We start from the raw sequence: 115,343 nt of genomic DNA, 5'->3' as shown, positions 1-115,343 counted from the left end.
GCCGGATCGTTCCCCACTCCCCTGGGGTCCATGCCCCGGCACCCCGTACCCTTGGGTTTTGTGTTCCGTAGCCGATCCAAGGACGAGAAGGCCCCGGCAGCCCAGGCCCCGGTGACCGACTCCAAGCAGCCCCGTGACCCGCAGGCCCCCAAGGGCCGCCCCACCCCCAAGCGCGCCATGGCCCAGTCGCAGCGCCGCAGCGTGACGAACACGCCGACGACGCGCAAGGAGGCCGCCAAGCGGCAGCGCGACGAGCGCCGTACCCAGATGGCCAAGCAGCGCGAGGCGCTGGCCAGCGGCGACGAGCGGTACCTGCCCGCCCGCGACAAGGGTCCCGTGCGCAAGTTCGCGCGTGACTTCGTGGACTCGCGCTTCTGCATCGCCGAGTTCTTCCTGCCGCTCGCGGTGATCATCCTCGTCCTGAGCATGGTCCGCGTGCCCCAGCTCCAGAACATCGCGCTGCTGCTCTGGCTCTTCGTGATCGTCGCGATCATCGTCGACTCGATCGCCACGGCGTTCCGCCTGAAGAAGCGCCTGAACGAGCGCTTCCCGGGCGACAGCAAGAAGGGTGCCGTCGCGTACGCCCTGATGCGCACGCTCCAGATGCGTCGACTGCGCCTCCCGAAGCCGCAGGTCAAGCGCGGAGAGCGGCCCTGAGCGGATTCTCCGGCGGGGCCGGCGCCTGGCTGGCGAAGCTGGGCGGCCTGCGTAACGCCGTACGCCAGGAGCTGGTGGCCCGCCAGCTCGACGAACAGATAGCGGCGCGCTTCCCCGTGGGACAGCGGCTGCGCGTGCTCGACGTCGGCATGGGGCAGGGCACGCAGGCCCTGCGGCTCGCCCGTGCCGGACACAAGGTGACGGGCGTCGAGCAGGACGCCGAGATGATCGCCGCCGCCCGTGCGGCGCTCGCCGACGAGCCCGAGGGCATCCAGGGGCGGGTGCGCATCGTCGAGGGCGACGGACACCAGACCGGGGTGCACTTCCTGCCCGGCAGCTTCGACGTGGTGCTCTGTCACGGCGTCCTCATGTACGTCGAGGAGCCCGACGCGCTCCTCGCGGGGCTGGCGCGGATGCTGGCGCCCGGGGGGCTGCTCTCGCTCCTCGTGCGCAACGCCGACGCGCTCGCCATGCGGCCCGGTCTCGCCGGGGACTGGCCGGGGGCGCTCGCCGCCTTCGACTCCGTCGCGTACCGCAACCGGCTCGGGATCGACGCCCGCGCGGACCGGCTCGACGCGCTGACCGCCACGCTCGCGGGGATCGCGGCCCCGCTGCAGGCCTGGTACGGGGTGCGGGTCTTCACGGACACCGTGGGCGACGACCCGGCCATACCGCCGGAGTGGGAGCTGGAGTCCCTGCTGTCCGCGGAGGAGCGGGCGGGGCGGACCGATCCCTATCGGCAGGTCGCCGCTCTGCTGCATCTGTGCGGGGTGCGGGCCTAGGCACCGCTGCCATCCGTGCGAGGTGCGGGCCCAGGCGCTGCTGCCATCCGTGCGGGATGCGGGCCCAGGCGCTGCTGCCATCCGTGCGGGATGCGGGCCCAGGCGCCGCCGCCATCCGTGCGAGGTGCAGGCCCGGGCGCCGCAGGAGGCAGGGAGCGGGGCCGGACGCCGCCGCGCGGTGGTCTCCCCGCTCGCGCACCCGTTCTCCCCGCTCGCCCACCCGTTTGCCCTGCGGCGCGAGCAGTCCGTAGGGGCAAAACAGACACTCGGGGCATGCATCCCTCCCGTACCCGTGCCGTCTCCGTCCCCCTCGCCGCCGCGCTCGCCGCCGTCGCCCTCGTCGGCGGGTGCTCCTCCTCCGGGTCCGGTGACTCCGCCGGATCCACCACGCAGGCCGCCCCCGCCGCCGCGAACGACCTCCAGGACGACTACCAGAAGGTGATCAAGGACGTCCTGCCGTCCGTCGTCCAGATCAACGCCGCCGACAGCCTCGGCTCCGGCGTCGTCTACGACGACAAGGGGCACATCGTCACCAACGCCCACGTCGTGGGCGACGAGAAGCGCTTCAAGGTCACCACCGCCACCGGCGAGCAGGCCCTGACCGCCGAGCTGGTCTCCGCCTACCCCGAGCAGGACCTCGCGGTCATCAAACTGAGCGAGGTGCCCAGCGGGCTGAAGGCCGCCACGTTCGGCGACTCCGGCAAGGCCGAGGTCGGGCAGATCGTGCTGGCCATGGGCTCCCCGCTCGGCCTGTCGTCCAGCGTCACCCAGGGCATCGTCTCGGCCACCGGGCGCACCGTCAGCGAGGGCCGCTCCGGCGGCGGCACCGGGGCCACCATCGGCAACATGCTCCAGACCTCGGCCGCGATCAACCCGGGCAACAGCGGCGGCGCGCTCGTCGACCTCGACGGGAAGGTCATCGGCATCCCCACGCTCGCCGCGACCGACCCCGACATGGGCGACAGCGCCGCGCCCGGCATCGGCTTCGCCATCCCGTCCTCGATGGTGAAGACGGTCGCCGACCAGATCGTCAAGGACGGCAAGGTCACGGACTCGGGCCGGGCGGCGCTCGGCATCACCGGCCGCACCGTCCTCGGCGACGACTACCGGCCCGCGGGCGTGGCCGTCGTCGAGACGCAGAAGGACGGTGCCGCGGCCGAGGCGGGGCTCAGGGCCGGCGACATCATCACCCGGGTCGGTGACGACGAGATCACCACCATCGATTCGCTCTCCGAGGTGCTCGCGTCCGCCGAGCCGGGTCAGAAGACGCAGGTCACGTACGTGCGCGACGGGTCGGAGAAGTCCGCTGAGGTCACGCTGGGCGAGATGTAGCCGGACTGCCCCGCCCCGGACGCGCGGGAGGCGGTGGCCCTTCGGCCACCGCCTCCCTCTGGGCAGACGCCCGGGCGCGCGCTACGCCGACGCCTCCTCCGCGTCCGCGTGCAGGCTCATCGGGCCGTAGATCTCGTTCGCGTCCTCGAAGAGCGTCACCTGGTCGGCGCCGCCCTCGGCGAGCGCCTTCCAGTACTCACCGATCCAGGACTCCGCGTCGCCCTGTGTGGTGAACTCCTCGGGCTGCACCGCGGGCTGGACCTCCGTCCCGTCCGCCTTCTCGAACCGCCACGTCCATGCCGCCATGTCAGCCTCCCGAAGGTCCCGTGGCGGTGTGGGAACCGCCTGAATCCGCTTGAAGCCTAGCCGGGCGCGCGGCGCTGGACCCGACGCGGGAGGATCTTCGTGTGGAACTGACTCTGCTCGGCACCGGCGCCCCCGACGGGCTGCCCGTCCCCGACTGCCCCTGCGCGGCCTGTGCGACCGCGCTCGGCGACGCGGCGCGGGCCGCCACCGCGCTGCTCGTGGACGGCGTCCTGCTGCTCGACCTCACCCCCGGCGCCGCCTTCGCGGCCGCCCGCGCCGGGCACTCGCTCGGCGGCGTGCGCCAGGTCCTGCTCTCCCATCCGCACGACGGGCCCGCCGTCGAGGTCCCCGCGGGGCTTCCGCAGCCCGGACGGGTCGCCGACGGGCGGGAGTTGGCGCTGCTCACCGGGCACCGGGTGCGCGCGGTGCCGCTGGACGCGCCCGGCTCCGGCTACGAGGTGACGGGGCCCGACGGCGAGCGGCTGCTGTACCTGCCGCCCGGTGGCGCGCCCGCGGGGATCGCCGAGGGCAACGGCGACGCCCGGCAGATTCCGTACGAGATGGTCGTCGCCGACGTCGTCGGGCGCCCCGACGGGCTCGCCCGGCTGCGGGCCACGGGCGCGGTCGGGCCGACCACCGACGTGCTCGCGGTCCACATCGGCCACGAGGTGCCGCCGGGCCGGGAGCTGACGCGCCGTCTCGCGGCGGCGGGGGCGCGGGCCGTGCCGGACGGGACGACGCTCACGGTCGGCGCCTACGAGGACGTACCGGACGTGCCGCGCCGCACTCTCGTCCTCGGCGGCGCCCGCTCGGGCAAGTCGGTGGAGGCGGAGCGGCGCCTGGAGGCCTTCCCCGACGTGCTGTACGTGGCGACGGGCGGGACCAGGAGCGGCGACACCGAGTGGGCGCAGCGGGTGAGCCTGCACCGCGAGCGGCGGCCCGGCTCCTGGCGGACCGCGGAGACCTGCGACCTGGTGCCGCTGCTCGCGCAGGACGGGCCGCCGCTGCTCATCGACTGCCTGTCGCTGTGGCTGACCCACGTCATGGACGAGGTGAAGGCCTGGGACGACGCCGAGTGGGCGGGCGGCGGCGAGCGCGAGCTGCGCGGGCGGGTCGCCGGGCTGGCGGCCGCGGTGCGCGGCACGCGGCGCACGGTCGTCGCCGTCTCGAACGAGGTCGGCTCCGGCATCGTCCCCGCGACGGCGTCGGGCCGCCGCTACCGCGACGAACTGGGCCGTCTGAACGCGTCGTTCGCCTCGGAGTGCGAGCACGTCCTGCTCGTCGTCGCGGGCCAGGCCCTGCCGCTGCGCACCTGACGGGAGCCCGGCCGCGCGTCAGCTGTCGTCGCCCCTGCGCGCGACGACCCGGTAGGCGTTGGAGAAGCCGGTGCGGGTGAGCAGCGGCGCCAGCGCCCGGTCGAGGCCGTACGCCGTCGCGAGCAGCGGCGCCGACGCCCACCAGGCCGCCCGGCGCAGCCTGAGCCGCAGCGGGGTCGCGGGCTTGGCGCGCCAGGGCACGTCGGCCTCGGGGAGGCGGCTGTTGAGGAAGAGCGCCACCGCGGGGGCCAGGTCGAACGGGACGTGCGGCGCGCGGCGCTCGACCCCGACGACCGTGAAGCCGAGCTCGGCCAGCTCCGCCCGGAGGTTGGCGAGCGGCACGAGGTGCAGGTGCCGCGGCTGGACGTACGAGGCCCACCATCTGCCGAGCATGCCGGCGTAGCGGCACTCGGGGTCGGGGGCCTCGATCATCAGGTGCCCGCCGGGGCGCAGCACGGTCCGCGCGGCCCTGAGCTCCTCGCGCGGGTCGAGGCAGCGCTCCAGGTAGCGGAACATGCTCATCGCGTCGTAGCGGCCCGCCAGGGACTCCGCGAGGTCGGTGAGGCGGCCGCGGTGGCCCTCCTCGACGCGGCCCTCGCGTACGGCCTTCTCGACGCCCTCGCCCGCGTCGAGGCCGTCGAAGGACGTGTACGGCAGGACCTGCTTGGCCAGGGCCGGGAAGCGTGCGTCGCCGGTGCCGACGTCCAGCCAGCACTCCGGCTCGTCGAACACGCGCAGCGCGCGGGCCCTCGCGAGGTGGCGCCGGGTGCCGGGCTCGGCTCCCAGGATCCGCCCGGTCTCCTTGTCGCCGGGCCCTTCGTGGAGGTCACGGCGGTAGAAGTCCAGGCCCTCGGGGGTGAGGCGGGGGTTCTGGAAGGAGTGGGCGCAGTCGCCGCACTGGTCGAGCGTGAAGCTGCCGGGCTTGTGCTGGACGAGGTCGGTGGTGCGCAGCCGGACCCGCAGCCGCTCGGAGCCGCACCAGGGGCAGTCGGTGCGGCGGGGTTCGTGGAACCGCTCGGTGCCCTGGGCGAGTTCGGCGAGGTAGGCGGGGCGCCGTTCGGCGACCTGCTGGGCGGCGTCCGTGGCCATGGTCGTGCTCCTGGGGTGTGGCGGCGCGGCGGTACGACATTCAGCTGCACAACGGAAAGCAAGGGATCATCCACGCATACACGATCACACTGCGGTTCCCTCGCATCACACGACGTATCCGGGCGACGGGTCGGCCTGACGGGCCGTCATGCGGGCGGGTGCGCGGTCCGCAGGGCCGTTCGAGCGACGGCCCCGCACCTGCCGGTACTGTTCGGCGAATGAGCTCGCTGAATCTCGACGACTTCACCGACCTGATCGAGCGGCCCGACGGCGGGGTGCGCCGGGACGCCGAGGAGCGCAGGGCGCGGCAGGCCCTGCCGCCCGGATCCCTGGGGCGCCTCGACGAACTGGGCGAGTGGCTGTCCGCGGCCCAGTCGTCGGTGCCCGTCAAGCCGGTCGAGCGGCCCCGCGTGGTGCTGTTCGCGGGCGACCACGGCGTCGCCGGACTCGGGGTCTCGGCGCGGCCCGCGGGGAGCGCCGCCGCCCTCGTCCGCGCGGTGGTCGCCGGCGAGAGCCCGGTGGCCGTGCTCGCGCGCCGCCTCGACGTGCCCGTCCGGGTCGTCGACATGGCCCTCGACTGCGATCCGGCCGACCTGCCCGCCGAGGTCGCGGGACACCGCGTGCGGCGCGGCTCCGGACGCATCGACATCGAGGACGCGCTGACCACCGAGGAGGCGGAGCAGGCGGTGCGGGCCGGCATGGCCGTCGCCGACGAGGAGGCGGACTCCGGCACCGATCTGGCCGTGCTCGGCGACGTCAGCGTGGGCGGCACGACGCCCGCCGCGACGCTGATCGCCGCGCTGTGCGGGACCGACGCGTCCGTGGTGACCGGCCGGGGCGGCGAGGCGATCGACGACCTGGCGTGGATGCGCAAGTGCGCGGCGGTGCGGGACGCGCTGCGGCGGGCCCGGCCCGTGCTCGGCGACCAGCTGGAGCTGCTCGCGACGGTGGGCGGCGCGGATCTCGCCGCGATGACGGGCTTCCTGTTGCAGTGCGCGGTGCGGCGCACGCCGGTGATCCTCGACGGGGTCGTGGCGTCGGCGGCGGCGCTGGTGGCCCAGCGGGTCGCCTTCCGGTCGCCGGACTGGTGGCTCGCGGGGCACGACAGCGGGGAGCCGGCGCAGGCGAAGGCGCTGGACCGGATGGCGTTGGAGCCGCTGCTCAGCCATGGGCTCAAGGTCGGCGAGGGTGCGGGGGCGCTGCTCGCGCTGCCGCTGGTGCGGGCCGCGGGGGCGCTGTCGGCGGAGTTGCCGGAGCGGAAGCCTGCGGAGTCTCCCGCCGAGTAGGCACCCGGCGCCGGGGCGACCGCCGGCGCCTCACCGACCGCACCCGGAACCGGGGTTGCGCCCACCTGTTCCGCCCTGCGGAACACCTGCCCACAACGGCGCCCCGCACTTGCCCATATGATCCCTTTTCATGGGAGATGAGCAGGTCGTCGCCGGGCGACAGAAAACACGGACCGCCATACAGCGTCGTGCCGCGGGGTTCGCCGTCTGGTATCTGCGCGCGGTCACCTTCATCAACTTTCTCAGCGCGGTCTGGGTCTCCCTCGGACAGGACCTGCGGCAGCACAACACGGAGAACTTCTTCACGCCGTACCTGCTGACCGCCGGTTTCGCCTCCGGCCTGTTCACGCTGTTCCTGGCGATCACCATGCGGCGCCGCAAGCGCGCCGCGTGGATCCTCAACCTCGTGCTCAGCGGGCTCTTCCTGCTGCTCTTCGCCTTCGCGATGGTCTTCCCCGAGATCCGCCAGTACGCGCAGAACTGGATCTCGCTCGTCCTCACCGCCGCGTTCGTCGCGTCGCTCGTCCTCGGGCGCAAGGAGTTCTACGCCAAGGGCGACCGCTCCAACCCCAAGCTGGCGTCGGTCGTCGCGGTCGGCGGGCTCCTGGTGACCTCGCTGATCGCCACGCTGCTCGTCACCGTCACCAACACCGCGCACGACGACTACCGCTCGACCTTCCTGGACCGCTGGCGCTACGGCGTCATGCGCCTGGTCTCGCTGGCCGCCGACGACAAGCGCTTCGAGGGCATCACCACGCCCGGCTGGGTCAACGTCGCCATCAACATCCTGAGCGCGCTGCTGCTCTGCGCGGTGCTGTACGCCGCCTTCCGCTCGCGCCGGGCCGTCGACCCGCTCACCGAGGAGGACGAGGAGAAGCTGCGCGCGCTGCTCGCCCAGCACGGCGAGCGCGACTCGCTCGGCTACTTCTCGCTGCGCCGCGAGAAGAGCGTCGTGTGGTCCCCCACCGGCAAGGCGGCCGTCGCGTACCGCGTCGTGGGCGGGGTCTCGCTGGCCTCCGGCGACCCCATCGGCGACCCGGAGGCCTGGCCCGGCGCCATCGACCCCTGGCTCGCCGAGGCCCGCGAGCACGGCTGGATCCCCGCCGTGATGGGCGCGAGCGAGGAGGCGGGCACGATCTACGCCCGGCACGGCCTGGACGCCCTGGAGCTGGGCGACGAAGCCATCGTGGAGATCGCCGCCCGAGGCGAAGCCTCCAAGGAACACTTCACGCTGGAGGGGCGGGCCATGCGCACCGTCCGCCAGGCGTACAACCGCGTGAAGCGCGCCGGGTACACGGTCCGCATCCGCCGCCACGAGGACATCCCGCACGAGGAGATGGCCGAGCTCCTGCGGCGCGCCGACGACTGGCGCGACGGGGCGACCGAGCGCGGCTTCTCGATGGCGCTGGGGCGGCTCGGCGACCCGGCGGACGGGCAGTGCGTGATGCTCGAATGCACGGACGGCGACGGCGAGTTGCGGGCGCTGCTCTCCTTCGTCCCCTGGGGCCCGCGCGGGCTCTCCCTCGACCTGATGCGCCGTGACCGGGACTCCGAGAACGGCCTGATGGAGTTCATGGTGATCGAACTCCTCCAGCACGCCCCGGAGATCAGGATCACGCAGGTCTCGCTCAACTTCGCGATGTTCCGGTCGGTCTTCGAACGTGGGTCGCGGCTCGGCGCGGGACCGGTCCTGCGCCTGTGGCGTTCGCTGCTCAGTTTCTTCTCGCGGTGGTGGCAGATCGAGTCCCTCTACCGGGCCAACGCCAAGTACCGCCCGATCTGGGAGCCTCGCTTCCTCCTCTTCGAGAAGAGCGTCGACCTGCCGCGCATCGGCATCTCCTCCGCTCGCGCGGAGGGCTTCCTTGAGGCGCCGGGTCTGCCGAAGTGGATGCACCGCAAACATCTGGAGTCGAGACGATGAGCACCCTGGCCCGCTACGCCCGCGCCGAGTGGGGACCGCTGTTCTCCACCGTGCGCGACGCGCTCGTCGCCCGGCGGCTGCGGGCCGTGCCCATGACGCTGACGGCGGTCTGTCTGACCGCGCTGTTCCAGTACGTCCAGAACCAGCCCTGGGGCTATCAGTTCATCCAGAACATCGGCTCCGTGCGCGCCGAGGAACCGCTCTGGCTGGCGCTGGTCCGCACCCCGCTCTCCCTCTTCGTGCCCGCGCTCGACCTGCCGGTGTGGGGCGCGCTCGCGCAGATCCTGCTCGTCTTCGGGATCGCGGAGATCTGCCTGGGCCGGTGGCGCACGCTCGCCATCGGGTACGCGGCCACGCTCGCCGGCACGCTCTACGCGCGCGTGGGCATCGAGCTGGGCCCCCAGAACCCCATCGGGCTGCCCGCCTCGGACGCGCAGGTCGTCGACACGGGCCCCTCGGCCGCCGTCGTCGGCCTCGCCGTCTTCGTGTGCTGGCGCTACCGGGCGTACGTCACGGCCGCCCTGGTGGTCGCCGTGATGGTCCTCGAAGTGCTGGTCAAGAACAACCTCGCGGGCCGGGAGCATCTGGCGGCGATCGCCGCGATCCTCGTGCTGTGCGCGGTCTCGGCCGTACGTCACCGGGGCGGCGGTGGCGGCACGCGGTCGGGCTCGGGGGCCGACTCGGGCTCGGGGTTCGGCTCCGGACCCGGGGCCGGTCCCGGGTCGGGGGCCGGCTCCTTGAAGCCGCCCACCCAGTCCTGAAATCTGCGGCGCTTGCCCGACCAGCGGCGGTCGTGCCGGTAGGCGCGCAGTCCGGCACGCGCGCGTGCGCGGTGCCGGTTGCGGTAGAAGCGCCGCGCCCACGCCGAGCCGGGCCGGGCGAGCCGGATCGCCCCGACCAGCGCGACGAACGGGATCACCATGCCGATCAGGGCGGTCCGCAGCTTGCCCTTGAGCAGCGCGATCAGGGCGAACCCGCAGTTGATGCCGATGTTCAGCGCGAACAGGGCGCGGTTGTGCCGCTCGGTGACCGTCAGGTCGTTGACCCCGAACGGCGTGAAGCCGGTGAGCACCAGCACCACCAGGGCGGCCGTGAGCATGACGACCTCGACGCTCTTACGGCCCTGCTCGCTCCAGTAGACGTCGTCGAGGTGGAGGATCAGCGCGAACTCGTCGAGCACGAGGCCCGCGCCGATGCCGAAGATGACGGCGGCGTACAGCGGCCCGGCGCCGTGCCGCCCCGCGGCCACCGCCCAGAACCCGCCGACCAGCATGAGGAAGATGCCGGGCACGACGTGGTGGATGTGCACGTCGCCCGAGCTGATGTTCCGGAAGGGCCCCTTGCCCGCCCGGATCAGGCGCGTGATGGTCCGGGTGACCAGGAACGACCCCACGAAGGACAGCAGCGCGAGCAGCAGCGGCAGCTTCCCCGGCTCGACGATGTTCCGGTACCACCAGTCGTTCATGCGGCCATCCTCCGTCCCTGAAGAGCGATCCGCAGGGCGGGGCGTTCCCCCGGGGTAGCCTTCCGCGGTGTCCAGAACCTCCCCCGCCGACGGCATACGCTTCGCCTTCGGCACCCTCACCGCGCTCCCCGTCCGCGTCACGAAGTGGGACCGCGACGCCGCGCGGGGCGGCATGCAGTGGGCGCCCCTGGCCGGTCTCACCATCGGCCTGTTCGCCGCCGCGGTCGGCGGCGCCCTGACGCTCCTCGGCGCGGGCCCGCTCCTGGCCGCCGTGGCGACCGCCGCGACCCCCGCGGCCCTCACCCGCGGCCTGCACCTCGACGGCCTCGCGGACACCGCCGACGGGCTCGGCAGCGCCAAGCCCGCCGACGACGCGCTGCGCATCATGAAGCAGTCCGACATCGGTCCCTTCGGCGTCATCACCCTGCTCTTCGTGCTGCTCGCCCAGGTGGCGGTCCTCTGCCAGCTGTACGAGCGGTCCTGGGCCCAGGGCGCGCTCGCCGCCGTCGTCTCGGCGACCGCGGCGCGCCTCGCGCTGACGCTGGCCGCCCGCACCGGAGTGCCGCCGGCCCGCCCCGAGGGGCTCGGCGCCGCCGTCGCCGGGGTCGTCCCGCGCACTCGTGCCCTGCTGGTCACCGCGGTCGTGACCGGCGGCGCGGCGGCCTGCGGCGCGCTCCTCGGCCCGGCCGGCGCCGTGCGGGGCGCGGCGGCCGTCGTCCTCGCGCTCGGCGCCGCGGAGTTGCTGCTGCGGCACTGCGTACGGCGGTTCGGCGGGGTCACCGGAGATGTGTTCGGTGGCCTCGCGGAGACGGCCGCGACGGCGGCCCTGGTGGTGCTCGCGCTCGGCTGACGAGGGGTTCGGCCGAGGCCCGGGCGTGCCCGACACCCCGTCGAACACGCACAGTGAGGCGCACCGCAGCGCTCACGGGCGTAGGCTCGCGACGGGCTCACCACCCCACAGCCCGTCGAAACTCACTGAAAGAGGACCTCACCACCGTGACTGCTCTGACTCTCAGCACCGCCGCCGCGTCGGGTCTGCGTGCCGACGCGATCGTCGTCGGTGTCGCCAAGGGCGCCAAAGGCGCGGTCGTCGCGTTCGGCGCCGAGGCCGTGGACAAGGCGTACGACGGCAAGCTCGCCTCCGTCCTGGAGACCCTCGGCGCCAGCGGTGCCGCGGGCGAGGTGACGAAGCTGCCCGCGCCGTCCGGTTTCAAGGCCCCGGTCGTCGTCGCGGTCGGCCTCGGCGAGGTCCCGGAGAAGGACGAGACGTACGGCACGGACGCGCTGCGCAGCGCCGCCGGTTCAGCCGCCCGCGCCCTGACCGGCGCCAAGAAGGCCGCGTTCGCGCTGCCCGTCGAGGACGCCGAGGACATCGGTGCCATCGCGGAGGGCGCGCTGCTCGGCGCGTACTCCTTCGACGCCTACAAGGACCAGGGCGACGCCAAGTCCGCGAAGAAGAACGGCAAGGGTGCCAAGGCGCCGCTCGCCGAGGTCGCCCTGCTCGGCGGCAAGCCCCGCGACAAGGCGTACAAGGCCGCCGTCGAGCGCGCCGTCGCCGTGTCCGAGGAGCTGAACCGCGCCCGCGACCTGGTGAACACCCCGCCGAACGACCTCAACCCCGAGGCCTTCGCGGCGGTCGCCACCGCGGCCGCCAAGGAGCACGGCGTCAAGATCCAGGTGCTCGACGAGAAGGCGCTCGCCAAGGGCGGCTACGGCGGCATCCTCGGCGTCGGCGCGGGCTCCGAGGCCCCGCCGCGCCTGGTGAAGCTCTCCTACACGAGCTCCAAGGCGAAGAAGCACCTCGCCTTCATCGGCAAGGGCATCACGTACGACTCGGGCGGCATCTCGCTCAAGCCCGCCGGTCACAACGAGACGATGAAGTGCGACATGGCCGGTGCCGCGGCCGTCTTCGCCGCCGTCATCGCCGCGGCGCGCCTGGGCCTGGAGGTGAACGTGACCGGCTGGCTGGCGCTCGCCGAGAACATGCCGTCCGGCTCCGCGACCCGCCCCGGCGACGTCCTGCGCATGTACAGCGGCAAGACCGTCGAGGTCCTCAACACCGACGCCGAGGGCCGCCTGGTCCTGGCCGACGCGATCGCCAAGGCCTCCGAGGACAAGCCCGACGCGATCGTCGACGTGGCGACGCTGACCGGCGCCATGATGGTGGCGCTCGGCAACCGCACCTTCGGCATCATGTCGAACGACGACGCCTTCCGTACGTCGATCCACGAGATCGGCGAGGAGGTCGGCGAGCCGACCTGGCCGATGCCGCTCCCGGCCGACCTGCGCAAGGGCATGGACTCCCCCACCGCCGACATCGCCAACATCGGCGAGCGCATGGGCGGCGGCCTGGTGGCCGGTCTCTTCCTCCAGGAGTTCGTGGGCGAGGGCATCACCTGGGCCCACCTGGACATCGCGGGCCCGGCCTTCCACGAGGGCGCCCCGTACGGCTACACCCCCAAGGGCGGCACCGGCTCCGCGGTCCGCACCCTGGTGCGTCTCGCCGAGCACACCGCCGCGGGCGACCTGGGCTGATCCACGCGAGCCCGCCCCGGGGCCCCGGACGTCCACACGTCCGGGGCCCCGGGCGATTTCGCCCTCGACGAAATCCGTACGTTCATACGCAGTGGTAACCCCCACAGACGGTGGATCAGACGTCTCACAGCCTGGCCCGGCGTCCCGTCTCCGGCCGACAAGTGCGAAGATGGGTTCTCGGCAGGACAGGGCCCCCACCAAAGGGCCGAAACAAGAGCGGCCGAATACCAGCCGACCGACCGGTCGTCCCCCGCGAAAACAGGGGTCCGGCGTACGGCGCACATGCATGGAGGACGTGACGTGGCGAACGACGCCAGCACCGTTTTCGACCTAGTGATCCTCGGCGGCGGTAGCGGCGGTTACGCCGCGGCGCTGCGCGGAGCTCAGCTGGGCCTGGACGTCGCCCTGATCGAGAAGAACAAGCTCGGCGGCACCTGCCTGCACAACGGCTGCATCCCCACGAAGGCGCTGCTGCACGCCGGCGAGGTCGCCGACCAGGCGCGCGAGGCCGACCAGTTCGGCGTGAAGGCCACCTTCGAGGGCATCGACATCGCGGCCGTCCACAAGTACAAGGACGACGTCATCTCCGGCCTGTACAAGGGCCTGCAGGGCCTGGTGGCCTCCCGCAAGGTGACGTACATCGAGGGCGAGGGCAAGCTCTCGTCGCCGACCTCCGTGGACGTCAACGGCCAGCGCATCCAGGGCCGCCACGTCCTCCTCGCGACCGGCTCCGTGCCGAAGTCGCTGCCGGGCCTGGAGATCGACGGCAACCGCATCATCTCCTCGGACCACGCGCTGACCCTGGACCGCGTGCCGGAGTCCGCGATCATCCTGGGCGGCGGCGTCATCGGCGTCGAGTTCGCCTCGGCGTGGAAGTCCTTCGGGACCGACGTCACGGTCATCGAGGGCCTCAAGCACCTCGTGCCCGTCGAGGACGAGAACAGCTCCAAGCTTCTTGAGCGCGCCTTCCGCAAGCGCGGCATCAAGTTCAACCTCGGCACGTTCTTCGAGAAGGCCGAGTACACCGAGAACGGCGTGCGCGTCACCCTCGCCGACGGCAAGACCTTCGAGGCCGAGGTCCTCCTGGTCGCCATCGGCCGCGGCCCCGTCTCGCAGGGCCTCGGCTACGAGGAGCAGGGCGTCGCCATGGACCGCGGCTACGTCCTGGTCGACGAGTACATGCAGACCAACGTCCCGACGATCTCGGCGGTGGGCGACCTGGTGCCGACCCTCCAGCTCGCGCACGTCGGCTTCGCCGAGGGCATGCTGGTGGCGGAGCGCCTGGCCGGTCTGAAGACCGTCCCTGTCGACTACGACGGCGTGCCCCGGGTGACGTACTGCCACCCCGAGGTCGCCTCCGTGGGCATCACCGAGGCCAAGGCCAAGGAGATCTACGGCGCGGACAAGGTCGTCGCCCTCAAGTACAACCTCGCGGGCAACGGCAAGAGCAAGATCCTCAAGACCGCGGGCGAGATCAAGCTCGTCCAGGTCAAGGACGGTGCCGTCGTCGGCGTCCACATGGTCGGCGACCGCATGGGCGAGCAGGTCGGCGAGGCCCAGCTGATCTACAACTGGGAAGCGCTGCCGGCCGAGGTCGCCCAGCTCATCCACGCCCACCCGACGCAGAACGAGGCGCTGGGCGAGGCCCACCTCGCCCTGGCGGGCAAGCCGCTGCACTCCCACGACTGATCTCAGTCATCGGGCGCGACGACCAGACTTCCGCAATTTCGTAAGGAGCAACTGAAACCATGGCGGTTTCCGTATCCCTTCCGGCGCTCGGCGAGAGCGTCACCGAGGGCACTGTCACCCGTTGGCTGAAGGCCGAAGGCGAGCGCGTCGAGGCCGACGAGCCGCTGCTCGAGGTGTCGACCGACAAGGTCGACACCGAGATCCCCTCGCCGGCCTCCGGCATCCTGGCCTCCATCAAGGTCGCCGAGGACGAGACCGTCGAGGTCGGCGCCGAGCTCGCCGTCATCGATGACGGCTCCGGCGCCCCGGCCGAGGCTCCGGCCCCGGCCGCCGCCGAGGCCCCCGCGCCGGCCGCCGAGGCCCCCGCCGCCCCGGCTCCCGCCGCCGAGGAGCCCGCCGCCCCGGCCGCCCCCGCCGGCGGTTCCGCCGAGGGCACCGACATCACGCTGCCCGCGCTCGGTGAGTCCGTCACCGAGGGCACCGTCACCCGCTGGCTGAAGGAGGTCGGCGAGGAGGTCGCGGCCGACGAGCCCCTCCTTGAGGTCTCGACGGACAAGGTCGACACCGAGATCCCCTCGCCGGTCGCGGGCGTGCTGCTCGAGATCGTCGTCGGTGAGGACGAGACCGCCGAGGTCGGCGCCAAGCTCGCCGTCATCGGTGCGCCGGGTGCCGCCCCGGCCGCCGCCGCTCCGGCTGCTCCGGCCGCGCCCGCCGAGGCTCCGGCTCCGGCCGCTCCGGCCGCCCCGGCTCCGGCTCCCGCCGCCCCGGCCGCGCCCGCCGCCGCCGCTCCGGCCCCGGCCCAGCCCGCGGCTCCGGCTCCGGCTCCCGCCGCGCCTGCCGCTCCGGCCGCCGCTCCCGCCGCCCCGGCCCCGGTCACCCCGGCCGACGACGGTGCCTACGTGACCCCGCTGGTCCGTAAGCTCGCGTCCGAGAACGGCGTGAACCTCTCCGAGGTCAAGGGCACCGGCGTCGGTGGCCGCATCCGCAAGCAGGACGTGCTCGCCGCCGCCGAGGCCAAGAAGTCGGCCCCGGCTCCGGCCGCCGCCGCTGCTCCGGCCGCCTCGAAGGCCCCGGCCCTGGAGGTCTCCCCCCTCCGCGGCCAGACGGTCAAGATGACCCGCATGCGCAAGGTCATCGGCGACAACATGATGAAGGCCCTGCACTCGCAGGCCCAGCTGACCTCGGTCGTCGAGGTCGACATCACCAAGCTGATGAAGCTGCGCGCCAAGGCGAAGGACTCGTTCGCGGCCCGCGAGGGCGTCAAGCTCTCCCCGATGCCGTTCTTCGTCAAGGCCGCCGCCCAAGCGCTGAAGGCCCACCCGGTCATCAACGCCCGGATCAACGACGACGAAGGCACCATCACGTACTTCGACTCGGAGAACATCGGCATCGCCGTGGACGCCGAGAAGGGTCTGATGACGCCGGTCATCAAGGGTGCGGGCGACCTGAACATCGCCGGTATCTCGAAGAAGACCGCCGAGCTGGCCGGCAAGGCCCGTGGCGGTGGCCTCACCCCGGACGACATGTCCGGCGCCACCTTCACGATCTCCAACACCGGTTCGCGCGGCGCCCTGTTCGACACGGTCATCGTGCCGCCGAACCAGGCCGCGATCCTCGGCATCGGTGCCACGGTCAAGCGTCCGGTCGTCATCAACCACCCGGACCTCGGCGAGACCATCGCGGTCCGTGACATGACGTACCTGTCGCTCTCCTACGACCACCGTCTGGTGGACGGCGCGGACGCCGCCCGCTACCTGACCGCGGTCAAGGCGATCCTGGAGGCCGGCGAGTTCGAGGTCGAGCTCGGCCTGTAGGTCACCCGTGAGGCGCTGTAACACTCGTCTCATCAGCGCGTACGCCCCCGTCCGGAGGTTTCCGGACGGGGGCGTCGCCGTATTGTCTAGGGGTCACAAACGCCCTGGGGCGCCTGCCTGCCCCTGCCTGAGGAGCCCACATGACCGCGCCCGTCGTTCACTCGCTGCGCGAACAGATCCGCGAGCACATCGTGGAGGGGATCGTCAGCGGGCGCTGGAAGCCGGGCGAGCGCATCGTGGAGCGCCGGATCGCGGTGGAGCTCGAGGTGTCCCAGACACCGGTCCGCGAGGCGCTGCGCGAGCTGGAGACGCTGCGGCTCATCGAATCGGCCCCCAACAAGGGCGTCCGCGTACGGAACCTGACCGCGGCGGACCTGGAGGAGAGCTACCCGGTCCGGGCGGGCCTGGAGGCGATCGCCGCGGAGCTGGCGGCCGAGAAGCTCGCCGAGGACTGCTCGGCCCTCGAACCCCACGTCGCGGCCCTCTACGAGGCGGACCGCGCCGCGGACGGCACCGGGCAGGTGCGGCACACGGTCGCCTTCCACCGCGAGCTGGTGCGCGCCGCGGACAACTCCGTCCTCCTCCACACCTGGGAGGGCCTCGGCATCGAGGTCTTCACGGCCCTGTCGATCCGCTGGCTCGGCACGGTCCAGCAGTCGTACGCGGAGGAGCACGAGGCCCTCGTCTCCGCCTTCCGCCGCCGCGACCCCGCGATCGCGGACCTGGTCAAGTCCCACGTCCTCGGCTGCGCGCCGCGGGCCTGAGGCCCCTCGGCCGCGGAATGCGCTCATCCGTGGCGCCGCCGTCGCGGATGTGCCCTCCGGATGTGGCGCCAGACACCCTCTCACCTGCGTAAACCCTGGGAATCGAAGGCACCCCGTGCCCAGTTTCATGGCACCCGATGCCGACTTTGTCGATGTCGAGGAGTTTTCGCCTTCAACCCTTTGATCGATCATCGATCACGGAGTTACAGTCTCCGACGGGCTCCCACCAGAGCCTCACGCCCTGTCCTGCCAAGACAACGGGCACCCCCACCCCTTACCGAACAGGGGACCCCCTCCGACTCAGGAAGGCGGCGCAATGACCGACCCCTCCGCAATCCAGCCGAGCGAGCTCGACCAGCTCCCGGACCGCGACCCCGAGGAGACCGCCGAATGGCAGGCCTCCCTGGATGCCGTCACCGAGGCGGCCGGGCCGCACCGTGCCGCGTACCTGATGCGCCGCACGCTGGAGCGCGCCGAGGGCGCGGGCCTGGCGCTGCCCAAGCTGCTCGAGACCGACTACGTCAACACCATCCCCACCTCCGCCGAGCCGTCCATCGACGGTGACGAGGAGATGGAGCGGAAGATCACCGCGTGGAACCGCTGGAACGCCGCCGCCATGGTGACGCGCGGCTCCAAGCACGGCGTCGGCGGCCACATCGCCACCTTCGCCTCCGCCGCGTGGCTCTACGAGACCGGCTTCAACCACTTCTTCAAGGGCAAGGAGGGGGACGGGTCGGGTGACCAGCTGTACATCCAGGGCCACGCCTCCCCCGGCATCTACGCCCGCGCCTTCCTCGACGGCCGCCTCGACGAGGCGCAGCTCGACAACTTCCGCCAGGAGGCGGGCGGCAACGGCCTCCCGTCGTACCCGCACCCGCGCCGCCTGCCCTGGCTGTGGGAGTTCCCGACCGTCTCCATGGGTCTGGGCCCGCTCTCCGCCATCTACCAGGCGCGCTTCAACCGGTACCTCACCAACCGCGGCATCAAGGACGTCTCCGCCTCGCACGTGTGGGCGTTCCTCGGTGACGGCGAGATGGACGAGCCCGAGTCGACGGCGGCCCTCGCGCTGGCGAGCCGCGAGGGTCTGGACAACCTGACCTTCGTCATCAACTGCAACCTGCAGCGCCTCGACGGCCCGGTCCGCGCCAACTTCAAGATCGTGCAGGAGCTGGAGGCCCAGTTCCGCGGCGCCGGCTGGAACGTCGTGAAGTCGCTGTGGGGCAACGCCTGGGACGAGCTGTTCCAGCTCGACACCACGGGCGCCCTGATCCGCCGCATCCGCGAGGTGCCGGACGCGCAGGTGCAGACGTACCAGACGCGCGACGCCGCGTACATCCGCGAGGACTTCTTCGGCAAGGACCCGGCGCTCGTCGAGATGGCGAAGCTGCTGTCCGACGACAAGATCCTGGAGTGCTTCCACCTCTCGCGCGGTGGCCACGAGCCGCGCAAGGTCTACGCCGCGTACAAGGCCGCCCTGGAGCACAAGGGCGCCCCGACCGTGATCCTGGCGCAGACCGTCAAGGGCTTCACCCTGGGTGAGGGCTTCGCGTCGAAGAACGCGAACCACCAGATGAAGAAGCTCACGACGGACGAGTTCAAGAACATGCGTGACCTTCTTGAGCTGCCGATCTCGGACTCCCAGTTCGTCGACGGCGTGGTCCCCTACGGCCACCCCGGCGCCGACGCCCCCGAGGTCCGCTACCTCCAGGAGCGCCGCGCGGCCCTGGGCGGTCCCGCCCCGGCCCGCCGCACGCAGCCGCTGCCCGCGCTGCCGCAGGCCGCCGACAAGACGTTCGCCTCCTTCGACAAGGGCTCCGGATCGCAGTCGGTGGCGACGACCATGGCCTTCGTACGCCTGGTCAAGGACCTCGTACGCGACAAGGAGACCGGCAAGCGCTGGGTCCCGATCGTCCCGGACGAGGCCCGCACCTTCGGCATGGAGTCGCTCTTCCCGTCGCTCGGCATCTACTCCCCCAAGGGGCAGACGTACGAGCCGGTCGACCGCGACCAGCTGATGTACTACAAGGAAGCCAAGAACGGCCAGATCCTCAACGAGGGCATCACCGAGGCCGGTTCGATGGCGGACTTCATCGCCGCCTCGTCGTCGTACGCGACGCACGGCGAAGCGATGATCCCGTTCTACATCTTCTACTCGATGTTCGGCTGGCAGCGCACGGCCGACCAGATGTGGCAGCTCGGCGACCAGCTGGGCCGCGGCTTCCTGGTGGGCGCCACCGCCGGTCGCACCACGCTGACCGGTGAGGGTCTGCAGCACGCCGACGGCCACTCGCCGGTGATCGCCGCGACCAACCCGGCCGCCCTGTCGTACGACCCGGCGTTCGCCTACGAGATCGCCGCGATCGTCAAGGAGGGTCTGCGCCGCATGTACGGCGAGGCCCACGAGGGCGAAGACCAGGACGTCTTCTACTACCTCACGGTCTACAACGAGCCGATGCCGCAGCCCGCGAAGCCCGCGGGCGTCGACGAGGGCATCGTCAAGGGCCTGTACCGCTTCAACACCGTCGAGTCGGCCGGTCTGGACGTGGCCGCCGCCAACGCGCCGCGCATCCAGCTCATCGGCTCCGGCACGGCGATCCACTGGACCCTTCAGGCCCAGAAGCTGCTCGCCGAGGAGTGGGGCGTGGCCGCCGACGTGTGGTCCGCGACGTCCTGGACCGAGCTGCGGCGCGACGCCCTGGAGGCGGACGAGGCGCTGCTGCGCGGCGAGGAGCAGGTGCCGTACGTGCGCCAGGCGCTGCAGGGTGCCGAGGGCCCGGTCCTCGCCGTCTCCGACTACATGCGCCAGGTCCCCGACCAGATCGCGCAGTGGGTCGAGCAGGACTACTCCTCGCTCGGCGCGGACGGCTTCGGCCTCTCCGACACGCGTGAGGCGGCGCGCCGTCACTTCGGCGTCGACGCGCAGTCGATCGTCGTGGCCGCGCTGGCGCAGCTCGCCCGCCGCGGCGAGGTGCCGGCGTCCGCGGTGAAGGAAGCCCGCGCGAAGTACGGGCTGTAGAAGTACGGGCTGTAAGAGCCCACCGCATACGGGTGCGGGCCCCTGCCGTCGGCGGGGGCCCGCATCCGTATGCGCGTCACGGCATCATGGGACCCATGCGCGCTGCCCGCCTCATCAAGATGGTGCTCCTGCTCCAGGCACGGCCCTCCATGACCGCCGCCGAGCTGGCCGCCGAGCTGGAGGTGTCCGAGCGGACCATCACGCGCGACGCGCAGGCGCTGTCGGAGGCGGGCGTTCCCGTCTACGCCGACCGGGGCCGCACCGGCGGCTACCGGCTGATCGGCGGCTACCGCACCCGCCTGACGGGGCTCGGGCGCAGCGAGGCCGAGGCGCTGTTCCTGTCCGGCGTGCCGGGCGCGCTGCGGGAGATGGGCCTGGAGGACGCCGCGTCGGCGGCCCGGCTGAAGGTGTCGGCGGCGCTGATGCCCTCGCTGCGGGACGCCTCGCAGAACGCGGCGCAGCGGTTCCATCTGGACGCGCCGGGCTGGTTCAAGGAGACGCACGCGCCCGAGCTGCTGCCCGCGGTCGCGGACGCGGTGTGGGACGACCGCCGGATCACGGCCCGCTACCGGCGCCAGGAGTCCGAGGTGGAGCGGGAGTTGGAGCCGTACGGGCTCGTCCTCAAGGCGGGTGTCTGGTACCTGTGCGCGCGGGTGCCGGAGTCCGGGTCGTTCCGCGTGTACCGCATCGACCGCTTCACGGCGGTCGCCTCGGGCGAGGAACGCTTCGTGCGCGACGAGGAGTTCGACCTGCCTGCTTTCTGGGACGAGCGCGCCGAGCAGTTCGCGCGGGCGATCCTGCGGGCCGAGGTCGTGCTGCGGCTCTCCGAGGCGGGGGTGCGCAGGCTGCCGTACGCCACCGGTGCCGCGTCCGTGCACGAGGCGCTGGCGGCGGCGGGTGAGCCCGACGCGACGGGCCGGGTGACGGTCACCCTGCCCGTCGAGAACGAGGACGTGGCCTATACGCAGCTCATGGGGCTCGGCCCGGAGGTGGAGGTCCTGGCGCCCCCGAGTCTGCGCACACGCTTCGCGGACGCCACGGCGCGGACGGCGGAGCTCTACCGGTAGCCGGTGACGTCCGCCTCCTTGCCCGCCTGTTCGACCTCCGCGATGTAGCGCCAGGCGTCGGGCCGCGAGCCGTCCACGTCGGTGAAGCCGTACTCCTTGGCGAGTCCGCCGCTGGAGAGGGACGCGCCGTTCCAGCGCCGCACGTCGGGGTCGGCGGCGAGCGCGACCAGGGCCCGGCCCACGAACGTCGGCGTCTCGGAGATCGCGAAGTGCGGGTTCTGCTCGGTGCCGTCGAGCCAGTTCTCCTCGGTCACCTTGAAGGCCGTGTCGAGCATGAACTCCGAGCGCAGCCAGCCGGGGGTGAGGCAGAGCGCCGTACAGCCGTACTCCTTGACCTCCTCGGCGAGGCCGGTCGTCATCCGCAGCGGGGCGGCCTTGGCGAGGTCGTAGTAGAAGGGCTTGCGGTAGTTGGCGCCGTTGTACTCCGCGGTGCCGTCGGTGACCTCGACGACCAGGCCGCCGGGGTTCCTGATCAGCAGCGGCAGCGCGTACCGGCTGGTGACGATGTGGGTCTCCATGCCGAGGCGCAGGATGCGCAGCCCCTTGTCGAGGTCGTGCTCCCACATCTTCTTGTCCCACTCGACGTGGATGTCGCCGCCCCAGATGTCGTTGACCAGGATGTCCAGGCGGCCCTGCTCGCGGTCGACGCGTTCGACGAGGGCCGCGACCTGCTCGGGCTCCAGGTGGTCGGTGGGCACGGCGACGCCCTTGCCGCCGGCGGCGTCCACCAGCTCGGCGGTCTCCTCGATGGTCTCGGTGGTCCGGCCGATCTCGCTGGTGTGCTCGCGGGTGGTGCGGCCCGTGACGTAGACGGTGGCTCCGGCGCGGCCCAGCTCCACGGCCATCGCGCGGCCCGCGCCGCGGGTGGCGCCGGCGACGAGGGCGATCTTTCCGGTGAGGGGCTGCGCGGAGTCCTGCCGCGGGGTGTCCGACTGTGCCGTCTTCGCGGCGTTCGTGGTCGTCATGTGGTCAAAGCTGCCACCAAAACCCGACACCTGCTGTCGGTCTTTCCATCGGCATGTGCACGCATAACGAGACAGCCGCATTCCGGCGCACTCCGCGTGCGCCCCCACTCCCCAGGGCCGATGCTGGATCCGTGATGGACGAGACGGAGTTCTGGGAGATCGTGGACCGCACCCGCGAGGCCGCCGGCGGCGACCCCGAGGACCACGCCGAGCTGCTCGTCGAGAGACTGCTGCGGTCCGACCCGGACTCCGTCCTCGACTTCGCCCGTCACTTCGAGTCCCGCTACAACCGCGCCTACCGCTGGGACCTGTGGGGCGCCGCCTGGGTGCTGCTCGGCGGCGCGAGCGACGACGCCTTCGACTACTTCCGGTGCTGGCTGATCGGCCAGGGCCGGGAGGTCTTCGAGGGCGCGGTGCACGACCCGGACGCCCTCGCCGACCTCCTGGACGACTTCGACGAGGAGCTGGACGGCGACGGCGAGGAGCTCGGCTACGCCGCGGACGAGGCGTACGAGCAGCTCACCGGGGTCGTCGGCCCGGACCTGGGGATTCCGCCCGCGCCGCCGGAGCCGGAGGGCACGCCCCTCGACTTCGAGGACGACGCGGTGATGGCGCAGCGCTATCCGAAGCTGTGGGACCGGTTCATGGCGGACTGAGTGCCGCCCGCGCGGCCCCACGGCCGGTCAGAAGTGCGTGCCGCCGTCGATGCGGACCTCGGTGCCGGTGATGAAGCGGCCGTCGTCCGAGGCGAGCATCGCGACGACGGAGGCCACGGTCTCGGGTCCGGCGAAGCCCTGGCCGAGCGCGGGCGCGAGCTTCACGAACAGGCTCATGTCGGCGTCCTCGGGCAGACCGGGGCCCGTGCTCTGCCTGCTGGCCCCGGAGCCGTCGGTCATCCCGGAGGAGATGGAGCCGGGCTGCACGGCGGTGAAGCGGATGCCCTGCTTGCCGTACTCACTGGCCAGCGCGTGCGTCATGGACTGGATGCCGCCCTTGCTCGCCGCATAGGCCGCCATGTACGGGTGGGCGAACATCGCGGACGTGGAGCTGAAGTTGACGACGGCGGGGCCGTCTCCTTCGAGCAGCGCCGGGATGGCCTCGCGGATCATCAGGAACGTGCCGGTGAGGTTGACGGCGATGACCTGGTTGAAGGCGTCGAGGGTGGTCTCGTGGGTGTGCGAGGAGCGCAGGATGCCCGCGGCGTTGACCAGGACGTCGAGGCCGCCGAGCGCGGCGGTGGCGGCGGCGACACCGGCGCGGACCGAGGCCTCGTCGGCGATGTTCACCACGACGGTGGTGAGGCGCTCCGCGGCGGCGCCGGCCTTGGCGACGGTGTCCTTCAGGCCGTCCTCGCTGACGTCGGCGGCGACGACGCGGCCGCCCTCGGCCAGCATGCGCAGGACGGTGGCCTGGCCGATGCCGGAGCCGCCGCCGGTGACCAGGGCGCGACGGCCTTCGTAACGGTGGGGGTTGTACTGGGCGCTCATGGCCTTCTCCACTTCCGCGGCGCTCGCGTCGCGACTGTCGTGCTTCGACTTCGTACTACACAGTACGCCCGGGTGGCACAATGTGCCACATAGTCCAAACATGCCTTCAGGGCCGCGTGTCGGCGTAGGCTTCGAGGTGTGAGCACTCAGTCGTCCACCCCGCCCCTCTCCCTCACGGAGCGCCGCAAGCTGGCCACCCAGCTGGAGATCGCGCACGCCGCGGCCGAGCTCTTCACCGCGCACGGGCCCGACGGCACGACGGCCGAGGCCATCGCGGGCCGCGCCGGGGTCGCGCTGCGCACCTTCTACCGCTACTTCCGCAACAAGCAGGACGCGGTGGGCCCGCTGCTCGCCGTCGGCGGGGAGCGGTGGCGCGCGCTGCTGGCCGCGAGCGAGCCGGGCGCGGACCTCCCCGGGGCCCTGGAGCGCGCGGTCTCCGAGGCGCTCGCCGCGCCGGACGAGGCCGCCGCGGCCGGGCTGCGGCAGGCCCGCGGGCTGCTGCGCGCCGCCGTGGACGACCCGGCGCTGCGGGCGGTCTGGTACCGCGTGAACCAGGAGTCGGAGGAGCGGCTGCGTCCCGTCGTCGCGGGGCTCGCGGGCGAGGACGCGGACCCCCTGGAGGTCCGCCTGGCCGCCGCGGCGGCCACGGACGCGATCCGCATCGCCCTGGAGACCTGGGCGGAGTCGGACGCGGACGTCACGGGTCCGGGCTCCCCCGCGGACCTCGCGGTGCGGTGCCTGCGGGAACTGATGGGCGGGATGCGGCTGTTGACGCGGGCGCGCGCCTGAGGGCGCGGGGCCGCGAGGACCGGGGCTAGGCGGCGCCCCCGCCCTCCCCTCCCGGGTCCGGCGCGAAGACCATCATCGTCACGTCGTCCCTGATCCGGCCCGCGTGACGGGTCACATCCGTCCAGACGCGGGCCGTGAGCTCCGCCGGGTCGTCCAGGAGCGCCGGGTCGGCCTTGACCAGCTCGGCGAGCCGGCCCACCAGGGGGTAGAACCGGCCCGCCGCGTCCCGCGCCTCGATCACCCCGTCGGTCAGGCCGAGCAGCAGGTCGCCGTCGAGCAGCGGCACCGTCAGGCGCTCGGGCGGGGCCACGCCCGCGATGCCGAGGCCGAGCGGCGGGCCCGGCGGCACGGCGGGCTCGATGACCTCGGCGCCGCGCAGCAGCAGCGGCGGCGGGTGCCCGCAGGACAGGACGCGGACGACGGAGGAGTCGTCGGGGAACTCCAGGAGCACCGCCGTCGCGAACAGCTCGGCGTGCTCCTCCTGCGCCGAGTCCACGACGAGCCTGCGGTCCAGGCGGGCCGCGACGCCCTCCAGGTCGGGCTGGTCGAGGACCGCCTCGCGGAACGCCCCGAGCAGCGCGGCGACCGTGCCGACCGCGGCGAGCCCGTGCCCCTGCACGTCGCCGACCAGCGCGCGGACGCCGCACGGCCCCCGGCGGACGTCGTAGAAGTCGCCGCCGACCAGCGTGCCGCGCTGCGCCGCCCGGTACAGGCCCGCGCAGCGCACCGCCCCCACCCGCTCGGGCAGCGGGGGCAGGACCGCGAGCTGGGCGGCCTCGGCGGCGCTGCGCACGGTCACCAGCTGGGCGTCGCGGCGGCTGCGCAGCCAGGAGAAGAGCACGCTGAGCAGCGCCACGAACGCGACCGTCGCCGCGTCGCTCTCCCCCGGCCGGTCCAGCCCGAAGCCCGGCAGGGCGATCAGCGCGATGGCGGCGCCGCCGAAGACGGCGGTGGCGGCGGGGCCGTACGCCAGGGCGGCGAGCGGCGGGACGGCGGCGAGCAGGAAGCCGAGGTCGACCGGCTTGGGGGTGGCCACCTGGACCACGCAGATCACGGCCAGGAGCACCGGCGGGGCACCCCGCACCCAGCGGGGCGGCGGCGCACCGCGCAGCCAGCCCCACTCCTCCTGGTCCCGACGGCTGGCCGCGGCCCTGGTCACCGGTGCGCTCCTTCCCGCGTACTCTTCACGCTCCTACGCGCGCGGGGCGGGCGCACCCCGGGCCGGTCCGCCGGGTGCGCCCGCGCCACGGCGTCAGAGGGGGCGGCCCATGAGGATGTCGTCGACGTACGCGCCGTCCAGCAGGAACTCGCCGGGCAGCACGCCCTCGACGGCGAACCCCTCCGCTTCGTAGAGCGTGCGCGCCGGGGTGTTGTGGCCGAGGACCCGCAGCGTGATGCGGAGCGCGCCCTGGCGGCGCGCCTCGTCCATCGCGGCCCTGATCAGCCGCTTGCCCACGCCCCTGCCGCGCACGTCCTCGGCGACGACGAAGCCCTGGATCTGGCGGACGTGCGCGTTGACCAGCAGCGGGGTGGGGTAGCCGATCTTCACATAGCCGACGAGCCGTCCGGCCAGCTCGGCGACCAGGTGGTCGCGGGGGCCGAAACGGTCGTCGAAGAAGGGGTCGTAGGGAGGCTGGGGGCGGGGCTGGACCGCGTGCAGCGTGGACCACGTGGCGCGGTCGAGGCGGGCGAGCTCGTCGTCGTCCTCGGGCAGTGCGGTGCGTATGTGCAAGTCCGGCATGGCGCCACTGTACGGCGGCGGGGCCGCGTACCACCGTCGCTTCACGAGGCAGGCCTCACCCCGGCCGCGCGGGGCAGGATGGGCCCATGGAAACCACACAGTCCCGCGTCGCCGTGGCCGGCGCCTCCGGGCTCATCGGCACGGCGCTGACCCGGTCCCTGACCGCCGACGGGCACGAGGTGGTGCGGCTGGTGCGCAGGGCTCCGCGGGCCGCGGACGAGGTGCGCTGGGACCCCGGGAAGGGGTACGTCGACACGGCCGGGCTCACCGGCTGCTCCGCCGTCGTCAATCTCGCGGGCGCGGGCATCGGCGACCACCGCTGGACCGACGCGTACAAGCGGGAGCTCCGGGACAGCAGGGTCCTCGGCACCACCGCGCTCGCCACCGCCGTGGCCGCGCTCGACGAGCCGCCGCGGGTGTTCGTGAACGCGAGCGCGATCGGCTACTACGGAGAGACCGGACAGCGCGCGGTGGACGAGAGCGCGCCCGCCGGGGAGGGCTTCCTGCCGTCGCTGTGCGTGGAGTGGGAGGGCGCGGCGGCCGCCGCGCACGAGGCGGGCATCCGCACCGTCCTCGCCCGCAACGGCCTGGTGATCGGCCGCGAGGGCGGGGCGTGGGGGCGGCTGTTCCCGCTCTTCAAGGCGGGGCTCGGCGGGCGCCTCGGCGACGGCCGGCAGTACTGGAGCTACATCTCCCTGCACGACGAGGTCGCCGCGCTGCGCCACCTCATCGACACGGACACCCTGGCCGGGCCCGTCAATCTCACGGCGCCCGATCCGCTCACCAACCGCGAGGTGACGGCCGCGATGGGGCGGGTGCTGCACCGGCCCACCCTGCTCACGGCGCCCGCGCCCGCGCTGCGCGTGGTGCTCGGCGAGATGGCCGGGGACGTGCTCGGCAGCCAGCGGGTGCTGCCGACCCGGCTCCTGGAATCCGGCTTCTCCTTCGCGTTCCCGGGGATCGACGAGGCGATCCGGGCCGCGCTGCGGTAGCGGCGCCGGTCCGGGGGAAGGAGGGATCGCGGGGACGGGCCGTGCGACCGGCGTGCGACCGTGCCCGGTGCATGCGCGACTGCCGCTGACCGGAACCGCTCCTACCCTCGTCCCGAACCGGGGAGTTCCCGGGCCCTGTCGGGGGCATCAGGACCCCACAACGCCGCGCGACCTCGGGAGGGGCACGTGCCAGAGCCTGCGCACCATGCGGACGTCGTCATCGTGGGAGCCGGGGCCGCGGGGCTCTCGGCAGCGCATCGGCTGACCAGCGCCGGTGTGACGACCGTTGTCCTGGAAGCCGCCCCCTGTGTCGGCGGCCGGATGTCGACCGAGAAGGTCGACGGGTTCCGGCTCGACAGGATCGGGCAGCTCCTCACCACCTCGTATCCGGAACTGCGCCGCACACCGGGGCTCGACTCGCTCGTCCTGCGCCCCTTCGCCCCCGGCCTGCTCGTGCACAGCGAGGGCCGCCACCACCGTGCCGCGGAGCCGGTGTCCGGACGGAGCGCGAGGGGCGCACTCACCACGGCGCGCGCCCTGGCAAGCGCCCCCCTCGGTTCGCGGCCCCCGCGGACCTCCCCCGGAGCCGCCGCCAAGTCGGCCTCGCGCAACGCCCCGTTGGGGAGCGCGCTCGACCAGGCACGGCTCGCCGGCGCCCTCGCCCGGCTCGCCGCCACCCCGCTCCAGCGCATCCTGGCCCGCCCCGAACTCCCGGCGGGCGACGCCCTGTCCGCCCGCGGGCTGCCCTCGCGGACCATCGCCGGCTTTCTGCGCCCGCTGCTCTCCGCCCTGCTCTGCGACCCCGGCCTGACGACGTCCAGCCGGTGCGCGGACCTCGCCCTGCACGCTTTCGCGCGCGGCCGCCTGTGCCTGCCCGAGGGCGGCGCGGAGGCGCTGCCCGAGCGGCTCGCCGCCGCCCTGCCGCCCGGCACGGTCCGCACCGGCGTCCGCGTCACCGCCGTCTCCACGACCTCCGTCACCACCGCCGAGCACGGTGAGTTCCCGTGCCGCGCCGTGCTCCTCGCCACCGACGCGCGCGCCGCCGCCGAGCTGCTGCCCGGCCTGCGCGTACCGCCGTTCCACGAGGTGACGGTGGTCCACCACGCCGCGCCCGAGCCGCCGTTGGACGGGCCGGCGCTGCTCCTGGACGCCGACCGGGCGGGTCCTGTCGCCCACACCGCGGTCGTCAGCCAGGTCGATCCCTCGCGGGCGCCCGCCGGCCGCGTCCTGGTCTCCTCGACCGTGCTCGGCCCGCCGCCCGACGAGCGGGCCGTCCTCGCCCACCTCGCCGCGCTGTACGGCACCGCGACCCACCGCTGGGAACGGCTCGCCCTCCACCACACCCGCGAGGCGGTGCCCGCGATGCCGCCCCCGCACGACCTGCGCCGTCCGGTGCGCCTGCTCTCGGGGCTCTACGTCTGCGGGGACCACCGGGACACCAGCACGGTCCAGGGCGCCCTGCACTCGGGCCGGCGCGCGGCGCACGCCGTCCTCACGGACTTCGGCATCGCCCCCTCGTACACCCCGGAGACCCTGCCCGTCGCGGCCTGACCCGACCGTCCGTCACACCCTGATCCATCGGATCTCTTGTCCCGCTCCCCCAGAAGCCCCCGCGCTCCCCCACGCGGGGGCTTCGCCCTGTGCGGGCCCACCACGAGATCCCGTGGACCTCTGCAACTCCCCTTGCCACACCGGTAGTACGCGGTTACCGTCCCAGCCGGATCGCCAAGCAGCGGGAGGACCGACGTGCGTCGCACCTTGCCGGTGATATCGCTCATCCTCGGCCTAGTCATGGGAGGTCTGGCCTTGCCCAGCGCTCACGCCGACGCCCCGCGCGGGGAGGCCGGAGGGTCAGCGGCGCCGCCGTCCGTGATCCCCCGCCCCACCGAGTGGACCGCGCTGGACGGCCGCACGACGCTCACCCGCGCCACCCGCATCGTCCTCGACCCGCGCACCGCGTCGGCCACCGCGCTGCCCGCCGGGCGCGCCGAACTGCCGGGCCCGGCACGGCAGTCCGTACGACAGCTCGCCACGCAGTTGCGTACGGAGATCGAGCAGGTCACCGGCCTCGCACCCCGCGTCACCAGCGGCCGCAGCCCGGCGCCGGGGGACATCGTCCTCACCCTCACCGACGCGGGCGGCAGCGGCGCCCTCGGCGCCGAGGGCCACCGCTTCGACAGCAGGGGCCCGGTCCGCGTCGAGGCCGCGTCCACGCACGGCCTCTACTACGGCACGCGCACCCTGCTCCAGCTGCTGCGCGCCACCGCCGACGACCACCGCGCGCTCCCCCGCGCCACCGCGACGGACCGGCCCGCGCAGCAGATCCGCATGGTCCACCTCGACGCGGGCCGCAAGTACTGGAAGATCCCGTATCTGGAGAACCTCATCCGCAGGATGGGCGACCAGAAGCTCAACACGCTCCTGCTGCACCTCTCCGAGTCCGAGGGGTTCCGCCTGTACAGCCCGAAGTTCCCCGGCCTCGCCGACCCCGAGCACAGCTACGGCCGCGCCGACATCGAGCACCTGAAGGCCTTCGCGGCCCGCCACCACGTCCAGCTGATGCCCGGCCTCGAACTCCCCGGCCACGCCACCGTGATCAGCGAGACCTTCGGCATCGGCTTCGGCTCGGGGCCGGATCCGTGCACCGGCGCGCACACGCACTCCCACCTCACGCCCGACTGGATCATCGACATGACCAGCGAGAAGGCGGTCGAGAAGTCGAAGGAGATCGTCGACGAGTTCGCGGGCTGGTTCGACGCGCCGCTCTTCTCCATCGGCGCGGAGGAGGTGCCCGGTCAGCTCGCCCAGTGCCCGCGCGTGCAGGACCACCTCGCGGCCGACCCGGACGTCTCCACGCTCGGCGACCTCCTCAACCGCTACGTCAACACCCTGGACGACGTGGTCACTTCGCACGGCAAGCGCACCGCCGTCTACAACGGCTCCGAGCACCTGAGCGCGCCCCAGCAGCAGGTCCACTCCCCCGTCGTCTTCCTGACCTGGGAGGGCACGGGCGCCGAACCGGAGATCCCGGGCCACGACGAGATCGCCATCGGCCCGTTCTACGACACCCCGAACAACTACCACCACAAGTACCCGGACGAGCCCTGGATGTACGACAGTTGGGCGCCGAGCAGCGCCCCCGACATGCTCGGCTCCGGCGTCACGAACTGGGCCGACTACAACTTCTGGGCCGACGACGGCTACTTCGAGCAGCACATGGCGGGCCCCCGCGCGATCCTCGCCGACCGCGCCTGGAACGGATCCGCGACCCCGGACACGCTCGCCGACTTCCGGGCCCGCGCCGCCCGCATCGGCGACCCTCCCGGCACCGCGCCCGCGCCGCTGCCGCCGCGCGTGACGGGGCGCCCCAGCCACCACTGGACCTTCGACGACGCGTCGTATCCGAGCGGCTGGACGTACGCGGGCAGCCCCGGCAACACGATCCTCGCCGAGGACACGGCCGGTGACCTGTCCGGCACCTCGTACATCATCGACAACCCGGCCCCCGTGCCCGGCGTGCGCGGGCAGGCCTGGCGGTTCGACTCCGACCGGGACGGGGTGGGCTTCGGCGGCCTGGACGTCGCCGAACCCTGGACGGTCTCGGTCCGCGTCCGCGCCACCGCGCGGACCCCCGACCAGGTCCTGCTCAGCTCCGGGGCGGGCGCCCTGAAACTGATGCAGCACGGCACGGGCGAGGTCGGCTTCACGCGGTACGGCGAGGCGGACCACAGCTTCGGCCACACCCTGCCGCTCGACCGCTGGACGCGGCTGACATGGGTGGCGACGAAGGGGCGCACGACGCTGTACGCCGACGGGGAGCGGGTCGGGTCGGTCGCCGCGTCGATTCCCCTCCCCCTGCGGTCCATCGGCACGGAGAAGGCGAGCCTGCGGGGCGATCTGGACGACCTGGTCACCTGGGACGAGGCGCTGAGCCCCGAGCGGGTCGCGCGCCTGAGGTGAGCGCGGAAGGGCCGGACCACGTGGGTCCGGCCCCTCTCCGGGTCTCACCCGAGTCCCTCTGCGGGTCTCACCCGAGTCCCTCTCCGGGTCTCACCCCAGCGCCGCGATCCTGTCGCGGTACCCCCGCACCGGCGCCGCGTCCCGGTAGGGCTCAAGGCGCCGCTCGAAGTCGCGCACGTACTCGTGCGCCCGCGCCGACCGCATCTCGCCGGCCGCCTGCGCGGCCTCCGCGCCCAGCTGGCAGGCCTGCTCCAGCTCGCCGAGGCCGAGCCGCGCCGTGGCCAGCACCACCCGGCAGAACAGGCGGCTGCGCGCGAACGCCGGGGCGCGCAGCTGGAGCGAGCGCTCGGCGTACTGGGCCGCGGCCCGGTACTGCTGCAGATCGCGGTAGCTGTGCCCGAACTCGTCGGCCAGCTGCGCCTCGTCGAAGAACCGCGCCCAGTGCGGCACCTCGTCCCCGGGCCGCGACGCCTCCAGCGACCGCTCGGCCCGCACGAGGGAGGCCGTGCAGGCCCGCACCTCGCCGAGCACCCCGTGCCCGCGCGCCTCGGCGGCGTACAGCAGGGACTGCACGACGGGCGGTGCCGAGGAGCCGACGCCCTGCTGGGCCACCCGCGCGAGCTGGACCGCCTCGCGGCCGTGCCCGAGGTAGACGGCCTGACGGCTCATGGTGACCAGGACGTACGAGCCGTACGCCCGGTCGCCCGCCGCCTGCGACAGCCTGAGCGCCTGGACGTAGTACCGCTGGGCCAGGCCGTGCGCCGCGATGTCGTACGAGGTCCAGCCCGCGAGGCGGGTCAGATCGGCGGCGGCCGCGAAGAGCCGCCGCCCGGCCTGCTCGCCGTAGGTGCCGCGCAGCATCGGCTCGGCCTCGTGCTCCAGGTAGCGGACCAGCGCCTGGCGCGCGTGACCGCCGCCGTACGCGTGGTCGAGGGCCCGGAACAGCTCGCCGACGGAGCGCAGCGCCGCGATGTCCCCGCTGGTGACCCGCTGGCCGGGCCCGCGCTCGGAGCCCTGCCGCTGCCGGGGCACGGCGGGGCGCCCCTGCACGGGGACGCGGGCGTGGCCGGGTTCGGTGTCGCCGCGCCCGACGCGTTCGTCGGCCCGGCCGATCAGCCAGTCCCGGCTGGGCACCACGAGCCCGGCCGGGGTGAACGCGATCTTCCGCAGCTCCGCGTGGCTCCCGGAGTCCTTGCGCCACAGCCCGCCGACGATGTCGACGGCCTCCTCGGGGGTGGCCGCGAACTCCAGCCCCGCGTACACCGGCGCGCAGGCGTCGAGACCGAGGTCCTGGGCGGAGAGCCGGCGCCCGAGCCGTCTGGTGAAGACCTCGGCAATCAGCGCGGGTGTGGTGCCTCTGGGCTGCTGGCCGCGCAGCCAGCGAGTCACGGACGTCTTGTCGTAGCGCAGGTCGAGCCCATGCTCGAGGCCGAGCTGGTCGACGCGGCGCGCGAGACCCGCATTGGAGAACCCGGCTTCCGAAATCAGAGCGGCAAGCTGTCGGTTTGGGGTGCGCTGCGGGGGTCGTTCCGTCATCAGCGGTGCGGTCTCCTGCCTTCCGGGCCCTGCTTTGAACAGCCCTTATGGCCTCGTGAACGGCGCGAATGTAACGGCCATCACAGCCTTCATCGCCGCCTTTGCCCCTCATTCATCCGATCGTGTGAGGAACCCGCCCTGGAGTTGCCACTCGGAGGGGCCCGTACAGTGGCAGAGGCGCGATATGTGCACGGTGAACGTTCAGGGAGGCACCTGCCGTGAGTGAGTTTCGGTTCGTCCGACTGGGCTTCGGCCCGGACGCCGTGGAGTACCAGGAGGCGTGGGACGAGCAGCGCCGCGTGCACGCCGCCCGCTTCGCCGACGAGATCCCGGACACCTGCCTGCTCCTGGAGCACCCGCCCGTCTACACCGCGGGCCGCCGCACCGAGGACAGCGAGCGCCCGCTGGACGGCACCCCCGTCATCGACGTGGACCGCGGCGGCAAGATCACCTGGCACGGCCCCGGCCAGCTCGTGGGCTACCCGATCCAGAAGCTGCCGCGCCCGGTGGACGTCGTGGCGCACGTGCGCCGCCTGGAGGAGGCGCTGATCCGCACCTGTGCGGAGTTCGGCCTGGAGACGACGCGCATCGAGGGCCGCAGCGGCGTGTGGGTCCTCGGCGACCCGGTGGAGCGGCGCCCGCTGCTCGGCGGGCTCTCCCTGGACTTCGACCCGCGCCTGCAGGACGACGAATTCGACGCACGGTTCAACGGTCCCGAGTACGCCCCCTCCAACGCCGGACAGCGCCGCGAGGACCGCAAGATCGCGGCCATCGGGATCCGCGTCGCCAAGGGCGTGACGATGCACGGCTTCTCGCTGAACGTGAACCCGGACAACACCTGGTTCGACCGGATCATCCCGTGCGGCATCCGGGACGCGGGCGTGACGTCGCTCGCGTACGAGCTGGACCGCGCGCTCACCATCGCCGACGTGCTGCCCGTCGCGGAGCGGCACCTGCGCGACGTACTGGAGAACGCGGAGCTCAAGCCGCGCGAGATCGAGCAGCCGGCGACGGCCTGACCGGTCCGTGACCGCGTGAACGGTCCGTGACCGGCCGACCGGTCCCTGACCGCATGGCGGGACGACCCGCGTCCGGGGAATGGACCCCGTTGGCCAGAGGTTGGCCAGAAGTAAGCCCAACGACATCACGGGCGTACCCTGGTGTGCGCCGAAGAATCGAAGCTACAGGGAGCCGATGTGTCCGCAGTCGCACCCGACGGACGCAAGATGCTGCGCCTGGAGGTCCGGAACAGCCAGACCCCCATCGAGCGCAAGCCCGAGTGGATCAAGACCCGGGCGAAGATGGGCCCCGAGTACAACGCCCTGCAGAAACTCGTGAAGACCGAGGAGCTGCACACGGTCTGCCAGGAAGCGGGCTGTCCGAACATCTTCGAGTGCTGGGAGGACCGCGAGGCCACGTTCCTCATCGGCGGCGACCAGTGCACGAGGCGCTGCGACTTCTGCCAGATCGACACCGGCAAGCCGCAGGCCCTCGACCGTGACGAGCCGCGCCGCGTCGGTGAGTCCGTCGTGAAGATGGACCTGAACTACGCCACCATCACCGGCGTCGCCCGCGACGACCTGGAGGACGGCGGCGCCTGGCTGTACGCGGAGACGGTGCGCCAGATCCACGCGATGACGGCGGAGCGGGAGGGCGGCTTCACCAAGGTCGAGCTGCTCATCCCCGACTTCAACGCCGATCCGGACCAGCTGGCCGAGGTCTTCTCCTCCCGCCCCGAGGTGCTCGGGCACAACGTCGAGACGGTGCCGCGCATCTTCAAGCGCATCCGCCCCGGCTTCCGCTACGAGCGCTCCCTCGAGGTCATCACGAAGGCCCGCGAGGCCGGTCTGGTGACCAAGTCCAACCTGATCCTGGGCATGGGCGAGACCCGCGAGGAGGTCAGCGAGGCGCTGCGCCAGCTGCACGAGGCGGGCACCGAGCTCATCACCATCACCCAGTACCTGCGGCCCACGCCGCGCCACCACCCCGTCGAGCGCTGGGTGAAGCCGGCCGAGTTCGTGGAGCTGAAGGACGAGGCCGAGCAGATCGGCTTCTCCGGCGTGATGTCCGGGCCGCTGGTCCGCTCCTCGTACCGCGCGGGCCGGCTCTACCAGATGGCGATCGAGAAGCGCGGTTCGTACGTCGCCTCCCAGGCGGTCTGACGCAGGAGGCGTGACCCCGGCACATGCCGGGCGAGCACCCACTGTGTGAATCGGCGCACAAGTGACTACCGACCAGTAGTGGCCGTAACGACGCGGCCCTTACGATCCCCGCAGGTGAAGGGGAACGTAAGGGCCGCGTCAGCGTTTCCGGCGCCCGCATCAAGGTTTCATCGGTGTTTGACCGGTCGGTCACGCCCTGGTAACACCAATCAGTGACCCTGGTATCACCGCACGTACAGCCTTACCCATAGCCGCTCCCCCTACCCGAGCCGCTCCCCAGGAGGGCCCCATCATGCAGGCCGCGCCCGTTCGCGCCACCGCCATCCCGTCCGTCACCGACGCCCTGCGCGCCGTCGAGTCGCTGCTGATGAGCGGCGGCCAGCGCACCGCACGCCGCAACGCCTGGACCTCCGTCCTGGAGGACCGGCGCCGCGCCAAGGACCGGGTCGAGGCACTGCGCGTACTCGAGGAGGCCGTGGCAACCCGCACGTCGTAGTCGCTGCCGGGGGCACGTAGACTTCACGACATGGCGAGGAAGGAAACCACCGCGGCGGATGCGGCCGCGGAGCCAGGGCGACTCAAGCAGATCGCCCTGACCTACAAGATGACCCGGCGGGCCGACTCCAAGATCGGTCTCATCATCGCGGCTGTGGGAATCGTCACCTTTGGCGTCTTCCTCGCGATCGGCTTCTGGCTCGGTCACCCGGTCTACCTGGGCATTCTCGGCTTCCTGCTCGCCTTCCTCGCGATGGCGATCGTCTTCGGACGCAGGGCCGAGCGTGCCGCCTTCGGGCAGATGGAGGGCCAGCCCGGCGCGGCGGCGGCGGTGCTCGACAAGATCGGGCGCGGCTGGACGACGACCCCCGCGGTCGCGATGAACCGCAGCCAGGACGTGGTGCACCGCACCGTCGGCAAGGCCGGCATCGTCCTGGTGGCCGAGGGCAACCCGAACCGCGTGAAGGGCCTGCTGGCCGCCGAGAAGAAGAAGATGGCGCGCATCGTGGCGGACGTCCCGGTGCACGACGTCATCGTCGGCACGGGCGAGGGCACGGTCTCCCTCAAGAAGCTCCGCACGACGCTTCTGAAGCTCCCGCGCGTCCTCACCGGCCCGCAGGTCACGGCGACCAACGACCGGCTGCGCGCGATGGGCGACCTGATGTCGAACATGCCGCTGCCGAAGGGTCCGATGCCCAAGGGCATGCGGATGCCGCGCGGCGGCCCGAAGACGAAGTAGCGTTTCCCTTCTACGAACGAGAACGAGGGCCCGGAACCGATCGGTTCCGGGCCCTCGTTCTCGTGTGTGTCGCGTCAGATGTCCTTGTTACGTCAGACGGTCTTGTTCCGTCAGACGGTCTTGTTCCGTCAGACGGTCTTGTTCCGTCAGACGGTCTTGTTCCGTCAGACGGTCTTGTTCCGTCAGACCCGGATCTGCACGGCGCGCGCGAGGCGGTCGTGCAGGCCGCGGCCGTCGCGGTCCCAGATCAGGGCCGGGATGGCCAGGCAGAGCAGGACGCTGCGGACCAGGACACGGCCGAAGCCGAGGCGGCCGCCGCCCTCGGCGACGACGCGCAGCCGGAAGAGGGCCTTGCCCGGGGTGCAGCCGACCGTGCCGACGGTCAGCACGCTCAGTACGAAGAGGATGCCGAGGGCCCAGTTGCCCATCGCCTGCAGGTCACCGCGGGCGAACAGGCCGTATGCGATGAGCATGCACAGGCCCCAGTCGACGGCGATGGCGCCGATACGGCGGCCGGGGCGCGCGATCGACCCCGGTCCCTCCTCGGGCAGACCGAGCTGCTCGCCCCGGTACCCGAAGTCGACACCGGCGTCCTCCGCGGCCGCGCGCGGGCCGGACAGCCACGATCCGATTGCTTGCCTGTTGTCCACCCGTCCACGGTACTGCGCCCCTTTTGGCACGGGCACGGGCGGGTACCGGGAAAGCGACCACCTGTGACGTCACCCACAGGACCGGGACGGAGCCCCACGCACCCGGGGCGGTTAACTTCGGCGAAACAAATGGGTCATGCTTGAGAAATCCCCCGTCCTTATGGTCGGGTCCCAGCGTGTGCCACCGCACTGGCCGCACCACGAGCTTGCAACCCCGTCCCGCCTCGGGCGGGAGTAGGAGGAGTTGGATGTTGTTCCAGAACGCCGACGACGCGAAGAAGTTCATCGCGGACGAGGACGTCAAGTTCATCGACGTCCGCTTCTGCGACCTGCCCGGTGTCATGCAGCACTTCACGATTCCGGCGGCGGCGTTCGACCCGGACGAGGAGCTGGCCTTCGACGGTTCGTCCATCCGCGGCTTCCAGGCGATCCACGAGTCCGACATGGCGCTGCGCGCCGACCTGTCGACGGCCCGCGTGGACCCGTTCCGCCGCGACAAGACGGTCAACATCAACTTCTTCATCCACGACCCGATCACGGGCGAGCAGTACAGCCGTGACCCGCGCAACGTGGCGAAGAAGGCGGAGGCCTACCTGGCCTCGACCGGCATCGCCGACACCGCGTACTTCGGCCCCGAGGCCGAGTTCTACGTCTTCGACTCGGTCCGCTTCGAGACCTCCGCGAACCGCTCGCTGTACGAGATCGACTCCGAGGCGGGCGCCTGGAACACCGGCGCCGTCGAGAACAACCGCGGCTACAAGGTCCGCTACAAGGGCGGCTACTTCCCGGCCCCGCCGGTCGACCACTTCGCCGACCTGCGCGCCGAGATCTCCCTGGAGCTGGACAAGCAGGGCCTCCAGGTCGAGCGCCAGCACCACGAGGTCGGCACGGCCGGCCAGGCGGAGATCAACTATAAGTTCAACACGCTGCTCGCCGCGGCCGACGACCTGATGCTCTTCAAGTACATCGTGAAGAACGTCGCCTGGCAGAACGGCAAGACCGCGACCTTCATGCCGAAGCCGATCTTCGGCGACAACGGCTCGGGCATGCACGTCCACCAGTCGCTGTGGTCCGGCGGCGACCCGCTCTTCTACGACGAGCAGGGCTACGCGGGCCTCTCGGACACCGCCCGCTACTACATCGGCGGCATCCTCAAGCACGCCCCGTCGCTGCTCGCCTTCACCAACCCGACGGTGAACTCGTACCACCGCCTGGTCCCCGGCTTCGAGGCCCCGGTCAACCTGGTCTACTCGCAGCGCAACCGCTCCGCCGCGATGCGCATCCCGATCACGGGCTCGAACCCGAAGGCCAAGCGCGTCGAGTTCCGCGCGCCGGACCCGTCCTCGAACCCGTACCTGGCGTTCTCGGCCCTCCTCCTCGCGGGCCTCGACGGCGTCAAGAACAAGATCGAGCCGGCCGAGCCGATCGACAAGGACCTCTACGAGCTGGCCCCCGAGGAGCACGCGGGCGTCCCCCAGGTCCCGACCTCCCTCCCGGCCGTCCTCGACGCCCTGGAGCAGGACAACGAGTACCTCCAGGCCGGCGGCGTCTTCACGTCCGACCTGATCGAGACGTGGATCGACTACAAGCGGACGAACGAAATCGCCCCGATCCAGCTGCGGCCGCACCCGCACGAGTTCGAGCTGTACTTCGACATTTAGGAAGGCCGCAGGTCAGAGCGGGGTTCCGCTCGCCTGGGCCGTCTATGGGCCGTCGGCCGTGTTCTCCCCCTCTGGGAGACACGGCCGACGGCCTTTTCAATTTGGCCGCGCAGTCTCCGAAGCAATTAAAAACCGGGTTCCCGTCTCCCATCGGCTAGGGTAGAGTTTTAGGTATCAGATTCGACCTAAAACCTGGGAGTCGATGAGCCACGTGACAGCGAACGACGAATGGGACATCGAGGTAGGCGACGTCATCAAGCGCGTCGACCTTCACGAGCGCTACGGAGGGCGCCGCCAAGGCGGCATCGGCCCTTCACGCGTGTCGAACAACGTGTTCGCGTTCACCGATCCCGCCAAGGGCCACCGTCACGGCTACTTCGACGGATGGGGCGAGGACGGCTGCTTCCACTACGCCGGCGAGGGCCAGATCGGCGATCAGAAGATGACACAGGGCAACCTGTCGATCCTTCGACACAAGGAAGACGGCCGCGCTCTCAGACTGTTCCGCGGCGTTTCCTCCGGCAAGTGCGAGTACGTCGGGGAGTTCACCCTTCCCCAGGATCACCCCTACTACCTGACTGAGGCTCCTGAGACCAACGGAGGCCCGGTTCGCAGCGTCATCATGTTCCGGTTGCGGCCCGTGACGGCCGTGCCCGACATGCGGTCACAGCTCCCGCATACGCCGGCCTCCGAGACAACAGTCTCGGCTCTGGACGTCGAGGCTCAGTACACGGAGCGCATGCTCGTTGAACCATCTCGGGAGCCGTACGAGGCAGAACGAGCCGAAGCCAAACTGTTGCTGGCGTTCGCTGAGCACCTGCGCTTGCAGGGCCACGCTGTACATCGGCAACGAATCGCCCCGTCCGGCGTCGCGAAATTCCTCCTCACAGACCTCTACGACGTCACCCAGAATCGGCTCTACGAAGCCAAGGGGTCCGTGGCGCGGACCTCGATTCGCATGGCCATCGGCCAGCTCTTCGACTACGCCCGCTTCCTTCCTCAGCCCGAGCTCGCACTGCTCGTTCCTTCGCGGCCCGAGGACGACCTACTTGATCTGTGCAAACGGCTACAGATCATCGCCGTCTGGCCGGAGGGAGACGAGTACAAGTTCACTGACGCGGCCTGACCGCGGCATCACTTGATGCCCCTCAAACATGGAGCAGGCCACCCGCGCGCCTGGAAAACGAAGCGGGTGGCCCCTACTCACAGCCCCTCGAAGAGACAGGAGCAATTCAAGTATGTCCGAAACCCCGGAGGGGCGAGAACCCCTGCTCGCGCGAGCAGGGATGTACGCCTGTGCACTTTCGGCAGGCGTGGTCCTCGTACTGTCCGGCAAAGCCACGCCCTACGAGGCCACCGCGTACGTTTCCCCTTTCCTGATGTTCCTCCCGCGGGGCAATGCAGTGTTGCCTCTTGAGAGGCGCAAGGCTGCGTCGACGACTCGCAATGAGGCTCGGAGGTAGCTGAGCTCATCCCTAGGGGGCTGCCTGAGCTTGGGCAGCCCCCTAGGCTGCTTCCGGCCTGGAGACCGCTGGCATCCTGAAGGCGCTATCAATGGCCTGTCGAGCACGGTCTTGACTGTTGGGCATCAGGTGCGTGTATGTCCGGAGGGTGAAGCCCGGGTCCGCGTGACCGAGGTACTCGGCGAGGGCCTTGATGTTCTCTCCCGCATCCAGCAGAACAGACGCGTAGTAGTGCCGCAGTGCGTGCATGCCGTGCTCGCGCGACTGCTTGAACCGCTCCCCCGGCAGACGCTCGGGGATGACGCCTGCGGAGACCAGCGCCGGCTTCCACAGGTACATGTTGAAGTAGTTGCGGTTCAGCGCTTTGTGCTCGCGCGAGTAGAACACCAGCGTTGCCGTAACAGGCGGTCCGTCCGGCGTCTTCCACGGCAGTGTGACCTCGATGGGCGGACGCTGCGTGATGTGGTTGGCGAGCGCGTACGAGACGAGATTGGGCAGCGGCACGTCACGGAGCTTGCCACCCTTGGGCGGAGCGAATACAAGGTGTGAGCCGATCATCTTGACCTGCCGCACGATGTGGACTGTGCCTCCGAGGAAGTCCACCTCGTCGACCGCAAGCCCGAAGATTTCACCTTGCCGCAGGCCGCATCCGGCGCCGACGTCGACGATTGTGGCGTATTGCGCGGGCAGACCGTCCCGGACCGAGAGTACGCGCTCATGCGTCCACGGCTTGAGCTTCCTGGCGTCCAGCTTGGGCGCCTTCACGGAGCCAGCCCGGCAGGGATTCCGAGCGATGATCCCGTCGTCGACAGCCGCAGTGAATACGGCGGACACGTTGGCGAAGATGACGCGTTGGTACGACGACGCGAGCCCGCTGTCCTTCAACGTGCGGGCCAGCGTGCGAATGTGACCCGGTTGGAAGGCGCTGAGGGAGCGCGAGCCGATGTGCGGAAAGGCATGCAGGCGGAACCGGAGCTCCATCGCCACGATGGTGTTCGGATCCGTCGTCTGCGACGCAAGCCACTGCGTGGCGAACTGCTGAAAGGTCACCTTGGCCGCCGTGGGGTCGACGTACTGACCGCGGTTCATGTCGGCCGCGATCTGCGACAGCCATGCTTCGGCAAGGCGCTTTTGCTTGTCGGGGAAAGAGCGGCTGCGCTCTGTACCGTCGGGCGCCACGTAACGCGCCCGATAGCGCATCCCGGTGCCGAAGCGGTCGGTCTTGGTACGTCTCGTCTTGCCGGTGGCGTCAGTTGCGGTCTTGTACCAGCGGTCTTGGATGTGGCCAGCCATCGGGCGGCGTTCCCTTCGCGACAAGAGGAAGGGAGGGCCACGGTGTGGCCCTCCCTAGGGTGTTGAGACTGATCAGGTGCGTGCGCGTGCCGTCAGGCGGCGGCAGAGTCGGCTTGCTGCCGTTCCATGACGTAGGCCCGTACGGCGGCGGGGTCGTAGCGGATGTGCTTGCCGATACGGAAGCCGGGCGGGCCGGTGCGCTTCTTGCGCCACTGGTAGACGGTTTCTTTGGGCACCTCGAAGAGTTCGGCGATGTCGTCGGGGGTGAGGTAGCGGTCAGGGAGGCCGCCCCGGAGGGTGGAGCGGGGGTCAGGTGGCGCGGAACGGGTTCGGCTCATGAGCTCCCCAGGGGTTCGAGTCACGTTGCTGCCGGGTGCGGGAGGCTGCGTGTGTCCGAGGTGCGGATTTCTGCGTCATCGCGTCACCTGCGTCACTGTCTGGTCCTGACCTGCGGTTTTGTGGTGACGCAGACGTTCGGGAGCCTGTCACCGGTGACGCAGGAGCGGGTGACGCGGGTGACGAACGGTGACGCAGGATTCAGCGGTCTGCGTCACCGCTGTTGCGGCAGGTCAGAGGCCGTTTTCTGTCCCGTGGTGACGCAGGTGACGCAGCGTCTCTCTACTTAGGAAAAAGAGAGGGTGTCTGTTGGTAGTGCGCGGCTCTCACGAGCGCGGGGCGGAACGCGAAGGGCGAAGAAGGAGCCGCTTCGCGGCACGACCTTCGCGCGGCGGCGAGCCGCCGAACTGCAAGAGGAGCACTACCGGCGCGGCGTGCTCTTCTTGCTCGTGAAGGCTGGCCCCCGACGCCGCAGGTCAGAACGCCTGCCCTTGCTCGGGCATGAGCGATGCCGGCGGGCGGCTCAGCTCGATGTAGCGAGCGGTCTTGGTGCGGCCCCAGTCCACGAACAGGCCGCGGGCAGCGAGGGTGGGCTGAAGCCGCTTGAGACGGTCGGACAGCACCTTGCCGGTGGTCGGCCACCCCTTGGGGAGGGGACGGCAGTCCTCCCCGACGTACAGCCGTGTGAAGAGGTACAGCCATTCGGCCGACGTCATCCGCTGCTCGGTGCCCGGCTCGATGTCGGCGGCGTGCTGCAGGACGGTCTGCGCGAGCAGGTCGCCCTCGATCACGTCGTCGTTGAGGTCGTCCAGGCTGGCCCGGTACGCCCGCAAAGTTCCGAACCCGGTGGCCGCGTCGAGCTGGGCGCACAGGTGCGCGAAGTCCGCCATGCGCAGGTCGGTGGGGATCTCCGCGTCGGCGGCGCGAACCTTGACAGTGAGATCGAGCAGCGAGCCGAGCACGACGGGCAGGATCTCCTCGTACTCCGCCCACAGCTCCGCCTCGGTACGCCGCACCTTGGGCCGTTCCAGACGCAGCGGCAGCAGCCGTTCGGCGAGGTCGGGGCGGATGACGCCGACGTCGATGCCGGTCATGAGCAGGGGGCGCCGGTAGCCGGTGCGGAAGACGTCCCCGTCGGTGAACAGGGCGCGCTTGACGTCCTCGGCGCCGGTGACGATGCAGCACATGGCGTCCGCCAGGTCCGGGGTCAGGTGGGAGAGGTTGTCCAGGGCGGTGACCCACCCTGCGGCGACGGCCGCGATCAGGTTGGCCTCGTCCTTGGGGGCGCGGCGCAGGTCGCCGCTCATGCCCTCGATGATGCGCACGAGCATCCGCCCGCCGGTGGACTTGCCCGCGCCCTGCGGCCCGGTGAGGAACGGCGCGGGCACCGGGACGGACGGACCGAGGCAGCCGATCAGCCAGGCCAGGGCCAGGCACTCGGTCTCGGCACCGGCGAAGTTGCACAGCCGCAGCAACAGGTCGATGCCCTTGCCGTCGGTGTCCTTGACGGGCAGGGGGAGTTCGCCGGTGAGCTGGGTGCGCCGCCAGCACACTTCGCGCGGGTCGGGCACGGTGATGTCCCAGCCGGTGGCATGGATACGGACCGACTGCCCGTCGTCGCGGCCCAGGTCCAGCCACGTGGACCCGTCAAAGCCGGGCGCGACGCGGATGTACACGGCCTGCGTTGCCTCGGTCAGCGCGAGGGCCTCGATCAGGTCCAACGCCTCCTTGAGCGCGGTGCCGTTGAAGACGCCGCACCCGTCCCTGAACATCGCGACCATGAGTTCCTGGCGGTGGCTGCCCGTGGTGCCCTGGGAACGGATCGGACGGGCCACGGGGTGCCCCTTCTTCTGCGCGTAGACGGTGCCGTCGGCGGTGCGGAAGTAGCGGAAGTGCTCCTGCGCGTAATCGGCGATGACCTCGCGGGCCGGGGTCTTGTCGTCGTCGGACATGGTCACAGTCCCAACTTGGTACGGGCGTTGCTCCACGCCTCCATGCAGTGCCGTGCCGTCTCGCCCTTGGCCTGCGCGGCGGCGAACAGCCGGCCGATGTGGTCCTCTGTGAGGCAGCCGCACCGGCCGTGTGTGGACAGCACGGCGAGAAAGGTGGCGTAGACCGTTGCGTGTACGGCGCTTTGGGCCGCGGTGATGCGCTGCTCGGCCATGGCGATACCGCGCTCCAAGAACGCGGGCGTGCGGTGCCGGCACTGCCCGCCCGAGGCGGCGGGCGCGGTGACGGCCGGCGACGTGGGCCGGGCGGTTGCGCAGGTCCTCACGACCAGCGCGCGCACGGCATCGGGCAGGGGCGTCATGTCGCCGGTGCCGGTGCCGAGCCAGCGGGCGTAGGCCATCGTGGACTTGATGTCCACGCCGGGCCGTACCGCGTTGGCAGACTGCATGCGCCCCCGGTAGAGCCAGTGCTCGCCGCGCGTCGTGGGCACGGTGCAGGTGGCGGGCAGGGTCTCGCGCGCCCACGTCACGGCGTCGACGTCGTCGAGGTCGACGACCGTGAGCCCGGCCCCGCCGGGGTGGTAGGCGACCCCCGCCGCCTGTACCCATACCCGCCGCCACGGTCCGGAGGCGATGACGTCCGGGTCGGTGGTCGCGGCCGCCCATGCATGGCAGGGGCCGGGGCAGATACAAGGGCCGGCGCTCTTCATGTTCGGCCGACCGCCGCACGCGTTGCCCGCACAGCGTCGGCAGTTGCCGAACGGCACCTTCCCGGCCCGCAGCGGCAGTGCTGGGAATCCGGATGCGGCGAGGTGCAGGGCGGTGCGCTGGTGCTCGTTCATGCCGTATCGGCTGAGGTGTTCTCGCCGAATGTCGGCAGGTTGCGTCATGCTGGAGTCCTCCAGTTCGTTAACGCCGTGCTGGATCACAAGGGCGGCCCCGGTTCTTTGGCGAGATGCAGGGGCCGCCCTTGGCGTAGCTAGCCGTAGAACCGGCTGCGCTTGATGACGGCCTTGCGGATGTTGACCGTGGTCCCGCCGCGGCCACCGGTGCGGAAGACCTGCGCGGCGATGAAGCCGCCGAAGATGATCGCGGCCAGGACGATGAGCTGGGTCACGAGGGCCGTGAGCGCGGTGATGAACGCGGCGGCCAGTGCCAGGCCGCCGCAGACGCCGGCGAACCCGATGCCGCCGAGGGCGATGTTCACCGCGGTGCGGCTCACCGCGGGCGCCGTGGCGGGCGGGGTCGGCGGGGTGGGGGTGAGGGGGTAGCCGGTGGCGACCTGTCCGTTGGGCAGGACGACGCTCGCCACCGCGGGCACGTGGCCCGGCTGTACCGGCACGAGCGGCGCGGTGTGCGGGGCGGTGGGCGTGATGGGTACGGGCTGGTGGACGTCGACGGTCGTGGGCCGCTCGTGGTGGTCCATGAGGTCTCCCTCGGATGGCCCGTGGGCCCGCACCGGGTGTGGTGCGGGCCCACGGGGCTTGGGTGTCAGGGCAGGTGTCAGGGTGGGGCGTCACGCGTTTCTGACACCGGGTTTGCCTAGGGGTTTGGGTGTCAGGGCCGCGTGACGGTGTCAGGCGTCAGGCAGGTGTCAGGCGGCGGCCAGGGTAGGGACGATGCGCCACCGGCCGGTCTTGCTGGTCTCCTGCAACCGGCCCTCCCGGTACGCCTCTGCCAGACGTTCGGACACCCACGGGCGGGAGAGGTCGTTGCGGTCGCACCAGTCCTTGAAGTCGACCGGGCCCACGACCATCTGCCCCGCCCGCTCGAACTCCTCCAGCGCCTGCGCGAACAGCCGCCGCGCCTCCTCCGGGCCCGGCTTGCGGCCCGTCTCCTGCCCGAAGATCGGAGTGTCGTCGCCCGGCTCGGGCTCGGGGAGCTCTTCCTCCGGGTCGATGTCCGCATCCTCGGGGTCGACGTTCACAGCGGCGGGGGCGTCGTCCGTGTCCATGTCGTCGTCCTCCACGGCGGCCATGGTGGGCCGCTGTCCGGTGTCGGGGGTGCGGCCGGTGTACGCGGTCCCGGCGACACTGCGGGCGGCGCCGGTGGTGATGGGGTCGGCACTGGCGCCGTTGCGCAGCGCCCATTGCGCGAGCATCTCCATCACCGGCACCGCGCGGACGGTGAACTGGGAGGTGCGGCCCGGGGCGGCGTACTTGGTCTCGTCGATGCCGGGCGAGACCACGTAGCAGTAGCCCGGCCTGCGGTTGCCCCACGCGCCCGGATGCGCCCCGGCATCGAGCACCGTGTCCGGCAGGGAGAACCCCTCATCGCGCGGGTCGCAGCCGAGCGCGACGACGGAGGGGATCGAGGCGCGGGTGCTGGTGGACATCTGGTCGTAGGAGGGCCGCTGCAGCGAGACCACCAGGGAGACGCCGGCGGAGCGGGCTTCCTGGGCGATGCCGGTGAACGCGTCATCGCCCAGGTTGCGCAGCGTGTTGGCGGCTTCCTCGAACCAGGTGACCAGGAACGGCATGCCGGGGCAGCCGCAGGCCCGGCCGTCGCCGCGGCAGGTGTGCTTGCTGCTGGTCTGCTCACGGGCGGCTTCGGGCACCCACTGGCGGTAGCCGTGCGCACCCAGCCAGCGCGTACGGGCGGGGATGGCGGCCTTGACGCCCTCCACCAGGACCTCGGTGTCGATGCCGCCCCCGGCTGCCCAGTCCATGCCCGGCCGCAGCGGGGCGAAGTCCTGGAACTCCTTGGGGTCGGAGAACCAGACGACGACGTCGGTGCGGGAGAGGATTTCGGTGAGCACGTTGAGGGCGGCGTCGCCCTTGCCGGAGCCGGTGCCGCCCGCGATGAGCACGTGCGTGCTGTTACGGCCCTCCTCCGGGTTGCCGGGCAGCCACAGCAGGAGCGGGGAGCCGTCGTCGTAGCGGCCGATGACCAGCGGATCGGCGATCGACCCGCCCACATTCGAGGGGCCCTCCCACTGCACGGTCTCGGCGAGCATGTCCTCGGGCACGATGACCAGGTCGCCGCGGCGCTCCGAGCCCGGATCGGCCTGGTAGCGCACCGCGGACTTGGGCAGGTCCAGCGCGGAGGCGAGCCGGGCCAGCGACTTGGACACGTCGTCGTTGGTCTGCTCGCCCGGCTCCAGCGCCAGCGACGCGGTGACCTTGTTCGGCTCCACCTTCGTCGCCCCGAACTTCGCCCCCGCAAGCCCGACCTTCTCCAGCAGACCACCATCCGAACTGCCCGCAGCGGCCTCGGGGTTGTGCCGCATGAGCATGCGCAGGTTCCACGACAGCGCCAGCGCGGGGCCGCCCATCAGGTAGAGGTCATCGAGCGGCCCCGCGGCCGGTCCGGCCAGGCACGCGGCGGTCAGCCACGCCGACGCCAGCCCCGTGGTGGCAGCCGAGTGCAAGCGCCGCTGCCTGCTGGTCGTCTTGCCGATCAGGTAGGCGCCGCCGGACAGCGCCACCGACGAGAGGGTCAGGCCGACCCCGGCCGCGGTGCTGTCGGCCCACCGCAGGTGCCCCACAAGTCCGGCGAGGCCGACGCCGCCCATGCCCAGCCACGGCGGGACGTGCGGCTTGGCCCGGTGCAGCAGATAGGCGAGCACGCCGCCCCCATCCGCGCTGCCGCGCTGGGCCTCCATCAGTTGCAGGAGAGCCTGCTGTTCGTCGACGTCACTGCGTCGCATCATGACGGTGCCTCCCTTCCTACTGCTGGGCCCAGTTCATGACCGGCTGTGCGGGGCGGCGGGCGCGGTGGCGGACCCGGTTGATCTCTTCCTCGTACTGCTGCTGGAAGGTGGAGTACGCCGCCGCGGCGTTCTTGGCCGCGGACTTCAGGTCGTCGGCGGCTTTGTTGAGCTTGCGCGTCACCTTGGCGGCCCGGATCTTGGAGCCGAACGCGCGGCCCTCGGGGTCGGGCACCGCGGCGAGCACGCCCTTGAGGATCTCCGCGCCCATCGCCACCTCAATGGCCAGCGTCACCCCGGCCGCGCGCAGGGTGTTGCAGTAGTTGCGGACCTGCGCGGGCGAGGTGAACTCCGGCGACGGCAACAGCGATTCCGACCGGGGCTGTCCGCTGTGCCGGGCGGCGTGCTTGGTGTTGTTAACCGTGACGTTGATCGGCGGGACGAAGCTGCCGCCCATGGCGCCGACGAAGCCGCCAGCGGCGGCCCCGGCGTTGGCGAACTTGCCGGTCTTGGGGTCGTTGGCCGGCCGCGGCGGGCGCTGGCCGTTGGTGGTGCGAGCCATGTTCTCTCCTCGGGTCAGTGCGAGCGGCGGATGACGAGCCAGACGGCCTGCGCGGCGATCAGGGTGAGCAGCCAGGCCAGGTCCAGCGGTCCGGCCAGCGGGCCGAAGGCGGCGGCGAGCGCGATCCAGGCCGCGGCGGCGGTGCCCAACGCGGTCAGCCCGGCCCGCCAGGCCCACACGGTGCGGTCGGCGGCCGGGCGGCGGCGCTGGGTGATGAGCAGCCAGGCCAGCGGGCCCGCCGTCAGCGGGGCCAGGGCCAGGCCCGACCACCACGCCAGCACATGCAGCAGCGCGGTGACGGGGAAGGCCACCAGGGCGATGGCGGTGGGGGCGAGCGGGACGCGGTGCGCCCACAGGGCCCCGGCCAGCAGGCCAAGGAACTCGCGGGTCAGAGAGCGGTGTTCGGGGACGACGATGATGAACGGCTGCGCGGAACGCCGTCGGCCACGCTGACGCGGGATACGGATCGTGGTAGCCCCGGCGGGCACCTTCGCGGCACGCGCCCGGGAACGGCTAGGACTGGACACAGCGAACTCCTCCTGTGCAGGTCAGAGGTCGAACAGGCCGCATTGACCTGCCGCCGTGGTGGGCTGTTGCTTCTGTGCCAGGCGCCGGGCCGCGGTGTGGCAGTCGGGGCACCAGGCGCGCAGCTCACTGGCCGGGAGCGAGGCCGCAGCCACGGTGGAGGTGAGCGGGTCGGCGGGGGCAGCCATCAGGCGAACGAGGCGGCCGTGCTTGCTGGTGTAGTGGTCGTGCTCGTGCGGGCAACGCCCCTGCGACTTGGTATGGGGCTGGCCGCACTGGCCTTCGCACTGGCAGCGGCTGCCGGCGGCGTTCATCACGGTGCGGAACAGGCCGGCGCCGACGATGGGTTCGCTCATGCCGCCGTCTCCTCTCCGGCTCCGCGGCACGACCACGGCGAGCAGCCCAGGGACGCACCGTCTTCTGCCGCGGTGTCGGCCGCATCCTCGAAGAGGTCGCCTTGGCGGTCACTCCATTCGCTGCGCGTGACGCGATCGATGGGCGCCTGGTCCAAAGGGAGCAGGCTGCGGTGCAGATACGGCTTCGCTTTGATGCCGCGGTGCGGGATCTGGCGCAGCCGGTGGTCGAAGTCGACCGCGTCGGCCCACTCCGCGGGGTAGTGGTCGCGCAGCTCGCGCCAGGCGCGGTTGCCGTGGAAGGGGCAGCCGATACACGCGGACTTCGGCGTCTGCCCCCAACCGTGGGTACGCAGGTAGCGCAGGCAGTCGTTGCGGGTCCAGCCCTCCCGGCCGTCGGCGGCGCCGTTCAGGTCGAGCAGCGGGAAGACGTTGCGCAGGTAGCGGACGGGGGCGTCCTTGGCCCGCTCGAACTCATCCCGGCTGATCCCGATCGCCTGCTCCACCACCACATCGGCCGGCACCGGCCGCGGATGCGGATAGCCCAGCAGATCGCGGATGGCGATCTTGATGGGCTTGACCTTGTACTCCTCCGTGCACTGCCGCCGCACCGGGGCTGCCCGGGCACCAGAGCGGTCCGCGACGAACACCGGCATCCGCACCCAGGAGCCGGGATCCAGGGAATCGGCGCGTAGGTCTCCCGTGGTGCGGGTCGGGCCGTCCGTGGTGGCTACCTGAACGCGGTAGACCGGAATCCCGGCAGGCCGGGCAACCTCCCGCTCCAGCCGGTCCAGGTGGCCATACACGCGGGCGGGCTCCCAACCGGTGTCCGCGAAGATCGCCGCATCCGGCTTCGACACTCGCCCCTCGGCCGCGAGCAGCAACAGAGTTGTGGACTGCACGCCCGCGCCCAGCGAGAGCACGCGCAAGTTCGGGGTGGATGTGGTGGTCATGGAGTGTTCCTCTCGACCAGCGATCGCACTGAGGGAAGTTGGGCGATTGAGCAAGCGCGCAGTGCTGTTCGCGGCGCCCATTAGCGGCTCGCGATCGCCAGCGCGGCACCACCGGCGCCGGCATCGGGGTCGCGGAGTTCGGCGTAGCGGGTCGAGACCCAGCCCACCGACCAGCCGCACAGTTCCGCGGCCTCGCGCACCTTGACCCCCGCTTCGAAGGCAGCAGCCACGATCCGGCGCGCCTCCTCATCGGGCAGCTTGCCCGGCGCGGGCCCGCGCGCCAGCAGCGCATCGCGTGCACGGGCCAGGCGCTCAACTTGTTCACGCTGTTCACGCGCGGCGGCCTCGGCACGCTCACGGCGCTCAGCTTCCGCCCGCTCCCGCGCCTCGCGTTCACGGCTCTGGCGCTCGTGTTCACGCTGTTCACGCTCACGCGCCAGGCGTTCACGCTCGGCCCGCTCGACAGCCTCGGCCCGCTCCCGCGCCTCGCGCTCCTCCCACCGCCGGCGCTCCTCGCGCTCGGCCTGTTCACGGGCCAAGGCGGCTTCATGCTCGCGCTGTTCACGCGCCAGCAGAGCGACGTGCTCGCGCTCCTCCCGGACTTCCGCACGGGCCCGGTCAGTCCGCTCCCGAGCCGCCTGCTCACGCCGCTCCCCCTCGGCCCGCTCCTCAGCCCTCAGAGCCGCCTGAGCGGCAGCGAGAGCGCGCCGGTAGGCGAGACTGGTCTCCGCCGTGACAATCAGCAGCAGCGGGGCCACCGCGTGAACAGCGACACCGACCAGGTCCTTCTTCAGCGCGGAGTCGGCGCAGTTGAGAGCCAGGGTCATGAGCCCGGTCATCCAGCGCAGCGCGATCGGCCAACGGCCACCGTGTCCGCCCAAGCGGGCCAGCACATCATCGAGCTTCACCACGATGACCACCGCGGCATCCACGACGAGCGGCAGGATTGGCGCCGTCCATGCCCACTCAGGCGCGGTGTGCTGGGCCATCAACGGGGTGACGGTCAGAACGGAGTAGAGCATCGCCCCGCACACGATCGCCCACGTACCGCCCGACAACGCACGCTCTGCTGAACGGGTCTGAACACTGTTCACGCCACACCCCCCACCGGCTCCGGTGCGGGCATGAACACCCGACGGAACCCGCGCGAGGCGGCGTCGTAGGTGAACGGTTCGCACCGCCACTTGGCCGACGCCGCCGGGCGTTCACCGCACGGCTCCCACGCGTCAGCCGACGATGCGCCGTGCGTGGCGGTGTCGGCGTACGCGTCCTCCCGGGAGGCATAGACGGTGTGCGGCTCGCCGTAGTGGAGCAGCACCGTGAGCGTCTGCCCCTCCACCGGCTCACCCTCCAGCTCTTGGCGGAGGCGGCGGATCTCGATGTCCTTCAGCAGGAGTTCCTCCTGCGCTACGGCCAGCTCGGCGAACGCGCGGGCCAGCATCTCGCCGGCCTCCAAGGTGGCGGCCTCGGCCCGCTCCGCGCGGTCGGTGACCGCGAACAGCTCCCGCACGTGCCGCCCGAATGCCGCGTCCGCAGCCCCGGTCACCTCCCGGGCCCGCTCGCGTGCCGCCCCGGCGTCGCGCTCCAGCCGTTCAATACGGGACGTGGTGACGATGCGGATCATGCGGCACCCTCCTCACGCACCGCAGCACCGCGGTTGGCGACCTGGGCGCGTGCGGCCAGCACCTTGGCCGCGGCCCGCCGCAGCCGCCGCTCATCCAGCGGCGACACCGGCCGATCCAGCAAAGCGATCTGCACGTCCAGCAGCTCCAGCTCCGCATCGATCAGCGGCGCCTCGTGCTCGATGGCGTCCAGCTCCGCGTCCGTGGGCTCCATGAACTCAGCGAACGCCGTAACAGCGTCCTGAACAGTGACGATGTGCTCCATGGGTCGTCTCTCCCTAGCAGTAGGTACGGCCCGAACAGCGCCTCCCGGAGTTGCAGCTCCGGGAGGCGCGCGCCGTTGAAGTCGGAAAGGCCCGGCTCCCCTCAACCCCGTCCGTACGGACTCGCCCCGCAGAGGACCCGGACGGACGGAGGAGGCAACCGGCGCGGCGCTAGCCGCCGCGAAACAGTCGAAGGTGACTGGTTGGCCGCGGCGCTCACTCGCGCTCACGGACCGTGAATGGAACAGCGCTGCCATGCCGGTCGATCACGGCCGCGCCCATCGTTTTCGTCGGCTCACTGCCACTCCTTCGTGCCGCTGAACAGGGGATACGCACTGCAAGGGGGACCTCGTCCCCACCCTCCGGCCGTTGCTCGCGGTCACCGGGCCACCTCGCCAGTAGGGCCGAAGCCCCGTTCCCCTGGCCTTTAGCGGGATTGCAGCGTCCCCGCCCTCTGCGTTCGTTCAGGTCAAGCGCTTCTAACTCGCCGTTAGTGACGCCCTTCCGGGTTTCACGTTCCGACCTAACTTCAGATTGACCTAGGTCAATCCGACTGTCAAGAAGGTTCGCCGGGGGATCTGAGATTGACCTAGGTCCGGTTACCCTCGGAGGCATGGATCTGAGTCCCGAAGCGCCCAAGCCAACGGCCAAGGAGATCGCTGCCGAGTACCGCGCGAAGATTGCGGACGCGGACAACCAGGACTACTCGCCGGGGAAGCAGCTGCCAGCCGCTCGCGCACTCGCCAGGAAACTCGGCGTGCAGCTCATGACCGTGCAGAGCGCGTACGGCCAACTCCGCGACGAGGGCTTGGTACTCACCCAGCAGGGTCGCGGAACGTTTGTACGCGACCCATCGTCGCCGCTCGGCACCGAGCCGGGCAGCAGCCCCGCCTTCGCAGCCCTTGCGGGAGAGCTCAGCTCGATCCATGACGCTCTCCGACTGCTCGGTGAGCGTCTGGACCGGCTTGAGGAGATCGTGAGTAGCGAGACGCCACCTTCGCGGTGAGTACGTCGGCGCGCCTCAGTAGCCCTTCGGCCGTGGCGCGCGCCTCGCCCAAACTCGCTTTGATCAGCGCGAGTTCAACGGAAGTGAGGCCCGCTAGCTCGTTCTTTCCCTCATTGATCCCTCGCATGCAAATGAGCATGAGACCGCGAACGACAGAGGACCCGGACAGACTGTCCGGGTCCCCTTTCCTTGCAGGTCAGGGGTGTTGACGATTCGTCACCGGGTGACTTCATCCACGGCATCCAGCACTGCAGCCCATGGAAGTTCCCGCCCTGGCAGCGCGTCCCGGGGCTCATACAGCGGCCATACCTCCGGCCCGTAGACCAGCCGGACACCGGCTTCCCGCAAGGCTTCGATGTGACGCTGCCACGCCGGGTGGCGAGCGTGCGCCGCGTTCACGCGGGGGAAGACGACAACCGGCAAGCCGATAGTCCCGATGGCTTCACCCACCTGCGTCAGAGCCTGGTTGTCCATGAGGCCGCTCGCGAGCTTCGCGACCATGTTGGCCGACGCTGGAGCCACGACGTAGCAGTCACCGGCTGGGTGTGGTCGGGCCTCGCCGGGGAGGCGCGGTTCGTCACGGACGGATAGGCCGGTCAGCTTCTCCAACCGTTCGGCCTCGCCGTTCATCCGAAGCCAGATTCCCGCCGTCGGTGTCAGCGTCACGGCCACCTGCCACCCACGTTCCATCGCGGGCTCGACCAGGCCGGTACGGAGCGACTCCACCCCGCCGGCCGCCGAACCGACGACTCCCAGAACCCCGCGCTTGCTCGAACTCACTGCACCGCCCTGCACCGTTGAGCCATCACGAACACCTCAGAAGAGCGGGAGCCGCCACTCACGGGTGACTGTTTGATCAGGTCCCGCAGCGTCTCGCGCACCCTGGGATTGTTGCGCACGAGCTGCGGCGCCGTGCGTTCGGCGGTACGCAGCTCGGTGAATGCCTCGTCGCCGTGCCCAGCGAGGGAGAGCGCGCGGCTGTAGTCGATGCGGTGCGAGACGCTGCGCTCCTGCGGCATGTGGTCGACGTCGATCCGGCCGTTCTCCACCACGTACGACACGTTGTCCAGGTCAAGCTCGATCGAAAGTCGGTGGAGGATCACGTTCGTGGGCCCGAAGCCGGTTTGCCAGTAGTTCTCATCTGAACCGAGATCGTCAGCGAGTTCCTCGGCACGGTTCAGGAGGCTGGCCGCAGTCGGGCGGTCCTGGTGCCGAGCCGCTGCCACGGCGGCACGTAGGTGGATCATCCCGAGCAAGCTCAGCGCAGACGGATCGCTTTCCGCTACCTGGGAGGCCAACCACGTCGCCGTCGTGTTGCCCAGCTCCATCGCGGCCTCGTAGCGGCCGTTGGCGAGCAGCGCGTGCGTGCCGGACCGTGCTGCGGAGGCAAGCACCAGTGGATCGTCGGCCTCGTCCGCCGCCCGCATCGCGCGCTCCGCGGCCAGCCATGAGACGTCGGACTCTCCGATCTTCGCGAGGGTCGTGGCCGCAAGGTGGTGCGTTCGGGCAGAGACTGCCCAGCAGTCGCGGCGGTCCTCTCCGCGGCGTCCCGCACGGTCCTCCAGCTCCTGTGCGGTCTGGAGAAGCGCCGGAAGGGCCGCGATCACGCTGCCGAGCCGACCGCCCTGATAGTCGTTCCAAGCCTGCTCGACACGCACCGCCACAGGGGCAGGAGTGGGGAGCTGAACATCCGCCTCAGGCCCGAAGAGCAGGCGTGAGAGCCGACGGGGGCTCATGAGCGCGTCTCGTACGGCGGGTACGTCGTCTTGGTGCTTCTCGTCCTCCACCAGAAGGGTCTGACCAAGCAGGTCGCCCAGTGGCACGCGCAGGATGCGCGCCAACTCGGCGAGCATGTCGATCCGCGGCGGTTTCCTGCGGCCGGTCTCCGCCTTCGCGAGCCAATCAGTGCTACGGCCGACCAGTCCGGCCAGCACCTCTTGCGTATAGCCGCGACGCTTCCGGTAGAACGCAATGCGCTCGCCGATGCTGAGGTGATCTCCAAGACCACGCATGGGGTGCTGCCTCCTGCTGATGGTAGGGGCATCTTCACGTTACAGAGCCGGTCAGGCGGGGGGTAGCCACTCCCGGTGCTTCGTCTCTGCTTGTACGAGCTTGCCGGGCACACGAGAATGAGACCCGGACATAGTGTCCGGGTCTCATTTCCAGGTCCTCGGATCGCCCAAGGGACAGACACAGCCTGGCAAACCTTGTCGGCCTCATCGAACGGCGCAGTCCCGCACCGATGTAGTTCGCGGCAGACCACGCCGGACACCCTCTGCCTCTATCCGTCCGGCAACAGCCACTCGTCAGCCGTGAGCTTGGGACTAACGGCTGTCTCACCGTTGGACAGCAGCACCCGGAACCTAAGGTGTTCGCGTTCTTTACTTTCGGCCAAGCGTCCCGTGGGCAGATAGAACCGAGCCGTAGTCCCGTCGACAGCGGGAACCAAAGGGCGCTCTGGGTCGGCCGCCTCGTACCTTTTGCGTTTGACGTATTCAAAATTCTTGGTACGGAACCACTTGGGATATGACACCAACTCAATACGCTCTACCGAAACAGGGTTCGTACCATCGTTAGTGAATCTCAGGATGAACAGGTAATCACTGGCTTCGGGGCTCCTCTCCGTACCGGTTCTCACACCGGCACGCCATAGCCGCACCTTCACCCTGGGTCTGACTCACCGATACGTCATGCCCGTAAAGAGCACGTTGGCGGTTGCTGCACTCGCAGCGCCAATGGCGACTCCCCGCGCCCACCAGTCAGCACCCACACTTCATCCCCTTCCCGTCTAGGTTCCTCTCGCAGGCCGCCAGGTCACATCTCGGGCACCTGAGGGGTACCTTCTACTTGCTCTTCTTGAACGTCATTTGTATTCGGGCAAGCGTGGGAACCGATCCGAGCAGCCTGATCCGCTTACTGAAGCTGCGTAGATTCACCTTACTGAAAGTCGGTAGGTCTTGGGGCAGCTTTTGCTTGCCATCAAACGCAATGGCATAGGTGACGAACTTAGGAGGAAGATGAGATGCCACTTCGGCGAGGTCGATGTTCATTGATCGCACTGCCTCTACAAAGTCATCTCGATATTCAGCGTCCGAGATTAGTGTTTGCGCCGAAACGAACCCCTGCGAGAACAGATGACTGAGCGTCTGACTCCCTGAGTATGGCTTTACGTGTATCAAGTAGCCATCGGAGTGCAGCAAGTCGCAAGACTCAACCTCGTCACCATCAGAATAGAGCTTATGCCTATCCAGACAGACCAGATCGGTGCGACCGTCGGCCGCCTTCTTATTGAAGTGCTTCTCCCAATTCTGTTGCGGCCCCCAGTCGTCCCAGGTTATTAGCTGCAGAATATGGGTGACATCGTCAATCCGCGCGAGATCCTGATCCAACTTCTCCGTGTAGGCTTCCGCCAAGGCGTACCACTTACCAAGCGTCAGAAGATAACGCCTATTCTGATCACCGGCTTCGAATACTACCCAACTCTTGAGCGGCTTGGCGAGACTAGCAGGCTCACCATTGGAGTCGCGGGCCTGAATTTTAATACCCGCAAGACTCGACACCCCGAACTTACCTGGGAATTTCGCCAGGGCGGCACGGAGCGCGTCTATGTGCATTACCTCGAAAACTTCTTCAAGGTCACCCTTGTAGATAACAAAGTCGTGAATATCCTCTACCGACACATCGTCCGGCGGCGCGAAGGAGAGGACATGGACAGTCAATGCGCTAACAGCGAGGTGATCGAGAGGAGTCCCCTGCGGCTTGCGGGCGCGAGTTCCGAACAACTCATCAACAAGTAGCTTTTCCAGGTCCTTGACTATTTCGCTTTTGAGCCTCAAGGGTTCCAGCGAATCAATGAAAGCAAGGTCCTTGCTCGCTGTAGAATTCTCCGTCGTTTCGAGCATCTTCGCCAATACATCACGGACCTTGTTTAGGTCCGTGTCCAGCTTGAAGGAAACTGAATCTGTGGCAACGACGGCTCCGAGGTCAGGAAATGCAACGCCATCATTTAGCTTGCCTACAAGCTTCCGAGTGAACTCGCCGTCCAGCTCGATCTCGAAGTCACCGATAGCCGAATTAGTCGGAATTTGCACCCACTGAGACCGGGCCGCCGCATCAATTCTGCGACTACCAATCCCACTCATCTCTTTACTGTCGAACCGACGAGCGGCGAACTTTAGGCCAAAGTTCGCCTCCACCCATGACCACTCAAGGGTGGAACTCCCATACCCGAAGCAGATCGCAAAGGTGCGCCCTGATACGGGAAGGAATACAACCAGCCTGTTCGAGACGTTCAGTATTGTTTGCAGTTCCGAGAATATAGGGGCTAGCTGCTTAGCCCAAGCAGGAGTCTTCTCCGACATGTCTTTCAGGTACGCCACGCAACCATCTGGGGCCAGAGGCGAGGAATCCAGTTCTCGCATTCCGTTCTGGTTACCTGGGCGGTACTGGGACCTCAGGGCCTCCTTGTATGACCCGAGCCCCTCCCTGAGCAGGAAGCAGTTGAAACGCAGCGCCGGAGCCTTCTCCGCCATAGCCATCACACCCCCCGGTAGATGTAAGTGGCTTTGTACCATAAAAGTGGGCGTTAAGGAACTGGTTCAACTAGTGGAACATTCGCGCGAACAGACATTCGACACACGTGAGCGATCCGGAATCTGAGGCTAGAAACAAGAAGATCACTAGTAGCTCCACCGTCACCCTCGCCGGTCACCACTGGCCCTTTCAGGCCGATTGGCTGAATCGACCGCCCTCCAGAGCTGCAATCGGCACACTCGCGTCATGGTTACTGCAGCTGCTGACCCATGGTGGACTGATTGGCCCAAGTTTGTTCCTGGCTGGCTCGCGTTCGTGTGGACCTTAGGTGCTGGGACCCGCAAGGTATGGCTGCGTCGTCACCAACTCGCCCTTGGGCCCGAGGCAGAGGAAGTACGCAAGCAGCTCACCGACTTCCGAGTTCTGCTGGACGCTGTCACCTCTGGTGGCCGCCGGTCAGACTGGTTCCAGCACGAAGAGCGCCGCGAGACGAGCCGAGCCCTTCAGGACGCAGCCAACCGCCGGGATGACCCAACACTCAAGCTGTCCCTGAACCGACTAGCCGAGGCATGGGCGCAGATTTTCGCGCTAGCTCCGCCTCCCCGTACCAAGCTGCGCTTCCTCGGCGGGGTTGAAGAGGTACGCCAGCAACGGGAATCTGCCCTGCAGGATGCCCGCGATCTCGAACTAATGCAGCAAATGGCGGATCTGGCAAACGTCGCGCAACTCGATGTGCGAACGGCTCTCAACCGACTGAACGAGCTGGAACGCAAGACGCACGGTCGGAGCTAGCGAGACCACGCTGGGCCGCCTGTGGGCCGTCCAAGGGCGCCCCAGGTCGACCGCCAACGACCCGCAACAACCGCTCCCCCGCTGGTCATCGGCGTGCCTGATCGCGAAGCCCGAGGCAGCCGATCCGGCGCATCAGTTCTTCGACATCTAAAGATCAGGTCCGGGCGACCTGGGAGGGTTCTTGGAAGCAAGCGTTGACCTGCGAAAACACTGCTCAGCAGTGCTCGCTGTTGCCACTTGATTTCCGCCCTCTTGTGCACCGCGTGTGCACCGCTCGACTGATTCACTGACGTAGCGTCAGCAACAGTGAGGCCGCCACTCCCATCGGAGTGGCGGCCTCACTCGTTCTATCGCGTGGCCCCACCCGAGGTGCCCCGTCCGTTCGCTCATCGCTCGCGCAGGTCTGCCGAGTAACCGCCGAAACTTCATGGCGCCTCAGTGGCACGTCCATCAGACTGCACAGGTGAGTAGCCCTTACCCCTCTGCAGGCACCGCGTACTCGATGAGACGCCCGACTCGTAGGACATCTGCCCCGTCTGCTTCTGGGAAGACGACGGGTGCAGTTCCGGTGGCCGACAATGACCGGCGGAGCCAACCAAACCTCACTGATCGAGGCACAGCGCAACTATCCGGATTCTGGCGCCTGTGACCAGTACGGCTCGGCCCATGTCCGCCCGTCGACCGCGGACGAGCTGCTTGATCCAGCCTGGCGCCCCGTCACCTATCCCATGACTCTTTTCGAGGACTGTGACGCCGCGAGCCGCGCCCCTTGGCCGGGACGACCGTTCAGTGCTCTGCTGGTGGCTCCCGACTTTCTGGCGTCAGCATCTCCCACTCGCTGAAGGGTGATCAAGTTGCCGTTCCGGCACCCGGCGGAGGCCAGCCACAAGGACGTCATCGATCGCTACGTCACGACAGGCCGGGGACGCACCGCGCCGCTCGGCCGATACGGAGAACGGCTCAGCGGCAGATACGTCCGTCTGGGAGGCGCCGTTCGCTGACGCTTCACCCGCCGCATGATCGACGACGCCAAGGCGATCACCTATGCCGAGCTGGAGGCACTCTTCGCGTACGAGTGGCGCTCCCGGCTCACTGCGGCCTGGCTTGTTGGCGTCGCCCGCCGAGCCGAGTTCCGCCCCCGCATCGCCGAGCTGCTCTTGGCCAGTGAAGTCTGCTAGGCCGGCAAGGGCTACTGCTTTGCCCTAGCACGGCTGGGCACTCACAAGGATGCCGAGATCCTGACCGCTTACCTCGAGCGTTACCTGCCCCAGCATGAACTCCGTTACGACCAACCGGAAGCACTCGGCGCGCTACTGCGTCTGGACGCCCAAATCGGCACCGACCACGCTGGCCCCTTCATTGCCGCCAGCAGGATCTGGGTCCGTTGGGTGACCGCACTCGATCATCTCCGCGGCAACCCCGCCTTTGCCTCTGAGCAACAGCGCCAATGGCTCGATGGACAGGCCGACTTCGCCAACGGTTGGTCACAACCCTAGACACACTGCCGCGACTGCGAGGCAAAGGGGTAAGCCCGAGAAGCGGAAGATTCGCCACATATCACTAGAAACTATCGATGCAACCCCATCGGCATCTCTGCTCTGGAACGATGAGCGATACCAATGAATGGCAGACACAAAGGGGGATCGATGGAACCGATATCTACCGGAATCCTATTGGCGCTCGCTGGAGGCGCTGGAGGCGAGGCCGGCAGACAGATTTTCACCCGGCTCGTGACCTTGGTGCGACGCCCCTCCGGGTCGACCGGGGAAAACGCAAACATCGCTACAGGTGAGGTTGAGCTCGAAGCCTTTCGTCGGCATCCCGCCAGCCCGCAGCTCGCCGAGGCACTCATTGCTGCACTTGTCGGGCGCGCCGAGCGTGATGTGGACTTTCGTCACGGGCTGTACGCCTGGGAGGAGCAGGCCCGACAAGCGCACCTTGCCCCGGGCAACGTAAGCAGCACCATCAGTGGTGGCACCCAGCACGGGCCAGTAATCCAAGGCCGGGACATGAATGGGTTCTCCTTCTCCACATCAGATACGCCGACGAGTGATCGCGAGGCGTGAGTAGCTTGGAGCGGGAACCCAACACGCCCAGAGATTCAGTCTTTAATTCCATCTCTGACGGACTATTTCTAAATGCTGTGATCCAAGGTCGGGACATTACTGTCCAACTACCACGCGAGATCAATCCAGCCCTTGCAGGCCCCCCTCCCGGTTCCGCATTCTTCTCCGGGCGCGAGAATGAACTGCAAGAGTTGACGCGTGCTCTGTCGCCAGAGCGCGAGGCCATCCCTCAACTAATATCAGGACTACCTGGAGCAGGGAAGACGGAAATTGCGCTGCAGTTAGCCTGTCGAGCTCAACGCGATCAGCAGTTCGCTGGTGGTGTCCTATTTGCCGACGTTCACGGCTATGACGGAGATCGGTTTATCACTGCCGAACAGTCCTTGGCTGGCTTCCTCCGAGCCCTAGCTATCCCTCCCGAGCGTATTCCTCACGGACTCGAAGAAAGATCCAGACTATTTCGTGCTGCACTTGCAGCGTACGCAAAGCATGGACGTCGAATCCTCGTGATCATCGACAACGCGTCATCGACTGATCAGGTGCAGGCGCTACTCCCGAGCGATGGAGTCAATTCAGTTCTGATTACATCACGTGACAGTCTGGACCTAAGTGCCCGCCGCCACAACCTTGGAGTTCTGCCCTCAAAAATATCGGTCGAACTTCTACAAAAGGTGCTGCAGACAATTAACGGCAGTGGCGACGTTCGCGTGACAGAGGATCTAGCTACCGCTAAAGAAATTTCTCAACTCTGCGGGCATCTCCCGATAGCGTTGCAGATTTGCGGCGCCCTCTTGGCCGATTTCCCCGATCGACCTTTGTCTTCGCTGAAACGGGATCTGTCTCAGGCCCACACGCGGCTCGGGCACCTTGAACGTGGCACAAGGAAAGTCGCGGCCGCGTTTGATATGTCATATCGGAGACTTACCAGAGACCAGGCCCGCCTATTTCGTCTAATCCCAATCAATCCTGGTGCGGATATCTCAAGTGCAGCCGCAGCACACCTGGCCGATATTGAGGAGTCAGCGGCTGAACGAATGCTCGAAGATCTAGCAAGGATGCACCTCGTTGAACCGGGAGACGTCTGGGGCAGGTGGCGACTTCATGACCTGGTTCGCCTCTATGCCGATAGTCTCGGTAGAGAATCCCAGATTGACGATCAGCGCAGCATTGCATTGGGCCGACTACTGGACCACTACATCCACGGAACACGTGCCGCATCGTCCTATCTGGTTACTGATCTCGCACCTTCTCGTTACTTCAAGAGAAAGAGCGATGCCTTCAGATGGCTTGAGGCAGAGCGTTCTAACCTGGTCCTGGCCGTAGGGCTATCCACTAAGGCCGGCCGATACAAGGATTCCTGCATTCTCGCAAGTGAACTGGCTAACTTTCTGCAAAAATTCCGCTACACGGACGACTTCTTCGCTGTTTCATACACGGCGGCGGCCGCCGCCAATAGGGCTGGGAACAAGTCCCTCACCGAGGATGCGGCTAATAATATAAAGAAGGCGGTGTCGCAACTTAAGTCACTCGAGGAGGCCGTTAGTGGGTTGATTACTGCAGCATCAATATTCAACAAATCTGGGGATCTGCGAAATGAAGCGGCCACGCTAACCCAGGTTGGCAACGCAATGAGCTTGACTGGACGCTTCGAGGAAGCTATAGCCTTCCTTTCCGCGTCGGCCGAGCTGTATCGAGCATCAAAGGATGACAACCTGGAGGGGCTGGCACTTGCCAGCCTGGGGGAGGTTTTGGGTTCGGCTGGCAAAACAGAAGAAGCGATTGACGCCTATTCTGACTCATTGGCCCTGCTCCAACAGGCAGGCGATCGCTACGGCATGGGCATAGTCCTAGGAAATCTTGGTCTCGCTCGAAAAGAAGCCGGCCAGCCAGTCGAAGCTCTTCAGGCGTTCAAATCTGCTCTCGAAATATTCAGGACGGAGGGCTCCAAGGGCGAGGAGGCTGGGGTTCTGAATAACCTCGGCCTCACACTCCAGGACCTAGGGGAACCTCACGAGGCTATCGACTTTCACCTGCGCGCCGCGGCAAACAGCCGAGAGGTGGGCGATCACCTCCTAGAAGGTACTGCACTAGTAGATCTTGGCGCCTGCCTCCAGTCGATATCGGAACTCGAACGAGCAGTGGAGGCATTTTCTGCTGCCGCCTGCGCGTTCGAGCACGCAGGAGACAAAAAACGCAAAGGAAGTGCCCTTCATTCCGAAGGAATCATCTTTACTCATTTGGGTTTGTACCGAGAATCCGTAGACGCCTACACGAGAGCAGAAAACGCATTCCGAATGATTGGCGATGCCCTCGGAGAGGGGATGTCACTTGCCAATCGTGGTGCTGCGCTTCGATCATGGGGAAAGTTCAATGAGTCCATTGAAGTATTGACATCCTCAGTCGATGTTTTGAGTCAAGGCGGCGACGAGGCGGCAGTAACTCCAGCTATTCTGCAGCTTGGTGCGTCCCTCGCAGCCGCAGGCCATACGGAGGAGGCGGTACGGGTATTTACCCGGGCCGTGGCAGAGCTCGCAGCAGCTGGGAACAACTGGGAGGAAGGCAAGGCTCTGCTGGCTCGTGGGGTAGCTCTGCGGAGCTTGGAACGCTTCGATGAGGCCGCTGCAGACCTCTCTCGTGCCATTCCAGCATTCCGCGCGGAGGGCGATAGCGAGCGTGCGACTATGGCACGTGCGTACCTCGACGAGGTTCTCAAGAGATCCTCTGGTGCCCGATAGGATCGCTTTGCTGGCCATGGTGGAATCGGCCCGGCTCTCGGACTCAGTAGTCGTCTTAGCCCCAGCCGTCAAGAGATACCTGCGGGCCTCCTGCCATATAGCGGTGGAGGGCGCTGGCGGTGGTCTCCACGAATGCTTCGGGGATGGCATCACCATCCGTCCACCGCACCTGTGAGTGCTTGCGGGGCTCGCGGTTCTCGGGCTCGCCGGTCCATTCGTGCGCCGCGAAGACGACGGTGAGGAAGCCGTTGGGTGCCTCAACTCCCCAGGCGCCATGGATGATGTGGGCAACCTTCAGAGCCTCCGGTTTAACCGTCAGCCCGGTCTCTTCGTAAAGCTCCCGCACTGCGGTCTGGGTGATCGGCTCCCCGGGCTCACTCTTGCCGACCGGCAAATCCCACATGCCCTGGGCGAACTTGGCGTTCTCGCTGCGCTGCAGCAGCACGACGCGGTTGGTGGTCTTGTCGTGGACGATGACGGCCGCGACCAGCAGGGTCATGGATTCGAGGGCGGGCTTGAGAGCTTGAGGGCGGGCATCGGTCGTCGGCTCAGCCACGGGGTTCCCTTCGTCGACCTGGTTGCTGGGCATGTTAGGCGAGCACCTCACGGGCTCGGCGGGCAAGTTCGACGGCGCCGGGCACCTTGCGGCGCTGGTAGATCGCCAGGGGCGAGCGTAGGGACGAGATGGCCTTGCGGGTGCGGCCGGAAGTCATGCCTTCCATCAGGTTCAGGGCCTGGGACCAGGCGGCTACGGCCTCGTCGGCGCGGGCCTGCGCAGCAAGGCTGTCGCCCAGGTCGGCGTACGTGAGGGCGTGGACGCGCTTGTAGTGGACCGGGTCCCAGCGGGTGAGTGCAGCTCGGTGTTGGACCTCCGTGCCGGGGTGGTCGGCCAGATCGGTGAGGGTGCGGGCCGTGTGGCTGGCGACGGTGCCGGCCGCTGGACCGCTGACGCGGGAGTAGCTGGGCTGCGGGTCGTCCTCGCGGAGGAGTGCGTCCTCGGCTGCGAGGAGGGCGCGGGCGGCAGAGGGCTTCTCTCCGATCGCGGCGTACGCGCGAGCGTGGGTGATGTGCAGGAGCGCTTCGGTCTGGCCGTCGACGCGGCCGAGTCCGCGGGTGAGCGCACCTTCGACGAGGTCGACGCAGTGGTGGGGCTGCTTGAGGCTGAGGGCCTGGTGGGCGAGGGCGCGCATCATCCAGGCGGCGTGGCCGTTCGGGTCGGCTTCGCAGGCGAGTTGGTAGCCGACCTGGTAGTAGCGCTGGGCGGCGCCTTCCTGGCCGAGGTCATGGTGCTTCCAGCCTGCAAGGTAGGCGAGCTCGGCGACCGCGCCGAAGGCTGCTTGGCGTAAGGCTTCGTTCGGGAAGCGGGCGCGGAGCATGGGGGCTGCCGTGTCGGCTAGGTAGGCCGTGACGGTCGTCAGGCCGTGGCCGCCGCCGAGGCGTTCGTCGGCGGAGCTGAACGCGGTGGTGATCTGGCGTACGACGTCGACGTCTTCGACACCGATCAGGACTCCCCCGGTGCGGGCGCGCATCATGCGAGAGGTCGCCTCGTGGTCGTATGCGAGTGGCATCGCGACCCCGGCGGTGGTGAAGGCGGCGATCGCCAGGAAGCGCCGGCGGTCGACGTCGGCGCGGCCCAGCTCCGTTGCGGCGACGACTGGATCAAGGTTCGCGGTGGCGGCCGACGTCTCCGCCTGGCCGCGCAGGCCGATCTCCGTGGGTGTGACTGTGCGTGCCAGACGACGGGACAGTGCTTCGGTCAGGTACTGGCCCATGCGGCCGCTCGGCTCGCGTGCGCCGTTGACCCAATGAGAGATCGCGGACTTGTTGGTCTGGAGGATCTCGCCGTTCTCAGCAGCGATGCGGCGCACGTCCTTCGCAAGGGCGTCGAAGGTGCAGCCGCTGGCAGAGATCACGTCGCGCAGAAGTGAGTTGGGCTGGTTGGGCGTTGGCACGACCTCCCCCGATCAGGAGCTGTAAACCGCGTATACCGCTTCCGCCGCCTCACACCGTACCCACTGTGCGTGACGACCGGTTCACTAATCATCAGCCGCCCGGAATGGTTCCAAGTTCCGATCGACCGTGATCCAGGTTCCCCCCTTCCTGGTCCGGGCGGCCTCACGTTCCGTACGCCCGCTACGGGTTCGGGCATTCCTGTGCCGAACCCGGCCGATGAGAAACGGAGACACCGTGGCCACCATCGATACCGCGGCCATCACGGTCGTGCTGCCCGAGGCGTTCGACGAGCGCTGGAGCCGCCTGTCCGGCGTCCAGGTCGACGGCCGGCGCATCACCATCGACCCGGCCGAGTACTTCTTCCGCTTCGAGTCCAACACCTGGCTCGTCGCCGACTGGGAGCTGGTCAAGGAACAGCTCCTGGGCGTGGACGAGACGACCGAGAGTGCGGTCGAGCAGCTCGCGCTCGACTTCATCAAGGAGCACGCCCGCTCCACCTCGGACGCCGCACACGTCCTGGCCACGGCGTACGAGGTGTACGCCTACCTGTTCCGCGAGGAGCACCTCGCCTCGCTCGGCCTGCCGCAGATCACCGCCGAGCATCTGCGGGTGCTGCGCGAGGCGGCCACGCTCATGGCCCTGAACAAGGTCGAGTTGGACGGGCACATCTCCAACGTCGGCCCGTGCTGGTTCTTCCCCGCCGCCACCTCCGTCGTCTTCGACCTGGACGTCGACATGGGCGGCCTGCTCGACGAGGTCTACCACGGCGGCTGGTTCAACGAGTACCGCCGCATCGAGTCCATCAAGGCCCACGCTGCCCTCGGTGGACGCCTGGTCCACGGCTGCCAGTCCGTGCCGGACCAGACTGGCGGGGTCGTCGCGCCCTACGGCGCTTCGATGGCCAACTTTCGTGACGACCTTGCCCAGTTCAAGGCTGGGTGGATCGAGCAGGTCTACTCCCACCGCGTGACCGGCAACCCGGCCGCGTAGCCCTTCGACGAGGCTCCGGGGCGGGATGCCACCGCAGCACTCCTCCCGCCCCGGACGCCTTCATCCCCGTACAGGAAATCCAGGAGCACTCCCCATGGACGAGTCCCTCACCGCCGAGCTCCTCCACAACCTGTGCACCGCCACAGGCCACCCCCACCCCACCCGCGAAGCAGTGCGGGTGTGGTCGATGTCCGGCGTCGAACGCGTCACCTTCCCCGACCGCACCACCGCGATCTTCAAGTACGCCAAGCGCCCCTTCGACAGCGAGGACCAGGCCCTGCGCCTCGCACACACCCTCGGCATCCCCGTGCCCAAGGTGTACGCCTCTGCCGTACGCGACGGCTTGCTCGGCCTGCTCCTCGAAGACCTCGGCGCCGCGACCCGCGAGGCCGACGACCTCGACGGTGTCGCGGCAGCGGTCGTCGTGCACGGCGCCCGCACCGCACCGGCGCTCTCTCTCATCGACGAGGAGCGACTGCGTACCCTTCCATCCCGCGCCATCGACCACCTCCACGCCCTGCGCAAAGCCGACCGCTGGGTAGCCGAAGGCACCGACGACATCGAGCAGGCCCTCGACCTCCTCGCCCGGGCCGCACCGCACCGCGCGATCGGAGCCAACCTCGCCCCGTTCGGCTGGGTGCACTCCGAGTTCCACCCCACCAGCCTCCACATCGGCCATGGCAACACCTGGCGCCTACTCGACTTCGCTCGCGCCTTCACCGGCCCCGGCCTGCTCGACCTGGCCAGCTGGCACGGCACCGTCGAGAACCCCGACCCCGTCCGTCTGCGCGTCTTCATCGAGCAGTACGTGGCTGCGGGCGGCTCGCCTGATGCTCTCGCCCGGCGCGGTGAACTCCCACCTGCGCAATGGGCGTTGGGATGGCAACGCATCTGGAGCGTGGAGTGGTTCATGGAGCAGGCGATCCGTTGGATCAACGACCCTGCCACCGACCCTGCGTACATCAAGGTCGTACGCCGCCACCTCACTGACGTCCTCCGGCTCCTGGAGGTCTAGATGCCCACGGCAGCAGCGCCCTCCCCCTGGCACGCCCACGCCCTGCACCGCACCGTCACCACGCCCGCCGGGCCTCTCCCCGTCCCCGCCCGGATGGAGTGGACCACCCGGCCGGGTCTCGGCCCCGGCGCGGAGATCCTCGGCACCGACCTTGCCCACCGCCGCATCCTCGAACTCGGCTGCGGCCCCGGCCACAACGCCGCCCATCTCGCCACCCGCCGCGGCGCCCGCGTCACCGGCGTCGACCTCGTCGACATCCAGATCCGCCGAGCCCGCACCCACTACGGCCGCCTCTCCGGCCTCACCTTCGCCGCCGGCCACGCCCTTCATTACCTCCAGGCGACCGAAGAGCACTTCGACGCAATCTATTCGGTCTTCGGCGCAGTGGGCCTCGTCCCGCCGAACCTCCTCCTGCCTGCTGTCGCCGCCCGACTCAAACCCGGCCGCACTCTCGCCTTCTCCACCCCTCACCCTCAGCGCGGGGGACGGCGACCAGCCATCGATGACTGGCCCCGCCGCGATCACGTCACCCTCCCCGACCGCACCCGACTCCCGCTGGTGCGCTGGGAGTTCGATGCCCGGCGCTGGGAACAGCACCTTTCGCGCGCCGGCCTCTGGCTCACCTCCGCACAGGACTTCCACGACCCGCGTCACGGTCCGTGGCCGACCACCCTCCTGATCACCGCGCGCAAGCTCTGACCCACACCTCGCCTGAGCCGGAGGACCCCATGCGCCTGCCCTACCTGCTGATCGACATCGACGGTGTCCTCATACCGTTTCCGCAGGCGGACGGAGCCACTCCGTCCAGCCACGTCCGCTACGACGTCGTGCCTGCTGGTCGCCCACCGGACGCGCCCGTCCCGGTGTGGCTGAACCCGGCACACGGACCGATGCTCACCCACCTCATCCGCACGAGGCTGGTCGGCCCAATGTGGTGCACCAGCTGGCGCCGCGACGCCACCACGCTGATCGGTCCTCTTCTCGGGCTCCCTACCTTCCCGTACGTCGACCTGCCCCGTCCCAATATCACCACCAGCCACCCCAACGGCTACCTCTGGAAGCGCGATCACGTCGATGCATGGCTCGGCGACGCGCCGACCGCGTGGATCGACGACGACTTCACCGACCTCGACCACGCCTGGGCGACCGAACGCGTCGCTCGTGGGCTTCCAACCTTGTTGGTTCAGCCCGACCCCTGCATCGGCCTGTTGCCCGAGCATCTGACGGCAGTGCGGGACTGGGCAACGGCCCTGAACTCGACGGAACGGGTCGTCTAGGGCCTGTTGCGAAAGTGGATCTTGGTCGTAGACGATCACTTTCTGTAGGGAGTGGGGATCTGACGAACGGCCAGTGGGCCCGGATCGAACCGTTGTTGCCGCAGGGCATCAAGCCGGGCCGGCCGCGAGTGTGGACGCGGCGGCAGTTGATAGACGGCATACGGTGGCGGACCCGGACCGGTACTTCCTGACGGGATGCGCCCGAGCGCTATGGGCCGTGGGACCGGGTCTTTGGCCTGTTCCGGCGCTGGCAGCGGGACGGGACCTGGGCGAGGGTCCTGTCCTAGCTCCAGGCTGAGGCGGATGCGAAGGACCTGATCACCTGGGAGGTGAACGTCGACTCCACCGTCTGCCGGGCCCATCAGCACGCCGCCGGCGCCGTGAAAGGGGGCTCCAGAAGGAGCCGCCCGGCGGGATCTTCGTCGAGGCGGCCGACCACGGCCTCGGACGCTCCTGCGGCGGGCTGACCAGCAAAATCCACCTCTAAGAGGGAGCAGCGGTCAACAGCAGCGCAACCCGGCCCACACGACCACCCAAGGTCCAGGTATCTGTGCTGGCCAAAGCCATGGAGCCCATCCAAGCGCCGTCGCTTCTCAAGATGAGAGCGCGAGTTCGATTCCCGTCACCCGCTCCACTTTGAGCCCCCAAGCCCGTCGGTCCGGGGGTTGTCAGCCTTCCGGGTGACCTCGGCGACGGGTCCGCACCGGACAGGCCACCGTGACGCCGACGCCGCGGCGCGAGAGATCGACGACGTGGAGGATAAAACTCCTCGTAGTGTTGCCGTGCACGTGTCAAAGTGAGGGAATCCCGCACCGTACGGCTCGATCCTCCCGTTATCTCGGACGGAGAACCGTGTGTCTGCCACCCCTGACAGAGAAGCCATGAGGCCGGGCAACTTACCGGCGCCCGACAGCACCCCGGACACCGAGCCGACGACCACTGAGCCCACGTCCACCGTTCCCGCCGCTGCCGGCTCCGCCTCCTCGGCTGATCTTGATCCTGCGGCAACGACTGATCCCGCTGCTCCCACACCTCCGGCTGCGCCCACCGACGAACCCTCCTCCAGCGGCAACGGCTCAACCACCAGCACCGCCCCCGATGAACCGGCTCCCACCACCCGGAGCCGCGTGAAGACGGTCTTCGCCGCCGCGCTCGGCATCGTCCTGAGCACCGTGCTCGCCAGTTTCGTCACGACGTACTTCGACGTGTGGAGCAGCAGCCGTTCGCCGGTGCCCGTCGGCAGGGGGGTGCACGCCGAGTCGGAAGTCTGGTGGGATCTGACCCGGGACAACAAGGCGGTCAGGCTGAAGGGCCCCGTCGACACCGGGAAGCTGGAACGGAACTACCCGGACGGCGACGCGGCCCTCGACGGGCTGGTCGAAGGCGGCGGGGTCTACGCCGGCGCGGTGCGGATCCGGCTGACCCTGATGAACTTCACGAAGGTGCCCGTCTCCATCACCGGCGTACGGGCCCGCGTCACCGCCGAAGAGCCGGTGCCGGAAGGCTCGTTGCTCTCCTGCGGCGGACCGCAGGGCGGGATCGACATCACGCGCGTACGCATCGACCTCAGCAGCCCGACCGGAGCCGCCCAGGAGTACGACGGGAAGGCCCTCGTCGGCCAGTACCCGACGCAGCAGATGCAGTTGGCGAAGCAGGACGAGCCCGCGATCTTCGACATCCTGGTCGTGGCCGGCAAGACCACCGCGTCCTACGTGCTCGACGTCAACTACCAGCAAGGCACGGACAAGGGCCGCATCGTCGTCGACCAATCCGGCAAGCCCTTCATGCTGGCCCCGGCCGAGGGCGACGCGCGGGCCAAGTACCACTGCGACAACGCGACGACCAGTTGGAAGAAGAACCGATGACGACCCGTCGGATTTTTCTGCTCGCATTCCTTCTCACCACCGCCCTGCTGGCGGGAGCGGTGACCGTCCTGGCGATGCAGGACTCGCGCGACACGACATCCCGGAGCCCCGCGCCGGATTCAGTCGCCCCCTCCGCCCTCACCCCTTCCGCCCAGTCCCGCACCACGAGGGCGCGCAGCAAGGCGGCAGGCAAGGCGATCATGGGGAACGCTTGGTCCAGTACGTGGTCCGCCACCGTCCCCTCGAGCACGGCCGTACCCGCGCGGGCGCTCGGCTCAGGGCGCTGCGCTGCGCTGTACGGCTGGGCCACCGCCCGGTCCGCCGTCCCGCGGGGCACGGCCAGCGCGGCGTTCACCTTGTCCGCGCCCGACGACTCCCCCGTAGTGGTGCGTTCACTGCGCATCGTCAAGGGACGGACCGTCCCCGCGCCTCAGGGACAGGACGTGGAGTGCGTGGGGGCCGTCGACCGGACGGTCGGCCGGAACCTGAACGAATGGGGGGAATTGAGCCTCGATGCCCCACGGGACGTGCGGCTGAGCCGCTATGTGCGTCCGGGCGGCACCACCGGGGGAATCGTGGACGCCCGGACCCTGGGCTGCTCCTGCGAGTGGTGGATCGAACTGGAGGTGCTGGAGGACGGCGCGGCACGCAGCGTACGGATCGACGACGCCGGGCGGCCCTTCACCATCGCCTCTCCCGTGGCCAGGATCGGGACGCCCGCCGACGACGGCGCGCAGAGATACGGAGCGCCGGACCTCGCCCTCGCGCGCGGCGACGGCGGCGCAGGCGCTGACGCCCGCGCCACGAACGGTCTCTCTGTGAGCGGGACACGACTGTTCTCCGGTCGTAATCAGGAAATGTGGGCGGTGACGAACCGGAAGGTTCGTGGCCTCGCGCGGATCACCGCAGACCTGGACGTCCCGGGGGCCGTCTGTGAACGCCTGGAACGTTCCCTCATGGCCGCCGACGCCCGTCCGGCAGCCCACGCCACGTACGCCGTGCTGTTCGCCGACAAGTCCCCGAACATGGACGCCGAAACCGTCACGGACATCTCGCTCCACGTGGAGAGGCCGAGGCGCCTCGACGCCGAGCCGATGGGCTACGCCTGTTATCCCGACGACTGGGACCTGCAGATGAACACGTCGAGGGAAGGAGCAACCGTCCTGATCGACCGGGCCGCCCAGGGCGACTCCGATCCCTCCGCTTCCTCCGATCTGCCGGTTTTCACCGGAGAGCCCGTGACGTACTACCAGGAATCCGCCCGTGGCCCGGCCGCGGATGCACTCTTTTTCGGCGTCACCGCGACAGGCCCCGCCGACGTCGAGTACCGCTTCACCATCGAAGTGACGCTCAAGAGCCGCTCGGGAAAGGTCACCCACTACACGCTGGACGACGCCGGCCGCCCGTTCGCCATCGCCGCGCGGCCCGTCGGCGAAATCCCCGGACGGGGGCAACATCTCTACCGTGAGGTCGGCAACAAGGTTGGCTGAAGAGCCGTTTCAACTCTCTTTACCACAAGGCCATTTCGGTGCACTACATGAGTGATCATGACATCGGGTGGGTGTCCCGGCTGATCGGTGAGGGCGGGGTCCTTACCTTCGTACGCGGGGTCAGCAGCCGCGAGTTGGCGTGGATGATCGCGCCCGAGCACGGTTCCGTCCTGGTGCCGGAGGTGTTCCGGCAGGTTCAGGAGAGTGCGCGCGGGGTCGGGCCGCTGCCGGCCCACGCGCTCGTCGGCGAGACGGGGACCGGCTGGGCCTTCGCCGTCGAGCGGGCCGGGGGGCCGACCGCGTGGTACCGGCACGACCGCGTCCGGCACATGTGGTCCACCGTCACGGGCGTCGAGATCAGCGACAACGGCATGGACCCGCCCAGCGTCGGCGCGGTCGTCGACGGCAGACCCGACTGGTCGTACTACGAGGGCGAGGTCGGTGAGGGCGACGCGGACCATCCCCTCACCCGGCGGCTGGTCGCCGAGGCGGGGCTCGGGAAGGTCCTCCAAGATCCGGACCACCCGGACGACCCGGACGAGTGCGAGCTGTTCATACCGGACGAGGCCGACGTCTACCGGATCATGAGCGAGCACTACGGTCTCGCCCTGCCCCACGAGGACATCGAGGCCTCCCGGCTCTCGGTGGTCCTCACCGAACCGCGCGTCTTCCGCCACCCCGTGCGCAAGGTGCCCGGCGGACCCTATGACCCGTGTCCCAAGTGCGGCGCGGAGCTGGTGAAGTGGAACGGGGACGGCGTCTGGGGGCCGCAGTACCGGCTGGCGTGCTCGCGCGCGGAGAGCGACGGCTGCGCCGGGCAGCGCGTGGGACCGCTGGTGCAGGTGGGGGTGCGTGAAGAGCCCAACAGCAAGTGGGACAACGTGCGTTTGCCCGGGTGAGGGAGGGGTGAGGGCTCTGATCCGGAGTCCCGGGGCGGCGGCTGCCCCGGGACCGGGAGGGTCAGGAGGAAGTCACCGGCACCGGGCGGTAGTGCGTGGTCAGGCGGCCCCCGTCGTCCAGGACGTGGAACGCGAGCGCCGGGGGCAGGTCGCGGTGGACGTGGTGGGACGGGTCGTTCTGGTGCTCCCAGGGGAGGCGGAGGGTGGAGACGACGCCCGGGGCGACCAGGAGGGGCCTGCCCGCGAAGGTCGTCGCCGCGGGGGTGTGGGCGTGGCCGGCCAGGAACGCGGTCACGTTCGGGTGGCGTGCCACCAGATCGGCCAGGCGGTGCTCGTCGAACTGGCGGATGGGGTCCACGTGGGGGGTGTTCAGCGGGACCGGCGGGTGGTGGAAGCCGATGAGGACGGGGCGGTCCGGCGGGGTGTCGGCGAGGAGGCCCGACAGCCACGTCAGCGTCTCGTCCGTCAGGCGGCCGTGGTCCTCGCCGGGGACGGAGGTGTCGCACAGCGCCAGGACGACGCGATCGGTGACGTACGACCGGTCGACCGGCGCCGTACCCGCCGGTTCGCCCAGGAGGTGCTCGCGGAACGCGGCGCGCCCGTCGTGGTTGCCGGGACAGATCAGCGTCGGGTGCCGGGACTCCAGCACCTTGCGGGCCGTCTCGTACTCGGCGGGCGCGGCGTGGTCGGCGATGTCGCCGGTGACGACGACGGCGTCCAGGTCGTACGGGAGGCCGTTCACGTAGTCCATGACGGCCTGGGCCCGTGCGACGCTGCGCCCGCCGTCGTCGGTGTCGATGTGAGGGTCGCTGAGGTGCGCGATCACGATCATTGTGCTGCGCCTTTCTCTCGTGGGGCGCCGGAGCCGCCCGTCGCGCCTGCCTCCAGAGGGCCGGGCATCGCGAAGCCCAGGGCCCCAAAGTAGTGCAGTCGGCACCGGAATTGATCTCTCCGTATGCCGCTCCGCACTCACCCCCGCAGAAAGCGCACCGAGGGCCGTCCCCCCTCGGGCCCGCCGTCCTCCCCCACCCCCGGGGTCACCACCGCCCGCACCCCGTACACCTCCGCGATGAGCTGTTCGGTGATCACTTCGGCGGGGGTGCCGGCCGCGTACGCCGCACCCTCCTTCAGGACCAGGAGGTGGTCGCAGAACATCGCCGCGAGGTTGAGGTCGTGCAGCGCGATCACGCTGGTGACGGGGAGGTCGGCCACCAGGGACAGGAGGTCCAGCTGGTGCTGGATGTCCAGGTGGTTGGTGGGTTCGTCCAGGAGGAGCTCGCGCGGCTCCTGGGCGAGGGCGCGGGCGATCTGCACGCGCTGGCGCTCGCCGCCGGAGAGCGTGTGCCAGGACTGGGCGGCGCGGCCGGTCAGACCGGTGCGCTCCAACGCCTCGCGCACGGCCCGCTCGTCGTGGGCCGAGGGCGCCGACCACGCCCGGCGGTGCGGGATGCGGCCCAGGCGTACGACATCGCGTACGGTCAACTCGACCTGTGTCGCCGCGTGTTGCTCCACCACGGCGATGCGGCGCGCCACCGTGCGGCGGCCCGTGTCGGACAGCGGGCGGCCGTCCAGCGTGACCACTCCGGAGGCCGGGGCGAGGACGCCCGCGAGGATGCGCAGGAGCGTGGACTTGCCGGAGCCGTTGGGGCCGAGGAGGCCGACCGTGGCACCGGCGGGCGGGGCGAGGCTGACACCGTCCACGACGAGCCGCCCGCCCGCCTCCCGGGCGACGCGGTCGGCGCGCAGCCCGGCGGCGGTGGCCGCAGCGGGGTCCGTGGCGGTGGCCGCAGCCGGGCCCGTGGCGGTGGCCGCAGCCGGGTCCGTGGCGGAGTGCGTGTCGGTCGCCTCGTGCGTCATGCCGCCCTCCTCGTCCGGTAGAGCACCGCCACGAACGCCGGTACGCCGATGAGCGAGGTCACCACGCCCACCGGGACCTCCTGCGGGTCGAGGACCGTGCGGGCCAGCGTGTCCACCCAGACCAGGAAGACCGCGCCGGCGAGCGCGGTGACGGGGAGCAGCCGTGCGTGGCCGGAGCCGACGAACGCGCGGGCCGCGTGCGGCAGGACCAGGCCGACGAAGCCGATGGCGCCCGCCGAGCTGACCAGGGCCGCGGTCAGGAGCGCCGTCGCGCAGAGCAGCACGAGCCGGGTGCGGGCCACGCGGACGCCCAGGGTCGCCGCCGCCTCCGGGCCGAAGGCGAACGCGTCGAGCGTGCGGGCGTGGGACAGACAGATCACCAGCGCCGCGGCGAGGACCGCGCCGCACAGCCACACGTCCGTCCAGCCGACCCCGCTGAGCGAGCCGAGCAGCCAGAACAGCACGCCGCGGGTGGTCTCCGCGTCGCCCGCGGTGAGGATGACGAACGAGGTCAGCGCGGAGAAGAGCTGCATGGCCGCGACGCCGGAGAGGACGACCCGGTCGGTGGTGCCGCCCAGGGTGTGGCTCAGGAGCAGCACCAGGGCGAAGGAGAAGAGCGCGCCGACGAAGGCGCCCGCGGAGACCGACACCACTCCCCCGCCGACGCCGAGGACGACGACCGCGACCGCGCCGGTGGACGCCCCCGAGGAGACCCCGAGCACGAACGGGTCGGCGAGCGGATTGCGCAGCAGGGACTGCATGACCGCCCCGCAGACCGCGAGCCCGGCGCCGCAGACGGCGGCGAGCAGGGTGCGGGGCATCCGCAGGTTCCAGACGATGCCGTCCCGGATCGGCGTGAGCCGGGCCTCGCCCCAGCCGAGGTGGGCGGCGACGGCCGACCAGACGTCGGGGACGGAGATGTCCGCGGGCCCGATGGTGACGGCGACGGCGATGGACAGCACGAGCGCGAGGCCGCCTGCGGCCCAGCACGACACCTGCCGCACGAACGCCCCACGCGGGCCGACCACCGCCGGGCCGACCGCCGCCGGGGCGTCGTCCATCGCCGGGGCGGTCCCGGGGACGGCCTCCCCGGCAGGCTCGCCGAGGGGCCCCGCGACGGCCTCGCGGCCGGTCTTCCCCGCAGGCTCGCGGACGCGCTCCGTCACTTGGTGAGGCCGAACTTCTTCAGGCCCGCCGCCACTTGTTCGATGCCGTCCACCGTGCGGACCGTGGGGTTCATGGCCTGGCCGCTGAGCAGGACGTACCGCTTCTTCTTCACCGCGGTCAGGTTCTTGGTCGCCGGGTTGGTCTCCAGGAACTTGATCTTCGCGGCGGCGCTCTCCGCCGACTGCGACTTGCGCGTGAGGTCGCCGATGACGAGGACGTCGGGGTCGCGGTCGGCGACGGTCTCCCAGTTGATCTGGGGCCACTCGTCACGGGTGTCGTCGAAGACGTTCTTCGCGCCGAGCTCGCGGGTGATGATGCCGGGGGCGCCGCAGCAGCCCGCCATGTACGGGGCGTCGGAGTTGGCGAACCAGTACAGGAGCCTCGCGTCGGAGGCGTCGATGTCCTTGGTGGCCCTGGTGATCCGGCCCTTCATGTCGGCGATCAGCCGCTCGCCGCGCCTCTCGACGCCGAACACCTTCGCCAGGTCGCGCACCTCGCCGTAGACCGTGTCCATGGTGAGGGTCTTCACGCGCTTGCCGTCGCCGCCGCCGTCGTTGTCCTTGCCCGCGCAGTCGGTGGGCGAGACGTAGACGGGCACGCCGAGTTCGGTGAACTTGGCGCGGTCGGCGACGCCGCCCTTGCCGACCGTGTAGAGGAAGGACGCGCTGACGAAGTCGGGCTCCTTGGAGAGGACCTTCTCCAGCGCCGGGTAGCGGTCGGAGAGCCGCTCCACCTTCGCGTTGTCCTTCGCCAGGTTCTTCAGGACGGGGTCGGTCCAGGTGCCGGTGCCCACCATGCGGTCGGCGAGACCGAGGGAGAGCAGGATCTCCGTGGACCCCTGGTCGAGGGAGACGGCCCGCTGCGGCGGCGCCTTGACCTCGGCCTTCTTTCCGCAGGAGGTGACCGTGACGGGGTAGCCGTCGGCGCGGTCGCCCGCGGACTTCGACGAGGAGCCGTCCGTGGAGCCGCCGCACGCGGTCAGCGCGAACGCCCCCGCGCACAGCAGGGCGGACAGACGTACACGGGTACGTATACGGGTACGGGTACGGGCTGTGGAGGACACACGATCCCTTGAGTCTCACGGCTCATACGCGGAGCCTGGCCTGCGTCACGACCCCCGTCGCCCGGTGCGCGAGCGGAGGCGCCAGCAGGTCTTCGGACTCGGGATCGGCCGGACGGGGCGCCTTCCCGGGCGTCCGAGGACGCCCAGTGGCCGTGGCCCCGCCCGTCCCCCTCACCGCTGCGCGTCAGTTCCGGACTTCCACCGGATTCCCTGGCCCAGGTGTGGGTTTGACTGGCTTGCGCAAGTTATCACGCTGCCGGTCGGGGGCCTGCGCGGCCTCAGGCGGCCGGAAGGGGCCTCGGCTCGCCGCGGTAGGTGCCGAACGACCAGCGGTTTCCCTCCGGATCGGCGATGGCGAACTCACGGCTTCCGTACGGCTTGTCCTCGATCTCGCCCGTGATCTCGACGCCCGCCGCGACGAGCCGGGCGTACAGGGCGTCGACCTCGTCGGTGACGATGTACGCCCCGGTGGTGCCCGGCGTTCCGCAGGTGCCGGAGGCCGTGGCCGGGTCGTACGAGCCGAGCATGATGCCGCCGCCCTCGGGCCAGTCGAGCTGGGCGTGGGCGACGCGGCCGCCGTCCTCGTAGACGGCGGTGCGCAGGAAGCCGACGGTGCCGACGAGGAAGTCGATCAGGGCGAGGGCGTCGCGCGCCTGGACGCCGGGCCAGATCGCGGGGGCCGGCGTGTGCAGCCGTCGGCCGGCCGTGGCGTCGGACGTGGTGTCGGCCGTGGCGTCGTGGGTGGTTCCGTGCGTGGTGTCGGGTGTGGTGTTCATGGCTCTCAGTCTTCGTCCGTGCCGTGCGCCCCGGCTTGGATATTCCGGCACTCCTCGGCCAGCCAGCGGGTGGGGCTCGCGCCCGTGTACTGCTGGAAGTCGCGTACGAGATGGGAGTGGTCGTAGTACCCGGAGTCGGCCGCGATCCGGGCGAGGTCGCGCGGGGTGTCCGCCGCGGCGGCGCGGACCACGGCGGCCTTGGCGTGCTGGAAGCGCATCAGGCGGGCCGCCTGCTTGGGGCCGAGCCCGGTCTCGGCGCGGAAGAGCGCGGTCAGCCGGCGCTCGCTCAGCGCGACGTGCCGGGCCAGGCCGTCCAGGGTGCCCGCGCCGCGGTGCCTGGCCAGCCAGGCCCAGGCCTCGGCGACCTCGGGGCGCACGGGTGCGGCGGCCCGGTCGGCGGCGGCGCGGTGGCGCAGATACGCGGCGAGGAGGGCGAAGCGGTCCGCCCAGCGCTCCAGCGCGCAGAGCCGCTCGCGGATCTCGGCGGCGCGGTCGCCGAGGACGTCCGTACCGGCGGTGACGAGCTGCCCCGCCAGCTCGGCGGCGGGCAGGCCGAGGAGCGCGCGGGCCGCCAGGGGGTGCACGGCGAGCTGGATGCCGGCCTCGTGCTCGGGCTGGGCGACGTAGGCGGGGCTCTGGTGCAGGCCGCCCAGGACGATGTCGGTGCGCACCGCGTCCGCGCCGGTGGCCTGGCCGGGGGTGGCACCGGTGGCGATGGGCCCGTCCAGCGAGAAGATCACGGTCAGATACGGCGAGGGCAGGCCCCGGTGCAGGGTGGGCCGCATCCCCGTGGTGCGGTAGCCGACCGCGGAGACGACCATGCCGTCGAGCCGGGGAACGGCCCGGACGAACTCCTGGCTGCCCATGGCTCCCAGTATGCGCGAGGCCTCCCGGGCGGGCGCGGCTCTCCGGACGCGCGGGGCTCCGGGCGGCCCGGCGGCACCCCGACGGCAGCCGCCCGGCGTCGGCCAGGGGCCACCCCGGCTTCGGCCGGGAGCCGTCCCGGCGTCCCCCACGACTACCCCTGTTCACCTGCCCCATGCCCCCTGTGCACGGTGACTTCGATCATGGGAAATGACCGCGCCGCCTCATAGCATGGCGCGCCGCTCCGGACGGGGCCGCGCATCGCTTCCAGGAACGGCAGGGACGTAGAGACATGGCAGTACGGGCAAAGAGCAAGCTGGCCGTCATCGGCGCGACGGGCGCGCTGGCCGGCGCGGTCCTCGCGGGCGGCGCGCTGTGGCCGACCGGCGAGGCGAGCGCCGCCGACACCTCGGCGGCCACCGCCCGTGAGCTGTCGCACTGGCCGAAGCCCGTCGCGAAGAAGCTCGGCAAGGTCATCGCGAAGAACGACCACAAGGGCGCGTACGCCGTCTTCGACGCGGACAACACGACGTACCGCAACGACCTGGAGGAGTCGCTGCTGCCCTTCCTGGAGATGAAGGGCGTCCTGACCCGCAAGACGATGGACCCGTCCCTGAAGACGATCCCGTTCAAGGACACGGCCACGCACAAGGAGAGCCTGTACAGCTACTACAACCGGCTGTGCGAGATCGACGACCAGGTCTGCTACCCGTGGGCCGCGCAGATCTTCTCCGGCTTCACGCTGAAGGAGCTCAAGGGGTACGTCGACGAGCTCCTCGCGTACAAGAAGCCGATCCCGGCCGAGTACTACGAGGACGGGAAGCTCACCAAGACCGAGGTGAAGGCGCCGGAGTTCTCGCGCGGCATGCAGCAGCTCTACAAGACGCTGCAGGCGCACGGCATCGAGGTGTACGTGGTCAGCGCGGCCAGCGAGGACCTGGTGCGCATGGTGCTCGCCGATCCGAAGTACGGCTACGGCGTGAAGCCCGAGAACGTCATCGGCGTCTCCATGCAGCTGAAGGACCGCAGGACCGGTGAGGTGACCAGCTCCCGCAAGGAGATCGCCGAGGGCCGCTTCGGCGAGAAGGACCGCGAGAAGCTCGCCGGGCGCGAGCTGACGCCGAACCTGTGGGCGCCGCTGACCTGGTACGAGGGCAAGCCCGCGGCGATCAACACCTACATCGACGAGTGGAAGAAGCCGATCCTCGCGGCCGGTGACACCCCGGTCAGCGACGGCCCGATGCTGTTCCACTCGGCCGACGTGGAGCACGGCGGTGTACGCGTCTGGGTCAACCGCAAGGACTCGTACATGAAGCAGCTCGACGGGATGAAGAAGAAGAACGCCGAGCGGCAGCGCGAGCTGGGCCAGAAGGTGACCGCCGACAAGCGCTGGCTGACGGTCACCCCGGAGCAGATCGGCTAGCGGGCGGCCAACCGGCCGAAGGCGTCGGCCACTTGGGCGTGGCCTGCGCCGTCCGCGAGGAGCGCGTGCAGCAGGAGCCTGGCCTTCGGCGCGTCCAGGTCGCCCGCGGGGAGCAGGCCGCGCCCGAGCATGTCGTACTCGGAGCCGGGGCCCTTGTAGGTCTCGGCGAGCAGCGGGCCCGCGCCCGTGCGGGAGGCCAGGACGACCGGGATGCGGGCGGCGAGCGCGGCCAGGGGTTCGACCAGCCAGGTCGGGACGTGGCCCGCGCCGAAGGCCGTGACGACCAGGCCGCCGAAGCGCGCGTCGACGGCGTCGAGGAGTTCGCCGCGGTCGCCGAGCGCGAGCGTGACCAGGGCGACCCGGGCGGGTCCGCGCAGGCTCAGCGGGCGGGCGACGGTGGGCGCGGCCGGGCGGAGCGCGATCCGCGCCCGGCCCTCGACGACCCTGCCGAGCGGCCCCGCGCCGGGCGAGGCGAACGTCGCGACGGACGTGGTGTGCGTCTTGCGCACGTGCCGTGCCGCGTGGATCTCGTCGGCGAGGACCACGAGGACGCCGAGGTCCGCGCAGCCGGGGTCCGCGGCCACCGCGAGGGCGGCGGCGAGGTTCGCCGGACCGTCGGCGCCCGGCAGGTCGGGGCGGCGCATCGCCCCGGTCACCACGACGGGGGTGCGGGGCGTGCGGGCGAGGTCGAGCAGGAAGGCGGTCTCCTCCAGGGTGTCGGTGCCCTGGACCACGACGACGCCGTGGCCCGCGGCGCTCGCCGCGTCGACGCGCTCGGCGAGGTCGGCCACGTCCTCGACGGTCAGCGAGGAGCTGGGCAGCCTGCGGACGTCGTGGACCTCCGCCTCGACCCCGGGCGGGAGCGCGCCGGTGTCCGCGAGGACCTCGGCGCCGCTCAGCCGGGCCGAACCGCCGCCGCCCCGGGCGGAGATGGTGCCGCCGAGCGTGAACACGGACACGGTCCTCGCCATGCGCCTCGCCTTTCCTGTGTGCCGGTGGGCCCCGTCAGCGCCCGGTGTGCCCGGCGCGTTCCTCGTGGGCGCTCGCCCGGATGTGCTTCGTGGCCGTCCGGGCGGGATCGAGGATAGGCGGCATGACTCAGGACTCCTTCACCGCACCGGCGCCCGAACCCGCCCTGTCCGCCTTCTCCTTCACCTGCGACGGCGAGCTGCTCAGCTGTGCCGAGGCGCCACCCGTAGGGCAGCCGCGCTCCCCCGCCACCACCGTCGTCCTGCTGCACGGCGCGGGCAGCGGCGACAAGACGCGGCTCGCCGCCCTCCAGGCCGACGCCGCCGCGCGCGGCTGCCGGGCGCTCGCGCTCGACTTCTCCGGCCACGGCGAAAGCTCGGGCGCGCTGCGGGAGTTGAGCCTGCGGCGGCGGTTCGAGCAGGCCGCCGCGGTGGTCGGGAAGCGGGTGCCCGCCGCCGACGGCCTGGTGTTCGTCGGGTTCAGCATGAGCGGGCAGACCGTGGCGGACCTGGTGGCGCACTTCGGCGCGCGGGTCACGGGCATCGGGCTGTGCGCGCCCGCCGTGTACGCGGCCGAGGCCTGGCCGCTCCCCTTCGGCGACGGCGACGGCCGCTTCACCGAGGTCATCCGTACGCCGGAGCGCTGGCGCGAGTCCCCCGCGCTGGACGTCTACCGGGGTTTTCGCGGGCGCGCGGTGCTCGTGGTGCCGGGCACGGACGCGGTGATCCCGGCCGCGGTGACGGCGGCCGTCGACGCGGCGCTGGCCACGCGGGCACGGTACGAGCGGCTCGAACTGCCCGACGCCGACCACGCGTTGGGGGCGTGGCTGCGGGACCACGCGGCGGACCGGCAGCGCCTCCTCGACGCCCTGCTCGGCCGGGAGGACAGGCCCTAGACCCCGCTCGCCGCGGCGATCACTCCCGAGCCGATCGCCGCGGTGAGCGCCGCGTGGTCGTGGGTGTTCTGGGCCGCGTAGCGCAGCGCGAAGTCGGCCATGGCGCGGTCGAAGGTGTCCGAGCCGCCGAGGTAGGCGGCGATGGCGATGCGGTCGCCGGAGCGGGCGTGGGCGCGGGCCAGCGCCGTGCCGCACAGCCCGGCGTAGGCGCGCAGCTCGGCGGGCACCATGGCGGCGAGGTCCGCGGAGCCCTTCATGTCGCGCAGCTGACGCCAGTAGAAGGCGCGGCCCTGCGGCCCGGTCATCCACCCCAGGAAGATGTCGCTCGCCGCCTGGAGCAGGCGCTGCCCGGCGACGACGCGGTGCCCGGGGTGGACGTACGGGCCGGTCGGCAGGTGGTCCTCGACGACGGACCGCACCGCCTCCTTGATCTGCAGGAACAGCGGGTCGCCCGCGTCGCGCCCGGCGAGCAGCACGATGAAGCAGCGGGTGCCGACGCTGCCGACGCCGACGACCTTGCGGGCCGCGTCGACGAAGCGGTAGCGGTCCAGGAGGAGGCGGCGCTCCTCGGCGAGCGTGGAGCGGTAGTCGCCGAAGATCTTGCGCAGGGCGGCCATGTCGGGGGCGCCGACCGGTTCGAGGAGCGGCGGGTCGTGGATGATGCGGCGCTCCCCGGCCACGACCTCGGTGAGCTTGCCGAGCGCCTGGAGGCTGGTGCGGCGGCGGGCGCGGTCGAGGTGCGCGGCGACGCGTTCGCGGGCGGGACCGGGGTGGACGAGGGGGAGCAGGTCGCGGGCGTCGATGCGCTCGTACCAGACGGCGAGTTCGCCGAGGCCCGCCAGGCGCCGCATCGCCTTGCGGTACGCGGCCGAGGCGGCCTGCGCGGCGTCGCGGGCGCCGTTCTCGGTGGCGCCGTGCTCGCGGGCGGCGACGGCGACGCTGGCGGCGAGCCGTTTGACGTCCCACTCGAAGGGGCCGGGGTAGGTCTCGTCGAAGTCGTTCAGGTCGAAGAGGAGGGCGCGTTCGGGCGAGGCGAACACGCCGAAGTTCATGAGGTGGGCGTCGCCGCAGAGCTGCACGGTGAGGCCGGTGTGCCGCTGGGCGGCGAGGTCGCCCGCCATGACGGCGGCGGCGCCGCGCAGGAAGGCGAACGGGGAGGCGGCCATGCGGCCGTAGCGGATGGGGAGCAGGTCCTGGACGCGGTCGGCGCCCTGGCGCTCCAGGACGGCCACCGGGTCGGGGCGGTCGGCGGACGGTATCCACGCGCCGTGGGAGGAACGCGAGGCGCGCTTGCGGGCGGCCTTGCCCGCCGCCGCGCGCGCCTCCGGGGTCGTCATGCCCGCCTCCCCTCTCACCCTCGCGTCACCTCACCAGCAGCCAATGCGTCCGGGCCCCGGCACGCATGCCGGGTACGGCGAACGGGTGACGGCTCCTGCCCCGCCGCGCGGGGCCGCGACGTGCGATCTCGCGTCGACCGGTCGGTGCGCGGCGCGGGCTCCCGGAATCCCGGGCCGCCACGGTCCCGGTCCCGGCCGCCTCGCACGCGCCCGACGGCAGGCCCCGGGAGCACACGCACAGCCCCGAACGCGACACGCCACCGGCCGGACCGGCCCCGCGCCCCTCCCCCCAGGCACAGGCGCCGCACGCCACGGGGACGGGGCGCCGACTCGGACACCCTCCGAAGGCGCCCCTCGCGACTCGCACGAGGCATGGCGCCGGACGCGCGGGGGCGTGGCACGGGGCCGGAGGGGCAACGGCGCCCCCGCGCACCTCGCGCGCGGCGCGGTGCCGGGTGCCCGGCGTGGTGGGCCCGCCGGGCAGGGCGGGTCGCACGGGGTCAGCGGCGGCCGGGGCGGGGGCCGCCGCTCGGTGGTTCCTGGTCGGCCGCCCACGCCGCCACCTGTTTCGCCAGCGCGCCGCCCGCGCGGGTCCACGCGAAGTGGTCGAGACGGCCGCCCGCCTCCTGCGCGGTGTAGTGACGGCGCGTCACGCGGGCCTTGGGAACCTTGGAGAGCAGGTGGTCGACGGCGGAAGCCGGAGCGTACGTGTCGTGCTCGACGGTGACCGCGAGCACGGGCAGCTCCAGGGCGGCCAGCGCCGCCTCGTAGTCGAGTGCGGAGCCCTTGGCGGTGTAGCGGCCGGTGCGCCCCTGGCGTGCCCAGTCGCGCATGACGCCCTTGGGCTGGTCGCCGCCGAAGCCGAGCCGCGTGCCGGGCCAGCGGCCGAGCACCGTCGCCGTCGCGGGGATCAGCAGCTCGGCGAGGAAGAGGCCGGGGACGCGCGGTCCGCCGTACGCGCGGAACCAGACCGATCCCGAGGCCACCAGCGCCACGCCGTCGACGCCGGGCCCCACCCCCAGGGACGCGTGCACCAGGCCGAGTTGGCCGCCGAGGCTGTGGCCGAGGAGGTACAGCGGCGGTTCGGGGCCGAGCTCGGCGCGCACCGCCGCGAGGACCGCGGGGAGGTCGTCCTCGACGATCGTGCGGTAGCCGTGGTCGGCCGCCGCGCGGTCGGTGACGTGCGGGGTCGCCTCGCCCTGTCCGCGCAGGTCGGTGGTGAGCACCGTCAGGCCCTCGTCGTGGAGGGCGTGCGCGAAGCGGCGGTAGTAGCGGGCGGGCGTGCCCATCGCGGGCAGGACGAGCACCGCGGGGGCCGGCGGCGGCCCCGGCGCGGGCCCCGCCCCGGACGGCAGGAAGCGCTCCGGTTCGGGGGCGCGCAGCGCGCGCACGGGAAGGCGGGCGCCGTCCGGGAGTTCGGCGGTCGTCAGAAGCGGCAGTTCGCCGGTGGAGGCCGGTCCGGTGCCGACGGGTTCCTGCTGGGTCATGGGGCACAGCATGTCCCACCGCGCAATTGTCCGCCCAGCCCCGGGCGCACATCCCTGGCGCCCCGAAAGGAACGCGGGGCGCCCGGGGCCAAGACGCCCCGCGCACCCCGCACTTGATCACCGGCTGTAACGCATCAGCGCCCGCACCATGTGACAGGTGATGTCGGACGGCGGATGGATCCCGACGTCCTCCGCCATGCTCCGTATCGTGCTGTTCTTCGCCTGGTTCGGCAGGTAGACGCCCGAGTCGAGCAGGGCGATGGCGAGGCGCATGGCCTTGAGGCGGCGGTTGTGGTTGATGTACCACTCGCGCGGACGCCCGGCGGGCAGGGCCTTCTTCGCCGGCAGGCTGTACGGCAGATCGATCAGTACGGGCTGGGACACTCCCCTGGACGTGGCCTTGGACGCGGACTTCGACTTGGACGCGGACTTCGATACGGGCTTCGCGGAAAGTGCGGCAGCGGGCACAGGCATCCTCCTGTCGCGGTCAGGACCCCCGTCGGGCGCCCTCGAACACTACTGTGATTCTACTGCGGACCACTGACAATCGCCGCTGGCCAGAAGGGCTTTGAGGTATTCGAACAAGGCGCCCGCGAGCCCCCTGGGACGGATGGTTCGCGGGGTAGCGTGTGGGCATGGAGATCTGGATCAACCCCGCCTGCTCGAAGTGCCGCGGCGCCCTCGCCCTGCTCGACGCGGAGGGCGCCGACTACACCGTGCGCCGCTACCTGGAGGACGTCCCCACCGAGGACGAGATCCGCGCCGTCCTCGACCGCCTCGGCCTCGAACCGTGGGACATCACCCGGACCCAGGAGCAGGCCGCCAAGGACCTGGGCCTCAAGGACCGCGAGGCCTGGCCGCGCGACGCCGCCGGCCGCGCCCGCTGGATCACGGCGCTCGCCACGCACCCGAAGCTGATCCAGCGCCCCATCATCACGGCGGACGACGGCACCGCCGTGGTGGCCCGGTCCGAGGAGGCGGTGCGGGACGCGCTGTCCCGCTGACGGCGGCGGGCCGGACGGCGCGCGGTCGATCGCGGACCGATGGACGAAGTCCGGCAAACCGTTACATATGCCCGCCTAGCGTGGAGTGCTCCACAGGCCGACACCGGACGGACGTTCCGGCAGACGGAGAGGAGCGCGCCGTGCGGAGCTGGACGTTCGGGGGCGTATACGGAACGGTCCTCGCGAGCGCCCTGCTGGCGGCGCTCCAGTCGGAGGGAACTCCCTATACGCCCTATTACGACGCGGCCTGGGTGATGGTGACCGCGGGGACCGCCGCGCTCGCGCACGGCTACGCCCACCACATGTCCACGCACCGGCCGGGCTCGGGAATCCACCGCTGGCGGCAGCTGGCGCGGGCGCTCGTCGACGAATGGCCGGTGATCATCGCGTGCTGGCCGACGGTGATCCTGCTGGTGCTCGCCGGCACCTTCGACTGGCCGGAGTCCCCCGTCACCACCACCGGGCTGCTCCTGAACGCGGCGCTCCTCTTCGGCTGGGGCACCTTCGCCGCGCTGGGCGTCGGCTACCGGCGGCGCTCCGCCGCCCTCATCGGCGCCGCCGACGCGACGATCGGCCTGGCCATCGCGGCCGCCAACGCGGTCATCAAGTAGGCCCCCGGGCGGCCGTCGGGCCAGGCACCGGCGGCCGTCGGGCGACGCACCGGCAGCCGCCGACCGACGACATCCGGCCACCGCCGGGTGATGTGAACCACACTCGCCCCAGGTAACACGGGGTTCACATAAGAGCAACGGTCGGGAAATCGCCGGTTGCCAGGCTGCGACACATCACCACGGCACCGCAGCACCCGCACGTTCTGCGCCGTACCGAGCGTTATGAGGATGAGGCCCCGTGACCTTCAAGGCTGAGTACATCTGGATCGACGGCACCGAGCCGACCGCGAAGCTCCGTTCGAAGACGAAGATCCTGACGGACGACTCCCAGCACCCTGCGCAGGGCGCCGAGCTGCCGCTGTGGGGCTTCGACGGATCCAGCACGAACCAGGCCAAGGGCCACGCCTCGGACCGCGTGCTCAAGCCGGTCTTCACCTGCCCCGACCCGATCCGCGGCGGTGCCGACGTCCTCGTCCTGTGCGAGGTCCTCAACACGGACATGACCCCGCACGCGTCCAACACCCGCGCCGAACTGGCCGAGGCCGAGGCCCGCTTCGGCGCCCAGGAGCCGATCTTCGGCATCGAGCAGGAGTACACCTTCTTCGAGGGCGACCGCCCGCTCGGCTTCCCCGTCGGCGGCTTCCCCGCCGCGCAGGGCGGCTACTACTGCGGCGTCGGCGCGGACGAGATCTTCGGCCGTGACGTCGTCGAGGCGCACCTGGAGAACTGCCTCAAGGCCGGTCTCGGCATCTCCGGCATCAACGCCGAGGTCATGCCGGGACAGTGGGAGTTCCAGGTCGGCCCGCTGGCCCCGCTGGAGGTCTCCGACCAGCTGTGGATCGCCCGCTGGCTGCTCTACCGCACCGCCGAGGACTTCAAGGTCTCCGCGACCCTCGACCCGAAGCCGGTCAAGGGCGACTGGAACGGCGCCGGCGCGCACACCAACTTCTCCACCAAGGCGATGCGCGCGGGCTACGACGCGATCATCACCGCGTGCGAGGCGCTCGGCGAGGGCTCCAAGCCGATGGACCACGTCAAGAACTACGGCGCGGGCATCGACGACCGCCTCACCGGCCTGCACGAGACCGCGCCCTGGGACGAGTACAAGTACGGCGTCTCCGACCGCGGCGCCTCGGTCCGCATCCCGTGGCAGGTCGAGGTGGACCGGAAGGGCTACATCGAGGACCGCCGCCCGAACGCGAACGTCGACCCGTACGTCGTGACGCGGCTGCTCGTCGACACCTGCTGCGCCGCCCTGGAGAAGGCCGGGCAGGTCTGATCCCGCGCCCCGCACGCCACTTGAGGAGGCGCCCGCCGGTTCCGGCGGGCGCCTCCTCATGCCGTCGGCGGCCTCTCGCGCCGTCGCCGGCGGGCATCCCGCTACGCCGTCGGCCGGCCTCCCGCGCGTGACCTGACCCACTCCGGCGGGGTCCGCGGGGGTCCATTTCACGCCAAGAGCCACCAAGGGGCCGTATCGGTGGGCGAGAGGGAACTGCCAGTAACCCACCCATCTGATTCAATGGGGTCATGGGAAGCCACCGGAACGCCGCGACGGGTCGTCACGACCTCGAGCCCTTCTGGCCTTCCCGGCAGCACCATGACTTCGACCGGGTGTGTTGCCGCGCGATGAACGCGCGGGCCCTCTAAAGCCGTTCACCCGGCCTTCGCCTGACGCGCACGACGTACGTCTCGTTCTCGACGACTCCTTCTTCGCGCGAAAGAGCTGACCTCACCATGGCGAACTCCCGTACCTTCACTGCCACTGCCGCCACCGCCGCTGCCTCCGGTGGCTCCCCCGTCTCCCCCGTCCCCGGAATCCCCGCCGCCCGGGGGCGGCTGCGGGCCGTCGCGCCCGACGAGGTGGTGCAGATCACCGACTTCCTGCCGCCGGGCGCCACCTGGGTGCCCGCGCCGCAGCACACCCTGCCGGCCCTGCCGGGGCAGCCGCCGATGGTCGGCTATCTCGTCCTCGTGCCGGCCGGGCAGGAGCCCGTCGCCGCGGAACCCCTCGTCCCCGAGGAACGGGCCGTCCCCGACACGGGGCCGGTCAGGATCGACACCGTGCAGCGCGCCGCCGAGGTCGACGGGCGCCTCCTCGACCTCACGTACCTGGAGTTCGAGCTGCTCGCGCACCTCGTCGCGCACCCCCACCGGGTGCACACGCGCGACCAGTTGGTGACCACGGTGTGGGGGTACGGCCACGTCGGCGACGGCCGGACCGTCGACGTCCACATCGCGCGGCTGCGGCGCAAGCTCGGGGCCGAGTTCCGCAGGACGATCCAGACGGTGCGGCGGGTCGGGTACAAGTACGCGCCGCCGACGCCCGCGCGCTGAGCCGCCCCCGTCCTGAGATCCGGGGATTCCGGGGATTCCGGGGATTCCGGGGATTCCGGGGATTCCGGGGGGTGTTCCGTCTCCGGAGACGTTCTGCCTCCGGCAGATTCCTGTTCCCCTCGCGCCGCTCGGACGTGCAGAGTCCTTCCATGAGACTTCTGATGCTGGGTGGTACGGAGTTCGTGGGGCGCGCCGTCACCGAGGCGGCGCTCGCCCGGGGCTGGGAGGTGACCGTCTTCCACCGCGGCCGCCACGAGCCGCCCGCCGGGGTGCGGTCCCTGCACGGCGACCGCACCGCCGAGGACGGCCTCGCGGCGCTCGCCGAGGGCGAGTGGGACGTGGTGGTCGACACCTGGTCGGCGGCGCCCCGGGTGGTGCGGGACGCGGCGCGGCTGCTCGCGGGACGGGTGGGGCGGTACGTGTACGTCTCCAGTTCCTCCGTCTACCGCTACCCGAGCGCGGCCGGCTCCGACGAGGACTTCCCCGTGGTGGACGGCGATCCGGACGCGGAGGCGTCGGCGTACGCGCAGGACAAGCGGGGCGGTGAGCTCGCCGCGCTGTCCGCGTTCGGGGACGAGCGGACGCTGCTGGTCCGGGCGGGGCTGATCCTGGGTCCCCACGAGAACATCGGGCGGCTGCCATGGTGGCTGAACCGCGTCGCGCGGGGCGGTCCCGTGCTGGCCCCCGGGCCCCGGGACGCGGGGATCCAGTACATCGACGCACGGGATCTGGCCGAGTGGATCGTGGACGCGTCGGCCGCGGGGCTGCACGGTCCGTACAACGTGGTCTCGCCGATCGCGCACACGACCATGAGCGGACTCCTGGACGCGTGCGTGGCCGTGGCCGGGGGCCCGGGGGCGGAGCTGCGGTGGACGTCGCCCGAGGTGATCGCCGGGGCCGGGGTCGAGCCGTGGATGGAGCTGCCGGTGTGGGTGCCGCCGGGCGAGCTGTACGAAACGCTGCACGTCACGTCCGTGGAGAAGGCGGTGGCCGCGGGGCTGAAGGCGCGGCCCGTCGGCGAGACGGTGGCCGATACGTGGGACTGGCTCCGGAGCCTGGGAGGGGTTGCCCCGCAGCGGCCCGACCGGCCCGTGGTCGGGCTCTCCCCCGAGAAGGAGGCGAAGGCTCTGGGGCTCTAGGGCTCCAGGGCTCCAGGCGTGCGGACTCCCCGGTGCGGTGTGTGCCCTGCACCGGGGAGTCCGCTGGTACTTCGCTAACGGCCCGCCCGCACCGGGGCGTTGTGCCCGCCCGTCCCGCCGTGCGGAACGCCCGCCCACGACGGCGCCTGCTCTTCCGGCTCGCCGTGTTCCACCTTCGGGAGCCAGCGCAGCCAGCGCGGTGTGTGCCAGTTCCTGTCGCCCAGGAGGGACATCAGGGACGGGAGCAGGATCATGCGGACCACCGTGGCGTCCAGGAGGACCGCCACACCCAGGCCCACGCCCATCTGCTGCATGTCCTGCATGGACAGCGTGCCGAAGACCGCGAAGACCGCCACCATGATCACGGCCGCGCCGGTGACCGCGCCCGCCGTGCGCGTGAGGCCCTCACGGATCGCCGCGCGGTTGTCCAGGCCCCGGTCGCGGGCCTCGCGGATCCGGGAGACCACGAACACGTGGTAGTCCATGGAGAGTCCGAAGAGCACGACCAGAACGAACAGCGGCATCCAGTTCTCGATCGCGCCGACCTTCTCCGAGCCGATCAGCTCCGCGCCCCAGCCGTGCTGGAAGACGGCGGTCATGACGCCGTAGGCGGCGCCCACCGACAGCAGGTTCAGCGCGATCGACGTCACCGCGATGACCACCGAGCGGAAGCTGAAGAGCATCAGGAGGAAGGTCACCGCCGCGATGAAGGCGAAGACCGGCACGATGCCCCGGCCCAGCTGGTCGCTGAAGTCCTCGGACGAGGCCAGGTCGCCGCCCACGTACGCCTCGGCGTCGACACCGTCGAAGGCCGCGGGCACCGTGGTGTCACGGAGTTCGCGCAGTGCCTTCTTCGCCTCGGCGTCGGTGCCGTCGCCCGGCAGCGGGACCGCGATCTCGGCGACGTCCGCCGCCTTGTGGGTGGTGAGTTCGGCGCCGTCGCCGGCCTTCGCGGTCAGCGTGGCGAGGGCGGCCCGCACCGGCTGCGCGCCGATGTCGTCGGCCTTGACGACCACCCGGGCCGGGGCCGGACCGCCGGGGAACTCGTCGGTGATCTTCTGGTACGCGACGGAGAGCGGCGCGTCGGAGCCGAACTGCTTCTCCAGGCCGAGCTGTTCGGTCTTCATGCCGAGCGCGGGCGCGGCCAGCGCGAGCAGCAGGACCGCCGAGCCGACGGCGAAGACCTTCGGGCGGGCGAGGACGGGCCGCAGGACCTTGCCGGCGACGGCGCCGCCGGCGTGCGCGCCCTTCTTGGCGCGGCGGTTGAGGAAGGGGATGCGGCCGGCGTCGATCCGGTCGCCGAGCCAGGCGAGCAGCGCGGGCAGGACGGTGACCGAGCCGAGCATCGCCACGCACACCACCAGGATCGTGGCGAGGGCGAAGCCCTTGAAGAGGAGGAGGCCGGAGAGGAACATGCCGGCCATCGCGACCATGACCGTCAGGCCGGAGACCAGGACCGCGCGCCCGCTGGTGGCCGCGGCGATCCGCAGGGCCGTCTCGGCGTCCCGTCCCGCGGCCCGCTCGTCGCGCTCACGGCGCAGGTAGAACAGGCAGTAGTCGACGCCGACGGCGAGGCCCATCAGGAACATCACGGAGTAGGTCGTCTCGAACAGGTGCAGCTGGTGGCTGGCCAGGGAGAGCAGTCCGAAGGCCGCGACACACGCGGTGAGCGCGAGTCCGACGGGGAGCAGGGCCGCGACCACGGCGCCGAAGGCGATCAGGAGGATGCCGAGCGCGAGCGGCACCGCGGTGAACTCGGCCTTCTTCAGGTCGTCGGCGAGCAGGTCGGACAGGTGCTTCTGGGAGCTCGCGTCGCCGAACTGGTGGACGGAGATGCCCTTCGCCGCCCCGGCGTCCCGTGCCTTCGCCACGGCGTCGAGGACCGGCTGGACGTGGTCGGACGCCTCGTCCGACGGGCCCTTCATCGTGAAGCGGAGCAGCGCGTCCTTGCCGTCCTTCGAGGGCAGCGGCGGCTGGAGACCGCGCACCTCGCCCGTCGCGGTGAGGGCCTTGGACAGGTCGGCCGCCGCGTCCCGCCAGCCGTCGGTGGTCCGCGCGGTGACCATGACGAGTTCGCCCGCGGGCTCGTCGATCCCGGCGTCGTCGAGGATCTTGGCGGCCCGGCCCGAGTCGCCGACCCCCATCTCGTCGTCGGACGCGGTGACCGTGCCGAAGGCCCCGCCGATGACCGTGGCGAGGACCACGAAGACCAGCCAGCCGAGAACGGCCGTCTTGCGGTGGTGTGCGCTCCACACACCCAGTCGTGCCGCGAGGTTTCGCCTCATGGCGTCTCTCCCCCATCGTTCTGCGTCGATAAGCGTCGTGCAATCCGTGACTCACGCTAGAAACCGGGGGCTTCCCGCCCCAGCCGCCGAGGCCCCCTCTCGGCGAAGCACAGGGCGAGGCCGGGGGTGTCGTCAGGTACACCCCCGGCTCGGGTGGCGGGCCCCATGACCGCGCCGGACGGCACCGGGGAGACTGTTCTCGTGCCGGACGCACGGACCGCGTACGGCAGCATGCGGGTGACGAGGGGACTGATGACCATGACGAGGCTGAAGGACGCGCTGCTCGCGGGGGCCCAGGGGCTCTATCTCGCGATCGTGTCGCTGGCGGGCTCGATCATCTTCTTCGTGCTCTCGGTCCTGTCGATCGCGTTCATCCTGCTCGGTGTCGGGCTCCTGACCACGCCGGTCGTCCTGACGGGCCTGCGCGCGTTCGCCACCGCGCACCGCGTGAAGGCGGGCGCGTGGGCGGACGTGACGGTCCCGATCCCGTACCGCTCCTTCCCCGCCGATCTGCGGCCGGGCCTGACCGGGCAGGTGGAGCGCTGCACGCTGATGCTGAAGGACCCGGCGACCTGGCGGGACCTGCAGTGGCTGCTGGTGAACATGACGGCAGGCACGGTCGTCGCGGTCTTCGCCCCGGCGCTGATCCTGTACATGGTGTACGGCTGGGTCCTCGCGCTCGGCGTGTGGGAGCCGATCTACCACGCGGGCGGCGGCGAGTGGTACGGGTTCATCCACGTCACCTCGCAGACCACGGCGAACTACGCGGCGGCGCTCGGCATGGGCCTCTTCGTCCTCGGCGTCTTCGTGAACCCGGCGCTCGTCCGTACGCACTTCCTCCTCGCCCGTACGTTCCTCGCGCCCACCACGAGCATGCGGGAGCGCGAACTGGCGCTGCGCGTGGACCGGCTGACCGAGACCCGGCACGACGCCGTGGACAACTCCGCCGCCGAGCTGCGCCGCATCGAGCGCGATCTGCACGACGGGGCGCAGGCCCGGCTGGTCGCCATGGGCATGGACCTCGGCACCGTCGAGGCGATGATCGACGCCGATCCCGCCAAGGCCAAGGAGCTGCTCGCCAAGGCCCGGCAGAACTCCGGCGAGGCGCTGAACGAGCTGCGCGACCTGGTCCGCGGCATCCACCCGCCGGTCCTCGCCGAACGCGGCCTCGGCGACGCGGTGAAGGCCCTCGCGCTGCGGCTGCCGGTGGCCACCGAGGTGGACGTGGAGCTGGCGGGCCGGGCCGAGGCGCCGGTCGAGTCGGCCGCGTACTTCGCGGTGAGCGAGACCCTCACCAACGCGATCAAGCACGCGGGCGGGGACCGCATCTGGGTGGACATCCACCACGCCGACGGGATGCTGCGCATCGCCGTCACCGACAACGGCAAGGGAGGCGCCTCGGTCGGCGCCGGCTCCGGGCTGAGCGGCGTCGAACGCCGACTCGGTACATTCGACGGCGTACTGGCCGTCAGCAGCCCCGCGGGCGGTCCGACCATGGTGACCATGGAGATCCCTTGCGAGTTGTCCTAGCCGAAGACCTCTTCCTGCTGCGCGACGGCCTGGTGCGGATGCTGGAGGCATTCGACTTCGAGATCGCGGCGGCCGTGGAGAGCGGGCCCGAACTCACCAAGGCCCTCGCGGAGTTGCAGCCGGACGTCGCCGTCGTCGACGTCCGGCTTCCGCCGTCCCACACGGACGAGGGGCTTCAGTGCGCGCTCGCCGCCCGCCGGGCCAGGCCCGGCCTGCCCGTCCTGGTGCTCTCGCAGCACGTGGAGCAGTTGTACGCGCGAGAGCTGCTCGCCGACGGCAACGGCGGCGTGGGCTATCTCCTCAAGGACCGGGTCTTCGACGCGGCGCAGTTCATCGACGCGGTCCGCAGGGTCGCGGCCGGCGGTACGGCGATGGACCCCCAGGTGATCCAGCAGCTGCTGTCGCGGCGCTCCGCGGACCAGCCGCTGGGCGCGCTGACGCCGCGCGAGCGCGAGGTGCTCGAACTCATGGCGCAGGGACGGTCGAACGCGGCCATCGCCTCGCAGCTCGTGGTCACCGAGCGGGCCATCGCCAAGCACACGTCCAATATCTTCGGGAAACTGGACCTGCCGGTGTCCGACGACGACAATCGGCGCGTGCTCGCGGTCCTCGCGTATTTGGACCAGGAGCGCTGAACGCTTCGGGTTGCTGATGCGTATGTAGCCCCATGGGACGCACCTCACGAAAACGACCTAGGCTGGCGCGGCGCATGGTCGCCGCGTCCGCAGCGTTGATCATGGGCGGCGGCGGCCTGATCGCCGTGAACGTCTACGCGAACGCCGAAGAAGGCGCGGACCGGCCTCCGCCGCAGAGCGCCGGGCAGCAGGCCTCGACCATCGACTGCCCGGACGTCGCCACTCGGCTGCCCGACGTGCCGGAGGCGGCACGCGGTGAGGTCGATCGGCGGCTCGCGGAACTGGACGGCCAGATCACGCGGGCCTACGACGAGTTCAGCAGGGCCGAGAACAAGGAATCCGTACTCGGCCCGCTGGAGGAACAGCGGCGGGGCACTCTCGGCGAGATCTCCCGCTCCATGGAGCGGGCCGGTCAGCGGCCGGACGGCCTCGACGGCATGGCGCCCTGCACCTTGCGCGCCGCCGACCAGGAGCAGGGGCAGGAGCAGCCACAGGGAGAGGGGCAGGAACAGGGCCAGAAGCCGGGGCAGAGCGGCAACGGTCCCGTCGCCGAGGACTTCGTGAAGATCCGGTCGGTCCGGCCCAACGTGAACCGCCCACGGCCCCAACAGGGCGCCTCCCGCGGCACGTTCACCACGAAATGCGGGCGGAACGAGAACGGCAAGTTCAATCCCGACAACGTCATCGTCGCGCCCGGCGTGAGCAATGGCGCCCACCATATGCACGACTACGTGGGAAACCAGGCGACGGACGCCTTCTCCAGCGACGACGAACTCGCGAACGGCCGGACCAGTTGCCGCAATCAGGGCGACAAGTCGACGTATTACTGGCCGGTCCTGCGGCTCCAGAACGGAAAGAACGAGGACGACGCCCAGGCGGACGGCGGCGGAAAGGACCAGAACGTCGGAGAGATCCAGACGCCCGCGGCGGTCACCCTGACCTTCGTCGGAAGTCCGGTGGGCAAGGTCGCCGCGATGCCGCGATTCCTGCGGATCATCACCGGTGACGCCAAGGCCTTCACGAACGGCGACGCCAATGCCAACGCCTCCTGGAGCTGCACCGGATTCGAGAACCGGCAGCTGAAGGACAAGTACCCGATCTGCCCGAAGGGCAGCAAGGTCGTGCGGACGTTCAACTTCCAGAGCTGCTGGGACGGCCGGAACACCGACAGCGCCAACCACCGCACCCACGTCGCCTTCGCCGACCCGCGCACCGGCGCCTGCCCGCAGGGCTTCCGCGCCATCCCGCAGCTGGTGCAGCGCATCGTGTACGACGTGCCGCCGGGCCCCGGCTTCGCCGTCGACTCGTTCCCCGAGCAGCTGCACAAACCCGTCACCGACCACGGTGACTTCATCAACGTCTTCGACGACGGCCTGATGCGGCGCGTCGCGAAGTGCCTCAACTCCGGGCAGCGCTGCTCCTGACCCTCCGGGCAGCGCCGCCCTCCCCGGCCGCGGAGCCGTCAGCCCCCGTCGTGCTCCATGCGGTCACCGTGATGGTCCCCGCCGTGCCTCCCTGCGGCGGGGGCCACCACGGTCCCCCCGAGCCGCTCGCGCAGCGCCGCGATGTCGGCTGATCCGCCGACCGCGACCCAGGTGCCGCCGACGAGGTACGTGCCGCCGTAATCGTCCGCCTCGTCGAGCCATTCGGCCTGGCCACGGGCGTTTGTAAAGGTTACGAGGATGTAGTTGCGGGCACCACCCACACAGGTGGCCTGCCGCAGCTCGGCCGCGTCCGTCTGGATGTCGGGCCTGCATCGCGCCTTGGCCGCCAGCTGCTCCAGGCTGCCGCTCGCCGTGTCCGGTGTGCCGTCACCCCCCGAGCCGCATCCCATCACCAACAGCAGCCCTCCCACAGCCATGCCCGAAAGCGCGCTCCGTGCCGCCCTCATCGCCTTCACCGTCTCCCACCAGCCCCTTCCGGCGAGCCCGGCTCGCCTTCTCCGGATGCCCCGTTGAGCACCGGGGGCGACGCGGATACCGTGCGCCGCAGCCTTCAACCCAGGGGGTACACATGTCCGAACCGTCCCGACGTACCGTGCTCGGCACCGCGGGAGCACTCGGCCTCGGCTCCGCCGTCGGCGGCCTGCCGGGTGTGACCGGCACCGCCGCGGCGCGTCCCGCCGAGGCCCCCGCCTTGGATACGGGCGCCGCGCGCTCCGTGCTCAACAGACTCCTCCCGCACCACGCGGAGCAGATCCGGCTCAGACTCGTCCCGCCGCGCGGGCGCGAGGACCGCTTCCGTGTCACCGGGACCACCGGGCGCATCGAGGTGTCCGGCACCACGCCCGCCGTGCTGCTCACCGGCGTCCACTGGTACCTGAAGTACGTGTGCGGAGCCCATGTGGCGTGGAACGGCGACCAGTTGGACCTGCCGCGCAGGCTGCCCGCGCCTACGCGGCCCCTTGAGCGCTCGACCTCGCTCCCCCACCGCTTCGCCCTGAACGACACCAACGACGGCTACACCGCGCCGTATGCCGACTGGGCGTACTGGGAGCGGATGATCGACGTGCTCGCCCTGCACGGCTGCAACGAGGTCCTGGTGATCGCCGGCACCGAGGCCGTCTACCACCGCGTCCTCAAGGAGTTCGGCTACTCGGACGCGGAGGCCAGGGCCTGGCTGCCCGCGCCCTCCCACCAGGCGTGGTGGCTGCTGCAGAACCTCTCCGGCTACGGCGGCCCCCTGTCGGCCGAACTGATCGACGACCGGGCGGCGTTGGGGCGGCGCATCGTGGACCGGCTGCGCGCGCTCGGCATCGCGCCGGTGCTGCCCGGCTACTACGGCCATGTGCCCGACGGCTTCGTCCAGCGCAACGGCGGCGACGCGCGCGTCGTGCCGCAGGGCACCTGGCACGGCTTCGCGCGGCCCGACTGGCTCGACCCGCGCACCGACGCCTTCGCCGAGGTCGCGGCGTCCTTCTACCGCCACCAGGAGCACCTCTTCGGCCCCGCCGGCCTCTTCAAGATGGACCTGCTGCACGAGGGCGGCACCGCCGGTGACGTACCCGTACCCGCGGCGGCGCGGGGCGTCGAGACGGCCCTGCGCACGGCGCGCCCCGGCGCGACCTGGGTCATCCTCGGCTGGGAGGCCAACCCGCTGCCCGTGCTGCTCGACGCCGTCGACAAGAAGCGGATGCTGATCGTCGACGGCGTCTCCGACCGGTACGCGGCCGAGCCGGACCGGGAGAAGGACTGGCACGGGACCCCGTACGCCTTCGGGACCATCCCCAACTTCGGCGGGCGCACCACCATCGGCGCCCGCACCCACCTGTGGAACGAGCGGTTCTTCGCCTGGCGCGACAAGGAGAACAGCGCGCTGGTGGGCACCGCGTTCATGCCGGAGGCCACCGACCGCGACCCCGCCGCCTTCGAGCTGTTCTCCGAACTGGCCTGGACGAAGGGCCCGGTGGACCGCGCCGCGTGGTTCTCCTCGTACGCCGACTTCCGGTACGGCGCGCGCGACCGCGACGCGCGGGCCGCCTGGCGGGCGCTCCACGACACCGCCTACCGGCACACCGCCGTCGAGCGCAGCGACCCGCACGACTCGCTCTTCGCGGCGCGGCCCGACCTCGCCGCCGCGCGCGCCGCGGAGTACGCGCCGCGCGCCCTCACCTACGACCCGGCCCGGTTCGACGCCGCGCTCACCGGGCTCCTCGGCGTGGCGGGCGCCCTGCGGGGCAGCTCCGCCTACCGGTACGACCTGGTGGACGTCGCCCGGCAGGCCCTCGCGCACCGCAGCCGCCAGCTCCTGCCGCAGCTGCGGACCGCGTACACGCGCGACGACCGGGAGACCTTCGCCGCCCTGTCGACCCTGTGGCTGCGGCTGATGCGGCTCTCCGACGAGGTGACCGGCACCCACGCCGCCTTCCTGCTCGGCCCCTGGGTCGAGGCCGCCCGGCGCATGGGCACGAGCGACGCCGAACGCGCCGAGTTCGAACGGACCGCGAAGGTGCTGATCACCCTGTGGGGCGGCCGCGCCACGTCCGACCCGGGGCGGCTGCACGACTACGGCAACCGCGAATGGCACGGCCTGACCGGCGACTTCTACGTGCCCCGGTGGCAGAAGTGGCTCGACGAGCTGGCCGACGCGATGGCCGCGGGGCGCGAGCCGAAGGCGGTCGACTGGTACGCGTTCGAGGAGCCGTGGACCACGGAGCGCAAGGACTATCCGCTGCGGCCCGTCGGCACGGCCCATCGGACCGCCGCGCGCGTGCGGGACGTCCTGGCGCGGGCGCCGTACCAGGGCACCCTGGAGGTCACCGCGGCCCCTCCCTCGATCCCGCCGGGCGGCCACGCGCGCGTCTCGGCCGCCTTCCGCAACGTCAACGGGCTGCGCGCCACCGGTCGCGTCGACTTCGCGCTGACCGGCGTCGACGCGGAGCCGACCGGGCCCGTGTCCCTGCCGAGGGTCGAGCCCTCGGGGACGGGCGAGGTCGCCTGGCGGGCCGCCGCGCCGGACACGCCCCTGGACCGGCCGCTGCGCCCGCTGCCGTACGAGATCGCCGTGACGTACGGGCCGTCGGGCGAGCGGCGGGTGCGGTCGGTCCACGACGGCACGCTGTTCGTGGCGGGGCCCGTGTCCGGCGCGTGGCAGACGTACTCCGACAACGACGCCGTGTTCGGGGAGCTGGACGGACGGTACGGGATCCACGGGGGCGGGGCGGATCTGTGGAAGGGGACGACGGAGTTCGGGGCGCTGTACCGGGAGGGGGCGCTGCGGGACGGGGTCTCCGTGGTCGTACGCGTCGACGCGCAGGCGGTGACCGGGCCGTGGGCCCGTGCGGGCCTCATCAGCCGCGCCTCCCTCGGCCGGGCGGGCTCCCTCGGCTTCGTCGACCTCGCCGTGACGCCGGCGAACGGGGTCGTGCTGTCGTACGACACGAACGGTGACGGCACGCTGGACACGTACAAGCGGATCACGGGGGTGAAGGCGCCGGTGCTGCTGCGGCTCACGCGGCGCGGGGGCTCGGTCACGGGCTCCTGCTCGACGGACGCCGGCGCTACGTGGCGCGACGTGGCGACGGTGCCTCTGACGGGCGGCACGGCGGCCCAGGACGTGGGGCTGTTCATGAGCGCGACGAACGGGGGTGACGGGGGGCGGGGCCTGGCCGAATTCAGCGACTGGCACCTCACGGGCTGAGGCGCCGGGCTCGTGGGCGTCTGCGCCTTGTCGGGTCTGCGCGCCCGCTTCGCCCGTGGGGCGGGGCCGCGGGCGTCTGGCGGGGCGCCTTGGGCTGGTCCGCCTTCGCCCGTCTGTGGGGCGGGGCCGCGGGGGTATGTGCGTACTCGCCATCCCTGCGCCCCGCCCCAAGTCCAAAGACGCCAGCGCCCGCTCAGTGCTCCGTTCGCACATACCCCCACGTCCCCTCGGGAGCGCGTGCGCCTGCCGGCCGGTGGGGGTCCCGCCGCTGTGTGCGGCGGCACGGTGGGCATGTGGCCGTCCCCGCTGTGGGCAGGCGTTCCGCAGGGCGGAACGGGTGGGCACAGCCCCCGGTGCCGGGCAGCGATAACGAGGGCACCCGCCCCGGCGCCGGGGAAAAAGGCGTGACGCACGAGGGCAGGGATGCAAAGGTGGCCGTATGAGTGATGAGTGGGAGGCGCGGGTCACCGCCGCGTGGGGGACGCTGGACGCCTACGGCGAGACCCGCGCCGAAGAGTTCCGCGCACTGATCGACCAGTTGGTCGCCGAGTTGAAGGACGACGACCCCGCCGGCCCCTTCGAGAGGGCCTGCGCCTTCGACTCCACCGGCCACTCGGACCTCGCCGTACCCCTGTACCGGGAAGCCCTCGCCAAGGGACTCCACGGGTACAGAAGGAGGCGCGCCCTCATCCAGCTCGCCAGCTCCCTGCGGAACGTGGGAAGGGCCGAGGAAGGCGTCAGCCTGCTGACGCCCGAACTGGACGCGCCCTCGGACGAGTTGGACGACGCCGTCCGCGCATGCCTCGCCCTCTGCCTCGCGGACCTCGGCCGCGAACGAGAGGGCCTCTCCCTGGTCCTCGGCGCCCTCGCCCCCCACCTGCCCCGCTACCAGCGCTCCATGGGCAACTACGCCCGCCTCCTCGTGGCACCCGACCCCGCATGAGGTGACCATCCGACGATTCGCTCGTTTTGCTGAACGTGTCGTCGAATGTGCAGTCTCCGTCCCAGTCCCCGAGCCCCAGCGACCCCGCTCCCGTCGACGTGGAGCAGGCCGAGGCCGCCCTCGTCGAGCACTACCCGCGGCTCGTCCGGCTGGCCTATCTCGTGCTGCCGCCGAGCCTCGGCCGCAACCGCCGGGTCCTGACCGCCCACGCCCTCACCCAGCGCGCCCTGCCGCGCGGCCGCACCTCGGTCGACGCGGTCGCCTTCCCGGCGCAGCGCGGCGCGGCGGGACGCCACGGCGACCCCGGCTACGGGTACGTACGCCTCAAGGTGCTGCGCGGCGCCCTCGACGCGGGGCTCCCCCTGAAGCGGCGGGCCTGGCCCAAGCGGGCCCAGCTGCCGCCGCTGCTGCCGCAGGTCCGGGGCCTGCGGCTCTTCCCCCGCTCGGGCGGCGCCGACGAGATCGCCCTGGACCAGCGGCTGTCCGCGCTCTCCGGCCCGGCCCGCGCGGCGTACGTGCTGCGGGGCCTCGAAGGTCTCGACGAGCACGGGACGCGCGCCGTGCTGTCCGCCGCCGGGTGCGCGAAGCCCGGCGCCGCCCTGGCCGAGGCCGACGGGATCGAGGCCCGCCACGACCTGCTCGCCTCCCCCGAGTTCGACCCCTGCTCCCTCCAGGCCAGGCCCACCGACCTGATGCGGCGCAGGCAGCACCTGCGGGCCGCGGGCGTCGCGGCCGCCGCCGCGCTGGTGTGCGGGGCGCTGCTCGGCCTGCCCGGCGACGGCTGGGGCCCGGACGGCGCCGCCGCTCCCCCGTACGCCCAGAACCCGGCCGGTCAGGCCGCCCTGGACCCGGGCAGGCTGACGACGGTCGCCGCCGGGAGCTGGAAGCGGTCCGCGCGCACCGATTTCTCCGCGTGGCCCGCGCGCGGCGGTCTCACCGGCGACAAGGCCCTGCTGCGCCGCGCCCTCGCCGTCTGGGCGCGGCCCGGCGAGTCGGTGCAGGTCTCGGCGACGCCCGGCACGGCCGCCGGGGCGCCGCCCGGTCCCGCCCAGCTGCTCTTCGCCGGTGACGTCGACGCCGCGCGCGTCGTGCTGCTCTACGACGGACTGCGCATCGTCCGCTACGCCGAGCCCCGCGAGGGCACGGGCGGCGCGGCCCTCGACTTCGCCCGTGTCGACGGCGCGACCGGCACCGAGGCCAACGCGGTCGTCCTGGACCGCGCCGACGGCAACATCCGCTATCTGACCGCGCCGTGGATCGCCTCCGCCGCGGTGCAGGACCTGTTGAAGCCCGCCGCGAAGGCCACCGCCCTGCGCCGCTCCGCGGACGGCGTCACCGACCCGTTCACCGGCCCCGCGCAGGACGGCCGGTGCACGTCGTGGAACGCGCTGCGGCTGCGCGACAACACGGGCGCCGCCCGTATGTCGACCGACCTCGGCGAGCTCATCCCCGCGCATCTGACCGCGGGCCGCCCGCAGGCGCCGCGCGAGGCCACGGCCGCGCAGTGGACGAAGTCCGCGTGCTCCCTGGCCGCGGTCCGCTCGCACGGCGTGCGGTCGGTGAACTCCTGGACGTACGCGCGGCAGGCGCTCCCCGAGGCCAACGGCACCGCCGACTGGGTCTGCACCCGCGCCGAGACCTGGCGGGGCGGCGGCAGCCGGGTCCTCGCCCAGTTCCAGACGGCCGAGGGGCCCGCGGGCGCCGTCGCCGCCAAGGCCGAGGACACCCCCGCGTGCGGCACCCGCGACCCGCGGGTCCTCGCGGGCGTCCTGTGGAAGTCCCGCGGCGGCAACTGGTACCTCCTGGGCGCGGGCAGCAAGGACGTCACCGCGATCACCGCCTCCGGCGGGGAGCGCGCGGCGGGCAACCTCCTCGCGGCCAGGACCGAGCGGACCGCGCGGGCGCGGCTGAGCGGCGAGCTGGCCGACGGCGGAAAGCTGGCGACGCTGCGGTGACCGGCAGAAGTTCCCCGCGCAGACCCCTGTACCCCCCGGGCTACCCCTCAGTACATTGACGCCATGTCTAATACGCAGAACCGGGTGCCCCAGCCCGTCGCGTCCGAGCACATACCGCTCAAGGCACGCAACGTCTCCTTCTCCTGGGAGAAGACCCCGCTCCACTGGCTCCCGAACGACCCCTTCACCACGCACACCATCAACGTGCTGCATCTGCTGCTGCCCGCCGGTGAGCGCTGGTTCGTGCACGTCTACAAGCAGGTGCTGCCGCACATCCGCGACGAGCGGCTGCGCGAGGACGTCATCGGGTTCATCGGCCAGGAGGCCATGCACTCGCAGGCCCACGACGAGGTCCTGCCGCACCTCAAGGAGCAGGGGCTCGACCCGACGCCGTACACCGCGCAGGTCGACTGGCTCTTCGAGAAGCTGCTCGGCGACCGGACGCTGCCGCCGGGAAGGGCACGCCACTGGTGGCTGATGGAGCGCGTCGCGATCATCGCGGCCATCGAGCACTACACCGCCTTCCTCGGCAACTGGGTGCTCAACGCCGACGAGCTGGACCGCAGGGGCGCCGACCCCACGATGCTGGACCTGCTGCGCTGGCACGGCGCGGAGGAGGTCGAGCACCGCTCCGTCGCCTTCGAGCTGTTCATGCACGTCGACGGCGGCTACCGGCGCCGGGCGAGGACCTGGGCGACCGCGTTCTCCGCGCTGGTGTTCCTGTGGCAGCGCGGGGCCCGGTTCTTCATGGAGAACGACCCGACGCTCGTCGACGGCAGGGCGAGCTTCAAGGACTTCTACCGCAGCGGCCGCGCCGGGACCCTGCCCGCCACCGGCGACATGATCCGGTCCATCCCCCGCTATCTGAGCCGGAGTTACCACCCCTCGCAGGAAGGCAGCACGGAGCAGGCCATCGCCTACCTCGCCTCCTCGCCCGCCGCCCTCGCCGCCGAGAAGGGGACCGCCTGACATGCCCCGCATCCGCACCGTCGCCCTCGCCGCGGGCGCCGCCCTGCTCGCCCGGCGCGCCCTGCGCCGCCGCATCGGGGCCTCGCCGCTGTGGCCGCTGCCCGCCCTGGAGGAGCCCATCTCCGGGCAGCCCCGCACCCGGGCGCTGCGGCTGCGCGTGGCCCGGCACGAACGCGTCGCCGACGGCGTCGTCCAACTGCGCCTGGAGGGCGAGAACCTGCCCGCGTGGGAGCCCGGAGCCCACCTCGACCTGGTGCTGCCCTCGGGGCTCGTGCGGCAGTACTCGCTGTGCGGCGACCCCGAGGACGCGTCCTCGTACACCGTCGCCACCCGTCTGATCGCCGAGGAGCTGGGCGGCAGGGGCGGTTCGCGCGAGGTGCACGAGCGGCTCGCGGCGGGCGCCGAGGTCGAGGTGCGCGGGCCGCGCAACCGCTTCCCCCTCGCCGACGCGGCGTCGTACGTCTTCGTGGCCGGCGGCATCGGGATCACGCCGATCCTGCCGATGCTGCGGGCCGTCGAGGCCTCGGGCGCCGACTGGCGGCTGCTGTACGGCGGGCGTTCGCGGGCCTCGATGCCCTTCCTCGAAGAGGTCGAGAAGCTCGGCGGCGCACAGGGCGGGCGGGTCACCGTCGTCGCCGAGGACGAGGACGGGCTGCCCGACCTGGCCGCCTTCCTGGACGGGACGCCGCGCGGCGCCGCGGTCCACGTGTGCGGCCCCGAGGCCCTGATGGACGCCGTCGGCGCCGCACTGCCCGAGGGCTGCTCGCTGCACCTGGAACGTTTCGCGCCACGCGCCGCCACCGACGGCGACGCGGCCTTCGAGGTCGAACTGCGGCGCAGCGGACGCACGGTGGCCGTCGCCGCGGACAGCACGGTGCTCGCCGCGGTCCGTGCCGAGCTGCCGAACACCGCGTACTCCTGCGAGCAGGGCTTCTGCGGCACGTGCCAACAGCGCGTCCTGGAAGGGGAGATCGACCACCGCGACGAGCTGCTCACGGACGAGGAGCGGGGCACCTCGATGCTCATCTGTGTGTCGCGGGCGCGCGGCGAGCGGCTCGTGCTCGACATGTGAGACCGGGGCGGGGCACCCGCGGGGTCCGTGCGGGACCGGCTCTCCGGCGGGCCGGTTCTGCTCGGTAAGGTGTTCGCATGACGACCGGGGTGCGCCGCAGGATGGGTGTCGAGGAGCGGCGGCAGCAGTTGATCGGGGTCGCGCTCGACCTGTTCAGCCACCGCTCGCCCGACGATGTCTCCATCGACGAGATAGCAGCGGCCGCGGGCATCTCGCGCCCGCTGGTCTACCACTACTTCCCCGGCAAACTCAGCCTGTACGAGGCGGCGTTGCGCCGGGCGGCCGACGATCTGGCCGGGCGGTTCGTGGAGCCGCGCGAAGGGCCGCCCGGGGCGCGGCTGTTGCGGGTGATGGGCCGCTTCTTCTCCTTCGTCGACGAGCACGGGCCCGGTTTCTCCGCGCTGATGCGGGGCGGCCCGGCGGTCGGCTCGTCGACGACGAACGCGCTGGTCGACTCGGTGCGGCAGGCGGCGTACGAACAGGTCCTCATCCAGTTGGGCGTGACCGACCCGCCGCCGCGGCTCGAACTGGTCGTGCGGTCCTGGATCTCGCTCGCCGAGTCCACGGCGCTGATCTGGCTGGACGGGCGCAAAGTGCCGCGCGCGGAGCTGGAGTTGCAGCTCGTGCACGACTTCGCGGCACTGGCCGCGGTGAGCGCCGCCCATGACGAGGAGATGGCCGCGCTGCTGCGCGACGTCCTCGCCGAGGAGCCGCCCGACGGTCTGTTCGCCCAGCTGATCGGGCGGCTCGCCGCGCTGGCGCCTCAGGACTGGGGCACCGACTTGAGGTAGGAGGCGTCCAGGTCGCGGATCTCGGCCGAGGCGTGCACCTTGATGCCGTCGGCGGGCTCCAGGTACGTGTGCAGGAGGTCGAGGACGGCGGCCGTCGTCCGCGCCTTGGTCCGGTCCGAACGGCCGGGCAGCAGCCCGATCATGACGTGGACGATGCCGTCGTCGCCCGTTCCGTCGCCCACCACGCCGTCCTCGGTCCGCACGAACCGGGTCTTGCAGGCGCCCGGCGTGGCCTCGGCCAGGTCGGCGAGCAGCGCGGGCAGGGCCAGCGCGAAGCCCTTGCGGTCGAAGGTGCCGGCGAGCTGCTCGGAATAGTCGACGGTGATCTGCGGCATGGGCCACCCCTTCTCGATGCGGATGTCATGGACACCTTTACGGTGATCACCATGACGGCACAACTCTCCATCCGCAGGGCCGGCCCCGGCGACACGACCACTCTCGCGGGGCTCTACGACGACGCGGCCCGCTGGATGCTGGCGCGCGGCATCGACCAGTGGCAGCCGGGCGGCAAGGACGAGCGGCACTTCGGACGGCTGATCGACTCGGCCGTGGAGGAGGTGTGGCTCGCGCACGAGGGGGACGAGGTCGCCGGGGCGTACGAGGTGTGGTGGGACGACGAGCCGGCGTGGGGGCCGCAGCCGCCCGTCGCGGGCTATGTGCACCGCCTGATGGTGCGGCGCGGGGCGCGTCCCGGCACCGGGCGGGAGATGCTCGCGCGCGCCGAGCGGCGGATCGCGGAGGCGGGGCGTGCGCTGTGCCGCCTGGACTGCGTGTCGTCGAATCCGCGGCTGCGCGCGTACTACGAGGAGGCCGGGTACGCGCTCGCCGGCGAGCTGCCGGGGAAGGTCGCCGCGGACGGCAGCACGTACGGTGTGCTGCTGCTGGAGAAGCCGCTGGGCAGGGAACGGGCCTAGCCGGTCAGGCGCAGCGCGAGCAGCGCGATGTCGTCGCCCCGGTCGTGCCCGAAGCACGCGAGCAGCGTGTCGCACAGGGCGGCGGCACCGGGCGGCGCGCCGGCGGCGATGCCGCGCAGGTGCTCCATCGAGTGGGCCAGGTCGGTGCCGCGGGTCTCGATGAGCCCGTCGGTGACCATGACGAGCCGGTCGGTGGGGACGAGGACCGTCTCGGTGGGCGGCGGCCTGTCGAGGCCGAGGCCGAGCAGCGGGCCGCGCGCGGGGAGGTAGGCGGCGGTGCCGTCGTGGGCGACGACGAGCGGCGGGATGTGGCCGGCGTTGGCGACGCGGGTGCGGCCGGTGGCCGGGTCGACGAGGGCCAGGCAGAGGGTGGCCGTCACCTCGGGGTGGTAGAGCTGGAGCATCCTGTCGAGGCGCCCGGCGAGTGTCCTCGGGTCGGACTCCTCGACGCAGTAGGCGCGCAGGGCGTGCCGGATCTCGACCATCACGGTGGCCGCCTCCAGGGAGTGGCCGACGACGTCGCCGATGGCGGTGAGAACGCCCTGCGGGGTGGGGATCGCGGCGTAGAAGTCGCCGCCGATCTCCGTGTCGCGGGAGGCGGGTTCGTAGCGCACGACGATCTCCGTGCCGGGCACCTGCGGCACGTGCGTGGGCAGGAAGCTGCGCTGGAGGGTCAGGGCGATGTGGCGTTCCATCTCGTACAGGAGCAGGCGCTCCGCGGCGTGGGCGGTGGCGTGGGCGAGCCGCTCCACCAGACGCCCGACGTCGGGCAGGAACCCCCGGTCGTACGCGGGGGTGGCCAGGCACACGGGTGCCGTCCCCTCGTGGGCGCGGGCCAGGACGAGCCGGGCGCCGTCGGGGAGTCCGGTGCCGCCGGGCCGCTCGGCCGGGAAGAAGCCGGGCGGCCACAGCGGGGCGGGCACGTCGATGCCGCGCACGCCGACGCGGCCCGCCATGGTGCGCTGTATCAGGCGGGCGACCGCCTCGTGCGCGCCGTCGTCGGGCAGCGAGGCGGTGGCTCTGCGCCGGGACAGGCCCCGGTGCAGTTCTCCGTCGGCGCTGAGGACGAACGCGGCGGCGGGGCCGTAGGTGAGGCGTCCGGCGCCCGCCGCGGCGGCGTCGACCAGTTCGCGCGGGCAGCGGGCCGACTGGACGGAGAGGATGGTCTCGGCGAGCTGCGTCAGGTGTCCGGCCTGCGCCTCGGCGTCGCTGCGGTGGCGGGCTCCGCGCGCCGCGGCGCGTACGACGGCCTGGATCTCCTCGGGTTCGGCGGGCACCGTCAGATAGGCCTCGCCGCCCGCGTCGAGGCCGAGGCACCGGTCGGCGGGAGCTATCCGGGCGGCCGAGAAGTGCACGACGGGCAGGGCGGCGGTCGGCGGGGACTCCTTGAGGCGGCGGCACAGTTCGAAGCCGCTCATGTCGGGCAGGCCGACGTCGACGAGCGCGACGTCGGGGAGTTCGCCGGAGCGTCCGCGCACGTCGAGTTCGACGAGGGCCTCGCCGGCGCTGGCCACGAGGACGACGCGGTGGCCGTCCCTGCGCAGGACCGCGCCCAGCGCGTATCGGCTGGCGGCGACGTCGTCGACCACCAGGATCGTGGTGGCTGCCTTGCCGTTGGCACTCACGCGGGGCCGCCCCTCTGGGGCTGGTGGGACAGACCCCCCTCGGGCCTGCCCGACCAAGTTAGCGCTCTATCGGACGCTCCGGGAGAACACGGCGACGGTCCGACCGGGAACGGTGAAGATCCCGGAACTCTGCTCGTAAGCAGCGGACTTGACGATAGGATCTGCGCCCTTCCGTTGCTCCGGATGCAAGTGGTACGGGGTTCCGCTTACCGCCTCGACCCGCTGTTCCCGGCTCTCCGGGGTGGCGTTGACGATCACCACGAGGTCGCCGAGCCGCATGGTGACGACACCGGGCGTCTCGTCCGGTCCCGACAGGGGGAAGCTCAGCGTCCGCTGCACGTCGGCCGCCGTGCGCCGACTGAAGGCGGGTTCGGTCGTACGGATCCTCAGCAGGTCCCGGTAGGCGGCCGAGGCCGCCTCGATGTCCGCGCAGCCGACCCGTACGGACGTCAGCAGCGGTTTCGCGTAGGGCCACTTGTCCTTGTTGTCGGCGGCCGGGGGCAGACCGCGCCCGAAGCCGTTGCCGTCACGGCAGTCCCAGTGCAGGGCGTTGAACCAGTCGCCGCTGTCGTAGGAGTTGCGGTCCAGGGACTTGGAGCGCAGCCGGTCGGTGCCGGCCTGGGAGAGCGCGGGCCCCTGGGAGAGCGCGGCCGTGGCCATCGCGAGGACCTGCATCCGCGCACGGGCCGCCGGGGTGGTCGACTCGGGGAGCTTGAAGGCGAGGGCGTCGAAGAGGGTCTCGTTGTCGTGGGCGTCGGCGTAGGCGAGGGCGTCACCGGGCGCGGCCGCGTAGCCGGCGGGCGCGCCGTTGTAGTCGACGTCGGAGCCCTTGACCGTGCGGCCCGAGGAGTCGGTGAAGGTGTAGTCGGCGAGGTTGCCGGTGAGGCCGACCTTGATGAGGTCCTGGTAGTGCAGGAGCCGGGCCCGCTGCTGGGCCGGGGTGCCGTTGGCCGACGAGGAGTTGGGGTCGGTGTACAGGCCGCTGGCGAAGCCCTGGACGCCCGGGTCCTCGTCGAAGGGGCCGCCGCCGCGCACCGCGTCGCGGGCCCGGTCGGAGAAGGTGGCGATGCCGGTGCCCGCCATGTTCTTCTGGGTGGCCTGGACGAAGCGGGCGTCGTCGGCGATCTCGCCGAAGTTCCAGCCCTCGCCGTAGAGGATGATCCGCTTGCCGTCGACGCCGTCCTTCTTCGGGGTCAGGGCGTCCAGGGCCGTGCGGACGGCGAGGATGTTGGCCTTGGGGTGGTGGCCCATCAGGTCGAAGCGGAAGCCGTCGACCTTGTACTGCTTCGCTCAGGTGACCAGGGAGTCGACGACGAGCTTGCCCATCATGGCGTTCTCCGGCGCGGTGTTCGCGCAGCAGGTGGAGTTCGCGACGCTGCCGTCGGCGAGGAGGCGCTGGTAGTAGCCGGGCACGATCCGGTCGAGGACGGACTTCGCGTCCTGGCCGCTCGCCGCCGTGTGGTTGTAGACGACGTCCATGACGACGCGCAGGCCCTCGCCGTTGAGCGCCTTGACCATCTTCCGGAACTCGACGGTGCGCCGGGTCCCTTCGGGGTCGGTGGCGTACGACCCCTCGGGCACCGTGTAGTGGAAGGGGTCGTAGCCCCAGTTGTACGCGTCGTCGGCGGCGACGGCCGCCACGCACTCCTGCTGCTTCGCAGAGTCCGCGGGGTGGGCGGCGAGATCGCAGTCGGGGCTCTTTTGGTCCTTCGCACGCTCGGGGATGGTCGCGATGTCGAAGGCGGGCAGCAGGTGGACGTACGAGGTCCCGGCCCGCGCGAGCTTCTTGAGGTGGCGTGTGCCCTTGCTGCGGGCGTCGGTGAAGGCGAGGTAGGTGCCGCGGTGGCGGGCCTTCGCCGTGCGGTCGGACGCGGAGAAGTCGCGGATGTGGAGTTCCTGGATCTGCGCGTCGCGCAGCGGCACGGCCTTCGGTTTCTTCAGCGTCGACCACCCCTTGGGGGCCAGGGACTTGGCGTCGAGGTCGACGACGACGCTGTGGGTGGAGTCGGCGGTCAGGGCGAGCGAGTAGGGGTCGGTGACCGTGTTGGTGACGACGGCGCGGGCGCTCGGGGACCAGACCTTCACGACGTACCGGTAGGGCTTGCCGGTCCAGCGCGCGGGGCCGGTGGCGGACCAGACGCCGCTGGTGTCGTCGCGCCGCATCGGCAGGCGCTCGCCGTCGAGTTCGAGGGCGACGGAGTGGGCGGTGGGCGCCCAGACGGAGAGCGTGGGGCGGCCGTCGCGGTACACCGGGCCGAGGGCGGCCCGGGTGGCGCGCCCGGCGTAGAGGTCGTCGAGGACGCCCTGGGTCTGGACGCCGGTGGCGGTGACGAGCGTGCCGTCGGAGGTCTGCTGGGTGAGGACGACCTGGCCGGTGAGGGCGTCGGCGGCGCAGTGCCGGTCGCGGGCGTCCACCGCGTAGGCCGTGTACGCGGCCAGGTGCGGGAACTTCTTCCGCTGGGGGGCGGAGAGGCCGCCGGGGATCCGGTGGAGGCGCAACTCCTGCCCGCCGCCCGCCAGTTCTCCGTCGCGCACGGCGAGCCTGCCGTCCCGGTCGGCGACGAGCCGGGTGGTGGCCGCCTCGCCCGCGTCGCGCCGGACGGCGACGGTGGCGCGGTCGATCCACTGGGCGGTCGACTTCGTCAGGTCGACCGGATCGCCGTCGTCCGGGGGTGCCGCCCCGGCCGGTATCGCGACGAAGAGGGCCGCGACGAGCGCGAGGACGATGCCGGTGACCGCCACGGTGCGGTGCCTGAACTCCTGGGCCATGACCGGGGAACGTACCGTCAACTCCACCTTGCAGCAAGACATTGCAAGAATTTCCAGTCCACGCATTGACGGGGCCTCATCCGCCCCTCCAGGCTCACCGGGACACGCAACTTGGTCCGGACGGAGCGGAGTTCTCCGTCGCCCCCCACCGTGAAACCCCAAGGAGCCGCAGCATGTCGATACCCCCGCGACCACGACCACGCCGCCGCCGCGCCGCGCGCCTGCTCGTGGCGGGCGCCCTCGCCCTCGGCGGCGTCGCCGCCCTCCCCACGGCGTCCGCGCAGGCCGCCGACACCGGCGTCCCCAACGGCGACACGATCGCCAACCTCTGGGAGTGGAACTGGACGTCGGTCGCCGCCGAGTGCACCGACGTCCTCGACCCGGCCGGCTACGGCGCCGTCCAGGTCTCCCCGCCCGCCGAGTCCCTGAAGGCCGAGGGCCTCGAATGGTGGGACGTCTACCAGCCCTACTCGTACGGCCTGACCAGCCGCTTCGGCACGGAGAAGCAGTTCGAGGAGATGGTCGCCACCTGCCACGGCGCGGGCATCGAGGTGTACGTCGACGCGGTGATCAACCACACCTCGGCGCAGCCCGGCACCGGCTACGGCGGCACACGGATCACCAACAAGTACGACACCCCGGACTGGGACCCGGGCGACTTCCACCAGGCGGACGACTGCAAGGACGAGGACCTGACGATCGACGACTGGTCGAACCTCGCCGAGGTCCAGAACTGCGAGCTGCTCGGCCTGCCCGACCTGGAGACGGAGGAGGAGGGCGTCCGCAAGAAGATCGCCGGGTATCTCAACAGGCTCACCGGCATCGGCGTCGACGGCTACCGCATCGACGCGGCCAAGCACATCCCGGCGGCCGACCTCGCCGCCATCGAGGGGTACCTGGAGCCGACCTCCTCCGGCGGCAAGCCCTACGTCTTCCAGGAGGTGTACCCCGGCGCGACCCCCGCCCCCGGCGACTACACCGGCACGGGCGACGTCCTGGACTTCACGTACGCGAGCAAGCTGAAGGACCAGTTCAAGGGCGACATCTCCCACCTGGAGACGTTCGGCGAGAGCTGGGGCCTGCTGCCCGAGGACAAGTCGGCGACGTTCGTGACCAACCACGACACCGACCGCAACGGCTACACGCTGGGCCTCAAGGACGGCGCGGTCACCACGCTCGCCACCGTCTTCCAGCTGGGCCGCGGCTACGGCACGCCGTCCGTCTACGCCAGCTTCACCTGGTCCGACGCCGACGGCGCCCCGCCGAACGCGGACGGCGCCGTCACCGACACCGACTGCGCGGCCGGCTGGTCCTGCCTCGACCGGGATGCGGCGGTCAAGGGAGCGGTGGCCTTCCACAACGCCACCGACGGCGCGGAGTACACGAACTTCCAGGCCAAGTCGGGTGACGTCATCGGCTTCAGCCGGGGCGACAAGGGCTTCATGGCCCTGAACAACTCCTCCGCGGAGGCGACGTACACCTTCGCGACGAACCTCGCGGACGGGACGTACGAGAACGTGCTCGACGGCGGCGCGAGCAGCGTGACGGTGTCCGGCGGATCGGCCGAGATCACCGTGCCCGCGATGGGCGCGGTGGCGATCCACCGCCCGTAGCCGCGGCGAAGTCACGCAGAAAGTGCCCTGCAAGGTCTTTCGCAAGACCTTGCAGGGCTGTTAGCTTCCTGCCAGCCCGGCGGCCGTCGAAGGGACGGACGGCACAGCGGGTCCATCCCTCAGGAGTTCACTATGCGACGTGGCATATCGATCGCCGCCGCGGTCACCGCTCTCGCGCTCGGCGCCACCGCCTGCGGCAGCAGCGACGAAGGCTCGACCGGCAACGCGAAGTCCGCCAAGGACATCTCGGGTTCCCTCACGTACTGGGACACCTCGGACGCCACGACCGAGGCGCCGGTCTACAAGAAGCTGATCGCCGACTTCGAGAAGAAGTACCCGAAGGTCGAGGTCGACTACGAGAACGTCGAGTTCGCCTCGATCGAGCAGAAGTTCAAGTCCGCGGCCAAGACCGGCAAGGGCGCCCCCGACGTGATGCGCGCCGACGTCGGCCTGATCCCCGAGTACGCCTCGCTGCACTACATCGCCCCGCTGGACGGCACCCTCGCCCTCAAGGGCGGCACGGACGACTTCACCGAGGGCCCGCTGGACACCACGAAGTACCAGGGCAAGACGTACGGCGTCCCGTCGGTCACCGACACCCTCGGGATCCTCTACAACAAGAAGCTCTTCAAGAAGGCCGGCATCGAGAAGGCGCCCACCACCTGGGACGAGTTCATCGAGACGTCGAAGACCATCAAGAAGAAGACCGGCGTCGAGGGGACCTACCTCAACCCCGACTCCTACTTCCTGCTGCCCTTCCTCTACGGCGAGGGCACCGACCTGGCCGACACGAAGTCGAAGAAGATCACGATCAACTCGCCGGAGGCCGTCAAGGCCGTCACCACGGCGAAGAAGGTCTACGACCAGGCGTCCGCGAAGGTCGACTTCGCCAACTCCTACGACAACATGCAGACCTCGTTCAAGAACGGCGAGGTCGCCATGTTGATCCAGGGCCCCTGGTCGGTCACCGACGACCTCTCGGGCAAGGCCTTCAAGGGCGACGAGTCCAACCTGGGCTTCGCCCCGGTCCCGGCCGGCTCCACCGGCAAGCCGCAGGCCCCCACCGGCGGCCACGACCTCACCGTCTACCAGGGCTCCAAGAACCTGGACGCCGCCTACCTCTTCACCCAGTTCATGACCACCTCGCAGAGCCAGCAGAAGATCGCCGCCGAGACCGCGACGCTGCCGACCCGCGAGTCCGCGTACACGCCCGAGGTCCTCAAGGACCCGCGCATCAAGGGCTTCCACCCGATCATGAAGAGCGCCCGGCCGCGCGTCGCGCTCCCGCAGGTCGGCAGCCTCTTCACGCCGCTCGTGCAGCAGTACACGAAGATCCTCCAGGGTGACATCTCCGTGCAGTCCGGCCTGGACGCGGCAGCCAAGGACTTCAAGAAGCTGCTGCCCGGCTACACCATCGGCGGCTGAGGCGAGCTGACGTGATCACCGCACTTCGCCGCTCCTGGCAGAAGTACTGGTACGCCTGGGCGATGGTGGCTCCGGTCACCATCGTCCTCGCGGTACTGGTCCTGTATCCGCTGGGCTACGGCTTCTACCTCTCCCTGACCAACGCCAACGAGGCGAACGTGGCGCGCGACATCGGCGCCTTCCACGCCCCCGCGACGTACGAGATGGTCGGGCTCGACAACTACTGGTCGGTCCTCTCCGGCGCGGACGGCGACTTCTACCCGCGCCTGATCTGGACGGTCGTCTGGACCGTGTCGTGCGTCGCCCTGCACATCGCCATCGGCATGGGCCTGGCGCTGCTGCTCAACCGCAGGATGCGCGCCAAGCTGCTCTACCGCGCCCTGCTGATCCTGCCGTGGGCGGTCCCCGCCTTCGTCGGCGTCTTCGCCTGGCGCCTGATGCTCAACTCGCAGTACGGCGTCTTCAACGACATGATCACGGCGGTCGGCCTGCCCGCCCAGAACTGGCTGGCCACCCCGCTCGCCCAGAAGACCGCCGTCATCATGGTCAACGTCTGGATCGGCGTCCCCTTCAACATGGTGGCGCTCCTCGGCGGGCTCCAGTCCATCCCCAAGGAGCTGTACGAGGCCGCCGAGATGGACGGCGCCTCGCCCTGGCAGCGGTTCGTGAACGTCACCCTGCCCGGCCTGCGCCCGGTCACCAACACCGTGGTCCTGCTCGGCTGCATCTGGACGTTCAACATGTTCGCGGTGATCTACCTGCTGCTCGGCCAGAACACCACCGGTGAGGCGGACATCCTCGTGACCTTCGCGTTCCGCAAGGCGTTCACCGGAGTGTCCGACTACTCCGGCGCAGCCACCTACGGAATCGTGATCCTCGCCCTCCTCCTCGCCTTCTCGACCTTCTACCGCCGCCGCCAGCTCAAGACCGAGCAGGCCTGAGGGGGCCCGCCACCATGACCTCAGCAACCACCCACTCCCCGGCCTCCGTCGCGGCCCCGGCCGCGGCGAAGGCGCCGCGCGCCAAGAAGGTGCGCCGCCGCGAGGAGCGCTCGACGCTCGCCTCGGTCGCCCTGCACGGCACCCTGATCCTGGCGAGCGTGATCGCCGCGTTCCCCGTCGTGTGGATCGTCTTCATCTCGCTCGGCCCGAAGACCGCCTGGCAGAGCCCCGGCGAGGTGCTCGACGGGCTGAGCCTCGACAACTACGCCAAGGTCCTCACCGACACCGACTTCCCGCAGTGGTTCGGCGCCTCGGTGATCGTCGCGGGCGGCACCACGGTGCTCGGCGTCTTCCTCGCGGCGAGCGCGGGCTACGCGGTCTCCCGGATGCGCTTCCCCGGCCACAAGCAGCTGATGTGGTCCTTCCTGGTCACCCAGATGTTCCCGATGGCCGTCCTGATCGTGCCGCTGTACGAACTCCTGGCCCGCTTCGACCTGATCGACAACTACCTGGGGCTCATCCTCACGTACGCGACGACCGCGGTCCCCTTCTGCGCCTGGATGATGAAGGGCTACTTCGACACCATCCCGCACGAGATCGACGAGGCGGGACGGGTCGACGGCCTCACCCCGTTCGGCACGTTCTGGCGGCTCATCGTGCCGCTCGCCAAGCCCGGCCTCGCGGTCACCGCCTTCTACAGCTTCCTCACCGCCTGGGGCGAGGTCGCCTACGCCTCCCAGTTCATGGGCGCCGACCACTACACCCTCGCCGTCGGCATCCGCACGTTCGCCACCGAGTCCCGCGCCGACTGGGCCATGATGACCGCCGCCTCGGTGATCATCCTGATCCCGGCGACCCTCGTGTTCCTCCTGGTCCAGCGCAACCTGGTGTCGGGCCTGACGGCCGGCGGCACCAAGTCCTGACGCCTCTCACGTCCTTGTAACTCCCCGCACTCCTAAGGGACTTCATGACCCAGCACGTCACCGCCGCGCCCGCCGCCACCGACTCCGCGCCCGTCCGGGAGTGGTGGCGCGACGCGGTCATCTACCAGGTCTACCCGCGCAGCTTCGCCGACGGGAACGGCGACGGCATGGGCGACCTGCCCGGCATCACCGCCCGCCTGCCGCACCTGCGCGACCTGGGCGTCGACGCCGTCTGGCTCTCCCCCTTCTACTCCTCGCCGCAGGCCGACGCGGGCTACGACGTGGCGGACTACCGCGCCGTCGACCCGATGTTCGGCACCCTCACCGACGCCGACGACCTGGTGCGCGAGGCGCACTCGCTGGGCCTGCGCGTCATCGTCGACGTCGTGCCCAACCACTGCTCCGACCAGCACGAGTGGTTCAAGCAGGCGCTGCGCGAGGGCCCCGGATCGCCGCTGCGCGAGCGCTTCCACTTCCGCGCGGGCCGGGGCGCGGAGGGCGAACTGCCGCCCAACGACTGGGAGTCCATCTTCGGCGGCCCCGCCTGGACCCGCGTCGAGGACGGCGAGTGGTACCTCCACCTCTTCGCGCCCGAGCAGCCCGACTTCAACTGGGAGCACCCCGCCGTCCACGACGAGTTCCGCTCCGTCCTGCGCTTCTGGCTGGACCTCGGCATCGACGGCTTCCGCATCGACGTCGCGCACGGCCTGGTCAAGGCCCCGGGCCTGCCCGACATCGGCCACGACGAGCAGGTCAAGCTGCTCGGCAGCCAGGCCGTGCCGTACTTCGACCAGGACGGCGTGCACGAGATCTACCGCGACTGGCGCAGGATCCTCGCGGAGTACGGCCCCGACCGCATCGCCGTCGCCGAGGCCTGGACGCCCACCGTCGAGCGCAGCGCCCTGTACCTGCGCCCCGACGAGCTGCACCAGGCCTTCAACTTCGAGTACCTGACCACCGACTGGGACGCCGCGGCGCTGCGTGCCGTCATCGACCGCTCCCTGACCGCGATGAACGCCGTCGGGGCGCCCGCGACCTGGGTGCTCTCCAACCACGACGTCGTCCGCCACTCCACCCGCTTCG

99 protein-coding genes, 4 pseudogenes and 1 riboswitch (1 of these 104 only partly in view) are annotated in these 115,343 nt (G+C 70.9%); of the genes and pseudogenes, 61 read left to right on the top strand and 42 right to left on the bottom strand.

From position 1 onward, the window contains the following. Positions 1-30: 30 nt before the first annotated feature. The 3 genes from AB0L89_RS04145 to AB0L89_RS04135 all read left to right on the top strand — a co-directional run bounded on the left by AB0L89_RS04145 (position 31) and on the right by AB0L89_RS04135 (position 2,771). Positions 31-657 (top strand): DUF3043 domain-containing protein, encoded by a 627-nt coding sequence (locus AB0L89_RS04145; RefSeq protein ID WP_365133837.1) that lies wholly within the window; start codon positions 31-33, stop codon positions 655-657. Positions 658-731: 74 nt separating this feature from the next. Further along, positions 732-1,439, top strand: coding sequence for a methyltransferase domain-containing protein (locus AB0L89_RS04140; RefSeq protein WP_365133834.1), 708 nt, complete (start codon positions 732-734; stop codon positions 1,437-1,439). Positions 1,440-1,712: 273 nt separating this feature from the next. Continuing rightward, the gene (locus AB0L89_RS04135; RefSeq protein ID WP_365133831.1) at positions 1,713-2,771 is read left to right on the top strand and encodes a trypsin-like peptidase domain-containing protein; all 1,059 of its coding nucleotides are present in this window, start codon (positions 1,713-1,715) and stop codon (positions 2,769-2,771) included. Between the two features lie 81 nt (positions 2,772-2,852). Here AB0L89_RS04135 and AB0L89_RS04130 read toward each other — a convergent pair whose 3' ends face one another. Next, on the bottom strand, positions 2,853-3,077 hold the full coding sequence (locus tag AB0L89_RS04130) for a hypothetical protein (RefSeq protein WP_365133828.1): 225 nt from the start codon (positions 3,075-3,077) through the stop codon (positions 2,853-2,855). A gap of 101 nt (positions 3,078-3,178) precedes the next feature. Here AB0L89_RS04130 and AB0L89_RS04125 point away from each other — a divergent pair, with 101 nt between their 5' ends. After that, positions 3,179-4,393, top strand: a complete 1,215-nt coding sequence (locus AB0L89_RS04125) for a bifunctional adenosylcobinamide kinase/adenosylcobinamide-phosphate guanylyltransferase (protein ID WP_365133825.1) — start codon at positions 3,179-3,181, stop codon at positions 4,391-4,393. 18 nt (positions 4,394-4,411) lie between these two features. Here the strand turns inward: AB0L89_RS04125 and AB0L89_RS04120 are convergent, their stop codons facing one another. Further along, positions 4,412-5,482 (bottom strand): class I SAM-dependent methyltransferase, encoded by a 1,071-nt coding sequence (locus AB0L89_RS04120; RefSeq protein ID WP_365133822.1) that lies wholly within the window; start codon positions 5,480-5,482, stop codon positions 4,412-4,414. 218 nt (positions 5,483-5,700) lie between these two features. Here AB0L89_RS04120 and cobT point away from each other — a divergent pair, with 218 nt between their 5' ends. The 3 genes from cobT (at position 5,701) to AB0L89_RS04105 (ending at position 9,450) form a co-directional block, all read left to right on the top strand. Then, on the top strand, positions 5,701-6,768 hold the full coding sequence (gene cobT / locus AB0L89_RS04115) for a nicotinate-nucleotide--dimethylbenzimidazole phosphoribosyltransferase (protein WP_365133820.1): 1,068 nt from the start codon (positions 5,701-5,703) through the stop codon (positions 6,766-6,768). A 130-nt stretch (positions 6,769-6,898) separates the two neighbouring features. Then, positions 6,899-8,689 (top strand): phosphatidylglycerol lysyltransferase domain-containing protein, encoded by a 1,791-nt coding sequence (locus tag AB0L89_RS04110; RefSeq protein ID WP_365133817.1) that lies wholly within the window; start codon positions 6,899-6,901, stop codon positions 8,687-8,689. Beyond that, positions 8,686-9,450: a hypothetical protein gene (locus AB0L89_RS04105; RefSeq protein ID WP_365133814.1), complete on the top strand. Its 765-nt coding sequence runs from the start codon at positions 8,686-8,688 to the stop codon at positions 9,448-9,450. The genes AB0L89_RS04110 and AB0L89_RS04105 overlap by 4 nt, the downstream gene beginning before the upstream one ends. Here AB0L89_RS04105 and AB0L89_RS04100 read toward each other — a convergent pair. Further along, positions 9,414-10,154, bottom strand: a pseudogene (locus AB0L89_RS04100) (hypothetical protein); the annotation flags it as partial. The gene AB0L89_RS04105 and the pseudogene AB0L89_RS04100 sit on opposite strands and share 37 nt — an antisense overlap. A 67-nt stretch (positions 10,155-10,221) precedes the next feature. Here AB0L89_RS04100 and AB0L89_RS04095 point away from each other — a divergent pair. From AB0L89_RS04095 to AB0L89_RS04065, 7 genes are all read left to right on the top strand, one after another. Continuing rightward, complete coding sequence (locus AB0L89_RS04095; RefSeq protein WP_365133812.1) at positions 10,222-11,004, top strand: adenosylcobinamide-GDP ribazoletransferase; 783 nt, start codon at positions 10,222-10,224, stop codon at positions 11,002-11,004. Between the two features lie 146 nt (positions 11,005-11,150). Further along, positions 11,151-12,689: a leucyl aminopeptidase gene (locus tag AB0L89_RS04090; RefSeq protein ID WP_365133809.1), complete on the top strand. Its 1,539-nt coding sequence runs from the start codon at positions 11,151-11,153 to the stop codon at positions 12,687-12,689. Between the two features lie 300 nt (positions 12,690-12,989). Beyond that, a complete protein-coding gene (gene lpdA / locus AB0L89_RS04085) occupies positions 12,990-14,378 on the top strand; it encodes a dihydrolipoyl dehydrogenase (protein ID WP_365133806.1) in 1,389 nt (462 codons plus the stop codon). 59 nt (positions 14,379-14,437) lie between these two features. Further along, a complete protein-coding gene (gene sucB, locus AB0L89_RS04080; RefSeq protein WP_365133803.1) occupies positions 14,438-16,192 on the top strand; it encodes a 2-oxoglutarate dehydrogenase, E2 component, dihydrolipoamide succinyltransferase in 1,755 nt (584 codons plus the stop codon). 140 nt (positions 16,193-16,332) lie between these two features. After that, entirely contained in the window at positions 16,333-16,956 is a 624-nt protein-coding gene (locus tag AB0L89_RS04075; protein WP_365133800.1) for a GntR family transcriptional regulator, read from the top strand. Positions 16,957-17,272: 316 nt separating this feature from the next. Beyond that, positions 17,273-19,972: a pyruvate dehydrogenase (acetyl-transferring), homodimeric type gene (aceE, locus tag AB0L89_RS04070; protein ID WP_365133797.1), complete on the top strand. Its 2,700-nt coding sequence runs from the start codon at positions 17,273-17,275 to the stop codon at positions 19,970-19,972. A 95-nt stretch (positions 19,973-20,067) separates the two neighbouring features. Further along, positions 20,068-21,039, top strand: a complete 972-nt coding sequence (locus AB0L89_RS04065; protein ID WP_365133794.1) for a YafY family protein — start codon at positions 20,068-20,070, stop codon at positions 21,037-21,039. On the opposite strand, the gene AB0L89_RS04060 is transcribed toward AB0L89_RS04065, so the two are convergent. After that, the gene (locus AB0L89_RS04060) at positions 21,030-22,004 is read right to left on the bottom strand and encodes an SDR family oxidoreductase (RefSeq protein ID WP_365133791.1); all 975 of its coding nucleotides are present in this window, start codon (positions 22,002-22,004) and stop codon (positions 21,030-21,032) included. The two genes, AB0L89_RS04065 and AB0L89_RS04060, sit on opposite strands and share 10 nt — an antisense overlap. Positions 22,005-22,138: 134 nt before the next feature. Between AB0L89_RS04060 and AB0L89_RS04055 the strand changes: the two genes are divergently transcribed. After that, on the top strand, positions 22,139-22,660 hold the full coding sequence (locus AB0L89_RS04055; protein ID WP_365134014.1) for a DUF4240 domain-containing protein: 522 nt from the start codon (positions 22,139-22,141) through the stop codon (positions 22,658-22,660). 27 nt (positions 22,661-22,687) lie between these two features. On the opposite strand, the gene AB0L89_RS04050 is transcribed toward AB0L89_RS04055, so the two are convergent. Next, positions 22,688-23,491, bottom strand: a complete 804-nt coding sequence (locus AB0L89_RS04050) for an SDR family oxidoreductase (RefSeq protein WP_365133788.1) — start codon at positions 23,489-23,491, stop codon at positions 22,688-22,690. A 138-nt stretch (positions 23,492-23,629) separates the two neighbouring features. Between AB0L89_RS04050 and AB0L89_RS04045 the strand changes: the two genes are divergently transcribed. Continuing rightward, positions 23,630-24,280 carry a TetR family transcriptional regulator gene (locus AB0L89_RS04045; protein WP_365133785.1) on the top strand — a complete coding sequence of 217 codons (651 nt, stop codon included), beginning with the start codon at positions 23,630-23,632 and terminating at the stop codon, positions 24,278-24,280. Between the two features lie 25 nt (positions 24,281-24,305). Here the strand turns inward: AB0L89_RS04045 and AB0L89_RS04040 are convergent, their stop codons facing one another. Both AB0L89_RS04040 and AB0L89_RS04035 read right to left on the bottom strand, forming a co-directional pair. Continuing rightward, positions 24,306-25,439 (bottom strand): PP2C family protein-serine/threonine phosphatase, encoded by a 1,134-nt coding sequence (locus tag AB0L89_RS04040; protein ID WP_365133782.1) that lies wholly within the window; start codon positions 25,437-25,439, stop codon positions 24,306-24,308. A gap of 93 nt (positions 25,440-25,532) precedes the next feature. After that, positions 25,533-26,021 carry a GNAT family N-acetyltransferase gene (locus tag AB0L89_RS04035; protein WP_365133779.1) on the bottom strand — a complete coding sequence of 163 codons (489 nt, stop codon included), beginning with the start codon at positions 26,019-26,021 and terminating at the stop codon, positions 25,533-25,535. An 86-nt stretch (positions 26,022-26,107) separates the two neighbouring features. Here AB0L89_RS04035 and AB0L89_RS04030 point away from each other — a divergent pair, with 86 nt between their 5' ends. The 3 genes from AB0L89_RS04030 (at position 26,108) to AB0L89_RS04020 (ending at position 30,973) form a co-directional block, all read left to right on the top strand. Then, a complete protein-coding gene (locus AB0L89_RS04030; RefSeq protein ID WP_365133776.1) occupies positions 26,108-27,013 on the top strand; it encodes a TIGR01777 family oxidoreductase in 906 nt (301 codons plus the stop codon). Between the two features lie 186 nt (positions 27,014-27,199). Beyond that, positions 27,200-28,564, top strand: coding sequence for an NAD(P)/FAD-dependent oxidoreductase (locus AB0L89_RS04025; protein WP_365133773.1), 1,365 nt, complete (start codon positions 27,200-27,202; stop codon positions 28,562-28,564). 255 nt (positions 28,565-28,819) lie between these two features. Further along, a complete protein-coding gene (locus AB0L89_RS04020; protein WP_365133771.1) occupies positions 28,820-30,973 on the top strand; it encodes a family 20 glycosylhydrolase in 2,154 nt (717 codons plus the stop codon). A gap of 90 nt (positions 30,974-31,063) precedes the next feature. Here the strand turns inward: AB0L89_RS04020 and AB0L89_RS04015 are convergent, their stop codons facing one another. Next, positions 31,064-32,509: a regulator gene (locus AB0L89_RS04015; protein ID WP_365133768.1), complete on the bottom strand. Its 1,446-nt coding sequence runs from the start codon at positions 32,507-32,509 to the stop codon at positions 31,064-31,066. Positions 32,510-32,727: 218 nt separating this feature from the next. On the opposite strand from AB0L89_RS04015, the gene lipB reads away from it, so the two are divergent. From lipB to AB0L89_RS03995, 4 genes are all read left to right on the top strand, one after another. Beyond that, positions 32,728-33,528 carry a lipoyl(octanoyl) transferase LipB gene (gene lipB, locus AB0L89_RS04010; RefSeq protein WP_365133765.1) on the top strand — a complete coding sequence of 267 codons (801 nt, stop codon included), beginning with the start codon at positions 32,728-32,730 and terminating at the stop codon, positions 33,526-33,528. 177 nt (positions 33,529-33,705) lie between these two features. Next, a complete protein-coding gene (locus tag AB0L89_RS04005; RefSeq protein WP_365133762.1) occupies positions 33,706-34,671 on the top strand; it encodes a lipoyl synthase in 966 nt (321 codons plus the stop codon). 292 nt (positions 34,672-34,963) lie between these two features. Continuing rightward, positions 34,964-35,167, top strand: coding sequence for a hypothetical protein (locus tag AB0L89_RS04000; protein ID WP_055697444.1), 204 nt, complete (start codon positions 34,964-34,966; stop codon positions 35,165-35,167). Between the two features lie 30 nt (positions 35,168-35,197). Further along, a complete protein-coding gene (locus tag AB0L89_RS03995) occupies positions 35,198-35,905 on the top strand; it encodes a DUF4191 domain-containing protein (protein WP_365133759.1) in 708 nt (235 codons plus the stop codon). Positions 35,906-36,087: 182 nt separating this feature from the next. Here AB0L89_RS03995 and AB0L89_RS03990 read toward each other — a convergent pair whose 3' ends face one another. Continuing rightward, complete coding sequence (locus tag AB0L89_RS03990; RefSeq protein ID WP_365133756.1) at positions 36,088-36,555, bottom strand: RDD family protein; 468 nt, start codon at positions 36,553-36,555, stop codon at positions 36,088-36,090. 251 nt (positions 36,556-36,806) lie between these two features. Between AB0L89_RS03990 and glnA the strand changes: the two genes are divergently transcribed. Together glnA and AB0L89_RS03980 are read left to right on the top strand one after the other, a co-directional pair. Beyond that, entirely contained in the window at positions 36,807-38,216 is a 1,410-nt protein-coding gene (gene glnA / locus AB0L89_RS03985) for a type I glutamate--ammonia ligase (RefSeq protein WP_055697459.1), read from the top strand. Between the two features lie 211 nt (positions 38,217-38,427). Next, positions 38,428-39,342: a restriction endonuclease gene (locus AB0L89_RS03980; protein ID WP_365133753.1), complete on the top strand. Its 915-nt coding sequence runs from the start codon at positions 38,428-38,430 to the stop codon at positions 39,340-39,342. A 379-nt stretch (positions 39,343-39,721) separates the two neighbouring features. On the opposite strand, the gene AB0L89_RS03975 is transcribed toward AB0L89_RS03980, so the two are convergent. The 13 genes from AB0L89_RS03975 to AB0L89_RS03915 form a co-directional block, all read right to left on the bottom strand. Then, entirely contained in the window at positions 39,722-40,972 is a 1,251-nt protein-coding gene (locus tag AB0L89_RS03975; RefSeq protein ID WP_365133750.1) for a tyrosine-type recombinase/integrase, read from the bottom strand. Between the two features lie 92 nt (positions 40,973-41,064). Next, a complete protein-coding gene (locus AB0L89_RS03970) occupies positions 41,065-41,310 on the bottom strand; it encodes a helix-turn-helix domain-containing protein (protein ID WP_365133747.1) in 246 nt (81 codons plus the stop codon). A gap of 474 nt (positions 41,311-41,784) precedes the next feature. Then, on the bottom strand, positions 41,785-43,260 hold the full coding sequence (locus AB0L89_RS03965; RefSeq protein ID WP_365133744.1) for an ATP-binding protein: 1,476 nt from the start codon (positions 43,258-43,260) through the stop codon (positions 41,785-41,787). Between the two features lie 2 nt (positions 43,261-43,262). After that, positions 43,263-44,147 carry a bifunctional DNA primase/polymerase gene (locus AB0L89_RS03960; protein ID WP_365133741.1) on the bottom strand — a complete coding sequence of 295 codons (885 nt, stop codon included), beginning with the start codon at positions 44,145-44,147 and terminating at the stop codon, positions 43,263-43,265. Positions 44,148-44,236: 89 nt separating this feature from the next. Further along, positions 44,237-44,683, bottom strand: coding sequence for a hypothetical protein (locus AB0L89_RS03955; RefSeq protein ID WP_365133738.1), 447 nt, complete (start codon positions 44,681-44,683; stop codon positions 44,237-44,239). Between the two features lie 168 nt (positions 44,684-44,851). Next, positions 44,852-46,861: a plasmid transfer protein TraB gene (gene traB, locus AB0L89_RS03950; protein ID WP_365134011.1), complete on the bottom strand. Its 2,010-nt coding sequence runs from the start codon at positions 46,859-46,861 to the stop codon at positions 44,852-44,854. A 64-nt stretch (positions 46,862-46,925) separates the two neighbouring features. Beyond that, positions 46,926-47,468: a plasmid transfer protein TraA gene (traA, locus tag AB0L89_RS03945; RefSeq protein ID WP_365133735.1), complete on the bottom strand. Its 543-nt coding sequence runs from the start codon at positions 47,466-47,468 to the stop codon at positions 46,926-46,928. Between the two features lie 14 nt (positions 47,469-47,482). After that, a complete protein-coding gene (locus AB0L89_RS03940; protein ID WP_365133732.1) occupies positions 47,483-47,995 on the bottom strand; it encodes a hypothetical protein in 513 nt (170 codons plus the stop codon). Positions 47,996-48,016: 21 nt separating this feature from the next. Beyond that, the gene (locus AB0L89_RS03935; protein ID WP_365133729.1) at positions 48,017-48,349 is read right to left on the bottom strand and encodes a hypothetical protein; all 333 of its coding nucleotides are present in this window, start codon (positions 48,347-48,349) and stop codon (positions 48,017-48,019) included. After that, positions 48,346-49,299, bottom strand: coding sequence for a hypothetical protein (locus tag AB0L89_RS03930; protein WP_365133726.1), 954 nt, complete (start codon positions 49,297-49,299; stop codon positions 48,346-48,348). The genes AB0L89_RS03935 and AB0L89_RS03930 overlap by 4 nt, the downstream gene beginning before the upstream one ends. A gap of 80 nt (positions 49,300-49,379) precedes the next feature. After that, complete coding sequence (locus AB0L89_RS03925; protein ID WP_365133723.1) at positions 49,380-50,393, bottom strand: DUF2637 domain-containing protein; 1,014 nt, start codon at positions 50,391-50,393, stop codon at positions 49,380-49,382. Then, positions 50,390-50,923 (bottom strand): hypothetical protein, encoded by a 534-nt coding sequence (locus AB0L89_RS03920; RefSeq protein ID WP_365133720.1) that lies wholly within the window; start codon positions 50,921-50,923, stop codon positions 50,390-50,392. The genes AB0L89_RS03925 and AB0L89_RS03920 overlap by 4 nt, the downstream gene beginning before the upstream one ends. Further along, positions 50,920-51,186, bottom strand: a complete 267-nt coding sequence (locus AB0L89_RS03915) for a DUF6284 family protein (protein ID WP_365133717.1) — start codon at positions 51,184-51,186, stop codon at positions 50,920-50,922. Before AB0L89_RS03915 ends, AB0L89_RS03920 begins: the two co-directional genes overlap by 4 nt. 611 nt (positions 51,187-51,797) lie before the next feature. Between AB0L89_RS03915 and AB0L89_RS03910 the strand changes: the two genes are divergently transcribed. Further along, on the top strand, positions 51,798-52,190 hold the full coding sequence (locus AB0L89_RS03910) for a winged helix-turn-helix domain-containing protein (RefSeq protein ID WP_365133714.1): 393 nt from the start codon (positions 51,798-51,800) through the stop codon (positions 52,188-52,190). A 216-nt stretch (positions 52,191-52,406) separates the two neighbouring features. Here the strand turns inward: AB0L89_RS03910 and AB0L89_RS03905 are convergent, their stop codons facing one another. From AB0L89_RS03905 to AB0L89_RS03895, 3 genes are all read right to left on the bottom strand, one after another. Then, positions 52,407-52,970 (bottom strand): flavoprotein, encoded by a 564-nt coding sequence (locus AB0L89_RS03905; protein WP_365133711.1) that lies wholly within the window; start codon positions 52,968-52,970, stop codon positions 52,407-52,409. Continuing rightward, positions 52,967-54,202, bottom strand: coding sequence for a helix-turn-helix domain-containing protein (locus AB0L89_RS03900; protein ID WP_365133708.1), 1,236 nt, complete (start codon positions 54,200-54,202; stop codon positions 52,967-52,969). Before AB0L89_RS03900 ends, AB0L89_RS03905 begins: the two co-directional genes overlap by 4 nt. 831 nt (positions 54,203-55,033) lie before the next feature. Beyond that, the gene (locus AB0L89_RS03895) at positions 55,034-56,722 is read right to left on the bottom strand and encodes a DUF6119 family protein (protein WP_365133705.1); all 1,689 of its coding nucleotides are present in this window, start codon (positions 56,720-56,722) and stop codon (positions 55,034-55,036) included. Positions 56,723-56,969: 247 nt separating this feature from the next. Here AB0L89_RS03895 and AB0L89_RS03890 point away from each other — a divergent pair, with 247 nt between their 5' ends. The 5 genes and pseudogenes from AB0L89_RS03890 (at position 56,970) to AB0L89_RS03870 (ending at position 62,316) form a co-directional block, all read left to right on the top strand. Then, complete coding sequence (locus tag AB0L89_RS03890) at positions 56,970-57,515, top strand: hypothetical protein (protein ID WP_365133703.1); 546 nt, start codon at positions 56,970-56,972, stop codon at positions 57,513-57,515. 578 nt (positions 57,516-58,093) lie between these two features. Beyond that, entirely contained in the window at positions 58,094-58,357 is a 264-nt protein-coding gene (locus AB0L89_RS03885) for a CPCC family cysteine-rich protein (RefSeq protein ID WP_365133700.1), read from the top strand. A gap of 171 nt (positions 58,358-58,528) precedes the next feature. Then, positions 58,529-59,011 (top strand): annotated as a pseudogene (locus AB0L89_RS03880) (DUF6000 family protein); the annotation flags it as partial. A 150-nt stretch (positions 59,012-59,161) separates the two neighbouring features. Then, positions 59,162-59,581, top strand: a complete 420-nt coding sequence (locus tag AB0L89_RS03875; RefSeq protein WP_365133698.1) for a hypothetical protein — start codon at positions 59,162-59,164, stop codon at positions 59,579-59,581. Between the two features lie 506 nt (positions 59,582-60,087). Then, the gene (locus AB0L89_RS03870; protein ID WP_365133695.1) at positions 60,088-62,316 is read left to right on the top strand and encodes a tetratricopeptide repeat protein; all 2,229 of its coding nucleotides are present in this window, start codon (positions 60,088-60,090) and stop codon (positions 62,314-62,316) included. Between the two features lie 55 nt (positions 62,317-62,371). Here AB0L89_RS03870 and AB0L89_RS03865 read toward each other — a convergent pair whose 3' ends face one another. Together AB0L89_RS03865 and AB0L89_RS03860 are read right to left on the bottom strand one after the other, a co-directional pair. Continuing rightward, positions 62,372-62,905, bottom strand: a complete 534-nt coding sequence (locus AB0L89_RS03865) for an NUDIX domain-containing protein (RefSeq protein WP_365133692.1) — start codon at positions 62,903-62,905, stop codon at positions 62,372-62,374. A 1-nt stretch (position 62,906) separates the two neighbouring features. Next, positions 62,907-64,268, bottom strand: coding sequence for a tetratricopeptide repeat protein (locus AB0L89_RS03860; RefSeq protein WP_365133690.1), 1,362 nt, complete (start codon positions 64,266-64,268; stop codon positions 62,907-62,909). A gap of 235 nt (positions 64,269-64,503) precedes the next feature. On the opposite strand from AB0L89_RS03860, the gene AB0L89_RS03855 reads away from it, so the two are divergent. The 8 genes and pseudogenes from AB0L89_RS03855 (at position 64,504) to AB0L89_RS03820 (ending at position 71,805) form a co-directional block, all read left to right on the top strand. Further along, on the top strand, positions 64,504-65,259 hold the full coding sequence (locus AB0L89_RS03855) for a hypothetical protein (protein WP_365133687.1): 756 nt from the start codon (positions 64,504-64,506) through the stop codon (positions 65,257-65,259). A gap of 94 nt (positions 65,260-65,353) precedes the next feature. Beyond that, positions 65,354-66,274 (top strand): aminoglycoside phosphotransferase family protein, encoded by a 921-nt coding sequence (locus AB0L89_RS03850; protein ID WP_365133684.1) that lies wholly within the window; start codon positions 65,354-65,356, stop codon positions 66,272-66,274. Continuing rightward, on the top strand, positions 66,275-66,973 hold the full coding sequence (locus tag AB0L89_RS03845; RefSeq protein WP_365133681.1) for a class I SAM-dependent methyltransferase: 699 nt from the start codon (positions 66,275-66,277) through the stop codon (positions 66,971-66,973). A 29-nt stretch (positions 66,974-67,002) separates the two neighbouring features. After that, positions 67,003-67,551 (top strand): hypothetical protein, encoded by a 549-nt coding sequence (locus tag AB0L89_RS03840; RefSeq protein ID WP_365133678.1) that lies wholly within the window; start codon positions 67,003-67,005, stop codon positions 67,549-67,551. A 14-nt stretch (positions 67,552-67,565) separates the two neighbouring features. Further along, positions 67,566-67,838, top strand: a pseudogene (locus AB0L89_RS03835) (transposase). Between the two features lie 840 nt (positions 67,839-68,678). Next, the gene (locus AB0L89_RS03830; RefSeq protein WP_365133675.1) at positions 68,679-69,416 is read left to right on the top strand and encodes a hypothetical protein; all 738 of its coding nucleotides are present in this window, start codon (positions 68,679-68,681) and stop codon (positions 69,414-69,416) included. 452 nt (positions 69,417-69,868) lie between these two features. Next, positions 69,869-70,906 (top strand): hypothetical protein, encoded by a 1,038-nt coding sequence (locus AB0L89_RS03825; RefSeq protein ID WP_365133672.1) that lies wholly within the window; start codon positions 69,869-69,871, stop codon positions 70,904-70,906. A 47-nt stretch (positions 70,907-70,953) separates the two neighbouring features. After that, the gene (locus AB0L89_RS03820; protein WP_365133669.1) at positions 70,954-71,805 is read left to right on the top strand and encodes a hypothetical protein; all 852 of its coding nucleotides are present in this window, start codon (positions 70,954-70,956) and stop codon (positions 71,803-71,805) included. 61 nt (positions 71,806-71,866) lie between these two features. Here AB0L89_RS03820 and AB0L89_RS03815 read toward each other — a convergent pair whose 3' ends face one another. The 6 genes from AB0L89_RS03815 to AB0L89_RS03790 all read right to left on the bottom strand — a co-directional run bounded on the left by AB0L89_RS03815 (position 71,867) and on the right by AB0L89_RS03790 (position 77,534). Then, on the bottom strand, positions 71,867-72,637 hold the full coding sequence (locus tag AB0L89_RS03815; protein WP_365133666.1) for a metallophosphoesterase: 771 nt from the start codon (positions 72,635-72,637) through the stop codon (positions 71,867-71,869). 137 nt (positions 72,638-72,774) lie between these two features. Further along, positions 72,775-73,662, bottom strand: a complete 888-nt coding sequence (locus tag AB0L89_RS03810) for an ABC transporter ATP-binding protein (protein WP_365133663.1) — start codon at positions 73,660-73,662, stop codon at positions 72,775-72,777. Further along, entirely contained in the window at positions 73,659-74,828 is a 1,170-nt protein-coding gene (locus tag AB0L89_RS03805) for an iron chelate uptake ABC transporter family permease subunit (protein WP_365133660.1), read from the bottom strand. Before AB0L89_RS03805 ends, AB0L89_RS03810 begins: the two co-directional genes overlap by 4 nt. After that, a complete protein-coding gene (locus AB0L89_RS03800) occupies positions 74,825-75,892 on the bottom strand; it encodes an ABC transporter substrate-binding protein (RefSeq protein ID WP_365133657.1) in 1,068 nt (355 codons plus the stop codon). The genes AB0L89_RS03805 and AB0L89_RS03800 overlap by 4 nt, the downstream gene beginning before the upstream one ends. 65 nt (positions 75,893-75,957) lie before the next feature. Next, positions 75,958-76,143: riboswitch (cobalamin riboswitch) on the bottom strand. Between the two features lie 27 nt (positions 76,144-76,170). Then, positions 76,171-76,668, bottom strand: a complete 498-nt coding sequence (locus tag AB0L89_RS03795; RefSeq protein WP_365133655.1) for a VOC family protein — start codon at positions 76,666-76,668, stop codon at positions 76,171-76,173. A gap of 5 nt (positions 76,669-76,673) precedes the next feature. Beyond that, complete coding sequence (locus AB0L89_RS03790) at positions 76,674-77,534, bottom strand: helix-turn-helix domain-containing protein (RefSeq protein WP_365133653.1); 861 nt, start codon at positions 77,532-77,534, stop codon at positions 76,674-76,676. A gap of 290 nt (positions 77,535-77,824) precedes the next feature. On the opposite strand from AB0L89_RS03790, the gene AB0L89_RS03785 reads away from it, so the two are divergent. Further along, on the top strand, positions 77,825-78,955 hold the full coding sequence (locus tag AB0L89_RS03785; RefSeq protein WP_365133650.1) for an HAD family hydrolase: 1,131 nt from the start codon (positions 77,825-77,827) through the stop codon (positions 78,953-78,955). On the opposite strand, the gene AB0L89_RS03780 is transcribed toward AB0L89_RS03785, so the two are convergent. Continuing rightward, complete coding sequence (locus tag AB0L89_RS03780; protein WP_365133647.1) at positions 78,952-79,926, bottom strand: asparaginase; 975 nt, start codon at positions 79,924-79,926, stop codon at positions 78,952-78,954. The two genes, AB0L89_RS03785 and AB0L89_RS03780, sit on opposite strands and share 4 nt — an antisense overlap. 122 nt (positions 79,927-80,048) lie before the next feature. On the opposite strand from AB0L89_RS03780, the gene AB0L89_RS03775 reads away from it, so the two are divergent. Continuing rightward, complete coding sequence (locus AB0L89_RS03775; protein ID WP_365133643.1) at positions 80,049-80,819, top strand: alpha/beta hydrolase; 771 nt, start codon at positions 80,049-80,051, stop codon at positions 80,817-80,819. Here AB0L89_RS03775 and AB0L89_RS03770 read toward each other — a convergent pair. The 3 genes from AB0L89_RS03770 to AB0L89_RS03760 all read right to left on the bottom strand — a co-directional run bounded on the left by AB0L89_RS03770 (position 80,816) and on the right by AB0L89_RS03760 (position 84,117). Beyond that, complete coding sequence (locus AB0L89_RS03770) at positions 80,816-82,156, bottom strand: DUF2252 domain-containing protein (protein WP_365133640.1); 1,341 nt, start codon at positions 82,154-82,156, stop codon at positions 80,816-80,818. The two genes, AB0L89_RS03775 and AB0L89_RS03770, sit on opposite strands and share 4 nt — an antisense overlap. 500 nt (positions 82,157-82,656) lie before the next feature. Then, positions 82,657-83,643, bottom strand: a complete 987-nt coding sequence (locus tag AB0L89_RS03765; protein WP_365133637.1) for an alpha/beta fold hydrolase — start codon at positions 83,641-83,643, stop codon at positions 82,657-82,659. Between the two features lie 117 nt (positions 83,644-83,760). After that, positions 83,761-84,117 (bottom strand): hypothetical protein, encoded by a 357-nt coding sequence (locus AB0L89_RS03760; protein ID WP_365133634.1) that lies wholly within the window; start codon positions 84,115-84,117, stop codon positions 83,761-83,763. 161 nt (positions 84,118-84,278) lie between these two features. Here AB0L89_RS03760 and AB0L89_RS03755 point away from each other — a divergent pair, with 161 nt between their 5' ends. The 5 genes from AB0L89_RS03755 (at position 84,279) to AB0L89_RS03735 (ending at position 88,731) form a co-directional block, all read left to right on the top strand. Continuing rightward, positions 84,279-84,647 (top strand): arsenate reductase family protein, encoded by a 369-nt coding sequence (locus AB0L89_RS03755; protein ID WP_365133631.1) that lies wholly within the window; start codon positions 84,279-84,281, stop codon positions 84,645-84,647. A 140-nt stretch (positions 84,648-84,787) separates the two neighbouring features. Further along, a complete protein-coding gene (locus tag AB0L89_RS03750; protein WP_365133628.1) occupies positions 84,788-85,258 on the top strand; it encodes a hypothetical protein in 471 nt (156 codons plus the stop codon). Positions 85,259-85,496: 238 nt separating this feature from the next. After that, entirely contained in the window at positions 85,497-86,537 is a 1,041-nt protein-coding gene (gene glnII / locus AB0L89_RS03745) for a glutamine synthetase (protein ID WP_365133625.1), read from the top strand. Between the two features lie 455 nt (positions 86,538-86,992). Next, the gene (locus tag AB0L89_RS03740) at positions 86,993-87,592 is read left to right on the top strand and encodes a winged helix-turn-helix domain-containing protein (RefSeq protein ID WP_365133622.1); all 600 of its coding nucleotides are present in this window, start codon (positions 86,993-86,995) and stop codon (positions 87,590-87,592) included. A 149-nt stretch (positions 87,593-87,741) separates the two neighbouring features. After that, positions 87,742-88,731 (top strand): NAD-dependent epimerase/dehydratase family protein, encoded by a 990-nt coding sequence (locus tag AB0L89_RS03735; RefSeq protein ID WP_365133619.1) that lies wholly within the window; start codon positions 87,742-87,744, stop codon positions 88,729-88,731. A gap of 74 nt (positions 88,732-88,805) precedes the next feature. Here AB0L89_RS03735 and AB0L89_RS03730 read toward each other — a convergent pair whose 3' ends face one another. After that, entirely contained in the window at positions 88,806-91,016 is a 2,211-nt protein-coding gene (locus AB0L89_RS03730) for an MMPL family transporter (RefSeq protein ID WP_365133616.1), read from the bottom strand. 252 nt (positions 91,017-91,268) lie between these two features. Here AB0L89_RS03730 and AB0L89_RS03725 point away from each other — a divergent pair, with 252 nt between their 5' ends. The 3 genes from AB0L89_RS03725 to AB0L89_RS03715 are packed head-to-tail and all read left to right on the top strand — an operon-like array spanning position 91,269 to position 94,605. Further along, positions 91,269-92,546 carry a sensor domain-containing protein gene (locus tag AB0L89_RS03725; RefSeq protein ID WP_365134008.1) on the top strand — a complete coding sequence of 426 codons (1,278 nt, stop codon included), beginning with the start codon at positions 91,269-91,271 and terminating at the stop codon, positions 92,544-92,546. Continuing rightward, positions 92,531-93,181: a response regulator transcription factor gene (locus AB0L89_RS03720; RefSeq protein ID WP_365133613.1), complete on the top strand. Its 651-nt coding sequence runs from the start codon at positions 92,531-92,533 to the stop codon at positions 93,179-93,181. Before AB0L89_RS03725 ends, AB0L89_RS03720 begins: the two co-directional genes overlap by 16 nt. Before the next feature lie 32 nt (positions 93,182-93,213). Further along, the gene (locus tag AB0L89_RS03715; protein ID WP_365133610.1) at positions 93,214-94,605 is read left to right on the top strand and encodes a DUF1996 domain-containing protein; all 1,392 of its coding nucleotides are present in this window, start codon (positions 93,214-93,216) and stop codon (positions 94,603-94,605) included. Between the two features lie 38 nt (positions 94,606-94,643). On the opposite strand, the gene AB0L89_RS03710 is transcribed toward AB0L89_RS03715, so the two are convergent. Then, positions 94,644-95,042, bottom strand: a complete 399-nt coding sequence (locus tag AB0L89_RS03710; protein ID WP_365133607.1) for a hypothetical protein — start codon at positions 95,040-95,042, stop codon at positions 94,644-94,646. A gap of 152 nt (positions 95,043-95,194) precedes the next feature. On the opposite strand from AB0L89_RS03710, the gene AB0L89_RS03705 reads away from it, so the two are divergent. The 6 genes from AB0L89_RS03705 (at position 95,195) to AB0L89_RS03680 (ending at position 104,050) form a co-directional block, all read left to right on the top strand. Beyond that, entirely contained in the window at positions 95,195-98,320 is a 3,126-nt protein-coding gene (locus AB0L89_RS03705) for an alpha-N-acetylglucosaminidase (protein WP_365133604.1), read from the top strand. A gap of 439 nt (positions 98,321-98,759) precedes the next feature. After that, entirely contained in the window at positions 98,760-99,263 is a 504-nt protein-coding gene (locus AB0L89_RS03700; protein ID WP_365133600.1) for a tetratricopeptide repeat protein, read from the top strand. A gap of 47 nt (positions 99,264-99,310) precedes the next feature. Continuing rightward, positions 99,311-101,218, top strand: a complete 1,908-nt coding sequence (locus tag AB0L89_RS03695; protein WP_365133597.1) for a hypothetical protein — start codon at positions 99,311-99,313, stop codon at positions 101,216-101,218. Between the two features lie 63 nt (positions 101,219-101,281). Continuing rightward, positions 101,282-102,187, top strand: a complete 906-nt coding sequence (locus tag AB0L89_RS03690) for a metal-dependent hydrolase (protein ID WP_365133594.1) — start codon at positions 101,282-101,284, stop codon at positions 102,185-102,187. 1 nt (position 102,188) lies between these two features. Next, positions 102,189-103,259, top strand: a complete 1,071-nt coding sequence (locus tag AB0L89_RS03685; protein WP_365133591.1) for a PDR/VanB family oxidoreductase — start codon at positions 102,189-102,191, stop codon at positions 103,257-103,259. Between the two features lie 77 nt (positions 103,260-103,336). Next, positions 103,337-104,050, top strand: coding sequence for a TetR/AcrR family transcriptional regulator (locus AB0L89_RS03680; RefSeq protein ID WP_365133589.1), 714 nt, complete (start codon positions 103,337-103,339; stop codon positions 104,048-104,050). Here AB0L89_RS03680 and AB0L89_RS03675 read toward each other — a convergent pair. After that, positions 104,023-104,385, bottom strand: a complete 363-nt coding sequence (locus tag AB0L89_RS03675; protein WP_365133586.1) for an isomerase — start codon at positions 104,383-104,385, stop codon at positions 104,023-104,025. The genes AB0L89_RS03680 and AB0L89_RS03675 overlap by 28 nt on opposite strands. Before the next feature lie 51 nt (positions 104,386-104,436). Here AB0L89_RS03675 and AB0L89_RS03670 point away from each other — a divergent pair, with 51 nt between their 5' ends. Further along, positions 104,437-104,964 carry a GNAT family N-acetyltransferase gene (locus AB0L89_RS03670; RefSeq protein ID WP_365133583.1) on the top strand — a complete coding sequence of 176 codons (528 nt, stop codon included), beginning with the start codon at positions 104,437-104,439 and terminating at the stop codon, positions 104,962-104,964. Here the strand turns inward: AB0L89_RS03670 and AB0L89_RS03665 are convergent. Beyond that, entirely contained in the window at positions 104,961-106,589 is a 1,629-nt protein-coding gene (locus AB0L89_RS03665) for a fused response regulator/phosphatase (protein WP_365133580.1), read from the bottom strand. The two genes, AB0L89_RS03670 and AB0L89_RS03665, sit on opposite strands and share 4 nt — an antisense overlap. A 66-nt stretch (positions 106,590-106,655) precedes the next feature. Then, positions 106,656-109,358, bottom strand: a pseudogene (gene pulA, locus AB0L89_RS03660) (pullulanase-type alpha-1,6-glucosidase). Positions 109,359-109,531: 173 nt separating this feature from the next. Between pulA and AB0L89_RS03655 the strand changes: the two are divergent. The 5 genes from AB0L89_RS03655 to AB0L89_RS03635 all read left to right on the top strand — a co-directional run. After that, the gene (locus AB0L89_RS03655) at positions 109,532-110,971 is read left to right on the top strand and encodes an alpha-amylase family protein (RefSeq protein ID WP_365133577.1); all 1,440 of its coding nucleotides are present in this window, start codon (positions 109,532-109,534) and stop codon (positions 110,969-110,971) included. Between the two features lie 132 nt (positions 110,972-111,103). Further along, a complete protein-coding gene (locus AB0L89_RS03650) occupies positions 111,104-112,396 on the top strand; it encodes an extracellular solute-binding protein (RefSeq protein ID WP_365133574.1) in 1,293 nt (430 codons plus the stop codon). Between the two features lie 62 nt (positions 112,397-112,458). Next, positions 112,459-113,337, top strand: a complete 879-nt coding sequence (locus AB0L89_RS03645) for a sugar ABC transporter permease (protein ID WP_365134005.1) — start codon at positions 112,459-112,461, stop codon at positions 113,335-113,337. A 14-nt stretch (positions 113,338-113,351) separates the two neighbouring features. After that, positions 113,352-114,260 (top strand): carbohydrate ABC transporter permease, encoded by a 909-nt coding sequence (locus AB0L89_RS03640; protein ID WP_365133571.1) that lies wholly within the window; start codon positions 113,352-113,354, stop codon positions 114,258-114,260. Between the two features lie 44 nt (positions 114,261-114,304). After that, on the top strand, positions 114,305-115,343 hold the 5' portion of the coding sequence (locus tag AB0L89_RS03635; protein WP_365133568.1) for a glycoside hydrolase family 13 protein. The gene runs 602 nt beyond the window's last position; the window shows 1,039 of its 1,641 coding nt (coding positions 1-1,039); its start codon is at positions 114,305-114,307; its stop codon lies beyond the right edge, outside the window.

Origin of the sequence: Streptomyces sp. NPDC052114, assembly GCF_040680155.1 — a bacterium.
GTDB lineage: Bacteria > Actinomycetota > Actinomycetes > Streptomycetales > Streptomycetaceae > Streptomyces.
The sequence above is the reverse complement of the archived record's forward strand: the minus strand, read 5'-3'. Positions and strand labels throughout refer to the sequence as shown.

Coding starts and splice junctions, on each gene's coding strand:
- AB0L89_RS04145 (WP_365133837.1), top strand. CDS start 31: ATGCCCCGGCACCCCGTACCCTTGGGTTTTGTGTTCCGTAGCCGATCC.
- AB0L89_RS04135 (WP_365133831.1), top strand. CDS start 1,713: ATGCATCCCTCCCGTACCCGTGCCGTCTCCGTCCCCCTCGCCGCCGCG.
- AB0L89_RS04130 (WP_365133828.1), bottom strand. CDS start 3,077: ATGGCGGCATGGACGTGGCGGTTCGAGAAGGCGGACGGGACGGAGGTC.
- AB0L89_RS04120 (WP_365133822.1), bottom strand. CDS start 5,482: ATGGCCACGGACGCCGCCCAGCAGGTCGCCGAACGGCGCCCCGCCTAC.
- cobT (WP_365133820.1), top strand. CDS start 5,701: ATGAGCTCGCTGAATCTCGACGACTTCACCGACCTGATCGAGCGGCCC.
- AB0L89_RS04110 (WP_365133817.1), top strand. CDS start 6,899: ATGGGAGATGAGCAGGTCGTCGCCGGGCGACAGAAAACACGGACCGCC.
- AB0L89_RS04105 (WP_365133814.1), top strand. CDS start 8,686: ATGAGCACCCTGGCCCGCTACGCCCGCGCCGAGTGGGGACCGCTGTTC.
- sucB (WP_365133803.1), top strand. CDS start 14,438: ATGGCGGTTTCCGTATCCCTTCCGGCGCTCGGCGAGAGCGTCACCGAG.
- AB0L89_RS04075 (WP_365133800.1), top strand. CDS start 16,333: ATGACCGCGCCCGTCGTTCACTCGCTGCGCGAACAGATCCGCGAGCAC.
- aceE (WP_365133797.1), top strand. CDS start 17,273: ATGACCGACCCCTCCGCAATCCAGCCGAGCGAGCTCGACCAGCTCCCG.
- AB0L89_RS04065 (WP_365133794.1), top strand. CDS start 20,068: ATGCGCGCTGCCCGCCTCATCAAGATGGTGCTCCTGCTCCAGGCACGG.
- AB0L89_RS04060 (WP_365133791.1), bottom strand. CDS start 22,004: ATGACGACCACGAACGCCGCGAAGACGGCACAGTCGGACACCCCGCGG.
- AB0L89_RS04055 (WP_365134014.1), top strand. CDS start 22,139: ATGGACGAGACGGAGTTCTGGGAGATCGTGGACCGCACCCGCGAGGCC.
- AB0L89_RS04050 (WP_365133788.1), bottom strand. CDS start 23,491: ATGAGCGCCCAGTACAACCCCCACCGTTACGAAGGCCGTCGCGCCCTG.
- AB0L89_RS04035 (WP_365133779.1), bottom strand. CDS start 26,021: ATGCCGGACTTGCACATACGCACCGCACTGCCCGAGGACGACGACGAG.
- AB0L89_RS04030 (WP_365133776.1), top strand. CDS start 26,108: ATGGAAACCACACAGTCCCGCGTCGCCGTGGCCGGCGCCTCCGGGCTC.
- AB0L89_RS04015 (WP_365133768.1), bottom strand. CDS start 32,509: ATGACGGAACGACCCCCGCAGCGCACCCCAAACCGACAGCTTGCCGCT.
- AB0L89_RS04000 (WP_055697444.1), top strand. CDS start 34,964: ATGCAGGCCGCGCCCGTTCGCGCCACCGCCATCCCGTCCGTCACCGAC.
- AB0L89_RS03995 (WP_365133759.1), top strand. CDS start 35,198: ATGGCGAGGAAGGAAACCACCGCGGCGGATGCGGCCGCGGAGCCAGGG.
- AB0L89_RS03975 (WP_365133750.1), bottom strand. CDS start 40,972: ATGGCTGGCCACATCCAAGACCGCTGGTACAAGACCGCAACTGACGCC.
- AB0L89_RS03970 (WP_365133747.1), bottom strand. CDS start 41,310: ATGAGCCGAACCCGTTCCGCGCCACCTGACCCCCGCTCCACCCTCCGG.
- AB0L89_RS03965 (WP_365133744.1), bottom strand. CDS start 43,260: ATGTCCGACGACGACAAGACCCCGGCCCGCGAGGTCATCGCCGATTAC.
- AB0L89_RS03960 (WP_365133741.1), bottom strand. CDS start 44,147: ATGACGCAACCTGCCGACATTCGGCGAGAACACCTCAGCCGATACGGC.
- AB0L89_RS03955 (WP_365133738.1), bottom strand. CDS start 44,683: ATGGACCACCACGAGCGGCCCACGACCGTCGACGTCCACCAGCCCGTA.
- traB (WP_365134011.1), bottom strand. CDS start 46,861: ATGGAGGCCCAGCGCGGCAGCGCGGATGGGGGCGGCGTGCTCGCCTAT.
- traA (WP_365133735.1), bottom strand. CDS start 47,468: ATGGCTCGCACCACCAACGGCCAGCGCCCGCCGCGGCCGGCCAACGAC.
- AB0L89_RS03935 (WP_365133729.1), bottom strand. CDS start 48,349: ATGAGCGAACCCATCGTCGGCGCCGGCCTGTTCCGCACCGTGATGAAC.
- AB0L89_RS03930 (WP_365133726.1), bottom strand. CDS start 49,299: ATGACCACCACATCCACCCCGAACTTGCGCGTGCTCTCGCTGGGCGCG.
- AB0L89_RS03920 (WP_365133720.1), bottom strand. CDS start 50,923: ATGATCCGCATCGTCACCACGTCCCGTATTGAACGGCTGGAGCGCGAC.
- AB0L89_RS03915 (WP_365133717.1), bottom strand. CDS start 51,186: ATGGAGCACATCGTCACTGTTCAGGACGCTGTTACGGCGTTCGCTGAG.
- AB0L89_RS03910 (WP_365133714.1), top strand. CDS start 51,798: ATGGATCTGAGTCCCGAAGCGCCCAAGCCAACGGCCAAGGAGATCGCT.
- AB0L89_RS03900 (WP_365133708.1), bottom strand. CDS start 54,202: ATGCGTGGTCTTGGAGATCACCTCAGCATCGGCGAGCGCATTGCGTTC.
- AB0L89_RS03895 (WP_365133705.1), bottom strand. CDS start 56,722: ATGGCGGAGAAGGCTCCGGCGCTGCGTTTCAACTGCTTCCTGCTCAGG.
- AB0L89_RS03890 (WP_365133703.1), top strand. CDS start 56,970: ATGGTTACTGCAGCTGCTGACCCATGGTGGACTGATTGGCCCAAGTTT.
- AB0L89_RS03885 (WP_365133700.1), top strand. CDS start 58,094: ATGACCGGCGGAGCCAACCAAACCTCACTGATCGAGGCACAGCGCAAC.
- AB0L89_RS03875 (WP_365133698.1), top strand. CDS start 59,162: ATGGAACCGATATCTACCGGAATCCTATTGGCGCTCGCTGGAGGCGCT.
- AB0L89_RS03865 (WP_365133692.1), bottom strand. CDS start 62,905: ATGCCCAGCAACCAGGTCGACGAAGGGAACCCCGTGGCTGAGCCGACG.
- AB0L89_RS03850 (WP_365133684.1), top strand. CDS start 65,354: ATGGACGAGTCCCTCACCGCCGAGCTCCTCCACAACCTGTGCACCGCC.
- AB0L89_RS03845 (WP_365133681.1), top strand. CDS start 66,275: ATGCCCACGGCAGCAGCGCCCTCCCCCTGGCACGCCCACGCCCTGCAC.
- AB0L89_RS03840 (WP_365133678.1), top strand. CDS start 67,003: ATGCGCCTGCCCTACCTGCTGATCGACATCGACGGTGTCCTCATACCG.
- AB0L89_RS03820 (WP_365133669.1), top strand. CDS start 70,954: ATGAGTGATCATGACATCGGGTGGGTGTCCCGGCTGATCGGTGAGGGC.
- AB0L89_RS03815 (WP_365133666.1), bottom strand. CDS start 72,637: ATGATCGTGATCGCGCACCTCAGCGACCCTCACATCGACACCGACGAC.
- AB0L89_RS03810 (WP_365133663.1), bottom strand. CDS start 73,662: ATGACGCACGAGGCGACCGACACGCACTCCGCCACGGACCCGGCTGCG.
- AB0L89_RS03795 (WP_365133655.1), bottom strand. CDS start 76,668: ATGAACACCACACCCGACACCACGCACGGAACCACCCACGACGCCACG.
- AB0L89_RS03790 (WP_365133653.1), bottom strand. CDS start 77,534: ATGGGCAGCCAGGAGTTCGTCCGGGCCGTTCCCCGGCTCGACGGCATG.
- AB0L89_RS03785 (WP_365133650.1), top strand. CDS start 77,825: ATGGCAGTACGGGCAAAGAGCAAGCTGGCCGTCATCGGCGCGACGGGC.
- AB0L89_RS03780 (WP_365133647.1), bottom strand. CDS start 79,926: ATGGCGAGGACCGTGTCCGTGTTCACGCTCGGCGGCACCATCTCCGCC.
- AB0L89_RS03775 (WP_365133643.1), top strand. CDS start 80,049: ATGACTCAGGACTCCTTCACCGCACCGGCGCCCGAACCCGCCCTGTCC.
- AB0L89_RS03770 (WP_365133640.1), bottom strand. CDS start 82,156: ATGACGACCCCGGAGGCGCGCGCGGCGGCGGGCAAGGCCGCCCGCAAG.
- AB0L89_RS03765 (WP_365133637.1), bottom strand. CDS start 83,643: ATGACCCAGCAGGAACCCGTCGGCACCGGACCGGCCTCCACCGGCGAA.
- AB0L89_RS03760 (WP_365133634.1), bottom strand. CDS start 84,117: ATGCCTGTGCCCGCTGCCGCACTTTCCGCGAAGCCCGTATCGAAGTCC.
- AB0L89_RS03755 (WP_365133631.1), top strand. CDS start 84,279: ATGGAGATCTGGATCAACCCCGCCTGCTCGAAGTGCCGCGGCGCCCTC.
- AB0L89_RS03740 (WP_365133622.1), top strand. CDS start 86,993: ATGGCGAACTCCCGTACCTTCACTGCCACTGCCGCCACCGCCGCTGCC.
- AB0L89_RS03735 (WP_365133619.1), top strand. CDS start 87,742: ATGAGACTTCTGATGCTGGGTGGTACGGAGTTCGTGGGGCGCGCCGTC.
- AB0L89_RS03730 (WP_365133616.1), bottom strand. CDS start 91,016: ATGAGGCGAAACCTCGCGGCACGACTGGGTGTGTGGAGCGCACACCAC.
- AB0L89_RS03725 (WP_365134008.1), top strand. CDS start 91,269: ATGACCATGACGAGGCTGAAGGACGCGCTGCTCGCGGGGGCCCAGGGG.
- AB0L89_RS03715 (WP_365133610.1), top strand. CDS start 93,214: ATGGGACGCACCTCACGAAAACGACCTAGGCTGGCGCGGCGCATGGTC.
- AB0L89_RS03710 (WP_365133607.1), bottom strand. CDS start 95,042: ATGGCTGTGGGAGGGCTGCTGTTGGTGATGGGATGCGGCTCGGGGGGT.
- AB0L89_RS03705 (WP_365133604.1), top strand. CDS start 95,195: ATGTCCGAACCGTCCCGACGTACCGTGCTCGGCACCGCGGGAGCACTC.
- AB0L89_RS03700 (WP_365133600.1), top strand. CDS start 98,760: ATGAGTGATGAGTGGGAGGCGCGGGTCACCGCCGCGTGGGGGACGCTG.
- AB0L89_RS03690 (WP_365133594.1), top strand. CDS start 101,282: ATGTCTAATACGCAGAACCGGGTGCCCCAGCCCGTCGCGTCCGAGCAC.
- AB0L89_RS03685 (WP_365133591.1), top strand. CDS start 102,189: ATGCCCCGCATCCGCACCGTCGCCCTCGCCGCGGGCGCCGCCCTGCTC.
- AB0L89_RS03680 (WP_365133589.1), top strand. CDS start 103,337: ATGACGACCGGGGTGCGCCGCAGGATGGGTGTCGAGGAGCGGCGGCAG.
- AB0L89_RS03675 (WP_365133586.1), bottom strand. CDS start 104,385: ATGCCGCAGATCACCGTCGACTATTCCGAGCAGCTCGCCGGCACCTTC.
- AB0L89_RS03670 (WP_365133583.1), top strand. CDS start 104,437: ATGACGGCACAACTCTCCATCCGCAGGGCCGGCCCCGGCGACACGACC.
- AB0L89_RS03655 (WP_365133577.1), top strand. CDS start 109,532: ATGTCGATACCCCCGCGACCACGACCACGCCGCCGCCGCGCCGCGCGC.
- AB0L89_RS03650 (WP_365133574.1), top strand. CDS start 111,104: ATGCGACGTGGCATATCGATCGCCGCCGCGGTCACCGCTCTCGCGCTC.
- AB0L89_RS03645 (WP_365134005.1), top strand. CDS start 112,459: ATGGTGGCTCCGGTCACCATCGTCCTCGCGGTACTGGTCCTGTATCCG.
- AB0L89_RS03640 (WP_365133571.1), top strand. CDS start 113,352: ATGACCTCAGCAACCACCCACTCCCCGGCCTCCGTCGCGGCCCCGGCC.